This is a genomic window from Streptomyces sp. NPDC058195 (assembly GCF_042883525.1).
Classification (GTDB): domain Bacteria; phylum Actinomycetota; class Actinomycetes; order Streptomycetales; family Streptomycetaceae; genus Streptomyces.
This window is the reverse complement of record NZ_JBHVVM010000021.1, coordinates 64,817-158,986: the sequence shown is the minus strand read 5'-3', so window position 1 is coordinate 158,986 and position 94,170 is coordinate 64,817. Positions and strand designations below refer to the sequence as shown.

Genomic DNA, 94,170 nt, shown 5'->3' with positions numbered 1-94,170 from the left:
GCCAAGGGCGCGGGCGCCGGACTCTCCAAGATCGGCGACATCACCAAGGGCCTCAAGGGCATCTCCGGCATCGAGATCCCCAAACTCCCCGACGGCGCGGTCACCCTGCCCGAGGGCTCCCTCAAGCTGCCCGACGGCACCTTCCACCTCCCCGAGGGCGCGAAGATCCCCGAAGGCGGCGTCAAACTCCCCGACGGGAACATCAAGTTCCCCGACGACACCCCCGTCCTTCCCGAGAACACCACCAAACTCCCCACCCACACCGACAGCCCCGGCCAGTACTTCGACCCCGACGGCAACCTCCTCAACAAGGACGGCAACGTCGTCCAGCACGCCGCCGACGCCCCCAGGGAACCCACTCCTCACCTCGACAACGCGCACCCCGATCTCCAGGTCAAGGAACCCGCACTCGTCGGTGCCGGTACCCACACCGCGGAGAACGTGGCCCATGTCGGCGATGACGCCTTCGGCGGAACCTCCCACTCATCCGACCCTCGTCCGGGCGGCGGAGGAAGCGGACACGGCGGCGACGGACCGTCCCACCCCGGCGGCGACGGACCGCAGGAGCCGAGGCCTCCGCACCACGGAGACACCCCGGACCCCGAACGGGTGCCGGACGAGCCGAACGCGCACGGCCCGGACGAGCCGAACGCGCACGGCCCGGACGACCACCGGCCCGCGTCCGACGCGGCGGACGGACCTTCCGCTCACGATCCCGCTCACGTCCCCGGTGACGCAACCCACGCACTCGACCTCGATGACATGGGTACCCGTCGTGACTACGAAGCGCGGACCTCACCCGAGTCGACCATCGCGGTACCTCCGAAGGAGCCCGGCGATATCGTCCTGGACACCGGTGACCCCGTCTATTTCCGCGACGGCAGAACAGCCGTGGGATACGACAGCAGCACATTGATCAACTTCGATCTGGTCCAGCCGCTCCCGGGGCACCACGATGTGGTCGTGCACGGAAACAACGAGGGCTACTTCCTGCCCGGACGAGTGAACGAGGCAGGCGTGGGATTCCCTGCCCCCGCCACTCATCCGACGCATATCGCGGAGGCTATTCGGGCCAATCCGAGTTATGACGGAGGCCCCGTGCGGCTGGTGTCGTGCCACACCGGAACGGTAACGGCAGAAGCGAAGAACATTCCCGCCGGACAGGCTGTCGCCAATGAACTCGGTGTGACCGTGATGGCTCCCACCAACAAGGTCGGCGTGAACAGGAAGCTCGGCCCCAACCAGGTTCCGAAGATCTTCGATGAGGGATACTGGGAAACCTTCTATCCCAAGACCAGTTAGCAGAGGACCCATGCAGATCGCCGACTTCTTCCAGGAACTCTGGTCTCCCTCGTTCGGCACTCCGAGGGGAAGTGTGCGGGATTTCCTCGCGCCGGAAGCCTATGAGGATGCTCAGCGGATCGCGGAGTATCTCCGCGGCGGACACGAGATCTTCAGCGTCATGGGAGTCTCCGAGGACGTACTCGGAACCGGCAAGACCGTGCTCGGCGGCGACTCGATCTTCTCCGACGGGGAGTGGATCTGGCGCGGAGACCTCTGGTTCTACGTCTGGACACATCATGTGAAGCTTCCGGAGGAATTCCTCACGTACATCAGGGAGCACCACTATGTGGTCCCCCCCGAGGACGAACCCAGGATCACCGAGATCGCCCAGTACATCGACGCACGCATCTGAACCGGGCGCGCCGCATATCCTCCTGCGTCACGCAGGAGGATATGCCTCGGTGAGGGCGGGCGAGAGCGGTGCGTTATCTCCCTGTGCCATGAATTCCGAAAAGCCGGGGATAAAGGCTTCTCTGTCTGAGTGATTCCCCGCATTTCCCGCCCCTTCTTCTCCTCCTCCTCGCTGACCGGCGGTCAGATCGTGTGCCGCACGCGTCTGGTTGGCGAAGGGGTCTCCCCTCGCTATTCCGGCGTACGGGCGTTCACCGAGCCGACGCCCGCGCTGCCCGCGCCGCACGCAAGCCGGTCGCTCAGGGCTGTCCCGTCATCCCTGGTGGAATCAGCCCTGGTGTCCGACTGGTGGGCTCGGTTCCGTCGACGGGCTCGGGATTCCTGACACCGGGCTCACAGGTTTCTGACAAGTCCCGGTCAGGGTGGGCCTGTTCGTCCCCGGCGCGCGGAGCGCAGCTGCCCGGTCGTGGCCGGACCTGTGTCAACCGGAGTGACCTGGGAGTGGGAGGCTGGACCGCGCATGGCGGTGACGACGGTGGAGAAGAGAGGCGGCCGGGTGGCCGGTGCGGCGGCGCTGGCGGCGGGAGCCCTGATCGTCGCGGGTGTGGTGACGGCGCCCGCCGAGGCCGGGGCCGTCACCCCGAACACGGCCGCGGTGCCGGTGGGGCGGGCGGTCTACAGCCTCGGTGACCTGGCCTTCGAGCCGGGGGCGCCGTACGAGGGGAAGAGTGAGATCGCCGCGGTCGTGCGCTACCCCGAGGCGCCCGGGTCCTCGGGGCCAGCCCCGGGCAGGCATCCGGTGATCGTCATGCAGCACGGGCAGTGGGCCACCTGTGCGGACCGCGCCGCCCAGCGCGCGCTGACGAAGGCGCACAAGGCGCTGGAGCGGGCCGAGCAGGCGGGGGACGAGGCCGGGGCGGCCCGCCAGACGCGGATCATCGGCGAGATGGGCGACCGGCTGTGGGCCTGGCCCTGCCGGGCGGGGGTTCCCGCGCTGCCGAGCAGCTCGGGGTACGCGTACCTGGCCGAGAGCCTGGCCCGTGAAGGGTTCGTCGTGGTCTCCATGGGGGCCAACGGAATCAACGCGACCAGTGGCGGGCAGGCGGAGTCGGTCTACCAGGCGCGGGCCGGGCTCCTCAACAGGCATCTGGAGCTCTGGCGCCAACTCGACTCGGGCAAGGGTCCGTTGAAGAGGATGCTCAAGAATCCGGTGACCGGGCGGGCCGAGGGCGCCGCGTTCGCCGGCCGCCTGGACCTGGGGCGCGTGGGCACCCTCGGCCACTCCATGGGCGGGGGAGGCGTGATGCAGCAGGTCTCCGACGAGCGGCACGGCGACTGGCCCGCCGGAGTGACGGTGAAGGCGGCGCTCGGCCTCGCGCCCACCGCCACCTGGGACAACGAGCCGGTCACCAAGGTCCCGCTGGCCGTGCTGTGGGGCACGTGCGACCAGGTCAACACCGGTGAGTACGTGAAGTGGAACAAGGGGAAGAACAAGGCGCCCCTGCACGGCGTCACCCTCACCGGCGGCAACCACAACTACTTCAACACCCAGTGGTCCCCCAGCAGTGGCCAGGTGGCCGCGGTGAACGACGCGATCCCCGGCGAGCGCCGCGGACAGTGCGTCGCGCAGGACGGTACGGACCGGCGGGACCAGGGGCTCGGCGAGGCCGTCCAGCGCCGGATCACCCAGGGCTACACCGTGGCGTTCTTCCGCCGGTACCTCCTGGGCGACACCTCGGCGCAGGCCCTCCTGACCGGCCGGACGATGCTGCCCGGCGTGCCGGACGTGGTGAAGGTGGAGTACGTCACGCCGCACTGAGCCTGTTCTCCTTCTTTGAGCTCTTTGAGCTCTTTGAGCTCTTTGAGCTCCTTGAGCTCCTTGAGGCCGAAGCCGTCGCGGCTCCGCTGTGCGGGGCGCCGGGCGCCGGGCCGTTCGGGGGCTGTCAGCAGGGACCGGTACCGTCGGGATATGTCCACGATGCCGAACTTGGCCGTCCTCGAAGGTGTGCTGGAGCGCATCACGTACGCCAACGAGGAGAACGGGTACACGGTCGCCCGCGTCGATACCGGCCGCGGGGCGAACGACCTGCTGACGGTGGTCGGTTCGCTGCTCGGCGCGCAGCCGGGGGAGTCGCTGCGGATGGAGGGGCGCTGGGGATCCCACTCCCAGTACGGCAAGCAGTTCGTCGTGGAGAACTACACGACGGTCCTGCCCGCCACCATCCAGGGCATCCGCCGCTATCTCGGTTCCGGCCTGATCAAGGGCATCGGCCCCGTCATGGCCGACCGGATCACCACCCACTTCGGCGTCGACACCCTGGACGTCATCGAGCAGGAACCCACCCGCCTGATCGAAGTGCCCGGCCTCGGCCCGAAGCGGACGAAGATGATCGCAGCGGCCTGGGAGGAGCAGAAGGCGATCAAGGAGGTGATGGTCTTCCTCCAGGGCGTCGGCGTCTCCACCTCCATCGCCGTCCGTATCTACAAGAAGTACGAGGACGCCTCGATCTCCGTGGTGAAGAACCAGCCCTACCGGCTGGCCGCCGACGTCTGGGGCATCGGGTTCCTCACCGCCGACAAGATCGCCCAGGCGGTCGGCATCCCGCACGACAGCCCGGAGAGGGTCAAGGCCGGGCTGCAGTACGCGCTGTCGCAGTCCACCGACCAGGGGCACTGCTTCCTCCCCGAGGAGAGGCTGATCGCGGACGGGGTGAAGCTGCTCCAGGTGGACACCGGCCTGGTCATCGAGTGCCTCGCCGAGCTGGCCGCGGATCCGGAGGGTGTCGTACGGGAGAAGGTGCCCTCCCCGGAGGGCGGCGAGCTGGTCACGGCGATCTACCTGGTGCCGTTCCACCGCGCCGAGGTGGCCCTTGCCGCGCAGGTGGGGCGGCTGCTGCGGACGCCCGAGGAGCGGCTTTCGGCCTTCGCGGACGTGGACTGGGGCAAGGCGCTGACCTGGCTGAGGGGGCGTACGGGGGCGGAGCTGGCACCCGAGCAGGAGGCGGCGGTGCGGCTCGCGCTCAGCCGGAAGGTCGCGGTGCTGACGGGCGGGCCCGGCTGCGGGAAGTCGTTCACCGTCCGGTCGATCGTGGAGCTGGCGCGGGCCAAGAAGGCCAAGGTGGTGCTGGCCGCGCCGACCGGCCGGGCGGCCAAGCGGCTCTCCGAGCTGACCGGCGCGGAGGCGTCCACCGTGCACCGGCTGCTCGAACTGAAGCCGGGCGGCGACGCCGCCTACGACCGGGAGCGCCCGCTGGACGCCGATCTGGTCGTGGTCGACGAGGCGTCGATGCTGGACCTGCTGCTCGCCAACAAACTGCTGAAGGCGGTGGCGCCAGGCGCACACCTGCTGCTCGTCGGGGATGTCGACCAGCTGCCGTCGGTGGGGGCGGGGGAGGTGCTGCGGGATCTGCTCGCCGACGGCAGCCCCGTCCCGGCCGTCCGGCTCACCACGATCTTCCGCCAGGCCCAGCAGTCCGGCGTCGTCACCAACGCGCACCGGATCAACTCCGGGGTGCCGCCGCTCACCCAGGGCCTCAACGACTTCTTCCTCTTCGTGGAGGACGAGACGGAGGACGCGGGCAAACTCGCGGTGGATGTCGCGGCCCGGCGGATCCCCGCCAAGTTCGGCCTCGACGCGCGGCGCGACGTACAGGTCCTCGCCCCGATGCACCGGGGCCCGGCAGGCGCCGGGGTGCTCAACGGGCTCCTCCAGCAGGCCGTCACCCCGGGCCGCCCGGACGTTCCGGAGAAGCGGTTCGGCGGCCGGGTCTTCCGGGTCGGCGACAAGGTCACCCAGATCCGCAACAACTACGACAAGGGGGAGAACGGCGTCTTCAACGGGACGGTCGGCGTCGTCACCGCCCTTGACCTGGATGAACAGAAGCTGACCGTGCTCACCGACGAGGACGAGGAGATCGGCTACGACTTCGACGAGCTGGACGAGCTGGCGCACGCGTACGCCATGACGATCCACCGCTCCCAGGGCAGCGAGTACCCGGCCGTCGTCATCCCCGTCACCAAGAGTGCGTGGATGATGCTCCAGCGCAACCTCCTCTACACCGCCGTCACGCGGGCCAAGAAGCTTGTCGTGCTGGTCGGTTCGCGCCAGGCGATCGGCCAGGCGGTCCGTACGGTTTCCGCAGGCAGGCGCTGTACGGCGTTGGATTACCGGCTGTCGGGGCGCTTCGGCGGAGGATCGCCGGAGGAACCGGAGGAAAAATGATCGATCAAATCGGTGGGAAACATCACGCAGCCCTTCCGGAACCGGAACCGAGGGGGCAGGATGAGTAGGCTCGCGGCACTCAGTGCCGCGAGTAGGTCCAATGGACGACCCCGAGTGCACTCTCCTGCGCCAAATGGGGGAGGGTGGAGACAGTCAGGGAACCTCGAAGAAGAGGCACTACGTCGGTGAGGGATGACGTGAGCGACAACTCTGTAGTACTGCGGTACGGCGACGGCGAATACACCTACCCGGTGATCGACAGCACCGTCGGCGACAAGGGCTTCGATATCGGGAAGCTCCGGGCCAATACCGGTCTGGTGACACTGGACAGCGGATACGGCAACACCGCAGCCTATAAATCCGCCATCACCTACCTCGATGGTGAGCAGGGCATCCTCCGCTACCGCGGCTACCCCATCGAGCAGCTCGCCGAGCACTCGACGTTCCTGGAGGTCGCGTACACGCTCATCAACGGCGAGCTTCCCAAGGTCGACGAGCTGGCGACCTTCAAGAACGAGATCACCCAGCACACCCTGCTGCACGAAGACGTCAAGCGCTTCTTCGACGGCTTCCCGCGCGACGCCCACCCGATGGCCATGCTGTCCTCGGTCGTCAGCGCGCTGTCCACGTTCTACCAGGACAGCCACAACCCGTTCGACGAGGAGCAGCGCCACCTCTCGACGATCCGGCTGCTCGCCAAGCTGCCGACGATCGCGGCGTACGCCTACAAGAAGTCGATCGGCCACCCCTTCGTCTACCCGCGCAACGACCTCGGGTACGTCGAGAACTTCCTGCGCATGACCTTCTCGGTCCCGGCCCAGGAGTACGAGCTGGACCCGGTCGTCGTCTCCGCGCTCGACAAGCTGCTCATCCTGCACGCGGACCACGAGCAGAACTGTTCGACCTCCACCGTGCGTCTGGTCGGCTCCTCGCAGGCGAACATGTTCGCCTCGATCTCCGCCGGCATCTCGGCGCTCTGGGGCCCCCTGCACGGTGGCGCCAACCAGTCGGTTCTGGAGATGCTGGAAGGCATCCAGGCCAATGGCGGCGATGTCGACTCCTTCATCCGCAAGGTGAAGAACAAGGAGGACGGCGTCCGGCTGATGGGCTTCGGCCACCGCGTCTACAAGTCCTTCGACCCGCGCGCCAAGATCATCAAGGCCGCCGCCCACGACGTGCTGTCCGCGCTCGGCAAGTCCGACGAGCTGCTCGACATCGCGCTGAAGCTGGAAGAGCACGCGCTGAGCGACGAGTACTTCATCGCGCGCAACCTCTACCCGAACGTGGACTTCTACACCGGTCTGATCTACCGGGCCATGGGCTTCCCGACGGAGATGTTCACCGTGCTCTTCGCGCTCGGCCGCCTTCCCGGCTGGATCGCCCAGTGGCACGAGATGATCAAGGAGCCGGGTTCCCGCATCGGCCGCCCGCGCCAGATCTACACCGGTGAGGTCCTGCGCGACTTCGTTCCGGTCGAGGGTCGCTGAACCGCCTGACACCCCCCGCACGGCCCCGGTCACCGAGGCCGGTCGAACTTCGCCCCGCGTACCGCGCTTTCGCACAGAGCGCGGTGTCCGGGGCGATTGTGCGTGCCCGCCCCGCGCGCCGTGATGCGGGCCCGGCGCCGTGGGCGAGGTGGGCCTGCCGCCTCGTGTGACGTGCGGGACGCGAACAGAGAGAAGCGCCTCGCCGTCGATCCCCCCACGGGCCGACAGCGAGGCGCTTCCCGTGTCCCGGAGCGGATTCCCCCCACGGGATCCGGCCGGGCGTCTGTGGGAGCCGCAGCTCCTGAGCGCCGCGCAGCTGCTGTGAGCTGCGCTTCTTCTGTTGTGGTCGAGCTGCGTCCTGCCGCGGTCGTGCTGCGATCTGCCGGGGTACGTACCGTGCGGGAGGGCCGCTCAAAGCTCCCCGGTGCACGTGCCCCGGCCAACGCTTGCCCGGAGCGTCCCCCAAGACGCTCCGCGGACGTCCCCCAAGACATCCTTGGCATCGCACTCTTAGACTCACGAGCCCGCCGGATGGTTACCTAGAAATCCATGTGATCTAGATCTCTTTGTGGAAATTACGTGAAGGCGCGCAACCGTAGGCTGTTCGTCACGACGAAGACCGATGAGAAGGCCATCGCCGCTCCCGCAATCATAGGGTTGAGCAGGCCAAATGCCGCAAGGGGTAGGGCGGCGATGTTATAGCCGAAGGCCCAGAAGAGGTTGCCCCTGATGGTGGCCAGGGTGCGCCTGGACAGGCGGATCGCGTCGGCGGCCACCTTGAGATCTCCACGAACCAGCGTGAGATCGCTCGCCTCGATCGCGGCGTCCGTGCCCGTCCCCATCGCGAGGCCCAGGTCGGCGGTGGCGAGGGCGGCGGCGTCGTTGACCCCGTCCCCGACCATGGCGACCGAACGGCCCTCGGCCTGAAGGCGCTCGATGACGTGCACCTTCTCCTCGGGCAGCACCTCGGCGTGCACCTCGTCGACCCCGACGGCGTGGGCCACGGTTTCGGCGGCGGCGCGGTTGTCGCCGGTCAGCAGGACGGGGCGGAGGCCGAGCGCGCGCAGCTCGGCGATGGCCTCGGCGCTGGTGTCCTTGACCTTGTCGGCGACCTCCAGCACCGCCCGCGCCTCACCGTCCCAGGCGACCAGGACCGCGGTGCGCCCCTGGGCCGCCGCGTCGGTGACCGCCCGGGACAGGGCCTCGGGGGTGCCGATCCCCGCGTCGGCCAGGAGCCGCGGGCGGCCGACGAGGACGCGGTGCCCGTCCACGGTGCCGCGTACGCCGAGTCCGGGGACGTTGGTGAAGTCCTCGGGGGTGGGGAGGGTGGTGCCGGTGCGGTCGGTGGCTCCGGTGGCGACGGCCTGGGCGATGGGGTGTTCGGAGGAGTGTTCCAGGGCTCCGGCGAGGCGGAGGACCTCGTTCTCGGTGGTGGTGGCGGTGGTGTGGACGTCGAGGAGGGTCATGCGGCCGGTGGTGACGGTGCCGGTCTTGTCGAGGACGATGGTGTCGACGCGGCGGGTGGTCTCCAGGACTTCCGGTCCCTTGATGAGGATGCCGAGCTGGGCGCCGCGTCCGGTGCCGACCATGAGGGCGGTCGGGGTGGCGAGGCCCAGGGCGCAGGGGCAGGCGATGATCAGTACGGCCACGGCGGCCGTGAACGCGGCCGTCACGTCGTCCGTGGCCAGCAGCCACACCACCAGGGTGACCAGCGCGATCACCAGCACCGCGGGGACGAAGACGGCGGAGATCCGGTCGGCGAGCCGCTGTACCTCGGCCTTGCCGCTCTGGGCGTCCTCGACGAGCTTCGCCATCCGGGCGAGCTGGGTGTCGGCGCCGACCCGGGTGGCCTCGACGACCAGCCGGCCGGAGGTGTTCACGGTGGCTCCGGTGACGTCGTCCCCGGCGCTGACCTCCACGGGCACGGACTCGCCGGTCAGCATCGAGGCGTCCACGGCCGAGGCGCCCTCGACGACGGTGCCGTCCGTGGCGATCTTCTCGCCGGGGCGGACCACGAAGCGGTCGCCCACGGCGAGCCGGGCGACCGGGACGCGTACCTCCGTGCCGCCCCTGAGGACGGACACCTCCTTCGCGCCCAGGTGCAGGAGCGCCCGCAGTGCGGAACCGGCCTTCCGCTTGGACCGGGCCTCCAGGTAGCGGCCCAGCAGGATGAAGGTGATGACCCCGGCCGCGACCTCCAGGTAGAGGGTGGACGTGTCCCCGGCGTGCCGGACGGTGAAGTCGAAACCGTGCCGCATTCCGGGCATGCCCGCGTCACCGAAGAAGAGGGCCCACAGCGACCAGCCGAAGGCGGCCAGCGTGCCGATCGAGACCAGGGTGTCCATGGTGGCCGCGCCGTGCCGGAGACCGGCCCAGGTCGCGCGGTGGAAGGGCAGCCCGCCCCAGACGACCACGGGGGCGGCGAGAGTGAGGGAGAGCCACTGCCAGTTGTCGAACTGGAAGGGCGGGACCATCGCGAGCAGGATGACGGGCGCGGAGAGCACGGCCGAGACGATCAGACGCTGGCGCAGCGCCCCGGACGCGCCGTCGTCGGTCCCGGCGCCGTCGGTCCCGGTGTCCTGGGCGTCCCTGGCTCCGGTGTCCTGGGCATCCGCGCCGGTCCTGGCCGTGGGCGGCGGCTCCGGGGCCCGTACCGGCTCCGCGGTGTAGCCGGTCTTCTCGACGGTGGCGATCAGGTCCTGTACGGAGAGGTCCTCGCCCCGGTAGCTGACCTTGGCCTTCTCGGTGGCGTAGTTGACGGTGGCGGTGACGCCGTCCATCCGGTTGAGCTTCTTCTCGATACGGGCCGCGCAGGAGGCGCAGGTCATCCCGCCGATCGCGAGTTCAGCGGTCGAGTCCGCCGCGGTGCGGGTCTCGGTCTCCGTCGTGCTGTGCATGTCCGAAACTCCTGAAATGCCGACCGGGCCGTGCCCTACCAGTATCTGCTGGCAGGTCCGGCCCGGCTGCGGAGGGGCGTCGCGGACGCATACCGGAGCGGCGGTGTTCAGGTTCCGCCGCGGCGGTACGCGGATGTGGCGGCGAAGGTGCTCAGGCGAGGCCGACGAGCTCGTAACCGGCCTCGTCGACCGCGGCGCGCACCGCGTCCTCGGCCAGCGGGGCCGCGGAGACGACGGTCACCTGACCCGTGGAGGCCACGGCCTTCACCGAGGTGACACCCTCGATACCGGAGATCTCCTCGGAGATGGCACCCTCGCAGTGGCCGCAGGTCATGCCGGACACCTGGTACACGGTGGTCACCCCGCCCGACTGCTGCGCGGCGGCGTCAGCGCCGCTGTGGCAGGAACCCTCGGGCGTGCAGCAGGAGCTGGTGGCCTGGGGAAGCTGGGTCTCGGCGGTCATGGTCTTCTCCTCTTCGGCGGGCAGGAAGGTGTACGTCGCCGGAGCTCCGGGAGCCCGGTGCGGTCCGACGTGTTCCACTGTATACCCCTAGGGGGTATGAATGCGAGTGTCCTGCCGCGGATGCGTTCCGGGGCCGCGCGCGCCGTGCGCCAGCGACCGCAGCCAGGCCAGCGCGATCAGGGTGATCGCCACGATCCCGCCCACCGAGAAGAGGATGAACAGGTGCTGCTGTTCGGTGGTGGGGGCCGGGAGGTAGCCCTGCGCGAACAGCTCGCGGCTCGGGTACGTGTCGGTGACCCTGAGGACCAGCCAGAGCGCGATGCCGTGCATCGAGTCCCAGAGAGCGTGCAGCACCGAGACGCCGAGGTAGGCGCCGATCACCGGCGCGGCGAGGCGGAACCGCCCGTTCGGCCTTCGGTAGGAGAGCAGCACGCCACCGGCGATCGCGGTCCAGAGCCCGTGCCCGAAGGGCGCCAGCACCCCGCGCAGCACCTCGGTCTCCAGCAGGGCCCGCAGGTCGATGCCCCGCATCGTGACGGCGGCGTTGAAGGCGTACCCCGCGCTCTCGAAGGCGGCGAAGCCGAACCCCACCGCCGCGCCGAGCACCAGCCCGGCCCGCATGCCGCGTACCTCTCGGTGGTGGCGGATGACGAACATCAGGGCCAGGAGCTTCACCGCCTCCTCGATCAGGCCGACCCCCAGGAAGATCCAGACCGAGGGGTGCAGCAGGTAGGACTCCATGACCGAGGCGCCGAGCACGCCCAGGATGCCGCCGGTCAGGGAGCAGCCGAGGATCAGCGGGGCACCCAGGTCGCGGCCGTGCCGCTCGTACGCCCACAGGACGAAGACGGCCGGAACCAGGAAGCTGCCGAGCAGGATGAGCGTCGGCAGCAGATTGGTGTTCTGGGTGGTGTACGTGACGATCGCGGTCAGCAGCCAGAGGATCACGCCGCCCCACAGGCACCGCTTCCACAGGCCGCGGCGCGGCTGCGGCGGCGCGGGCGGGCCCCGGTGGCCGGCGGAGGGTGCGGGCGGTGGCTGCCGGCCGGGTGTCCCCGCGGACGGCTGTTGCCAGCCGGGCGCTCCCGCGGGCGGTTTTTGCCAGCCGGGTGCTCCCGCCGGTGGCGGGCGGCCGGGGTCGCTGGGCCAGTTCACTCGGACTCCCTCGGGCTCCCTCGGCGGAGGCGATTTACGCGTATCCCCCGATTTGTCCGCATCCTATGGCGCGGGGTGCGTCGGGGCACCCGGAGAGAGGGGGAGGGAGGGCTCAGGGGCGGCCGCCGCAGGAGCGCAGGAACTCCCGGGTGCGGCGGGCGATGGGGAAGGGCCTGTCGGGCGGGCAGGGGTACATGTCCTGCTCGACGATGGCGAAGAGGTCGACGTCCAGCCGCCGGGCGGCGGCCAGCACCGGCTCCAGCGCGGGCACCCCTCCCGGCGGTTCGCACATCACGCCGCGCGCCACGGCCGGTCCGAACGGCACCCCGTCCGCCACCACCCCGGCCAGGACCTCCGGGTCGACCTGCTTGAGGTGGAGGTAGCCGATCCGTTCGCCGTAGGTCTCGATCAGCTTCACGCTGTCGCCGCCGCAGTAGGCGTAGTGCCCGGTGTCCAGGCAGAGCGAGACCAGGCCGGGGTCGGTGGCGTCGAGGAAGCGGGCGACGTTCTCCTCGGTGTCGATGTGGGTGTCGGCGTGCGGATGGACGACGGCGCGCAGCCCGAAGCGGTCCCGCACCTCGCGGGCCAGCCGCTCCGTCTGTGCGGTGAGATCGCGCCACTGGCCGGCGGTGAGGTCGCGGTCCTCCAGCGTCTCGCCCGTCCGGTCGTCGCGCCAGAACGCGGGGATGACGACCAGGTGCCCGGCGCCCATCGCCCGGGTGAGTGCCGCGACCCTGGCGACATGCGCCCAGGTCCGGTCCCAGACGCCCGGTCCGTGGTGCAATCCGGTGAAAACCGTCCCGGCCGAGACCGCGAGCCCGCGTCGGCCGGTCTCCTCGGCGAGGCGGGCCGGATCGTTCGGGAGGTAGCCGTACGGGCCCAGCTCGATCCACTCGTAACCCGCCGCGGAGACCTCGTCGAGGAAGCGCTGCCAGGGCACCTGGTGCGGATCGTCGGCGAACCAGACCCCCCACGAGTCGGGAGCCGAACCGATGCGGATACGGGACGCCGCCGCTGCCGAGGAGGTCATGCGGTCCAGGGTTACGGGCGGGTGAGCAGGTGTCAATCATTAGTCCGTATGTCCGGACAAAGCATTGACAGGGCTTCAGGAGGGCGGCTAGATCTTGGGGCGGTCGCCCCGGGTCCGGGCCGGATGGACGGTGCCGGAGGGGCGGTGTCGGGCGGGCGGTGTCGGAGGGACGGTGTCGGGGATGGATGTGCCGGAGCGGTACGACGTCATCACCATGGGCCGTATCGGTGTGGATCTCTACCCGCTGCAGAGCGGTCTGCCCCTGTCCCGGGTCGACACCTTCGGGAAGTTCCTCGGTGGCTCACCGTCCAACGTCGCCGTCGCGGCGGCCCGGCTCGGACGGCGGACGGCGGTGGTGACGCGTACCGGCCAGGACCCCTTCGGGACGTATCTCCGCGAGCAGTTGCGGGAGTTCGGGGTAGACGACCGGTGGGTGTCGCCGGTCGACGCGTACCCGACGCCGGTGACGTTCTGCGAACTCTTCCCGCCCGACGACTTCCCGCTCTACTTCTACCGGCAGCCCAAGGCCCCCGACCTGGAGATCCGTGCCTCCGAACTGGACCTGGACGCGATCCGGGCCGCCCGGGTCTTCTGGATGACCGGCACCGGCCTGTGCGCCGAACCGAGCCGCTCCGCCACCCTCGCCGCCCTGAGCGCCCGCGACCGCTCCGGCGTCACCGTCTTCGACCTGGACTGGCGCCCGATGTTCTGGGGCCCCGCCCGGGGTGCGGACCCCGCGGCCCTCTACCGCCGGGCCCTCGCCCTGGCCACCGTCGCGGTGGGCAACCTCGACGAGTGCGAGATCGCGACCGGCGAGCGCGACCCGTGCGCGACGGCCCGTGCCCTGCTCGACGCGGGCGCCGAACTGGCCGTCGTCAAACAGGGCCCCGAGGGCGTGCTCGCCGTCCACCGCGACGGCACGACCGTCCGGGTGCCGCCGCTGCCGGTCGACGTGGTCAACGGGCTCGGCGCGGGTGACGCCTTCGGCGGGGCGCTCTGCCACGGCCTCCTCGCGGGCTGGCCCATCGAACGCGTCATGCGGTACGCGAACGCGGCGGGCGCCCTCGTCGCCTCCCGGCTCGCCTGCTCGTCCGCGATGCCGTTCCCGTCCGAGATCGAGGCGGCGCTCGGCGAGCACGAGGAGAGGGCGCGCCGGAAGAGGGAGAGGAAGGCCGGAGCATGACAACGGATGGCGGCACCCGCGGCACCCGCCGCAGCCACGAAACCGACCGCACCCGCGACACCCACCACAACCACGGCACCCGCGACACCCACCACAACCACGACGTCAGCGACGCCCGCGACACCCACCACAACCACGACGTCAGCGACGCCCGTCACCATCTGCGCGCCGGGAGCACGGCGCACGGCGATCACACCCTCGACATCGGCCCCGAGCGGGCCGGCTGGGACCGCTCCGCCCTGCGCGTGCTGGAACTGGGCCCCGGCGGCGTCCACGCGTTCGACGCCGGGGACAGCGAGTGGATCGTGTTGCCGCTGACAGGTGGCTGTACGGTGCGTACGTCAGGTGAGATCTTTGAACTGCTGGGCCGGGAAAGCGTGTTCAGCGGCGTGTCCGACTTCGCCTATGTACCGCGTGACGCCCATGCACAGATCGCCTCCGGCGCCGGAGGCCGCTTCGCCCTGGCAGGAGCGAAGTGCGAGCGACGACTCCCCGCTCGCTACGGTCCCGCGCCGGAGGTTCCCGTCGAACTGCGCGGCTCCGGGAACTGCTCCCGGCAGGTCAACAACTTCGCTGCCGCCGACACGTTCGCGTGCGACCGGCTGATCGCCGTGGAAGTGCTCACCCCCGGCGGCAACTGGTCGTCCTACCCGCCGCACAAGCACGACGAGCACCGGCCCGGCGCCGAATGCGTACTGGAGGAGATCTACTACTTCGAGGTCGAGCACGACGGCCTGGGCTACCACCGGGTCTCGCCCTCCCGCGCCGGCGGCACGGACGTGCTCGCCGAGGTCCGCAGCGGCGACGCGATCCTGATCCCGGACGGCTGGCACGGCCCCTCCATCGCCTCCCCGGGCCGCACCCTCTACTACCTCAACGTGATGGCGGGGCCGGGGGAGCAGCGGGAGTGGCTGATCACCGACCATCCGGACCACGGCTGGATCCGCGGCACCTGGCCCCAGCAGCCGGTGGACCCCCGGCTTCCCCTCTACGGGGCAGAGGCGCGCCCATGAACACACGCACCCGCAGGCTGACCACCGCCCAGGCCCTGGTGGCCTTCCTGGCCCGTCAGTACACCGAGCGCGACGGGCGGCGCAGCCGCCTGATCGCCGCCACCTGGGGCATCTTCGGCCACGGCAACGTCGCCGGGATCGGCCAGGCGCTCGTCGAGTCCGCTGCCGCGATGCCCTACCTCCAGGGCCGCAACGAACAGGCCATGGTGCACGCCGCGGTCGGCTACGCCCGCCAGTCGGGGCGGCTGTCCACCCACGCCGTCACCACCTCGATCGGCCCCGGCGCGACCAACCTCGTCACCGGCGCCGCCCTCGCCACCGTCAACCACCTGCCCGTCCTCCTCCTGCCCGGCGACACCTTCGCCACCCGGCCCGCGGATCCGGTGCTCCAGCAGCTCGAAGTCCCCGCCGCGGGCGACGTCACCGTCAACGACTGCCTGCGCCCCGTCTCCCGCTACTTCGACCGGATCACCCGCCCCGAGGCCCTGGTCCCGGCCGCCCTCCAGGCCGTACGGACCCTCACCGACCCGGCCGGGACCGGCGCCGTCACCCTCGCCCTGCCACAGGACGTGCAGGCCCAGGCGTACGACTGGCCGGAGGAGTTCTTCGCCGAACGCGTCTGGTACGTACGCCGCCCGGCCCCCGACCCGTACGAACTCGACCGCGCGGTACGGGCGGTGCGCGCCGCCCGCAGGCCGCTGCTCGTGGCGGGCGGCGGCGTCCACCACAGCGCCGCCGAGGAGGCCCTGGCGGCCCTCGCCGACGCCACCGGCATCCCCGTCGCCACCACCCAGGCGGGCAAGGGGGCGCTGCGCCACGACCACCCCGCCGAGGTCGGCGGCATCGGCCACACCGGCACCGCGACCGCCGACGCCCTGGCCCGCACCGCCGACCTGGTCATCGGCGTCGGCACCCGCTACTCCGACTTCACCACCGCCTCCGCCACCCTCTTCGCGCACCCGGACGTCCGCTTCCTCAACCTCAGCATCACCGGCTTCGACGCCCACAAGCTCGGCGCCCTCCCGCTGGTCGCCGACGCCCGCACCGCCCTCGAAGCCCTCACCGCGGCCCTCGCCCCCACCGGCCACCGCGTCGCCCCCGCCTACGTACGTGAGTACACGGAGGCCAAGGCGGCGTGGGAGCGGTGCGTCACCGCCGCGTTCGACGCCCCCGACCCGGCCGCCCGCCCCACCCAGGCCCAGGTCATCGGCGCCCTCGACGGCCTGGTCACCGACGACGACATCCTCATCAACGCGGCCGGATCGCTCCCCGGCGACCTGCACAGACTGTGGCGGGCCCGCTCCCCGCACCAGTACCACGTGGAGTACGGCTACTCCTGCATGGGCTACGAGATCCCGGCCGCGATCGGCGTCCGGCTGGCCGCCCCCGACCGCCCCGTCTGGGCGCTGGTGGGCGACGGAACGTACCTCATGAACCCCACCGAGATCGTCACCGCCGTGCAGCTCGGACTCCCGGTCAAACTGGTCGTCCTCCAGAACCACGGCTACGCCTCCATCGGAGGACTGTCCGCGCAGGTCGGCGCCGAACGCCTGGGCACCGCCTACCGGCTGCGGGCCCCCGACGGCACGTTCACCGGGCCGCCACTGCCCGTCGATCTCGCGGCCAACGCCGCTTCCCTCGGGATGCGGGTGCTGCGCGCCGAAACCGTGCGTGACCTGCGCGAAGCCCTGGCCGAGGCCCGTTCGTCGGACCGTCCCACTTGTGTCTACGTCGAGACCGAAACGGCAGACACTCTGTCGGGCCCCCCTCCGGCACAGGCGTGGTGGGATGTTCCCGTAGCAGAGACGGCCACCCGGCCGTCGGCCCTGAAAGCCCGGGAAGAGTACGACCGCCACGTCGCCGACCGTCGCCACCACCTCTGAAGACGCCATTGAAGACGCCGCTGAAGACGTCACTGAAGGAGTTCCTGTCATGAAGACCGTCAACCACTGGATCGGTGGCAAGACCGTCGAGGGCGCGTCGGGCAACTACGGCCCGGTCACCGACCCGGCCACCGGAGAGGTCACCACCCAGGTCGCGCTGGCCTCCCTCGACGAGGTCGACGCCGCGGTCGCCTCCGCCAAGGCCGCCTACGCCACCTGGGGCACGTCCTCGCTGTCCGCCCGTACGGCGGTCCTCTTCCGCTACCGCGCGCTGCTGGACGCCCACCGTGACGAGATCGCCGCGCTGATCACCGCCGAGCACGGCAAGGTGCACTCCGACGCGCTGGGCGAGGTCGCCCGCGGTCTGGAGATCGTCGAACTGGCCTGCGGCATCACCACCCAGCTCAAGGGCGAGCTGTCCACCCAGGTGTCCAGCCGGGTCGACGTCTCCTCGATCCGCCAGTCGCTCGGCGTCGTCGTGGGCATCACCCCGTTCAACTTCCCGGCCATGGTGCCGATGTGGATGTTCCCGCTCGCCGTCGCCTGCGGCAACACCTTCGTCCTCAAGCCCAGCGAGAAGGACCCGTCGGCCGCCAACCTGCTGGCCGAGCTGGCCTCCGAGGCCGGTCTGCCCGACGGCGTGCTGAACGTCCTGCACGGTGACAAGGTCGCCGTCGACGGGCTCCTCGCCCACCCCGACGTGGCCGCGGTCTCCTTCGTCGGTTCCACCCCGATCGCCCGCCACATCCACCAGGTCGCCACCGCCAACGGCAAGCGCGTCCAGGCGCTCGGCGGCGCGAAGAACCACATGCTGGTGCTGCCGGACGCGGACCTCGACGCCGCCGCCGACGCCGCCGTCTCCGCCGCGTACGGCTCCGCCGGTGAGCGCTGCATGGCGATCTCCGCGGTCGTCGCGGTCGGCGCCGTCGGCGACGAGCTCGTCGCGAAGATCAAGGAGCGCGCCGAGAAGATCAAGATCGGCCCCGGCAACGACGCCACGTCCGAGATGGGCCCGCTGATCACCGCCGTCCACCGCGACAAGGTGGCCTCCTACGTCACGGGCGCCGCGGCCCAGGGCGCCGACGTCGTCCTGGACGGCACCGGCTACACCGTCGAGGGCTTCGAGAAGGGCCACTGGATCGGGCTCTCCCTCCTCGACAACGTGTCCACCGACTCGGACGCGTACAAGGACGAGATCTTCGGCCCGGTCCTGTGCGTGCTGCGCGTCGACACGTACGAGGAGGGCGTCGCCCTCATGAACGCCTCGCCGTTCGGCAACGGCACCGCGATCTTCACCCGTGACGGCGGCGCCGCCCGCCGCTTCCAGATGGAGATCGAGGCCGGCATGGTCGGCGTCAACGTGCCGATCCCGGTGCCGGTGGGCTACCACTCCTTCGGTGGCTGGAAGGACTCCCTCTTCGGGGACCACCACATCTACGGCAACGACGGCGTGCACTTCTACACCCGTGGCAAGGTCGTCACCACCCGCTGGCCGGACCCGGCCGACGCCCCGGCCGGTGTGGACCTGGGCTTCCCCCGCAACCACTGACCGACGCACCAGGGGCCGCTCCCTGCCGGGAGCGGCCCCTGGTGTCACCCGAAAGGGCCGGAGGAGAGCCAGCCCCGCTCTCCTCCGGCCCTTTTCTCCTGCCCTGCACCGGTCAGCGCCCGGAGTCGGCCTCCTCGGTGATCATGTGCTCCATCGGGACCGCGCCCACCCGGCCCGACACCAGGAACGCGCCCACCAGCGTCACCACCATGATCACCGTGCCGAGCCACACCATCGTCTCCACCGGCAGCGTGTACGCGCCCACCGCCCGCACCACGCACTCGCCCAGCAGCGCCGCACCCCACACCACCGAGAACCGGTTCTCCGCCCGCCGGAAGGCCGCCGAAGCCGCCGCCGAACCACCCGCGAGCCGCTGCCAGGCGGCGTCCCTGGCCGGGGCGCCCTTCACCAGCCAGGGACGCACCCCGGCGGTCATCATCGGCTGGCCCTTCAGCGCCGTCACCAGGATGACGAGCCCGATGAGGCTGCTCACCCCGCTGTCCTTGGCGAGCATCAGCCGCGGGTCGCCGGTCAGCAGACTGGTCACCAGGCTCACCGCGTTGACCGTCACGATCAGCGCCGCCAGCCCGTTGAGCCGCCGCTCGCGCAGCACGCCCCACGCGGTGCGCACGGCGGGCAGCGCACTGCTCCAGGCCAGCGCGGCGAACAGGCTCAGCCCCGCCGCCCTCAGCACGTAGTACGAGGCGAGCGGTACGCCGACATCGACGAGCAGCGGAAGCAGACCGTTCAGTACCGCCCGGCCCCGCGAGGGCGCGGCGGCGCCGGGCCCGTCCGCGAGGGGCGCGTCCGTGAGGGGCGCGTCCGTGACGACGGCCGGGGCTTTCACGAAGGCGGGGGAGGGGGCGGTGAGGGTGGCGGCCGGGCTGCTCATGAGGGGTCCTCCTCTGTAGCGGCGGGCTCCTCGGCGGCCCCGCTCTCGATACGTACAGACTGGCCTTTGGGCCCCGGCGCCCGGCAGAGCCGCGTGTACCGGACTCCGTATGACGAATGTCAGGCCCCGCGCATGACGGCCCCGCGCATGACTGCGCATGACGGCTCTGCGCATGACGGCCCCACGCGTGACTGCGCATAACGGTCCTGCGCGCGACGGTGTACCGGGGTAAACCGTTCGCCGCGCCCGGAGGCCCGGTGTTCTGATGAGGCCATGACCGTTTTGACCGCGTCGGCCGCTTCGGCCACGCCGCAGTACGAGATCCGTGCCCGGCACACCGGCACCACCGTCACCGTGTACCAGGCGTACCGCCCCGCCCTCGGCCTCCCCGCAGCCCGGGACGGCCGCTTCCCCCCGGAGTGGAAGCGGGACCGGATGACCTGGATCAAGCCGAGCTTCCTGTGGATGATGTACCGCTGCGGCTGGGGCACGAAGGAGGGCCAGGAGACCGTCCTGGCCGTCGAGATCACCCGCGAGGGCTTCGACTGGGCCCTGGCCCACGCCGAACTCTCGCACTACGTCCAGCGAGTTCACCCGGACCGGGACACCTGGCGGCGGAACCTGCGCCGCGCCCCGGCCCGCGTCCAGTGGGATCCCGAGCGCGGTCTGCGTCTGGACCGGCTGCCGCACCGCTCCCTCCAGCTCGGGCTCTGTGGCGAGGCCGCCCGGCGGTACGCGGACGAGTGGACGGTCTCGATCCGCGACGTCACCCCGCTGGCCCGGCAGGTCCACGCACATGTGCGCGCCGGACGCCTCGACGAGGCGAGCACCCTCCTGCCCACGGAATCCCCGTACCCGCTGGGCGGCGTTCCCGTCCCCGTCCCCGCCCCTGTCCCTGTCCCCGCCCCTGTCCCGGCCCCGGTCCGGTGCCTGGGCCTGGACCAGGTACCGACACGACCGTAAAGCGGGCAAATTTCTATAAATCCCCCAAGAGGGACGCGTGCGGCACTACGCTCCGCGCATGATCCACCACTCCATGACGCAGTTCGCCGCGGCCGGTCTGAAGATCGACTGGACCAGAATGCCGACCTACAACACGATCATGTCGGTGGCCGCCGGCGCCGGGCTGCTGCTCGTGGTGGCGCTGGGGTACCGGCTGCTCTCCCCGGGCGGCGAGGTCTCCTTCGAGGGCTGGGCGCTCGCGTTCGCGGCGCTCGGCTTCACCCTCGTCACCACCGGTCTGCACATGACCCTGACCTGGCCGCTCGCCGGGCAGGGCTTCCCGTTCGACAACGTCATCTTCGGCGAACCGGCCCTGGCCTTCGGTGTCTTCCTGCTCGCCGCCTGCTTCTACCTGTGGAAGCGCGGCGCCGAACTCCTCGGTGACGACCGGGTCGTCCGCACGGCGCGGGTCGCCGGACCGATCTCCGTGTTCGTCTTCGGCATGGGCCTCGCCTGCTTCGGGATCGCCGCGGCGGGCTGGAACTACACCCTGTTCGCCGCCCCGCCGGAGGAGCCCATCTCCGGGGAGTTCGCGAAGTGGCCGATGCTGGAGGCGAGTTTCATGTCCGGGCTGTACGTCCTGGTCGGCATCGGCGCCCTCCTCTTCCCGTTCGCGCTGCGGCGGCCCCGGGGGTGGATGACCCCGGTCATCGGCGTGGTCTGGGCGATCGCCGGAATCGCCTTCCTGCTCTTCGGCGGCCTGAACTACTTCACCCACATCGGTCTCATCGTCAACACCATGTGAGGCACCGCGCGCTCCGGCGCGTTCCGGAGTGCCCCGGTGCGCCCCGGCATGCGGCACCGTGCCGGTCGGTACGGTCCGCCGCGACGGAGGTTCTTCCGTACCCGCGACGGAGGTTCTTCCGTACCCGCATCGGCGCGCGCGCCCGTGCGTACCCGCGCGTGCCCGGCCCGCCTCCGCGGCGGGCCGGGCACGCGAGAGCCTCAGAGCTCCGGCACGTGGTAGGGCGAGACGGTCATCCAGCCGTTGCCCGCGGCACCGTTGCGCTTGCCGGTGCTGGACTTGGCGAGGGTGTACCAGGAGTCGACGTAGTCCGGGTCGTCGGTCCACCAGCTCGCCGGGATGGCGTCGAGCACCGCGTCGGCCAGCGGGATGTACGCGCCCTGGTCGGTGATGGTCAGCAGCACCGCGGCGATGGCCTTGGCGAGGGCCTGGTAGTTGGTGTCCCCGTCGTCCTCCATCATGACCGCGTCGGCCATGTCGTACTTGTAGTTGGACCAGTTGACCAGGACCTGGCCCGGGTAGTAGGTCGTGTCCTCCTTGTTCAGGTACGGCATCTCCACGGTGTCCACGCGCGGCTTGCCGTCCTTGCCGAAGCCCGTGACCAGGGCGAAGATCTCGGCGTCGCCCTTGAAGAACGGCTCCTGGACGTCGGCGACCCGTACCGAGTCGATCCGGGTGGTGTCGATGCCCGAGGCGGCGGCCAGGGTGCTCGCCGCGGCGGGCGCGGGGGTGTTCAGCCCCTGGGAGGCCAGGGCCTTACCGACGACCTTCAGTCCCTCGGCGACCGCCTTCGCGCCGTCGATGCCGACGAGGTAGACGGGTCTGGTGGGGGCGGAATCCAGCCGCAGCTCATGGGCGGTGCCCTGGCTGTCGTACGCGGTGAAGGTCGTGGCGCCGTCGTCGTCGGACGGGGTGGCGGCCACCAGCGGGTCTCCGCCCGAGGCGAGCCGCCCGCGCATCGACGCGTCCGCCAGCCCGAACCGCAGCAGCGAACCCGCGGCGGTGCTCAGGCCCTTGGCGGCTGCGACATCACGGTCCGCCGCGGTGATCCCGGCGGCGAGCTTGCGCCCGGCCGCGGTGGTGGCGTGGCCGGTCAGCTCGCCGAGGCCGACCGTGTCCGCCGCCAGGGCGGCCCGGCGGACCTCGCCGCGCCAGGCCGGGTCGGCCAGGGAGCGGGCGAGCGCGCGTGCGGTGGCGTCCTCGATGCCGGAGACCGAGGAGGCGGGTGCGGCGGATGCCGCGGACGCGGTGGACGCCGGGTGCGCCGGGGCGGCCAGCGCGGTGCCCTGGAGGGGGACCAGCGCGGTCGCGGCCAGCGCGACACCGATCAGGGCCGTGCGCAGCGATGTGGGAGTACGCAAGACGATGTCTCCTGCCGGGAAGTGGAGCGCGGAGGTGGTGCACGGAGGTGGAGCAGGGGAGAACGCCGGGGCGACCACCGGATTCCGGCGAGCGGTGGAGGGGTCGTCGCATCGGTCTATGCGAGTAGACCGTGATTGAGTGTTCATGACAAGACTTGCTTTTTCCCGGCGAACCGCTCTCCGCCCCGGGCCCGGTCGTCCGGGCCCCGTGTCCCGAGCCTGATATTCCGACAGATTCCCGGCCGCCGTTGCCACATCGAGATCTTTCCGCAACGACTTCGACTGCTTCCAGAACCCCGTCTCGCACGTCACATACACACGTGCTGACGCGATGACACTGGGGGAAGACGATGAAACGCCGAACGGAGAACCGCCGGACGGATACGTGCCGTCGGCGGTCCACGTATCCATGGCAGGGAACGCTCGGAGCGCTGCTGGCGGGCGGGATGCTGCTCACCGGATGCTCGGGCACCGCCACCACCGACCGGGCCGCCTCCTCCGACCGCCGCGGCGGCCCCGCCCCCGCGTACGGCGCGCCGGGCGGCGCCGGGAACGGGGCGAAGGAGCCGGGCGGGGCGAGGGACAAGGACCGGGCGGAGGCGAAGGAGGGGCTGAGGGAGACCGCCCCGCCCGACTACCTGTCCACCTTCGCGCTGGACGTCGACACCGCCTCGTACGGCTACGCCCGCCGCACCCTCGGCGGCGGCGGCCTGCCGGACCCCGCCACCGTGCGGCCCGAGGAGTTCGTCAACAGCTTCCGCCAGGGCTACCGCCGCCCGGCGGGCAAGGGCTTCACCGTGAACGTCGACGGGGCCCGCGCCGGGGACGGCGACTGGTCCCTGGTGCGGGTGGGCCTGGCCACCCGGGCCGCCGCGGCCCGCGACGAACGGCCGCCCGCCGCGCTCACCTTCGTCGTCGACATCTCCGGTTCGATGGCCGAGACCGGCCGCCTCGACCTGGTGAAGAAGTCCCTGGACCTGCTCACCGACGAACTCCGCGACGACGACTCGGTCTCCCTGGTCACCTTCAGCGACGAGGCGAAGACCCTGCTGCCGATGACCCGGCTGCGCGGCCACCGGGGCGAGATCCGCGACCGCGTCGACTCCATGGAGCCCACCGACTCCACCAACGTCGAGGCCGGGGTGCGCCGGGGCTACGAGGAAGCGGTCGAGGGCCGGGTCAAGGGCGCCAGCAACCGGGTCGTCCTGCTCTCCGACGCCCTCGCCAACACCGGCGAGACCGCGGCCGAGGCCATCTTGGAGCGCGTCGCCTCCGCCCGCCGCGCGTACGGCATCACTCTCTTCGGGGTCGGGGTCGGAAGTGAGTACGGCGACGCGCTGATGGAGGAGCTCACCGACAAGGGAGACGGCCACACCACGTACGTCGCCGACGAGGAGCAGGCCCGCAAGGTCTTCATCGACCAGCTCCCCGCCCACCTCGAACTGACCGCGCGCGACGCCAAGGCGCAGGTCGCCTTCGACCGGAAGACCGTCAGGCAGTTCCGGCTCATCGGGTACGAGAACCGCAAGGTCGCCGACGAGGACTTCCGCGACGACCGGGTCGACGGCGGGGAGGTCGGCCCCGGGCACACGGTGACCGCGCTGTACGCCGTACGCCTCAGGCCCGAAGCCGCGGGGCGCGTGGCGACGGCCACCGTCCGCTGGCTGGACCCCACCACCCGGGCACCGCACGAGCGGCGCGGCACGGTCACCACGGACGCCATCGACGGACCGCTCTGGGGCGGCCCGAGCCAGCGCCTCCAAGTGACCGCCGTAGCCGCCTACTTCGCAGAGACGCTCCGGGGCGGCAAGCTCCCGGGAACCCCCGGTCTCGCCGAACTCGCCACCCGTGCCCGGAAGCTGGCCACCGCGACCGAGGACTCGTCGGTACGCAAACTGGCGACCGCGATCGGCCAGGCCGACCGGATCAGGAACGGCAGGGGCGACGACGGAGGCGGCCTGGGGGAGCCGTCGGAAGGCGAACTCCGCTGACCTGACAGCGGGATGGGCCCGGGGCGGGCCGCACACGCACCCCTCACCACGGAAACCGGCTGAGCGGCCCGCGCTCCCCGCCCGGCGGTGTGTGCTTCGCGCTCAAACCGGCTGCGCGGCCCGTTCGCCACCGTAAGGATGTCTCCCATGTCATCCTCCCTGCCCTCGCTCTTCCTGATACTCGCCGCGATCACCACGGGCCTGTACGCGGGATTCATGCTGACCTTCCTGATCGCGGTCATGCCCGGCATCGCGGCCCTGCCCGACGAGCAGTTCACAGCCGCCATGCGCCGTTTCAACGAGAAGGTGCCCGGTCCGGCCTTCCTGGTCCTCTTCCTCGGTGTGATCGCCTTCCCGGCCGCCGTGGTCATCGGCGGCGACGGCGGCACGGACCGGGTGCTCGCCGTCGCGGCACTGGTCTGCGCGGTGGCCGGGCACCTGATCACGATCGCCGGGAACATCCCGCTGAACACGGCGCTGGCCCGGTCCGAGGGCGGCGACGACAGCGCCGCCCGCACCGCGTTCGAATCGCCCTGGAACCGGCTCCACCTGATCCGTACGCTCCTGGCACTCCTCGCGTTCGCCCTGCTGGCGGCCGTGGGAGCCGAGCTCTGAAGGACGGCCGAAAACCCACGTTTCACTGTCCGTTCGGGTGGAGGCGACTGTGACAGTCGGCTCCCGGACGCAACCGCCGTACGCCGCGCGCGGTCTGATTCTGCGCGGTGGCGGCGCGCGGACGGGGGGGGCCCGCCCCCCCCCCGGCGGGGGGCCCGGGGCCCGCCCGCCGCGGGGCGGCACCCCCCCCCCCCCCCCCCCACCCCCCCCCCCCCCCCCCCCCCCACCAGCCCCCGCCCGGAAGGACGGCCGACCGATGACCATCCCCGCCACCGCACCCACGCCCCCCACGCCCCCCGCCCCCCGGCGCCCCCACGGCCCCGCAGACGTCCGAACCCGAACGAAGGAGCCTTTGTGGCATCCCGCGCCCTCGGAACCACCGTGGTCCTCGCCCTCACCGTGGCGACCGCAGCGATCACCCTGCCCACCGCCCAGGCCACGACGCCCGGCCACGCGACGGCGTCCCCGGGCCGTACCGGGGCCGCCGCGGCCGTGCCCCGCGAGGACTTCAACGGCGACGGCTACCCGGACCTGGCGTTCACCGCGCCCGGCGGCACCGTCGACGGGAAGGCCAAGGCCGGGTACGTGGGGGTGGTGTACGGCTCCGGGACGGGACTGAAGACCTCCACCAAGCAGGTCTTCAGCCAGAACTCACCGGGCATACCCGACGACGCCGAGGCCGGGGACGCCTTCGGCAGCTCCACGGCCTCCGCCGACCTCGACAAGGACGGCTACGCCGACCTGGTGATCGGCGCGGGAGGCGAGCAGAACGGCACGTTCCGGAAGGCCGGTTCCCTCACCGTCATCTGGGGCGGCGAGCGGGGACTCTCCGGCGGCGCGACCCTGCTCTCCGGCGACGAGGAGTTCGCGGAGATCGGCATCCGGACCGTCGTCGGTGACTTCAACGGCGACGGCGCCATGGACGTCGTCACCCTGCGGGGCAGCACCATCCACCTCCTGTCCGGCCCGTTCGGGCGCGACGGCAGCGCGGCGTCCGCCCGGATGATCCGTGACCTGGACGATCTGCGCTACAAGGAAATCGCCGCGGGCGACTTCAACGGTGACGGCCGCGACGACCTGGCCTCCGCCGTCCACGACGGAGACGAGTACGACGCCCGGCGCATCCTCGTCCACAGCGGCGGCGCCAACGGCCTCGCCGACACCCCCACCACCGTCAAGAGGCCCGACGGATACAGCCTCCAGGGTGGCGAGACCATCGCCGCGGGCCACATCAACGGCGACAAGTACGCCGACATCGTGGTCGGCCGCATCGTCGAGGGCTACGACAGCGACCTTGACTACCCGCGCGCCCTGGGCGGCATGATCACTTACGTGCCGGGCGGTGCGAGCGGCCCGCAGGGCACCAAGGCCAAGGTCCTCAACCAGGACAGTGCCGGTATCCCCGGCGTCGCCGAGGTGCATGACGCGTTCGGCTCATCGCTGTCGGTCGGCGACATGAACGGCGACGGCTTCGGGGACGTCGCCGTGGGCGTATTCCGGGAGGACATCGTCAACAAGAAGGACGCGGGCTCGGTCCTCGTGCTCCCCGGCACCGCCTCCGGCCCGACCGGGACCGGCACGATCGGCTTCAACCAGGACACCGCGGACGTGCCCGGTGCGGCCGAGGCCGGCGACCTGTTCGGTGCCGCCGCCGAACTCATCGACGCCAACCACGACGGCCGCGCCGAACTGGCCGTCGGCGCCCCCGGCGAGAACGACGGTTCCGGGTCGCTGTGGGTCTTCCCGTCCGCGGCGAAGGGCCCGACGGCCAAGGGCTCCTTCACCTTCGGCCACGGCACCCTCGGCACGATCGCGAAGGCCGCCGCACTGGGCACCTCCTTCAGCCGCTGACCCCCGCGCCCTCCTCGGGCCCCGGGAAGCCGCCGGGGCTCAGGGGCGCGGCTGCGGCCGTACGGTAAGGATCTGCTCGGCCTGTCCCACGGGTCCGTGGATGTCATGCAGCACGCTGCTGGTGAGCCCCTGCCCCGTCGGGCCGAAGGTGACGGTGGTGTCCAGGCCGGTCCACGGCCCTTCCGGCTGCCGGTGCAGATGGACCGTCAGATCGAGGTTGGGGAACATCCACTTGGCCGGGTCCTGCAGGACCGCGATGCCGTTCGCGGTGTCCACGAGCGTGAGGTACGAGGCCAGCGCGCCGCTCTCCTCGCCCGCGACCAGCCCGAGGGGCGTGGAGAGCCAGGCCGCCGTACGCCCCTTGCGGATGGGGGGAGTCCGGCGCACGTCGATGGACGTGATGTATCCCCCGTCCCACTGCCCGCCCATGTCCCACCGGGGCAGCCCGTCGGGGGCGGGCAGCGGCTCGCGGGGGCTGTCGGCGACGGACGAGGTGTCCAGCGCCGCCATCAGCCAGGCCCGCGCCCGGACCACCGCGCGGCCGCCGATGACGAGGGTCGCCTCCAGAAGCTCGATGGTGCGGCCCGGACGGACCGTCTCCACGGTGACCTCGCACTCGTCGTGCGCGATGCGGCCCAGGATGTCGTAACTGATCCGTCCGACCACCATCCCGCCCGCACCGCCAGGGCGAGCCGCCACATGGAGTTCGATCGCATGTGCCATGAGCCCGGAGACCGGACTGAAGTGCTGCTCCCCCGGACTCCACGCCCCGCCCGTATGAGCTGTGGGCTTGAAGCGGCACGCGCCCGTCCGCTCGTAGTAGCTCTCCAGGACGGCGGCGCCAGTGCTCACGGAACGGGTCTCCTCGGCCGGGGCGTACACGAATAGTTGCCTACGCCACGCATCCTAGGGACCGCCTGGCCCCCGGACCACAGTGAGCTGGCCCACAGCCGGTGTTCCCGCGCATGCCCCGGCGTCCCAGGCTCGTCACGCGGCGGGAAAGACCTCTGCGCCGCCCGGCCGGGGCCAGCCCCGGCCAGCAAAAAGACCCTCCCGAAGGAGGGCCTCGCAGCGTGCGCCCCCGGCAGGACTCGAACCTGCGGCCAAGTGCTTAGAAGGCACCTGCTCTATCCACTGAGCTACGGGGGCCGGGTGGTGGCCTCGGCGGCCTGGAGCCCTGGGGCCGGGCCGGTCGGTGACCTGCCGGGACAAGGATAGGGCTCCGATCACCTTGTCCTGGTTGCTTCACCTGCGTGGCACGATGTGGAGGTTCGGTGAAGCGAACCGATAATCGCAGGTGGGTGGGATTCGTGCAGCGCTTTTGACGTCTCGCGCGCCGGGTGTTGTGCACTCGTTATGCCTGCGCCCCCACTCGTCCCCTCTGTCCGGACTTCTTTCCCGAGGGAACCGGCGCGCAGAGGTGGCTATACGCTTCAAAAAGACTCCAAAGTTGGGCATTCTTCGCATGTGGTGACCTTGGACGTACGGCCTCAGCTCATCGACGCACTCTCCGCCCTCCGCGACCGTGTCGCTGCCGTGCGTCTTCCACTCCCGCTGCCGGGGGCCGAGCGCGCCCGGCAGAGCCGGAGCGAACTGCTCGCCCAGCTCGACGACTACCTGCTCCCCCGGCTCAGGGATCCCGAGGCGCCCCTGCTCGCGGTCATCGGGGGATCGACCGGGGCGGGCAAGTCGACTCTGGTCAACTCGTTGGTGGGACGGCCGGTCAGCCAGGCCGGGGTGCTCCGGCCGACCACCCGGACCCCGGTGCTCGTCTGCCACCCGGACGACCACCACTGGTTCGCGGGCCTGCGCGTACTGCCGCAGCTGACCCGGGTCTGGCTCCCGCCCGAGGCGGCGGGGGAGCCCGGCCGGTGCGAGGAGTTCGACGGGCTCGACCAGCTCGACGGGGCCGGGGAGGAGGACGGCGCCACCCTGCGCGTCGAGACCGCCCCCGGGCTGCCGCGCGGACTCGCGCTGCTCGACGCGCCCGACATCGACTCGCTCGTGGTCCGCAACCGCATGCTGGCCGCCCAGCTGGTCTGCGCCGCCGACGTCTGGGTGATGGTGACCACCGCCTCCCGGTACGCCGACGCGGTGCCCTGGCACCTGCTGCGCACCGCGAAGCAGTACGACGCCTCGCTCGTCGCCGTGCTCGACCGGGTGCCGCACCAGGTGGTCGGTGAGGTGTCACGGCAGTACGGGGCGCTGCTCACCCGGGCGGGCCTCGGCGAGGTGCCCCGCTTCACCATCCCCGAACTGCCCGAATCGGCCTGCGGCGGCAGCGGTCTGCTGCCCGCCACCGCCGTCGCCCCGCTGCGCGCCTGGCTCAGCCACCGCGCCCAGGACCCGGCGGCCCGCCAGCAGGCCGTCGGGCGGACGGCGGCCGGAATGATCGACTCGCTGGACGTACGGATGCCCGAGCTGGCCGGGGCCGTGGCCGCCCAGTACGCGGCCGCGGTACGGCTCGCGGGTGTGGTCGAGGAGGCCTACCACGCGGAGGGCGGCACCGTGCGGCGCCGGCTCCGCAGGGGCGGGGTGCTCGCCGGGGACGCCCGCACCCGATGGCGCGGCTACCCCCTGTACAGCACCTCCGCCGAACTCCTCGACGCACTGGTCGAGAGTCTGTCCGCGCTCCTCCAGTGTGCCGTCGCCGCCGCCGACGAGCAGATCCGTACGACCTGGCAACGCGACCCCGCGGCCCGGGACTTCGGCTTCGAGGGCGTCCGCCGGGAGACCGGGGGATGGGGGCCCGCCGAAGACGTCCGGGGCCGGATCGCCCTGTCCGTACGCCGCTGGTGGCGGGTCCTGGAGGAACTGGCCGACGAGGAGGTGCGCGGCCTGGAACGCAACGCCGCGCCCGACACCGAGACCGTGACGGCGCTCCTGGCCGCCGCGCTGCTCGGCGGCCGCCGCACCAGGGGCGCCGGGGAGCAGCTGGCCGAACGGATCGGCGCCCAGGGCGCGCTGCGGCTGCGCGACCGGGGCGGGGCGCTGCTCACCGACTGCCTCCACCGGGTGATGGATGACGAGCGGGACCGGCGGCTCGCCCCGCTCGACGCCCTCGACGTGGCCCCGGAACCGCAGGCCGAACTGATCGCCGCGCTGTCCGTACTGCAGAAGGAGAGGTGGCAGCGATGACTGCCGTCACTGATGAAGGGTCCGGTTCCGCCGGAAGCTCCGGTGGCTCCGGTGGCTCCGGGGGGACGGAGCCGGAACGGGCCGAAGGGACGCCGGAGAAGGGGCCGGAGCGGTCCTCGCAGGAGGGCCGGGGCTGGAACGACGGGCTCATCGCCCGGCGGGCCGCGGCCAGGACGGCAGACCCCGGACCCGGGCCCGCCCCGGACGACGAGGACGTGAACCTGCCCCGGGCCGAGGCGTACGCCCCCGCGGGCGGTCCGCTCCGGCCGCGGCTCGACGCGCTGCGCGAACTCGTCGGGCTGTCCCGGGCCCGGCTCGACGGGGACACCCTCGACGAGGCGGGGCGGGTGCTCGACGAGGCGGCGGCCCGGCAGCGGCTCTCCTCCCGGCACACCGTCGTCGCCCTCGCCGGGGCCACCGGCAGCGGGAAGTCGACGCTGTTCAACGCCCTGGCGGGCGCCCCGCTCTCCGACACCGGGCTGCGCCGCCCGACCACCGCGGCCCCCCTCGCCTGCTCCTGGACCGACGGCGCCGCCGGGCTCCTGGACCGGCTCGCCATCCCCGGGCGGCTCAGGCGCAGGCCGCAGCAGGGCGGCGGGAACCCCGACGACGCGCTGGAAGGACTCGTGCTCGTCGACCTGCCCGACCACGACTCGGCGGCGACCGAGCACCGGGAGCAGGTCGACCGGGTGCTCGCGCTGGTGGACGCGGTGATCTGGGTCGTCGACCCGGAGAAGTACGCGGACGCCGCCCTGCACGAGGGGTACCTGCGACCGCTCGCCGGGCACGCCGAGGTCACCTTCGTCGTCCTCAACCAGATCGACCGGCTGCCTGGCGACGCCGCCGACCAGGTCCTCGACGACCTGCGCCGGCTGCTCGACGAGAACGGCATGGCGCTCGGAGAGCACGGCGATCCGGGCGCCACCGTCATGGCCGTGTCCGCGCTGACCGGCGACGGGATCGGCGAACTGCGCGAGGTGCTCGGCCGGTTCGTCCAGGAGCGCGGCGCCGCGGCGCGCAGGCTCTCCGCCGACGTGGACGCCGCCGCGGCCAGGCTCCGCCCGGTGTACGTGGCCGAGGGGCGGCCGGGGCTCGACGAGCGGGCCCGGGAGGAGTTCGCCGACCGGCTGGCCGAGGCGGTCGGTGCGTGCGCCGCGGGCCAGGCGGCCGAACGCGAGTGGCGCCGGAACGCCGGACGGGCCTGCGGTACGCCATGGCTGCGGCTCTGGCGCTGGTACGAGTCGACCCGGCGGCGGCCGGGGAGCCTGGAGTCCCCGGTGCGGCCCGAGCCGCCCGAGCGGCGGCTCACCGCCCGGCAGCGGGTCGAGCAGGCGGTACGGACGGTGGCGGACGAGGCCACGCACGGGCTGCCGGGCCCCTGGGCGCAGGCGGTCCGCGAGGCCGCGGTGCACGGGGCGAAGGAGCTGCCGGAGGCGCTCGACGCGCTGGTGGAGCGAGCCGGTGCCGGACCTGGTGCCGGTGCCGAACAGGGGCTGGTCCCCGGGGCCTCCGGGGACCGCGGAGCCTCCGGGGACCGCGGAGCCTCCGGGGCTCCCAGGTCCCACGGGGTCGGCGGTGCGGTGCGGGGCGGCCGGGTGGGCGGGAGGCCGCCGCGGCCGAGGTGGTGGCCGGTCGCGGTGCTCGCGCAGGTGGCGATGACGCTGTCGCAGTTCATCGGCGCCCTCTGGCTGGTCGGCCAGCTGACCGGCCTGCTGGAGCCGGGCTATCTCACGCCCGCCCTGGTGATGCTGGCCGGGGTGGCCGGTGGCCCGTTGGTGGAGTGGTCGTGCGCGGCCGCGGCGCGTGGGCCGGCGCGACGGTACGGGCAGGAGGCCGAACGGCGGTTGCGGGAGGCGGCGGCGGCCTGCGGCCGGGCCCGGGTGCTCGATCCGGTGTCCGCGGAGCTCATGCGCTACCGCGAGGTGCGGGAGAGATACGCGGCGGTGACGGAGATTTCCACAACCGGCGGGTAGTCCACAGGCCCCGGCACGATTTCCGCCTTCCCTTCACTCTGGAACAGGTGACCGCGTCCACGCGGTGGCCGTTTCGAACCGAAGGGGAGGCGGAGTCATGAACGACACTTTGGTGACCTTGGTGGGCAACGCGGCGACGGGCGTGGAGTTCCGGGAGACCGCGAGCGGAGCAATGGCGCGATTCCGGTTCGCGGTGACGCCGCGCCGCTGGGACCGGGAGAAACAGCTCTGGGCGGATGGGCACACCAGCTTTTACACGGTGCGGGCCTGGCGGGCTCTGGCGTGGAATCTGTCCGGTTCCGTCTCGGTCGGTGAACCGTTGGTGGTGCACGGCAGGCTGAAGGTCCGTGAGGAGGAACGGGAGGGGCAGCACCGTACCTTCGTGGACATCGAGGCGGTGGCGGTGGGCCACGACCTGACCCGGGGGACCGCGGCGTTCCGGCGGCTGGTGAGGGCCGAGCAGGCCCCGGCCGCACGGGCGGAGCACGCGGACAGCGTGTCGACGGAGCGTCAGGAGGCGGTGACAGTCCTCGCGTCGGCGTCCTGACGAGGTCCGGTCCGGGAGCCGCGACGGCAGTGGAACCAGGGTCGTGCCAAGCGTGGAACCAGGGCCGCGACGGCCGTGGAACCAGGGCCGTGCCGGGTGTGGGACCGGGCCGTACAGGGCGTCGGACCGGGCCGGAACGGGTATCGGGCCAGGCTGGAACGGGGCGGGGAACGGGCTCGGCCGGGCGCGGGAAGTGAACAGGAGTGTTTCCGGGGATAACGATTCCGATTCGGAATGGTTGTACGACGGTATGACGGGGGACTGTTCATCACTTCGTCCTTAGGATTCCCAGTACTCACGGGGCACTTGAGTCGACTGGCGGGGCAATCCCCACACGCGCATCAGGCGCGGAGGGCCCCGCCCGGAGGGGAATTCTGTGTTTTCTGCTTCTTCAGCGACCGTTTCGTCGTCCTCGGGGGCGACGACCATTTCTCCGAGGCGGCGCGGCATAGCCCGGCTGGCCGCGTCGGTGGTGGCATCCGGTCTGGTCATGGCAGGCGCCTTCGTCGGCGCGGGCAGCGCGGTCGCCGACGAGACGCCCCAGCACCAGGGCGGCGCGGCCGCGGTGCTGGACGGCTTGAAGACCTTCGACCGTGCCGTACTGCACAACACGAACGGCAGGGACCAGCAGCTGCCCGCCGGTCTCTTCGAGATGACCGTCGACGGCGGCGGCAAGCTCAAGACGTACTGCATCGACATCCACAACCCCACCCAGGACCAGGCGAAGTACCTGGAGACCCCCTGGAACCAGACCTCGCTCAACACCAACAAGAACGCGGGCAAGATCCGCTGGATTCTTGAGCACTCCTACCCCCAGGTCGACGACCTCGCGGAGCTCGCCAAGGCGGCCGGCACCGGTCCGCTCACCGAGAAGACCGCGGCGGCGGGCACCCAGGTCGCCATCTGGCGCTACTCGGACAACGTCGACGTCGAGGCGACCGACGGCCAGGCCGAGAAGCTGGCCGACTGGCTGGAGAAGAGCGCCACCGACCAGGCCGAGCCCAAGGCGTCCCTCGCCCTGGACCCGGCGGCGGTCTCCGGCCGCTCCGGCGAGAAGCTCGGACCGGTCACCGTCCACACCAACGCCGGACAGGTCTCCGTGACCGGTCCCGCCGACGCCGCCAGCGGCGTCAAGGTCACCGACAAGGCCGGCAAGCCCGTCACCGCCGCGGCCAACGGCGCCGAGCTGTACTTCGACGTCCCGGCGGGCGCCGCCGACGGCACCGCCTCGCTGACCGTCCAGGCCACCACCTCGGTGCCGGTCGGCCGGGCCTTCGCCGGTGTCACCAAGAGCCAGACCATGATCCTGGCCGGTTCCAGCGAGTCCACGGTCTCCGCGACCGCCACCGGCGCCTGGGCCAAGAAGGGCGCCATCCCGGCGGTCTCGGCGCAGAAGAACTGCGCCAAGGGCGGCGTGGACGTCACCGCGAGCAACGAGGGCGACGAGGCGTTCACCTTCGAGCTGGCCGGTACGAAGCACACCATCGAGGCGGGCAAGACCGAGACGGTCACCGTCCCGGTCGCCGAGGACCAGGCCTACGACTTCACGGTCACCGGCCCGAACGGCTTCTCCAAGACGTTCAAGGGCGTCCTGGACTGCAAGACCAGCGGCAGCAACGCGGGCGGCACCGACACCCAGACCGGCGGCGACAAGACCCCGGCCACGTCCGGCGGCAGCTCGACCGGCTCGGCCGGTGGCTCGGGTGACCTCGCCGAGACCGGTGGCTCCAGCGCCACCCCGGTCATCGCGGGCGTCGCGATCGCCCTCGTCGTCGTCGGCGGCGGCGCGGTCTTCCTCCTGCGCAAGCGCAAGACGCAGACCGCCGCACAGTGAGTACCCACCGTCGCCCCCGGTCCCTGACCGGACGGTGACGGACGGACGGCGGACCGTCACCACCGCCTGATCACGGCCCCGGTGCGCACCAGCGCACCGGGGCCGTCGCATGCCGCCAGACGCCCCGGAATACACCGTGGGCCCTACTGGTTTCCATCCGGGTGCGCCCGTCAGGCAAGATGGGTGTATCTGCCCACTCATCGATCGCCGGACGGTTTCTCTTGGCTGAGTACATCTACACCATGCGCAAGACGCGCAAAGCGCACGGCGACAAGGTGATCCTCGATGACGTCAACCTGAACTTCCTGCCCGGCGCGAAGATCGGTGTCGTGGGCCCCAACGGTGCCGGTAAGTCCACGGTGCTGAAGATCATGGCGGGCCTGGAGCAGCCGTCCAACGGTGACGCGTTCCTGTCGCCCGGCTACAGCGTCGGCATCCTCATGCAGGAGCCCCAGCTCGACGAGTCGAAGACGGTCCTGGAGAACGTCCAGGACGGCGCCGCCGAGATCATGGGCAAGCTCAAGCGGTTCAACGAGGTCGCCGAGCTCATGGCGACCGACTACTCCGACGAGCTCATGGACGAGATGGGCAAGCTCCAGGAGGACCTGGACCACGCCAACGCGTGGGACCTGGACGCCCAGCTGGAGCAGGCCATGGACGCGCTGGGCTGCCCGCCCGGCGACTGGGAGGTCGTCAACCTCTCCGGTGGCGAGAAGCGCCGCGTCGCGCTCTGCAAGCTGCTCATCGAGGCCCCCGACCTGCTCCTCCTCGACGAGCCCACCAACCACCTCGACGCCGAGTCGGTGAACTGGCTGGAGCAGCACCTCTCCAAGTACGCCGGTGCCGTCGTCGCGGTCACCCACGACCGCTACTTCCTCAACAACGTCGCCGACTGGATCCTGGAGCTGGACCGCGGCCGCGCCCTGCCGTACGAGGGCAACTACTCCACGTACCTCGACAAGAAGGCCACCCGCCTCAAGGTCGAGGGCCGCAAGGACGAGAAGCGCGCCAAGCGGCTCAAGGAAGAGCTGGAGTGGGTCCGCTCCAACGCCAAGGGCCGCCAGACCAAGTCCAAGGCCCGCCTCGCCCGTTACGAGGAGATGGCGGCCGAGGCCGACAAGATGCGGAAGCTGGACTTCGAGGAGATCCAGATCCCGCCGGGCCCGCGGCTCGGTTCCATCGTCGTCGAGGTCGAGCACCTCTCGAAGTCCTTCGGCGACAAGGTCCTCATCGACGACCTCTCGTTCACGCTGCCGCGCAACGGCATCGTCGGCGTCATCGGTCCGAACGGCGCGGGCAAGACCACGCTGTTCAAGATGATCCAGGGCCTGGAGACCCCGGACTCCGGCTCCATCAAGGTCGGCGACACGGTCAAGATCTCCTACGTCGACCAGTCCCGCGCCAACATCGACCCGAAGAAGACCCTCTGGGCCGTCGTCTCGGACGAGCTGGACTACATCAACGTCGGCCAGGTCGAGATGCCCTCGCGGGCCTACGTCTCCGCGTTCGGCTTCAAGGGCCCCGACCAGCAGAAGCCGGCCGGTGTCCTGTCCGGTGGTGAGCGCAACCGCCTCAACCTGGCGCTGACGCTCAAGGAGGGCGGCAACCTGCTGCTCCTCGACGAGCCCACCAACGACCTCGACGTCGAGACCCTGTCCTCGCTGGAGAACGCCCTGCTGGAGTTCCCCGGCGCCGCGGTGGTCATCTCCCACGACCGCTGGTTCCTGGACCGGGTCGCCACGCACATCCTGGCGTACGAGGGCGACTCCAAGTGGTACTGGTTCGAGGGCAACTTCGAGTCGTACGAGAAGAACAAGGTCGAGCGCCTCGGCGCGGACGCGGCCCGTCCGCACCGCGCCACGTACAAGAAGCTCACGCGGGGCTGATCGGCGTGGCCCGTCACCTCTACAGCTGTCCGCTGCGCTGGTCGGACATGGATGCCTTCGGGCATGTCAACAACGTGGTCTTCCTCCGCTACCTGGAGGAGGCGCGGATCGACTTCATGTTCCGGCTGGCGCCGGGGGACGGTTCGCCGTCCTTCTCGGGCGGGTCCGTCGTGGCCCGGCACGAGATCGACTACGTGCGCCCGCTGGTCCACCGGCACGAGCCGGTGACCGTCGAGTCGTGGGTCACGAAGATCGGTGCCGCGTCGCTGACGATCGCGTACGAGATCAAGGACCCGGACCAGGTGTACGTGCGGGCCTCGACCGTCGTCGTGCCCTACGACCTGGCCGAGTCGCGCCCCCGGCGGATCTCCGCCGAGGAGCGGCTCTTCCTCCAGCAGTACATGGCAGAGGAGCCCGCCGCAGCATGACGGTGCCCGTACGGTCGCTGGAGTTCGCCGACGCGAGGGAGGCCGCGGATCTCGCGGCCTTCCTCGGCCGGCTCCTCCGCTACGACCGGGCCGCCGCGGTGCGGATGCAGGCGGGCGGTGGCGCGCTGGCCGTGTTCGGCAGGCCGCCGTCGTTCGAGGTCCTCGCGGTCCGGGCGGCGCGGCTGGCCGCACCGGACGACTTCGACCTCACCGTGTCCGCCGGTGAACTCCTCGAATCGCTCGGGGAGTCCACCGGCACCGGCACGCTCCCGGCCCCCGTCACCGGCCCGCCGTGGACCGGGGTCCTCCCGCCGCGCGGCGGCTGGCGGGAGCAGAACGGGCTGCCGGACCCGGTGGCGCTGCGCACCGCGCTCGGCGCCGCCGTGACCGAGTTCCGTGACCGGGACGCGGCGCTGCCCGAGTACCGCCGCACCCGGGCGGAACGGGACCTGATCGGCCGCGAGATCTGGTCGCGGACGGTCGGCACGACCCGGCTCCCGCTGCGTGCCGTGCACGCCGCCCAGTCGCTCGGCTTCCTCCGCGCGGCTCCGGACTTCCCCGTCGCACTGCTCGCCGCCGGTTCCTGGCTGCGGCTGCGCACCCCCTTCGGTTCCATCGCCCTGCGCGTCCCCGGCAGCGGGCTCGGTGACCTCGCGGTGACCGTCGGCGGCTGAGAGCCCGTCGGGCGGCCCCTGACCGGGCGCCCACGCCCGGTGCACGCCCGCGAGCCTCATGGGCCAGGGCGTCCTCGACGGCGGGACCGCCCCCGGTACGCGCGCCCGCGAGGCTCATGGGCCCGGGGCCTGTCCCCGCGTCGCCGGGACGTCCGAGCGGCTTCGCCACCCGGACGTCCCAGTACCCCGCAACCCGCACGCACCGGACCGCGTCCGCTCTCCGGTCGGAGGCCACCCGGCGGGATCCGGGGCCGCTAGGGGGCGGTCAGCGCCCGGTTCACCAGGCGGAGCGCCGCCAGGTCCTGTGCGTCCTGCGCCGGATCGCCCATCCGTACGGTGAAGGTGGCGCTGGTGACGGCCCGTGACCCGTCCGCGGTCACCCCGCTCTCGGAGACGACCCCCAGATGCGTCCCGCCGTGGAACCAGATCCCGCCCCGGACGCCCCTGACCGGGCGCCAGGCGATGCCCAGCCCGTACCGGACGCCCGGCGCCGGACTCCACCCCTCGGCCGCCACCGTCTCCTTCATCGCGGCGAGCTGGGCCGGGCGCAGCAGCCGCCCGCCCATCAGGGCGCGCAGGAAGACGCCGTGCTCGTGCGTGGTGCTGATGACGGCGCCGTCCGCCCCGCCGCCGGAGGCCAGTGTGGTGTCGGTCGGCCGGTCCTGGCCGGGGAACCAGGTGTACGCGGTGGCCGTGGGCGGCGGCAGGTACGGCGAGGTGCCGGGGGTGAACGTGCGGCGCAGGCCCAGGGGTTCGACGATCCGGTCGTGGACCTCCTGCGCCCAGGGGCAGGAGGTCACCGCCTCGATGACCAGACCCGCGACCAGGTAGTTGGTGTTGGAGTAGCCCCAGCGCGGCTTCCCGGCCCCGGGCAGCCACTGGGGCGGCTTGCTCAGGGCGGCGGCCAGCTGGTCCCCGGGGGAGGAGGGGCGGAACCGGCTTTGGCGGTAGCCGTCCGGAGTGAAGGCGTCCGCCGCGTCCGGGGAGACGGCGAGGTAGTCGTTGAGCCCGCTGGTCTGGCGCAGCAGGTCAGCCACGGTGATCCGGCGGCCGTCGTTCCCGTTCCCCCGCACGACGCCGGGCAGCCAGCGCTCCACCGGGTCGGTGAGCCTGAGCCGTCCCTCGCCCACCAGCTGGAGGGCGAGCACGGCGGTGAAGGTCTTGGTGTCGCTGCCGATCCGGTAGGAAGAGCCCCAGGGGACCGGCTCGTCGGGGGTGCGCAGGTCGGCTGCTCCGGCGCGGGCCACGCTCCGGCCGGCAGCGCTCTGCACCTCGGCCAGTACGCCGGTGGCACCGACGGCGTGCAGGGCGTCCACATCGCGCTGGAGGCGGCCGCGGGGTCCGGAAGGCGTCGGTCCGGCGGTGGCGTTCGCGGGGGCGGCGGCTCCGGCGACCAGGGCGGCGGCGGTGGCCGCCAGGCTCGTACGTCTGCTGATCACCGGCCCTCCCCGGCGGACGGGCAGGCCAGGTCGGCGGCGGGCAGGGTGCCGTCGCGCAGATAGTCGTTGACGGCCTGGTCGGCGCAGGGGACCGGGGTGAGCCCGGGGAGGCCGCGCCCGTAGACCCCGTGCGAGCGGATGTCCGCCGTCACCAGCCGGGAACCGGTCAGCCGCCGGTGCAGGGCGAGCGCCCCCTCGTAGGGGACGTTGTTGTCCCGCCGGGCCTGGAGCATCAGGACGGGCACCTTGTTGCCGATCACCGTGGCGGGCTCGCGGGACGTGCTCGTCCAGAACGCGCACGGCGCCATCATCCCGTTGACGAGCGGGCCGAAGACGGGCTGGCCGGCCCGGCTGCGCTCCATGTTCCGCCAGTACGTCTCCGGGTCCTTCGGCCAGCCGCCGGCCGGCCAGCCGCGGTCGCCGCACATGAAGAGCACCCCGCCCAGCATGCTGTCCGCCAGCTCCGGCGAGCTGAACAGGCCGAGCAGCGAGGCCAGCTCCGGGCCGGGCTCGACCGGCCTGCCCGCGGCGGCGTCGGTCAGGTCGCGCACCGTACCGGCGAGCGCCGGGTCGTACTCGGTGTGCTGGATGAACTGCCGCAGCACCAGCCGCAGCAGCGACGCGTCGAGCGGGACGCCCGAGACGGTGACCGGGCGCCGCTCGGCGCCGTCGAGCAGCCGCTGGACGCTCGCCCGGACGCGGGCGGGGGTGGTGCCGAGCCGGTAGGTGCCGTTGTGCCGGGCGGTCCAGGCGGCCCATTCGTCCAGGGCCGCTTCGAGGGGCGCGCCCGCCCGCTGGAACAGCTCGTACTGGGTGGCCGCCGGGTCCGTGGAGGAGTCGATGACGACGCGGCCGGAGCGGCCGGGGAACATCTGGGTGTATACGGCGCCGAGGTCGGCGCCGTACGAGACGCCGTAGTACGACAGCTTCGGTGCGCCGAGGGCCGCCCGGATCGCGTCCATGTCGCGGGCGACGTTGCGGGTCGTGGCGTGCGGCAGCAGCCGGGCGTTGTCCCCGTGCCGCTGACAGCGCTCCGCGGTGTCACGGGAGGACCGCACCGAACGCTCGAAGTCCGCGCGGCGGGTGGTGACCGGGCCGGGCGCGGGCACCGGGGCCGCCGGGTCGCAGGCGATCGGGGTGGACTCGCCGAGGAACCGCGGGTCGAAGCCGATCAGGTCGTAGCGGCCGGCGACGTCCTTGAGCGCCGGACGCAGGGACAGGGTGTGGGCGAGCCCGGTGCCGCCCGGCCCGCCCGGGTTGGAGAGCAGGATGCCGCGCCGCTCACCCCGGGGCGCCGTGGCCCTGATCCGGGAGACCGCGATCCGGATCACCGGGCCGCCGGGGTCGGCGTAGTCGAGCGGGACGGTCACCTTCGCGCACCGCGCGCCCGCTGCCCTCAGCTCCGCCTGCCGGGCCGGGCAGGGGCCCCAGCCGACCCGCTGATGGACGGCGGGGGAGGCGGCGGAGGCGGGAGCGGGGGAGGCCGACGCGGGCATGCCGCCCGCGAGCAGACCGGCCAGGCCCAGTCCGGCGGTGACCAGGGGGGTGACGCGCATCATGCTCCTTGGATCGGGCGGGTGTTGTCCGCGTACGACGCTAGGCGCGTACGTGTCCCCGAACCATCGGGCCACCCGGCGGACCCCCCCTGGGGCCAGCCCCACCCCCCGCTACGGGCGCGGCTGGTCGTCCGGCCAGACCCCGATGTGGTCGCGCTCCAGCTCCAGCAGCACCCGGTGCTCCATGCCGAGCGTCTCGGTGTAGTCGGCGGGCAGCTGGAGCCGCCCCGCGCGGTCGAGCATCGCGTACTCCCGGGCCACCTGGGACTCCAGCCCCGTCGCGGCGTCGACCTCGGTGCGGCGCAGTACCTCCGAGGAGGTGCGGCCGTCGCGGATCGCCACCGTACGGCGCACCTCGTCCGCCACGGTCTGGTCGTGGGTGACGATCACGATGGTGGTGCCGAGCTCCTCGTTGGCACGGCGGAACGCGGCGAAGATCTGCTCGCCGGTGGCCGAGTCGAGCTCGCCGGTCGGTTCGTCGGCGAGCAGCACCGACGGGCTGTTGGCGAGCGCCACCGCGATCGCCACCCGCTGCTGCTGGCCGCCGGAGAGCTGCGCGGGGCGCCGGTCGCGGCAGTCCTCGATCTCCAGGACGCGCAGCAGCGACTCCGCGCGGGCGGCCCGCTCCGCGCCGCGCAGCCGCTCCCGGCCGCGCAGCTGCATCGGCAGGGTGACGTTCTGGAGGGCGGTGAGGTACGGGAGCAGGTTGCGGGCGGTCTGCTGCCAGACGAAGCCGACGACCTCCCGCCGGTAGCGGAGCCGTTCCTTCGGCCCCATCGACAGCAGATCGCGGCCCGCGACCGTCGCCGAACCGGCGGTCGGCACGTCGAGCCCCGCCAGAATGTTCATCAGGGTCGACTTCCCGCTGCCGGACGCGCCGACCAGGGCCATCAACTCGCCCTCGGTGACCAGGAGATCGAGGCCCTGGAGGGCCTGCACCTCCACCCCGTCCGCGGAGAAGATACGGACCAGCCGGTCGCAGGCGATCAGCGCGTCATGCCCGTAGGAGGGCCGGTCGCGGCGGGCCGTGGCCCGCCGTTCGAGCTCGGCGAGGGTGGTGTCGTCCGACGGTGACGTCATCGGGGGTCTCCTGACCTGAGTTCGGTGATCGGCCCGCGGCGGCCCGCCCACCACGCCTGGACGGCTGCCGCCCCGGCGGTGAGGACGACCACGCCGAGCGCCGGAAGCGTCAGCGACCACGCGTCGGGCCGCAGCTGGGCGGTGTCCGGCGCGGTGGCGCCCGGTCCGCTGAAGAGCGCCAGTCCCGCGAGGTCGACGCCGGGCGCCAGCAGCGCGATCGTCGCCCAGCCGGCCAGCACTCCGCCGAAGGCCGCGGGCAGGGCCTGCGGCAGCGATTCGAGGCCGAGCAGCCGCCTGCCCTGCCGGGAGGTGAGGCCCATGGTCCGCAGCCGGGCCAGCAGGGCGGTGCGCTCCGGCGAGGTCCGCAGCAGCGACAGCAGGACGGCTAGCAGGGCGTAGCCCGCCCCGGCCACGATCGCCGCCTCGTAGATCCCGCGCGCGCCCCGCTGCATCGGGACGTCGACGAAGGCCGCCCGTTCCTCGGCACGCAGCCGTACGGAGATGTCCCCGCCCGCCTGCTTGACCGCGGCCCGCAGCGCCTTGGGGTCCGGGGATCCGGCCACCAGCAGGGTGGTGGTCTGCTGCCGGGTGAGCGCCGCCGCGTCGACGAGCAGGAAGTCACGGTCGGGTATGACAGCGGTGCGCGGCAGGATCCCGGCCACCTGCACCCGCAGGTCCCCGGCCGGGGTGGTCAGGTCGCGGGGGCCGTCGCCCAGTTCCGCGGCGACGGGCGGCGACGCGATCACCGGTACGACCGTGTTCCCGCCCGCGGCCCCGCCCTTGTCCACCCGCAGCCGGTCGGCCGGGAACGTCCCCAGGTCCGCCGCACGGGACAGCCCGGCGTACGCGTCCGGGTCGACGCCCAGCAGGGCCGCGTTCTTCATACGGCCCGTGCCGTCCGGGCCGGGCGGCAACGGCACCCCGGTCACCACCTGCACCTCGGCCACCTGCCGCACGCCGTCCGCCTCCCGGACCTCCCGGACCAGACGGGCCGGGAGCGGCGCCGCGTCGAGCAGCCCACTGATCCTGGCGTCCGCGCCGACCGCGAGCATCGCGGCCCGGTCCCGGGCGTCCGAGACCCCCGCGAGGACCGAACCGCCGAACGCCGCCGTGGTCAGCGCGAGCAGCAGCGCCAGCAGCGGCAGCGCGCCGCCCGCCGAGGTCCGCCCGGCACGGGCCAGGGACAGGAAGCCGATCGCCCCGCGCCGCCGGGAGACGGCCCGCGAGGCCAGGCGCAGCGGCAGCGGCAGCAGCCGTACCAGGACCAGCGCCGCGATCAGCCCGACGAGCACCGGTGCGGCGCTGACCAGCAGGTCTCCGCCGTCGTCCGCCGTGCCGCGCCGCCGCAGCCCGGCCACCGCACCCGCCGCCAGTACCAGAGCGGTGAGCTCGGCGACCGTACGCAGCCGGGACGGGCGGGCGTCCATCAGATCGTCGCGGGCCCCGGGCAGCCGCGGCCTGCGATGCGGCAGCACCGTCACCAACGGCACCGCGGCGCAGACCAGCGCGGCGACGGCGGCCGGACCGGCCACCGAGGGCCACAGCCGGGCCGGTCCGAAGAACGGCAGCGCGGCCAGCAGCCCCAGCGCCGCCGCGGGCACCGCGACCACCGCCGTCTCGGCGAGCAGCCGCCCGCCCAGCCCGGCCAGCGAACCGCCGCGCGCCCGCAGCAGCGCCAGTTCCTCCCGGCGCCGCCCGCCGATCAGCGAGGCCGTCATCAGCAGCACCACGGCGGCGACGGACCCGACCCCCACGGCGGCCACCGTGACGACCGGCCCGATCGCCGTGCGCAGCGTGTCGTACCCGGCGAGGATCTGGTCCAGGTCGGTTCGGAAGGCCGCGTTGTCACCGGCCACCGTCCTCAGCCGCACCAGCCCCGGACCGCCCTCCAGCGAGGCGAGCGCCGAGCGCAGCCCCGGCACGTCACCGGCGGTCAGACCGGAGGCGTCCGGCGTGAAACGCCAGAACATCTCCGGCTCGCCGGTCGAGCCGAGCAAGGCGGGAGCGGCGTCCTGCGGCAGCAGCACGGTCGCGGCCCAGAAATGGCGCGGCGGGTCCGGGCTGGGCGGGCTCGTCTGCGGCTGGGGCACCAGGGCCGGGGTCCGGAACAGCGGCTCGGCCGACCAGTAGCTGCGCTGGGGCTCCCTGGGGGCGATGATGCCGGTGATCCGTACGGTCAGATGCTCCCCGGCCCTGGTCGGTACGGAGATCGTCGCTCCGGGCACGGCACCCAGCGCCTTCGCCGTCTTCTCGGTGACCACGCCCTCCACCTCGCCGGTGTCCTCGGTGACCGGGCCGCGCACGGCGGGCCAGGCTCCAGAGCGCAGCGTGGCGTGGCGGCGCAGGTCCGACGGGGTGGCGTAGTTCAGCTGCGGGTCGAGCCCTTCGGGCCGGGCCAGCCAGGCGTCCGCCGCGGGCATCGGCCTGCTGGTGCGCACGCCGTACACGGAGTCGGCGGCACCGGGCCGGACCTTGGCGGGCAGCGCGGAGCGCGCCTTGTCGTGGACGGCCTTCAGTGCCGCCTTGCGCACCGCCGCCTCGCGCTCGGCCGGGGGCATCTGGAGGCTGGGCTGCGGGCTGCGCAGTTCCAGGACGCTGTGCGCGGGGTCGGCGGCGGTGATGTCGTGGCGCAGCCCGTCGGTCCCCTGGCGCTCCACCGCGCGCGGGAAGACGGCCGTGAGGAACGAGGTGACCAGCACCAGCAGCGCCAGAGCCCAGGCGGTGCCGGGGGCGGTGCGCAGCCGGGTGCGGACCCAGGGCGCGTCGGCGGGGTGGCCGGTGCGGACGGAACGCGAAGCCATGTCAGTTGTCCCCCTGGACACGCAGCGAGGCGGCGGGATCGGTGCCGCGCAGGGCGAGGAACACCACGGTCAGCAGCGGCAGTACGGCGACCCCCGCGAGCAGCGCCGCGATCTGCCCGGCGGGCAGCTGCACCAGTACCCCGGGCACCGGCGGGGTGGCCTGCCCGGTCAGCACGACGAGCGGTACGACAGCCCGGTTCAGCACCGCTCCGAGCACCGTCCCGACCAGCAGCGCGATCGCGATCAGCACCCCCTGTTCGGCGGCGATCATCCTGGTCAGCCGCCTGCGCGGGGTGCCCAGTGCCCGTAGTACGGCGAATTCCCCGCTCCGCTCGCGCTGCGCGCCGACCGCGCTCACCGCGAAGCCGACCGCGGCCAGGGCCGCCGCGGCCACCGCCACCGCGGGCAGCGCGGACTGCGGCCCGGCGCCCAGCGGATCGCCGACCAGTTCCCGCGCGATCTCGTCCCGCACCAGGATCCGGGCCGGTTCGGCGTCCGGCCGGGCCCGCAGCGCGGCGGCGGCCTCACCGGCCCGCCCGGGGGCGGCGCTCAGCCACCACTCGTTGGCGCTGAGCACGGCGCCGGGGCGCTGCGCGAAGACCTGGCCCAGGGCCCGGAGGTCGATCAGCAGGGCGCCGCCGTCCCGGGCCGCCACCGGAACCGAGGAATCCGCCCCGGCGCCGGTGGTGGGCAGGCGCCGGACCGTGTCCACGATCTTCACCCGGACCTTCTCACCGGCCAGCGTGACATCGACGACCTGCCCCTTCCGGGCCCCGGCGGCCTTCAGATACGCGTCGGTGGCGAGGGCGTTGGGTACCGGGGCCTTCGGGCGGGGCACGGTGACCCGCACCGAGTAGGCCGGGGTGTAGTCCCAGCTGTTCAGGGCGGCGCCGGTGCCGTACTCGACGGTCAGCGGGCGCGCGGCGGAGGCGGTCGCGGTCAGCCGGTCGCTGCGCTCCGGTTCGCCGCCGGAGCCGACGCCGGAGACCGCGGCCCGCCAGCCGAAGCCCGCGGGGACCGGGACGGCCCGCTCGGTGCCGTCCGCGACCGCGGCCCGCAGGGCGCCGACGGTCAGCCGGTGCGTCCGGCCCGCGTAGCCCTGCCGGCCGTCGGCCGGCCGCTGCGTCTCGTCCGCGTAGCCCGGCCGGTTGCCGGTCAGCTCGAAGCCGGTGACCGTGAAGCCGCTGTCGCCCGCCACCTTGACGGTGACCGGGCGCGCCTTGCCATCCGCCGGAACGGCCCCGGCCACCACCCGGTAGGGCAGCCCGTAGCCGTCCTCCAGCAGTACCGAGAGGACCGGGGCGTCGCCCGGTTCCCGCACCTTCGCGTCCGTGGTGATCCGGGCGTCGAACCGGAACCGCACGCTCTTCTCCGGCAGGGGCAGCCCGGCCCGTTCGGTCCGCGGCGCGGCGAGCGGCTCGAACAGCCGCTGACGGGGCCGGTCGGTGAGGTCGTCGCGGATCAGCATCCGGTCGGTGGCGTGCGCGGTGTCCAGGGCGAGGACCGTGGCGGTGCGCTCGTCGGAGAGTTCGGTGCCCGCCCGGAGCGCGGGCGCCGCGTCCCGGACGCCGGGCAGCCGGGCGTAGCCGACCGCTGCCGCCGGATCGTCCTGGGGGCCGGTCAGCACGCGCAGCGACGCACCGGTCCGGAAGTCGGCCTGGTCGCTCTGCGAACGGTCCCAGGAGGCGCGCTGCCCCACGGCCAGCATGCCCATCGCCAGCGCGAGGACCAGCAGCAGCACCGGCCCGGCGCCGCGCAACGGGCGGCGGCTGAACTGCCAGCCGGACAGGGCCGTGATCAGTCCCCGGCCACTCGCCGCGGCGCGCTCCGCGAGCCGGGCCGCGGGCGGCAGCAGCCGCAGGGTGAGCACCGTGCCCGCGAGCAGCAGCAGCGCGGGGGCCGCGACCAGCAGCGGGTCGATCCCGAGTTCGCCCTGCCGGTCCCCGCTCAGCGCACCGCCGCCGACCTCCGTGGCCCGCCGGTCGAGCTGCCAGTACGCCACCCCGGCGATCGCCAGCAGCCCGATGTCGGCGCCCGCCCGCAGCGGAGCGGGCAGCGCGGCGGCCCGCCCGGCCCGGCGTTCCCCCGCTCCGGCCGTCAGCGCGGGCGCCACCACGGCCAGCGCGCACACCAGCGCGACGCCGACGGCGACCAGCCATACGGTGCCGGTGGCACCGGCCTCGATCCGCAGCCCGATCCGCGACAGCGCGCCACGGTCGGCCAGCAGCCGGGTCAGCGGCCCGGCGAGCAGCGGGGCCACCAGGGCGGCGGGCAGTGCCAGCAGCAGCGCCTCGACCGCGGCGAGCGCCGTGATCCGGCCGCGCGAACCGCCCCGGGCCCGCAGCAGCCGGGTCTCCCCGGCCCGCTCGCTGCTCAGCAGCCGGGCCACCAGCAGCAGCGCGTACCCCGCGAGCAGCACCAGCTGCACGGCCACGATCATCAGCGTCGAACGGGAGACCAGCAGCGCCCGGTCGATCTGCTCCAGTACCTGGGGCAGCGAGGTCCGGGCGGCGGCTCCGCTCTTGAACTCGGGGGCGGCCGTCACCCGCTTCGGGGCGGCCGACGCGGCGGCGCGCAGCGCGTCGATGCGGCCGGTGGTGACCGTACGGAAGTCGGCGGACGCCAGCCAGGACATCGTCCCGGCGCTGACCCGCCCGGATCCGGGAACCGCCGCGTCGGTGAGCAGCGGACCGTACGTGGTGAAGGCGAGCTTGCGGACACCGCGCCCGCTCAGTTCGTCCAGCTGCCAGTACGGGTCGGCCGGGTCGGCCACCTCGTACACCCCGGTCACCAGGACGCGCAGCGGCTTGTCGGTCAGCCGGTCGGTGACCGTGAACCGCGCGCCGGGCTTCAGCTTCAGCGCCTTGGCGGCGGGCAGCGGCAGCGCGGCCTCGACCGGGCCGCCGTCGGCCGCGCCGCCCGGTGCGGGCGCGCGGCCCGCGGTGATCCGGACACGGCCGCGGTCGAGCGCGGCGAAGTGGGTGAGGTCGGGGTCTCCGGAGCGGAGTTGAGGCGCCCGCAGCCCGTTCGGCAGCGCGTACGCCCCCGAGGTCTCCAGCGTCCGTACGGTCAGCGGCAGACCGTCGAAGGCCGAGGCGGCCGCCTTCCGGGCGACGGCGTCGGCCGCCTTCCGCTGGTCGGCCGCCACCTGGACGGACATCACGAAGGAGGCGTCGGCCGCCGAGCGGTGGGTGAGGGCGTTACGGAGTGCCGCGTCGCCCACCGAGCCCGAGAAGGCGGTCAGCGCCGCCAGCACCGATGTGGTCAGCAGTACGGCGAGGACCGCGGCGCAGAGCAGCAGCCGATGGGCCCGTACCCGGAGAAAGACGAACCCCGTCACTCGCGCCCCCCTGGGCCCTCGGCACACACACGCCCCCCGGCGTGACATGGATGCTTTCAAGGTCCAGGGCGGTTGGAAACCGCTTGCCTACGTACTTGATCCGATTGTGACCGTTTATCGGCGTGGGATGACCGGACTCCGGTTCAGTCAGTGGTGTTGATCATCGAGGCGGCGGCGTACGTGAGGTAATCCCACAGCTTCTGGTCGAGCTCCGGCGCCAGGCCGAGCTCGTCGAGCGCCACCCGCATGTGGCGCAGCCAGGCGTCGTGCGCCGCCCGGTCCACCCGGAAGGGTATGTGCCGCATCCGCAGCCGGGGATGCCCGCGCCGCTCGCTGTACGTACGGGGCCCGCCCCAGTACTGCATCAGGAACAGCGCGAACCGTTCCTCGGCCGGGCCGAGATCCTCCTCGGGATACATCGGCCGGAGCAGCGGGTCCTCGGCAACCCCCTGGTAGAAGAGGTGCACCAGGCGCCGGAAGGTCTCCTCGCCGCCGACCTGCTCGTAGAGGGACTGCTCCTGAAGCGTGTCGCGCGGAATCTCTGTCACCCGACCATGGTCGCAGACGCACCGGCCGAGGACCGGGGTCCTAGGGCCTCTCGTTTGGATCATGCCGGGCTCGCGGGGGCCGGCACGCACATCTGCCGCGTTGTCGTCAGTCACCGACGCTCCGCGTCGGCTCCTTCCTCCGCCTTGCAGCTGCACGCACCAGCCCCCGCTCCCTTGATCCAGCCTGATCCAAACGAAAGACCCTAGGTCCCTGCCTCCTGGCCGCCCCGGCCCTGGCCCCGGCGAGCGCGGCGCGGGAAGGTGGAGACATGGACGCCCACGCCGACCCGTTCGCCGTGGCCGCCGCCGAGGAGCGGTGGGCGATGGTGCGCGCGATCGTGGCTGGCGGGGCGCTGCGCGACCCCGCCTGGCGGGCCGCCTTCGAGCAGGTGCCGCGCCATCTCTTCGTGCCCTACTACTTCACCGGCGACGGGCGGGGCCGCCTCTGGTGCGAGGACCCCGACCCGGACCGGCGGTCCCGCTGGCTGCGCGGGGCGTACGCCGACACCCCGCTCGCCATCCGGATCCGGGACGGCGAGCTGATCTCGTCCAGCAGCCAGCCCTCCCTGATGGCCCGGATGCTGGAAGAGCTGGACGTACAAGAAGGCCAGCGGGTCCTGGAGATCGGCGCGGGCAGCGGCTACAACGCCGCCCTCCTCGCCCACCGGCTCGGCGACGACGCGGTCACCACCATCGACCTCGACCCGGAGATCACCGGGGACGCCCGGCGCCACCTGGACGCGGCCGGACACCACCCGGCCGTGATCACCGGGGACGGCGTCCTGGGCTGGCCCCCGCGCGGCCCCTACGACCGGATCATCGCGACCTGCACCCTGCCGTGCGTACCGTGGCCCTGGCTGGAGCAGTGCGTGCCGGGCGCCCGGATACTGGCCCCGTTCGCCACCGGGCTGATCGCCCTGCGGGTACGGGCCGGGCCGCACGGGAAATACGCCGAGGGCCGGTTCCTGCACACGGCCGCCTACTTCGTGCCGCTGCGCGGCCTGCCGACCCGGACGGCGCGGGGCGCACGCCTTGCCGGGGTGCCCCGGCACATCGCAGAGAACGACCTCTTCCGCTTCCTGTGGGCGCTCACCGGGACGGTCCTCGAACCGCGCGAGGCGCTCTCGCTCTGGCGGCGCGAGCAGCGCCCCGAACGCGAACGCTTCGGCATCACCCTCGCCGACGGGCGGCAATGGGCCTGGCTCGACGACCCCGAGGGGCCCTACGCCTGGCCACTGCCGTCCGTCTGACGCGGAGCGGATCAGCCGCGGCGGACCGTGATCGTCGTCCACGCCCCGACGTGCACCCGGTCGCCGTCCTGGAGCGGCACGGGGACGTAGGGCTGGATCGGGTCCTCGGCGCCGTTGAGCGTGGTGCCGTTGGTGGAGTTCTGGTCGACCACGGCCCAGCCGCCGTCGGGCTGCTGCACCAGGACCGCGTGCTGGTGCGAGACACCCGGGTCCTCCGGCGGCACCGACAGGTCGATGTCGGGGGACTCGCCCGTGCTCTGCCGCCGGCGGCCGATGGTGATCTGGGTGCCGGAGAGCTGAAGCTGCTGCTCCGGGGAGTACGCGGGCAGGTTCAGCCCGGTCGCCTCGGGGCCGCTGCGCTGCATCATCGCCAGGAAGTACTCACGGTCCGGGGCGATGACCGCCGTCCAGTTCGCAGGCGGCTGGTTCTGGCCCTGGCCCGGGAACAGCGGCTGCTCCTGCTGCGGCGGGACCGCCTGCGGGGGCGGGGCCTGCGTGCGGGACGGCGGCGACAGCATCCAGTCGTCGTCACCACCGCCCTGCGGGCCCTGCGGCGCGGGCGGCTGCGGGGCCGAGGGGGCGGGCCGGTCGAAGGAGAGCGGCGCGGACTGCTGCTGGAAGGGCGGCGGGGGCGCGGACTGCTGCTGGAAGGCGGGCGGAGGCGGCGGCCCCGGCTGCTGGAAGGGCGGCGGGGACGACTGCGGACCACCGGGACCGGGCGGCGGCGGGGCCATGGGGCCGGGGGCCTGAGGACCCGGGCCGGGCGGCGGAGAAGACTGCGGGCCGGGAACCATCGGGCCGGGGCCAGCGCCCGGAACCATCGGGCCGGGGCCGGGCGGCGGGGGCCCGGGGCGGCTTCCCGGGTCGGTGGAGAGCGGCTCGGCGGGCCGGTTCACCTGCGAGGGACGCGAGCCCTGGTACTCGAACGGATCGCGCGGCTGCGCCGCGCCGGGAGGCTGCTGCGCCTGGAAACCCGGCGGCAGGTTCAGCCCTGGCGGCGGCCCGGAGACGTGGGGCGCCGGAGCCAGCGGCGTGTACGACGTCGCGGTGTTCGTCAGGTAGTTCCAGCGGCACTCCTCGCAGAACGGCGCCATCGCCTCGCGGGGCGTGCGGCACTGCGGGCAGAGCTCGGCCTGCTGGGTCGCGTCGGCACCCGGACCGTGCGGGTAGCCGTAACCGGCGGCGGGCGGCGGAGGCGGCGGTGGCGGGGGGACCGCGCCCGCAGGCGCGCCCGCGCCGGTCATGCGATGGCCGCAGACCTCGCACCAGTCATCGGAACCCGACTGGTGTCCGTTCGGGCAGGTCGGCATGTCGGCGCTTCCCCCTCTCCTGGGCCGACCCCGGGGGCCGGCGTATTTCCGCTGCACGCCTCCCGGCGGATCTTTCCGACCGGGCGGCTCGAAACCGTGAGTCTGTGGTTATCTCTTGACGCGCACGGTCTTGGTGGAACGCGTTTCGAGGGTCATCTCGTCGGCGTCCGCGACCGTTGCCTTCAGTCGCACAGTACCGGTCGCCGCGTCCACGACGTCCACCACCTTCGAAAGCAATTTCGCAGTGTCCTCGTTCCCGGAGGCCGACGCCAGCTGCACCGCGCGGCCCAGTTTCGCGGTCGCGCCGTCGAGGTCCCCGGACTTGCGGGCGTTCAGTCCCTGCTGGATGACCTGGGCCAGTTCCGCCTGCCCGGTGTAGTGCGCGACCTGCGGATTGATCGAGGTGGACGCCGCCATGTCGTCCGTCCACACCGCCCGTACCAGGCCCTGGGAAAGCGTCTGCGGGGCTCCTCCCGAGGGGTCGGGGAGGATCAGCGAGACCCGGGACGCCAGCATCTCCTGGCCGATTCCCGCTTGCGGAACCCGCACACACACGTGGTAGTCGCGGGACTCGTCGCCCCAGGAACCCGTGGGGTAGTCCCCGGCGCGCGGGCCCGCCTCGGTGCGTCGTCCGGTCAGGTCGACGACCGCGGGCGCGACCTGTTTCACATAGCCGATCTCGACCCCGACGGGCGTCCAGAGCCGCAGCGCGACATCCGCGACCTCCTTGCCCATCGCGCTCTCCATCATCCGCGTGAAGTCCGCGGCCAGCCCCGCCGGATCGGCGACGATGTCGGCCGTGCCGAGCAGCGCGGAGGCGATCCCTGTGACCTCCTTCACCTCCCAGTCGGTGCCGACCCCGCGGGCGTCGCAGGTGAAGCGGCCCGCACAGGATGCGAGCGCGGCCCGCAGGTCCTCCGGCGCCTCGTGCTCGTTGCGGCCGTCGGTGAGCAGGATGCCGTGCCGGATGTCCACCTCGGCGGCGCCGAGCAGCCGGTCCGCCAGCCGCAGCCAGGTCCCGATCGCCGTACCGCCCCCGGCGCTGAGCGCCCGCAGGGCCTCCCGCGCCTCGGCCCTGGTCCGCGCGTCCGCCACCGCGAGGGCGCCGTTGCCGGGATAGACCTCCCTGGCCACATGCGTACCGGCGACGACGGCGAACGAGGTGCCGTCGCGCAGGGTGTCGATGGCCGCGGCCGTCGCGTCGCGCGCGTTGCGCATCTTCGTCGGCGGGTAGTCCATCGAGCCCGAGCAGTCGACCATGATCACCACCGCGGCACGCGTCGCCCGCCCCGCGGCGCGTGAGGGGCCCGACAGCGGTATGCCGCCGGTGGTGCCGCCCCCGGTCGAGGTGACCGTGACGATCGCGTTCACCTCGCGGCCGCCTTCTGGCAGGTAGGCGTTCTGGTACACCTCGACGGAGAACTGCGGCACGTTCGACTTGGAGAAGTTGGCCATCTGGTCGGCTCCTTGGGGCTCCGGCGGTCCAGGGGACAGCCGTGAGAGAAGGGAGAAACAGGAGAAGGCGTCGCGGGAGCGGACGGTCGGACAAGAGGAACCGGACGTTACGGAACGGCACTCACGAGGCGCCGCAGGCCGATCCTGCCCCCGGAGGCTCCACGGCGAACGGCACCAGTGCCACTGTTACGTTGTCGTGGCCCCCGCCGTCGAGCGCGTGGCCCACCAGCACCTGGGCGGCGTGCAGGGGCCGTTGACCGGCGTCGGCCGGCACTGCCGCGGCCATCTCGGCGGCCGACTCCGCGTAGTTCCACAGGCCGTCCGTGCACACCACCACCAGACCCGGGCGGTCCGGCTTGAACGACGCGGTGTGCGGCTCCAGTTCGTAGGCGTCGGCGCCGAGCCACCCCGTGATGGCGTGGGCACGCTCGTCCGCGTACGCCTCCGCCTCGTTCATCAGGCCCGCCGCCACCATCTGCGCGGCCCAGGAGTCGTCCTCGGTGAGCCGGGCGGGGCGGGCGGTGCGGTCGTCGGGCACCCAGTACGCGCGGCTGTCACCGACCCAGCCGACGATCAGCAGGCCGTTCGCCATGATCGAGCCGACCAGGGTGCACGCCGGGGCGTTCTGGCGGCGGTGCTGCTCGTGCCCCGTGGCCGGGACGGGCTCCCGCGCCAGGGCGTTGACCGCTTCGGACGCCACGAGGATCGCGTCGTGCATCGCCTGCTGCGGGTGTACGCCGCGCGGCAGCGACTCCAGCAGCGCTTCGCTGGCCGTGCTCGCGGCAGCCGCCGACGCCTCGTCGGGGCGGCTGGCCGAGGAGACGCCGTCGCAGACGATCGCGACGACCGCCGGTGAACCGTCGGGCAGCGCCGTGGTCGACACCGCGAACGCGTCCTCGTTGCGGTGGTGGCGCAGTCCCCGGTCGCTGACCGCGGCCACCGAACCGAGCTCCTGCTCCATGTGGTCGCGCTCGCGGGGCTGGGCGTGGCCGCAGTTCTCGCAGTAGCCGTCGGTGTCGACCCGGCCCGCCCGGCAGGCCACGCACACCTTGGTCCCGGCCGGCGGGGTCGCCGCCGCCGGCTCCGCCACAGCCGTACGGGGATCGGGCGCGGGCCCGGACGCGGGGACCGGGGGCGGGGCGGGCGCGGGCGGCGGAGCCACGGCCGCCGGGTCCGGCGCGGCCAGCTCGAAGTCACCCGACCCGTCCGGTCCGCCCGGGGCGGGCGGCGCATCCGGGGCGGGCGGGGTGACCAGGGCGATCGTCGGGTGGTCCTTCGGTACGGGGGGCACGGCCGACAGGTCGTACCCGCACGCACCGCAGAACAGATCCCCCGGCTCCAGCGGCTCCTCGCAGCCGGGGCACTTCGACAGGGCCGTCTCCTGGGGTTTCTGCGACATTTTCACACCCACGTCCGGGGGCGGAGGCGGTTGGCCCGCTCCACCAGTTCGATCCTCTCATCGCCGGGCTCCGCAAGCCTGGCGAGCATCCGGTACGAACGTTCGAGCCCGAACCGCAGGCCCTGTTCGTCCAGCTCACTGCCGAGCAGCGTGCCCGGTCCGGGCTGCCGCGCCGCGGCCCCCGCCCCGGGGCTGCCGGAAAGCACCCAGTCGAGCGCCGTACCCAGCACCTCGGCCGACAACTGTTCCCGGCGCACCGCGTCCAGCCCGAACCCGGCCAGCCCCGACACCTGCGCCGAAGCGGCCAGCAGGTCGTCCAGCAGCGGTTCGTCCGGCGCCCGCTCCCGCAGCCGGGCCCGTACCGCCGCGACCCGGGCCGCCGTGTAGTGGATCGACGCCTCCGGCACCGACTCCAGCGCGGCCACGGCCCCGGCCCGGTCCCCGGCGGCGATCCGCACCCGGGCCAGCCCGAAGGCGGCGCTCACGAAGCTCGGGTCGGTCGTCCACACCAGCCGGTAGTACTCCGTGGCGTTGTCTAGCTGGCCCAGCACCTCCGCGCAGATCCCCAGCGCCAGCTTGGGCGCGGGCTCACCGGGGAACGCGTCGTACACCGCGTCGAAGGACAGCGCGGCGTTCTCGTGGTCACCGGTCACCAGCGAGGCCACGCCGCGGTACCAGACCACCCGCCAGTCGTCCGGATGCTGCCCCTCCAGCGCCGCCAGGGTCTGCCCCGCGGCCACCTGCTCGTTCAGCTCCAGCCGGGCGCGCAGCTCGCGCAGCCGGGTCTCCGGCGAGGCTGAGGGAACCGTTCTCAGCGCGGCGATCAGCTCGGAGGGGGCCGTGGTCATCAGCCCGGCCAGGAAGCCCGCGTGGGGATCGCCCGCGTCGACCCGGGGCACCGGCAGCGCCAGCGCCGTGGACCGCAGGTCAAGACCGGCGAGCTCCGGGCCTCCCGGCGCGACGGCCCCCGCGCCCCGGGGCGCGGGGATCGCGGCCCGGGACGCGGCGCCCCGCGCGGAGGGCCGGGCCCCCAGCCGTGACACGTCCTGCGCCCGCTCCGGGAACAGCCGGGTGTCCGTGACCCGGACCTCCGGGCCGAACAGGGTCGACAGCGCCGGGCGGGGCCGCCCCGACTGGAGCGACACCACCTCGCGCAGCACCCCCGTCAGCTGCTCCGCCATCTCCGCCGCCGAGGCGAACCGCCGTGCCGGATCCGGGTCGGTGGCCCGCACCAGCAGCCGGTAGAACGACTCGTACGCCCGGAACACCTCGATGTGGTCGGGGTCGGGCAGCGAGTCCACGAAGACGTTGGTGTAACCCTGGAAGTCGAAGGTGAGCACCGCGAGCGTCCGCGCGACCGTGTACAGGTCGGAGGCGACCGACGGGCCGACCTCCGCGACCTCCGGCGCCTGGTATCCGACCGTGCCGTAGATCGCCGACTCGTCGTCGTCCATCCGGCGCACCGCGCCCATGTCGATCAGCTTCAGCTGATCCTCGGTCTGGATCGCGTTGTCGACCTTGAAGTCGCAGTACAGCAGGTTGCGGCTGTGCAGATGACCGAGCGCCTCCAGCGCCTCGATGCCGTACGCGCACGCCTGCTCGACCGGCAGCGGATCGCGCCGCCCGGCGGCGGTGCGGCGCTCGTTGGCGATCTCCTTGAGGGCCTTGCCGCCCACGTACTCCATCACTATGTAGCCGTCCAGCGAACCGGTGCGCTGGTCGAGGTGCTCGACGAAGTTGTAGATCCGGACGATGTTGGCGTGCTCGATCTCGGCGAGGAAGCGCCGCTCGGAGATGGCCGCCGCCATCGCGTCCTGGTCCCCGGTGTCGAGCAGGCCCTTGAGCACCACCCAGCGGTCGGACACCGCCCGGTCGACCGCGAGGTAGACCCAGCCCAGTCCGCCGTGCGCCAGGCACCCGGCGACCTCGTACTGACCGTGCACGATGTCACCGGCCCGGAGCTTGGGCACGAAGGAGTACGGGTGCCCGCACTTGGTGCAGAACCCCTCCGTACGGCCCGTCCGCCCGCCGCGCGAGCGCCCGACCGGCGCCCCGCAGTCGGACCGCGAGCAGAACCGCTTGCGCTCCGGCACCTCCGGGTTCTCCATCACCGCCGACCGCGGATCGGGCCGCGGCACGTCCGGCACCTGCACCAGACCCGCCCCCAGCCTGCCCCGGGCGGAGGCGCCCGAGGCCGAACCGGAGGAACGCACCGACACCGAGGGCGAGGTCGCCGCACCGGACAGGGCACGCGACAGCCGCCCCGACACCGAACGCCGCGAGGTCGACGAACGCGAGGAGGACCGCGCCGACGCCCGCGAGGAGGACCGCGCACTGCTGTCGCCGCCGCGGCCGTGCGCCCCGTCCGCGATCCCGGTCGGCGGTGAACTCACCATGCCACTGGGGGAGACGACCGGCGCCAGACCGCAGGTGCCGCAGTACAGCTCACCGCCGCCCATGTCCTCGTAACTGCCCTCGCACGCGGGGCGCTGGCACTGCGTACTCATGATCGGTCCCCCTGGTCGCCCCGCCGCCGCAGCGGCCCTTGCGCCTCACGCGCCGCCCCGGTCACCGCCGGTCCTCCGGCCCCGGGCGCGGGGACAGCAGCTCGGCCGCCGTCTCCTGGTACCGCAGCACCGCGTGCCCGGCCACCCGCAGATCGCAGGGCGCGCTCCACAGCATCCGGCGCGCCGCGTCGTACCGCTCGATCAGCAGCGGGTCCTCGGCCAGCCCGTGCCGGGCCACCTTCGCCCGGTACGCGTCGAGCCTGCCGCGCAGCTCCGCCCGCACCGCCAGCGGGGCCGTGACCGCGGTCAGCGACTCCCGGGCCCGCAGCAGCTCCTCCTCGGCCTCCCGCTCCAGCGTCTCCAGCAGCGGCGACAGCCGGTGCCACTGCGCCCGCCTGCGGTACTCCGAGGCGGCGGCCAGCCGCTCCTGGAGCGCGGTGGGCGGGCCGCTGACCGCGGGCACCTCGGACGCCGCGATCTTCGCGAGCACCTCGCCGCGCGCCGTCCGCGCCTCGGCCAGGGTGCGGTCCGCCCGGGAGAGCACGTCGCGCAGCTGGACCAGGCGCTGCTCGGCGTCCTGCCGGACCGCGAGCACCGCCTCGATCTCGCGCCGCACGTCCTCCAGGGCCCGGGCCGCCCGGTCGTACCGCTCGGTGTCCGGGCGGCCGCCGCCGGGTGCCGAACTCCCCGGCCCCGGCCGCCAGAACGCGAGCGGGTCGGAGACCACCTGCGTCCGCAGCACGGTCAGTTCGTGGGTGATCGCCTCCAGGTCGTCGCCCGCCGGGTGCTCACCGGGCCGGACGCCCACCGAGTGCGCCAGCGACCGCGTGCGGTGCAGCTCGGCCGCGAGCAGGTCTATCCGGGCGGGCAGCGCGGACCACACGGCGTCGGAGGCGACGACCATGTCCAGCGAGCGGGCGTACAGCTCGTTCATCCGGGCGACCAGCTCCTCCAGCGTGAACCGCTCGGCGAGCCTGGCCGGGCCGCTGGCCGACGGATCGGGGCCCGTCGCGGCGGACGCCACCGTGACCCCCTGGCCGCGCAGCAGCTCCGTCAGGGCCACCAGATCGTCCCGGTTGGGGTAGCGGCGCCGGGCCCGTACCGTACGCGCCCGGCCGAGCGCCGCCGTGTAGGCGTCGAAATATCCCCACAGCAGGGTGATCGCCCGGTCCGCCGAGGCCCAGCGCTCCTTGGTGACCCCGGTCAGGTCGGCGCCCTCCAGGAGCCGGCGGCCGGCGTGGTCCTGCAGGGCCAGGAGTGAGGTCTCGATCGCCTCGTGCTCCGCGCCGAGCCGGGCCAGCGCACGGTCCGCCTCGTCCCGGTCCATCACCGGGACGTCAGGCCCGGCCGACCGGCCGGGGAAGGGGCCCGCGACGCTCATCGATCACCTCTCCGCTCTCCGCGCCGGGACGGGCCCCGGCAGATCTGTGCCTCTGTCTCTTCGGCCGGGGCCGCCGTGTCGCGTCCCTCCCGGCCCGTCCGCTGTCAGTTGTCCCGGTACTTGGGCGCCGGTGGCGCCGTGATGCCCGGCAGGCCCTCCTCCAGCCAGCGCTGGTACGAGCGCATCCAGCGGCTGTCCGCCCCGCCCCTGCGGTAGTCGGCCAGCACCTGGTTGACCCGGGCCACCAGGTCGTCGGCGCCGAGCTTCGCCGCCACGCCGTAGTACTCGGTCGTGAACGGCTTGTCGCCCTTCAGCTCGACCGCCGGGTCCTGCGCCGCCTGGCCGGCCGCCAGCGCGTTGTCCGTGACCACCGCGTCGACCTCGTTCAGCTGCAACCGCACCAGGCAGTCCAGCTGGTTGGGGACGGTGAGCTGGTCCTCGTCCGCCGCGGTGCCGTCGTGCGGGTCCTTGTAGACCGCGCCGTACGACTGCTTCTCCAGCGCCTCGTAGGCGGTGGAACCCACCGCGGTGCAGACCCGCTTGCCCTCCAGCGACCTGTCGTAGCCGGTGATCGGCGAGTCCTTCGGCGCGAGGACCTGCTGCCCGGCCTGGAAGTAGGCGGTGGAGAACGAGACCTGCTTCAGCCGGGCGCAGTTGATGGTCATCGTCCGCACGACGACGTCGACCTTGCCGTTCTCCAGCGCGGCGATCCGCTGGTTGGTGGGGATGGCCCGGAAGATCACCGCGTCGGGGTCGCCCAGGATGTCCTGCGCGATGGCCCGCACCAGATCGATGTCGAAGCCTTCGAGGGAGTCCTTGCCCGCACCGGCCGCCGGATCGCGGTACCCCCAGCTGAAGCTGTTCTGGTCGACGCCCGCGATCAGCTTCCCGCGCTGCTTGATCCGCTCGATGTTCGGGCCGCCGGCGGACGAGGGCGGCAGACTCGCCTCCGGGTCCGTGCACGCGTCGGACCTGATCTGCGCCGCCCGTGCCGTGCCCGGCCCCGCCAAGTCGCCGCCGAGGACCGCGGTGCCGTGCCGGGAGAGCGGCAGCAGGGTGGCCGCGGCCGTCACGGCGCAGGCCACGGCCATGCCCGTCACCCCGCCCCAGCCGCGCAGCCCGCCGCGGCCGGACCGCCCGCCCGTGCGCTTCCTGGTCATCGCTCCTCCGCTCACCGGTACTCCGAGAGCCTGCGGTTGACTCCGAAAATCGCCGCCACGGCTCCCAGCACGGCCAGCCCGGCGGCCCCGGACGGCAGTCCGCCCAGCGCCCCGCGCCCGTCCTTCGCGGCCCGGGTGAACTCGTCCTGCTCGTGGGTGAGCGCCTGCTCCAGGGCGCTGTCCACCCGCTCGAAGGACTCCCCCGTGGAGTTCTCCGCCCCGATGATCTGTGCCCGCGCGCCGTCGTAGTCGCCACCGTCGTCGGCCGTACGGGCCGTGAGGTGGCGGCCCCGCCACTCGGCGACCGCGTCGACGGCCTTCGCCACCGGTTCCCGGCCCCGGTCGTCGTCGGCCAGCTTCCCGGCCCTGCCCAGTTCCTCGCCGAGCGCCTTCATACCCGCGCTGTAGTCCGTCTCGTACTTGTCGTGCAACCCGTCGGCGGTCAGCACCGCACCGCGGGCGACCAGCGTCAGGTTCTCGTTGGCGCGGGCCTTCAGCGAGTCGATCCGCGCGTGGTTGAGGACATCGAGGGAACGCTGCCCGTTCACCTCCGCGGAACGCATCTCGGACCGGGCCACCGCGTGCCCCACGGCCAGCCACAGCATCAGCACCGTGCAGGCCGCGGTCGCCACCAGCAGCCCCTGGTTGAACACCCGGTTAGTCCGGCGGTAGTTGCGCCGCTGCGCCCACAGCAGCACAGCCAGCACCACCACACCGAGCCCCAGCGAGAGGAACGGCCAGGACCGGGCCGCGTCGTTGTCCTCGCCCAGCCGGTCCGTCTCCGCCGCGTACAGCCGCTCGGCGGCCGGCAGCAGCACCTTGCTCATCTGCTGGTTGGCGTACCGGAGATAGGCGCCGCCCAGCGGAAGGCCCTGCCGGTTGTTGGCGCGGGCCCGCTCGACCAGGCCCGCGTACCGGGGGAGTTGCTCGTTGAGGGTGGTGATCTCCTGGCCGGACTCGGTCGACGCGTCCGTGTTGGCGGCGGCCTTCACCAGGAGGCGGGCCGCCTCCCGGATGTCCTTGCGGTACCGCTCGTGCACATCGCGCGGCTCCTGCGCCCCGGCCAGGAACCCGCTCGCCGCCGCGGTGTCCGCGTCCGCCAGCGAGCGGTAGATGGCCGCCGCGTCCGCGCTCAGCGGCTGACTGCGGCTCACCACGTCGTCGGCGGCGGACGCCCGGTCGGAGACCTCCAGCGCGGTCACGGCCCCGAACGCGACGACGAGCAGGGCCAGTACGGCGCCGATGATCTGGAGCCTGCCGGGCTCGGTGGTGGCCGCGGCCCGCACCCGGTCGGCCGTCACGGACAGCGCGCCGCGCCTCGGCGGGGCGGGCACGGCCGCGGGCACGGGCGGCCGCGACCGCTCGTGCTCAGGCGCCGTACGCACACTCGGCGGGTATGTCACTCGACCTCCCCCTCGGTCACTGACGGTGGCCCGGCCCCGGCCGGTCGGGGACTGGTACCCGGCCATGAAGTATGGCCGCGGGGACCGGCGTCCACACCGGGAACTCCCGGATCGCACATCGGTCCACGGATGCGTTCCCCCGCATTCGATCAAGCCACACGCCGCCGATCAAGGCCATCGGCGCGCCAGTACCCCGGAGCGGTCCTGCCACCCCACCTCTGAACACGTCCGGGACCACCGAACGGTTCCCATGCGCGAGGGGCGCTCCGCGGCACATCAGTACCACGGAACGCCCCAGGCCCGTCCGGAATCAGGAGTACTGCGCGCGCAGCCTCCGGTGCACCGGTTCCGGAGCACCCGTACGGTCCAGTCCGAGCAGCGCCGCCCCCAGCACCGGAGGCTCCGTCACCACCCGGATCACCGCCTTCGGCGCCCGCACCGCGAGGAGTCCGGCGATCTCCGCGTCCAGCCGCGGATGGCGGGCGGCCATCACCCCGCCGCCCAGCACCACCGGCGCGGCCACGTCCAGCAGGTCCAGCCGCCCCAGCGCGACCGAGGCCATCGCGACGACCTCCGCCGCCAGCCGCTCCACCAGACCGACCGCCACCGGGTCGCCGTCGTGCGCCGTCGCGAAGAGCACCGGAGCCAGCTCGTGGCGCCGCTCGGCATCGATCCGGCCCAGGTGCAGCGCCTCGATCAGCGCGTACATCGAGTCCAGCCCGAAGTGCGCGGGCAGCGTACGGGCGAGCTCGGTCGGCCCGCCGCGCCCGTCCTCCGCCCGTGCGGCGAACCACATGGCCTCCTCGGCCAGCCCGCCGCCCCCGCCCCAGTCGCCGGATATCCGGCCTATCGCGGGGAACCGCGCGGTCCGCCCGTCCGGCAGCATCCCGACGCAGTTGATGCCCGCGCCGCAGACCACCGCGACCCCGCGCGGCTCGTCCACCCCGGCGCGCAGGATCGCGAAGGTGTCGTTGCGTACCTCGACCGTGCGCCCCCAGTCCCGGCGGATGACGGCCGCCGTCAGCTCGGCCTCCTCCACCGGCAGGTCGACATTGGCCAGGCACGCCGACACGTGCTCCACCCCGTCGACCTCCTGCCCGGCCCCGGCCAGCGCCCGGCCGACGAGGTCGGCCAGTACGTCCAGCGCCGCCTCCACGCCGACCACGGGCGGCTGGAAACCGCCGCCCCGGGCCGTCGACAGCACGGTCCCGTCCTCGCCGATCAGCGCCACGTCGGTCTTGCTGTTCCCCGCGTCGATGGCGAGGACCGAAACGTTCACGCCCACGCCAGGTGCTCCCGGTTGTGTGCGATCAGCTTGTCGGTGAGCGCCTCGGCGTACTCGAACTGCCCGATCAGCGGGTGCGCCAGCAGCGCCTTGAACACCCGGTCCCGGCCGCCGCGCAGCGCCGCCTCCAGGGCCAGGTCCTCGTACGCCGTCACCTGGGAGATCAGGCCGCAGTACAGCGGGTCCAGCATCGGCACGGCGAGCGGCGCGGCGCCCGTCCCGTCGACCCGGGCCTGTACCTCGATCACCGCGTCGTCCGGAAGGAACGGCAGCGTCCCCCGGTTGTAGGTGTTGACCACCTGCACCGCCGAGCCGCCCGAGCCGAGCAGCGAGGACGCCAGGTCGACGGCCGCCTCCGAGTAGAAGGCGCCGCCGCGCTTGGCGAGCAGCGCGGGCTTCTCGTCCAGCGCCGGATCGCCGTACATCGCGAGGAGCTCCTTCTCCATCGCGGCGACCTCGGCCGCCCGGGACGGCTTGGTGCCGAGCTCTCGGACGACCTCGTCGTGCGTGTAGAAGTAGCGCAGGTAGTACGAGGGGACCACGCCGAGCCGGTCGACGATCGCCCGGGGCATCCGCAGGTCGTCGGCGATCGTGCCGCCGTGTTCGGCGAGCAGCCCCGGCAGCATGTTCTCGCCGTCCGGTCCGCCGATCCGCACCCCGAGCTCCCAGGTCAGGTGGTTGAGCCCGACGTGGTCGAGGTGCACCTGGTCCGGCGTGACGTCGAGCAGCCGGGCGAACTTCCGCTGGAAGCCGATGGCCACGTTGCACAGGCCGACGGCCTTGTGCCCGGCCTGGAGGAGCGCCCGGGTCACGATGCCCACCGGGTTGGTGAAGTCGATGATCCAGGCGCTCGGGTTGGTGCGGCGGACCCGCTCGGTGATGTCCAGGACGACAGGCACGGTGCGCAGCGCCTTGGCGAGGCCGCCCGCGCCGGTGGTCTCCTGCCCGACGCAGCCGCACTCCAGCGGCCAGGTCTCGTCCTGGTTGCGGGCGGCCTGTCCGCCGACGCGCAGCTGGAGCAGGACCGCGTCGGCGTCGGCGACACCCGCGTCGAGGTCCGCGGTGGTGGTGATCCGCCCCGGGTGGCCCTGCCTGGCGAAGATCCGCCGGGCCAGGCCGCCGACCAGTTCCAGCCGGTCGGCCGCCGGGTCGACGAGCACCAGCTCCTCGATCGGCAGCGTGTCGCGCAGCCGGGCGAATCCGTCGATCAGTTCGGGGGTGTAGGTGGACCCGCCACCCACTACTGCGAGCTTCATGGTCAGCCCTTTACTCCGGTCAGTGTGACGCCCTCGACAAACGCCTTCTGGGCGAAGAAGAAGACGAGGATCACAGGGGCCATGACCAGTACGGTCGCGGCCATGGTCAGGTTCCAGTCGGTGTGGTGCGCGCTCTTGAAGGACTCCAGCCCGTAGCTGAGCGTCCAGGCGGCCGGGTTGTCCGAGGCGTAGATCTGCGGGCCGAAGTAGTCGTTCCAGGCGTAGAAGAACTGGAAGAGGGCCACCGCCGCGATTCCCGGCCTGGCCATCGGTACGACGACCTTGAGCAGGGTGCGCAGTTCGCCGCAGCCGTCGACCTTCGCCGCGTCGAGGTACTCGTCGGGGATGGTCAGCAGGAACTGCCGCAGCAGGAAGATGGAGAACGCGTCGCCGAAGGCCATCGGGACGATCAGCGGCCAGAGCGTGCCGGACAGGTCCAGCTGTTTGGCCCAGAACAGGTACATCGGGATGACGACGACCTGCGGCGGCAGCATCATCATCGAGATGACCAGCATCAGTGACAGATGCCGCCCCCGGAAGCGGAACTTGGCGAGCGCGTACGCCACGGGCAGCGAGGACACGACGGTCAGGACGGTGCCCGCCCCCGCGTACAGCAGGGTGTTGCGCCACCAGACCAGGAAGCCGTCGGTCTCGAAGACCTGCCGGTAGTTGTCCCACGCGAAGGGGTGCGGCCACAGGTCGCGGGTGAGTGCCTGCTGGTCGCTCATCAGCGAGGTGAGCACCAGGAAGACGAACGGCAGCACGAAGAAGAGCGCGGCGGCGACGCCGAGCGCGTGCACGGCGATCCAGTTCAGCAGTGCCCTGCGGCGGGCGGTGCGCCTGGCCGGGGTGTCCGGGGCGGTCGCGCGAACCGCGCTCCGGGGGGTGTCGAGAAGCTGCGCCACGTCACTCACCTGCCTGGATCAGCCCGCTGCGGCGCCGCATCAGCAGTGCGGTGAACGCCATGGCGAGGACGAAGAGAACGAGCGCGACCACGGAGGCGGAGCCGTAGTCGAAGCGCTGGAAGCCGAGGTTGTAGACCAGCTGCGGAAGCGTCAGTGTCGACTTGTCGGGATAGCCCGGTTCGAACTGCTGCCCCGAGCCGCCCATCACCCCCGAGGCGACCTTCCCGGCCACGAACGGCTGGGTGTAGTACTGCATCGTCTGGATGATCCCGGTGACCACCGCGAACATGATGATCGGCGAGATGTTCGGCAGGGTGATGTGGCGGAAGCGCTGGAGCGAGGTCGCTCCGTCCAGCTCCGCCGCCTCGTACTGCTCCTTCGGCACGTTGAGCAGCGCGGCCATGAAGATCACCATCAGGTCGCCCACCCCCCACATCGCGAGGGCGGTCAGCGCGGGCTTGGACCAGGCGGCGTCGGTGAACCAGCCGGGCGTGGGCAGCCCCACCGCGTCGAGCAGCGAATTGGCCGGTCCTGTACCCGGGTTGAGCAGGAAGACGAAGGCGAGCGTCGCCGCGACCGGGGGCGCCAGGTAGGGCAGGTAGAACAGGGTCCGGAAGACACCGGTGCCCGTCTTGATCCGGGTGATCAGCAGCCCGATCCCGAGCCCGAAGACCACCCGGCAGCTGACCATGACCACGACCAGCCAGAGCGTGTTGCGCAGCGCGGGCCAGAACAGCGGGTAGTCCTGGAAGACGAACGACCAGTTCTTCAGCCCGCTGAACTCGGGGGTCGTGAAGCCGTCGTAGGAGGTGAAGGAGATGGAGACGGCGGAGATCAGCGGGTAGGCGAAGAAGACGCAGAACCCGATGATCCACGGTGCCATGAAGGCGGCGGTACGCAGCGCCGAGCGGCGGCGCTTCGTACGGAGCGTGTACGTGGTCATCGCGTCCCTACTTCGCCTGGGCGATGGCCGCGTCGATCTCCCGGGCGGTCTTCTCCAGTCCCGCCCTGACGTCCTTCTGCCGGCCCTTCTCGATGTCGAAGCCGAGGTTCTGCAGGGACACCAGGTACGCGCCGCCGTTCACCGAGGGCGGGGTGGTGGTGCTCTTCGGGTTCGCGGCGATGTCCAGGAAGACCTTGAACCGCGGGTCGTACGTCAGCTTCGGCGACTTCAGCGCCGCCAGCGTGGAGGGCACGTTGTGGATGGCGTTGGCGAAGTCCACGACCGCGTCGGTGTCGGTCGTCATGAACTTGACCAGTTCCCAGGCCGCGTTCTGCTTCGCGGAGGTGCTGGCGATCCCGGCGATGGTCCCGGTCAGATAGCCCCTGCCGTAGCTGTCGGCCTGGTCGTCGGCGACGGGCATCGGCGCCACCCCGATCTCGAATCCGGGCTTCGCCGCCTCGGCCATCCCGAGCCGCCACTCGCCGTCCAGCTGCATGGCCACCTGGCCGGTGTGGAACGGGTGCTTGGCGCCCCACTCGTCGCCGAAGGAGGTGCGGAACCTCTCCAGCTTCTCGTAGCCGCCCAGGGTGTCGACCAGGTCCTTCTGGGCCGTCAGCATCTGCGCGAACGCCGGGTCCTTGGCGATGTTGGCCTTGCCGTCGGCGTCGAAGTACGTGGGGTTCCAGCTGCCGAGGTAGTGCTCGGTCGTCGACTCGTAGCCGTGGTAGTTCGGCATGAAGCCGAGCTGCTCGTACGAGTCGCCCTTGGTCTTCGTCAGCTTCTTGGCGTCCGCCACCAGCTCCGACCAGGTCCGCGGCGGGCGCTCGATCTTGGCGGCGGCGAACGCGTCCTTGTTGTAGTACAGGCCGTACGCGTCGCCGAGCAGCGGTACCGTGCAGCGCACTCCGTCGAACTGCGTGTACTCGTTCATTGTCCTGGGGAACGTCGTGGCCGGGTCGATCCCGTCCTTCTTCAGGAAGGGATCGAGATCGACGAACGCCTTCGACGAGCAGAACTTGCCGACGTTGTTGGTGGTGAACGACGAGACGACGTCCGGCGCCTTCGAGCCGCCCGCCCGCAGCGCCTGGTTGATCTTGTCGTCGGTCATGTTGCCGACGACCTTCACATGAATGAGGGGATGCGCCTTCGTGAAGGCGTCGACCACCCCCTGGACCGCCTTCAGCTCGCCCGGATTGTTCCAGCCGTGCCAGAAGGTGATCGTCGTCTCCTTGGACAGGTCGTCGGTGGCACCGGAACTGCTCTGGCCCGTACAGGCGGAGGCGAGCAGAGAGAGGGCGGCGGTCGCGGCGAGCGCGGCGGCCGTCTTCCGGCGGTTTCCGGACATGGCGGTCTCCCGGTGGAGGATGAGGGCGGACGTACGGAGGGGCGGACGGGCCGAGAAGGGTCAGCGGGACGACGTGTCGAAGACTTCGTCGCGGGTGGTGACGAGGGCGCTCTCCAGCGCGCCGCGCAGAACGGGGCGGTGCTTCACCTCGCCAGCGATCAGCCGGGGGCGGGAGGCCGAGAGTTCGGTGAGCTCGGCGGCCACCCGGCTGCGCAGCGGCTCACCACCGGCCGCGATCACCTCGCCGGACAGCACGACGACCTCCGGGTCGAGCACGGCGGTCATGGCGGCGAGACCGGTCGCGAGGCCGGTGGCGAACCGGTCGAGGAGCCGGGGGTACGGGCCGTCCTCGCCGGTCTCGGCCGCCTCCGCGGCACGGGCGACCAGCCGGGAGGCGACCTCGTGGTGGGTGCCGGGGGCGCGGATCAGCTCGTCGTCGATGCCGAGCTCGCGGCCGATGCGGGCCAGCACCTGGGCACCCGCCAGCTCCTGGAAGCCGCCCGCGTTGACCTTGGTGACCTGGCGGACCAGCGGGGCGCCCGGCACCGGCAGGAAGCCGACCTCACCGGCGCCGCCGGTGAAGCCGCGGTGCAGGCGTCCGTTGATGACGAGGGCGGCGCCGAGCCCCTCCTCGTTCCACAGCAGGACGAAGTCCTCGTGCCCGCGCGCCGCGCCGAGGCGCTGCTCGGCCACCGCGACCAGGTTGACGTCGTTCTCGTACTCCACCGGCATCGGCAGGAAGGCGGCCAGCTCCTCCAGCAGCGTGGGGGAGTGCCAGCCCGGCAGGTGCGAGGCGTACCGCAGCCGCCCGGTGCCGGGGTCGAAGGCACCCGGGGTGCCGATGACGACCCGGTGCACGTCGGAGCGGGTGAGCCCGGCGTCCTTCACCGCCCCGTCCAGGGCCTGGGCCACCTGCCGCACCACGCTGTCCGCGCGCCGCCCGGGGGTGGGCAGCTCGAACGCGCCGACCGTCTCGCCGGTCACATCGGCGACGGCGGCGACGATCCGCCGGGCGTCCACGTCCAGCCCGGCGACATGGGCGGCGCGCGCGTTCACCCCGTACAGCTGCGCGTTGGGCCCCGGACGTCCGGCCACCGTGCCGGTCGCCACGACCAGCCCGGCCGCCTCCAGCCGCGCCAGCAGCTGGGACGCGGTGGGCTTGGAGAGCCCGGTCAGCTTCCCGATCCTGGTCCGCGACAGGGGGCCGTGCTCCAGCAGCAGGTCGAGGGCGGCCCGGTCGTTCATGGCCCGCAGTACGCGGGGGGTTCCCGGTGTGGTTCCGGCCATGAGCCCTGCACCCGCCCTCTGTTAGGAAAGTTTCCTATTTGGTGAGAGGACCGTATGGCGCCTTCGCCGGGCCGTCAATGGGCAGCACCGGCGTGGCAACCAAAGCGTTACCCTGCCGCCGCCTCCCGGCCGTACGCGCGCCTCGGGAGCGTGGTTACTTGCCCCGCGGCTGGGGCGGGGCGATCGGGTTGGTGGCCAGGGTCTGGGGGGAGGTCGGCGAGTTGAAGGCCGAGGGGGCGGACACGGCGGCGGACGGGTCGGCCGGCGGCTCCTCCGCCTCGGCCGGGACCTCGCCGAACATCCGGATGCCGGCCGAGTCCAGCGCCACCTTGATCCGCCAGCGCAGCTCGCGCTCCACCCCCAGCGCCTTGCCGGGCATCGTCTTCGCGGCCACCCTGACCGTCATCGAGTCCATCTGCACCGCGTCCAGCCCCAGGACCTCGACCGGGCCCCACAGCCGCTCGTTCCACGGGTCCTCCTTGGCCATCTCGGCGGCGGCGTCGGTGATGACCGTACGGACCCGCTCCAGGTCCTCGGCGGGAGGCAGCACCACATCGACACCGGCCGTGGACCAGCCCTGGCTGAGGTTGCCGATCCGCTTCACCTCGCCGTTGCGGACGTACCAGATCTCGCCCTCGGCGCCGCGCAGCTTGGTGACCCGCAGGCCCACCTCGATGACCTCGCCGGAGGCGACCCCCGCGTCGATGGTGTCGCCGACTCCGTACTGGTCCTCCAGGATCATGAAGACGCCGGAGAGGAAGTCGGTGACCAGGTTGCGCGCGCCGAAACCGATCGCCACACCGGCCACACCGGCGGAGGCCAGCAGCGGCGCCAGATTGATCTGGAACGCGCCCAGAATCATCAGGACGGCGGTGCCGAGGATCAGGAACGAGGCCACCGAACGCAGGACCGAGCCGATCGCCTCCGAGCGCTGACGGCGGCGCTCCGCGTTGACCAGCAGACCGCCCAGCGTGGTGCCCTCGACCGCCTGGGCGCTGCGGTTCATCCGTTCTATGAGCTTGGTCAGGGCGCGCCGGACCGCGACGCGCAGCATCACCGCGACGGCCGCGATGAGCATGATCCGCAGACCGGTGCTCAGCCAGGTGGACCAGTTCTCCTGCACCCAGCTCGCGGCGTCGCCGGCCTGCTTGGCGGCGTCGTCCAGCGAGCTGACGGGCTCGGGCGACGGGGCCGCGGCCAACAGGGTGGACAGGGACACGGGGGGACCTCCAGGTGGACGATGGCCTTCCAACCACACTAACGGGGTACCGAAGGTTCTCTGCTGCCCCGACAGAGGGGGCGGGAAACGCATCAATCGGGGGATACCGAGGGGTGTCGGCGAGGCCGCGACGGCCCCGGCAGCGGTCCTCTGTGGCCGATCGCACACCCGGCTGACGCCCGGCGCGGGCGGCTTCGGGACGGCCGGCCGGGAAAATCCTCCCGGCCCGTTACCCGCACGTGGTGGCGCTGCGACCAGGCAGGAGTGGAGACTGAGAGCGGATCGTCCCGGCGCGAGCCACGCGCCGCCGGCGTACAAGGAGGCATCCACCGTGCCGCATGTCCTGGTTCTCAACGCGTCGTACGAGCCGCTCGGCGTCGTACCGCTCCGCCGCGCGCTCGTGCTCGTCCTCGAAAACAAGGCCATCTGCCTAGAGGAGTCCGGCGCCTTCCTGCACAGTGCCACCCGGGCCGTCCCGGCCCCCAGCGTCGTCCGTCTGAAGCGGTTCGTCCGCATCCCCTACCGGGGGCCCGTGCCGCTGACCCGGCGGGCGCTGTTCGCCCGGGACGGAGGCCGCTGCATGTACTGCGGCGCCGCCGCGACCAGCGTCGACCACGTGATTCCGCGCAGCCGGGGCGGACAGCACGCCTGGGACAACGTGGTGGCGGCCTGCCGCCGCTGCAACCACGTCAAGGCGGACCGGCACCTGCCGGAGCTCGGCTGGCGGCTGCACCGGCCCCCCGCCCCGCCGACCGGCCTGGCCTGGCGGATCATCGGCACGGGACATCGCGACCCGCGCTGGTTGCCGTACTTGCAACCGTTCGGCGCGGAGGACGCCATGGCCCGGATCGACGGCATATCAGCCTGAGATCCGGGCCTTCGTCGTTCCCGGGGCGGTACGGAACGCGGGTCCGTCACTCCGCCTCGGCAACGGCGTACGCCTCCACCGACCAGAGCGAGTAGCCGTACTCGGTGCCCCGGGCATCGCCCTGGACACGGAGGTAGCGGGCGTCCTTCGCGTCCATCCGCACCGACTCGCGCCCGCCCCGGCCCTCCCGGACGGTGGCCGCGGTGCGCCAGGTGCGGCCGTCCGCGGAGACCTGGACGCGGTAGCGGGCGGCGTACGCGTCCTGCCAGTGCAGCACCACCCGTCCGATCCGGGCGGTCTTCGGCAGCTCGGCCTGCCACCAGGAGTTGTCCTCGGCCGGTGAGGACCAGCGGGTCTCCGGATCTCCGTCGGCGGCGGCCGACGCCGGGAAACCGGACGTCTCGTCGGCGGAGGACGACGCGGTGGCGGTGCGCAGCAGATCGGGGCCCGCGGTGCGCGGGAACGCCCGGACGGTGAGCGTGCTGCGCTCGTCGCCGAAGCTGAACGGCACCTCGTACTCCCCGGCCGGGGTGCCCGCCGGGACCGTGATCTCCACCGGCACATGGGTACGCGAACCGCGCGGCACCCGCGTCTGCTTCGGCACGTCCACCTCGATGCCGCTGGGCGCCTTCGCGACCAGCGAGCCCCGCACCTCCACCGGGTGACGGGCGGCCAGGCGCGCCTCGACCCGCAGCGGCCCGCCGCCGATCTCGGCGTCCGTCTCGCCGCGCGCGAGGTCGAGCCGGGCCGCGGGCTCGTCGCCGAACCACGGCACCAGCGCCCGCACCTCAGGAGCCGGTACGGGGGCGCGGGCCGCACCGCCCGGGGCCATCGGCGCCACCGTGCTGGACAGGAGCGGCGGCGTCCCGGAGCCGCCCGTGGGCCAGCTGATCCGGATCGCGTCGGCCCGCAGTCCCTTCGCCGCCGTCTGGGTCCAGCCGGACGGCGCGAGCGCGCCCAGTCGGCGCCACCCCTCGCCGGGCACATGGGCCTCCAGCACCGCCCGCGCCACCGGGCCCGCGCCGGGCCGCACCATCGCCGTCACGGTCTCCACCGGGCGGGCCCGGTTCAGCCGGACCGTGTAGCCGCCCGCGGACTTCGTCACCGTACCGGCGTCCCGGTCCGCGCCCGTCCAGGCGTCCGCCTCCCGGCGCACCCGGTCCAGGAACGGGCCCAGCACCCCCTTGCCGACCGTCGCCCCGTCCGCCTTCGCCGCCGTGCGCGGCGCCTCCAGGGCCAGCGACGCCCGCCAGGCCGCGTCCCCGTCGCCCCGCGACTGCGCCTGGAGCAGATCGACGGCCAGCTCACCGGCCCGGCCGTACCGGGACAACTGCTCCGACCACGGAGCGACTTCCCCCTCCAGCCGCCCGTCCGCCAGGCCCTTCAGCCGCTGCGGGGTCTCCCGCATCACGGTGAACGCCTCCCGCAGCCTGCGCGCCGCCTTGTCCCGCGCTCCGGTGTCGTGCCCCGCGCGGGACCGCCAGAACCTCTCCAGCAGCGGCCGCAGATACGCGGACTCGTCGCCGCCCAGCACCGACTCCGCGCTGTTCCCGGCCAGCGCCCGCAGCGCGTCCCGGCCGCGCGCGTCGCCGCCCGCCAGATCGTCGATCGCCGCCCGCCAGGACTCCTGCGGCCGGTACCCCCGCGGGTTCCAGGCGAAGTCGGCGGCGGTGAACAGCGGGATGCGGGACGCGGACGGCTGCTCCATCGCGTTGGCGAGCAGCGCCGCCGAACCCGTCGCCACGGCGGGCTCCCGGCCGGTGTACGGGCCGAGGAGGATCCGGTCCTGGGCGTAGTCGTTGACCGGGTAGTTGTCCATCGTGACCAGCGGGTGCCCGAACGCGGCACGGGCCCCGGCCAGCTCCCCGCCGGTGATGGTCTTCGGGACGACCCCCACCCCGGTCCAGGCGACCTGCACCCGCTCGTCCAGCTCCCGCGCGAGCGCCGTGCGGTACGCGGTCGCCCCGTCCTGGTAGAACTCCGTCGGCATCACCGACAGCGGCTGCGCGCCCGGGTACCGCTCCGCGAGGTGCCGCGCCACCGCACCGGCCACCCGCGCCTGCGCGCGGGCCGCCGCCCCGGGGCCGTTGCCGAAGGTCCCGGCGTCCGCGCCGCAGTGCCACTCGCTGTAGCTGACGTCCTGGAACTGGAGCTGGAAGGCCCGTACGCCCAGCGCCCACATCGCGTCGATCTTCTTCGTCAGCGCCTTCACGTCACCGGCCGACGACATGCACATGGCCTGGCCGGGGGAGACCGCCCAGCCGAGCGTCACATGCTCGGTCCGGGCCCGGGCGGCGAGCGCCCGGAAGTCGGCCCGCCGCTCGGCCGGGTACGGATCGCGCCAGCGGGACTGCCGGTACGGGTCGTCGCCCGCCGCGTACAGATACCTGTTCTGCTTCGTACGCCCCATGAAGCCGATCTGCGCCAGCCGCTCCTGGAGCGTCCACGGCTGCCCGTAGAAGCCCTCGGTCATGCCGCGTACGGCGGTGCCCGGCCAGTCCCGGACCGCGACCCCCGCGACGCTCCCGCCCCGGACCAGCTGGCGCAGCGTCTGCACGCCGTGGAAGAGGCCGTCCTCGCCGGAGCCGTCCACCGCGACGGTGTCCCGGCCCGCGACCCGGCCGACCGACACCAGATAGCCCCCGGAAGGCAGCTCGCCGCGCTCGGGGGCGCGCAGGGCGCGCAGCGCGTCCCGGGCGCCCTCGCCGCCGAGCCGGATGACCGGGCCGCGGCCGGGCAGGGCCTCGTGGACGGTGCGCACGCCCGCGTCCCGCAGGACCGTCCGCAGCGCGTCGACCGCGTACGGATCGGCCCCCGCACCGGTCACCAGCGTGACCTCGGTGCTCAGCGCGACGGACGGACCGGCGGACACGAGGGACTGCGGCCGGGGCCACACGGAGGGCAGCGTGCCGTCGTCCGTGCGGTCGTGGGCGCTCAGGGCGGGGGAGCCGGGGCCCGCAGGGGCGGCGACGGCCTGCGTCCCCGTGGAGAGGAGCCCGCCGAGCACGGCGACCGCGATGGCCGCCGCCTGCTTTCCGCGCCTGAGCCGCATCGCCCGTCTCCCTCTTCCCGCTGTGCACCGGTGGGCTTCGAGCCCACCACCCGGGGGCGAGGGTGTCAATGCGCGTGGGCGGTGTGCCGGGAATGACCGTTGCGGCAGGTGGGGCGGGGTGCGGGGACGCGGGGACGGGGCGCGGAGCGCCGGATGCGGGGGCGCGGCCCCGGGCCGCACCCGCGAAATATGACGCCGGATGGCCGAAAACGGCGGACGACTTACGGAGAACGGGCCCGGGAGGAACGGAATGTGACCCGGAGCACGTTGAATTCGTTGTGCTGGCGCCTACGTCCGCGACCGGGGTCGTGGGCGGGTCCGCAGTGCCCCGTGTGATCTCGCGTGTCCCGTGTGTGTCCCGATTCCCACGGCCAGGAGGCCGCCATGCCCGCAGTCGTGAAGCACCCGCTCCCCGCCCTCCTCTCCCAGGTGCCCGCTCCCGCCGCCCCGCCGTCCGGCCCTCTGACCAGCGAACCGCCGCTGGCCGACGCGATACCCCTCACTAGCGAGCCCCCGCTCGCCGACGCGACGCATCTGACCAGCGAACCCCCACTCGCCGTGAACGCCCCGCTGACCAGCGAACCGGTCGCGGCGGGCGGTGCAGGGGGACCGGAGTTCCCAGGAGTCTGAATGAGCCTGTCCCGGCTCGCCGCCCTGCACGGTGTCGCCACCTCCGCCCCGTCCACCGGCGCGGGGACACCCGTCCCCGACGCCACCGTCGTCGCCGTGCTCGGCGCGCTCGGGGTGGACGCCACCACGCCCCGAGCGGTCCGGGACGCGCTCGCCGCCGCCGAGTCCGCCGCCCGCTCCCGGCTGCTCCCGGGAACGGTCGTGGTGTGGGCCGGGGAGCCGCTGCCCGGGGCACTGACCGCCCTGCCACCCGGCACCACACTGGAGATCGGCCTTGAGGGCGGCGGCCAGGCGCCGCCGATGCGCGTCGCGGCCGGTCCGGCGCGGGGAGCCACCGGGGCGGCGGAGACGGCGCCGCCCGCCTGGTGGACTCAGCCGCCGCTCGGGGTGCACCGGCTGGCCGTCCGGGCCCCCGGCGGCCGGAGCGCGGACGCCGTGCTCGTCGTCGCCCCGCCCGCCGCGCCCCGCCCGCCCCGGCGCGGCCACGGCTTCCTCGTCCAGCTCTACTCCCTGCTCTCCGCCCGCTCCTGGGGCATGGGCGACCTCGGGGACCTGGCCGACCTCGCCGCCTGGTCGGGGCGGGCCCTCGGCGCGGGCTTCGTCCAGGTCAACCCGCTGCACGCCGCCGTACCGGACCGCCCCACCGATCCCTCCCCGTACCGCCCGTCCTCGCGGCGCTTCCCCGACCCGGTGCACCTGCGCATCGAGTCCGTCCCCGAATACGGCCACGCCGCGGACCGGAGCGTCCTGGAAGACCTGCGCCAGAGCGCCGCCGCGCTCAGCGACACCGTCCTCAACAAGGGCGCCCTGATCGACCGCGACGCCGTCCGGGACCTCAAGCGCCAGGCGCTCGACATCCTGCGCCAGGTGCCCCTCACCCCCGGCCGCCGCGCCGCCTACTGCGACTTCCTGGCCGAACAGGGACAGGCCCTGGAGGACCACGCCCTGTGGTGCGCCCTCGCCGAGACGCACGGCCCCGACTGGCACCGCTGGCCCGCCGGGCTGCGCGACCCGCGCTCGCCGCAGACCGCCCGCGCCCGCGGTGAACTGCTGGACCGGGTCGACTTCCACTCCTGGCTCGCCTGGCTGACCGACGGCCAGCTCGCCGACGCCCAGCGCGCCGCCCTCGACGCGGGCATGTCCCTAGGCATCGTCCACGACCTCGCCGTCGGCGCGCACCCCGGCGGCGCCGACGCCTGGGCCCAGCAGGACGCCCTCGCCCCCGGCATGTCCGTCGGCGCCCCGCCCGACGCCTTCAACGCCCGCGGCCAGGACTGGGGCCTGCCCCCGTGGCGCCCCGACGTCCTCGCCGCCTCCGGCTACGCCCCGTACCGCGGACTGCTGCGCGGGCTCCTCGCCCACGCCGGTGCCCTGCGCATCGACCATGTGATGGGCCTGTTCCGGCTCTGGTGGGTGCCCGAGGGGAGCCCGCCCGCCGAGGGCGCCTACGTCGCCTACGACGGCGAGGCGATGCTCGCCGTCCTGGTCCTGGAGGCGCACCGGGCCGGTGCGGCCGTCCTCGGTGAGGACCTCGGCACCGTCGAGCCGGGCGTCCGCGAGGCGCTGGCCCGGCGCGGGGTGCTCGGCACCTCCGTCCTCTGGTTCGAACGCGACTGGACGGGCACCGGCCGCCCGCTGGCCCCGGAGGAGTGGCGCGAGGACTGCCTCGCCACCGCCACCACGCACGATCTGCCGCCCACCGCCGCCCGGCTCACCGGCGAGCACGTGGCCCTGCGCCACCGCCTCGGCCTGCTCACCCGTCCCCTCGCCGAGGAGCTGACGGACGACGCGGCGGACACCGCCGAATGGCTGGGGCAGTTCGTGAGGCTCGGCCTGCTCCCCGAGGGCGAGAACGACGTGGAGGGCGCGGTCCGGGCCCTCCACCGCTACCTGCTGCGCACCCCCGCCCGCATGGTCGGCGTCTGGCTGCCCGACACGGTGGGCGACCGCCGTCCGCAGAACCTCCCCGGCACCTGGGACCAGTACCCCAACTGGCGCCTGCCCGTCTCCGACGCCGAGGGCCGTCCGGTCACCCTGGAGGAACTGGCCGCCGCGCCCCGCGCGTACCGGCTGATGGAGCTCTTCGCGCCCCGCCGCGACCACCCCGCCTCCGCCCCGCGCCGCCCCACGGCCGCCCCGGGGCGGCTGCCGGACACCCCGGATCGCACCGGGCCCGCGCTCGGTGACCCCGCCTGGTGACCCGTCACGGGCCCCGTACGGCACCCCCGGGCGCGCGGCCCTCGCGGGCGTTCGCTACGTTTGCACCGTGGACAAGAAGAACGCTATGCGCGCCGGCGCCGTCGCGGCCGGAACGACGCTGATGATGCTGCTCATGTCGTCCCCCGCGCTCGCGCTCACCCGCGACGACGGTGACGACCCGGGGCCCGGCCTGAGCGCGATGGAGACCGTCGGCCTCTACGTCGTCGCGCCCATCGTCCTGTTCCTGGTCATCACGGGCCTGGTCATGGTCCTCGACAAGTCCAAGAAGCAGGCGTAACGCCCCGTCCTGTGCGCCGCGTGCCCCACGCGGCGCACACGTGTGCCTAGGCGGCGGCCATGACCGAGTGGGACGTCAAGAAGCTCCGCATCCTGCGCACCCTGCGCGACCGCGGCACGGTCACCGCCACCGCGCAGGCCCTGGTGATGACGCCCTCCGCGGTCTCCCAGCAGCTTTCCAGCCTCTCCCGGCAGCTCGGCGTGCCGCTCCTGGAGGCCCAGGGCAGACGCGTCCGGCTCACCGACGCCGCGCACCTCGTCCTGCGCCACGCCGAGGTCGTCTTCGCCCAACTGGAGCGCGCCGACGCCGAACTGACCGGCTATCTGCGCGGGGAGGCCGGTGAGGTGCGGATCGCGGCGTTCTCCACGGCCGTCCCCGCCCTCGTCGTCCCGGCGGTCCAGCGGCTGCGCGCCGAGCCGCGCCCCGGCCCCGACGTCCGGGTGCGGGAGGCGGAGGCCGGGCAGGCGTACGAACTCCTCGCCGCCGGTGACGCCGACCTGGCCCTCTCGCTCGCCGCCCACGCCCCGGCCGCCCACGACCCCCGGTTCGCGGTGCTGCCGCTGCTCTCCGACCCGCTGGACGTGGCCCTGCCCGTGCGCCACCGGCTGGCCGCCGCGCCCGCCCTCCGCCTGGCGGACCTCTCCGGCGACCCGTGGATCTACGGCGGCTCCGGCCCCTGGTCGCAGATCACCACCGCGGCCTGCGAGGCCGCCGGATTCGTACCCGAGCAGGCGCACAGCGCCTCCGGCTGGGCGGCCATCCTGGCCATGGTCGAGGCGGGCATGGGCGTGGCGCTGATCCCGCGCATGGCCTCGGCGGAACGGCGCGGCCGGGACGGGGTGGTGATGCGGGTCCTCGACGCCGACCAGCCGCGCCGCCATGTGGTGGCGGCGGTACGGCAGGGCGCCGAGGAGGGCCCCGCGGTGGCCAGGGTCCTCGCGGCCCTCACCGCCACCGCCGCATCGTTCACTTCTGCTGAATAGACGATGCAAAAACATTCGATGGACCTGATGGGTCCTTCGCCGCGACAGTGGGGGCATGACCTTCGACGAGAACGAGACCCGCCACGACGACCCCCACGCCAACGACGCGGCCCCGTACGGCGGTGGTGACCCGTACGCCGACTACCGCGGCACGGACCTGCCCTTCACCGAACTCGTCGACCTCGCCGACCGCCGCCTCGGCGCGGGCGTGATCGCCGCCAACGACGAGTTCTTCGCCCAGCGCGAGAACCTCCTGATCCGGGAGCGCGCGGTCTTCGACCCCGAGCGCTTCGGCCACAAGGGCAAGATCATGGACGGCTGGGAGACCCGCCGCCGACGCGGCGCGGACGCGGAGCACCCGTTCCCCGGGCCCGGCGAGCACGACTGGGCCCTGATCCGGCTCGGCGCCCCCGGCGTCATCCGCGGCATCGTCGTCGACACGGCCCACTTCCGCGGCAACTACCCGCAGCGCGTCTCGGTCCAGGCCACCGCCGTCGAGGGCTCGCCCAGCCCCGCCGGACTCCTCGCCGACGACGTGAAGTGGGAGGAGATCATCCCGCCCACCCCCGTACGCGGCCACGCCGCCAACGGCTTCGAGATCACCAGCGGCCGTCGCTTCACCCACCTGCGGCTGTGCCAGCACCCCGACGGCGGCATCGCCCGCCTCCGCGTGCACGGAGAGGTCCTGCCCGACCCGTCCTGGCTCGCCGCGCTCGGCACCTACGACCTGATCTCGGTCCTCAACGGCGGCAGCTACGAGGACGCCTCGGACCGCTTCTACTCCTCGCCCACCCAGATCATCCTGCCGGGCACCTCCCGCAAGATGGACGACGGCTGGGAGAACCGCCGCCGCCGGGTCCGCGACACCAACGACTGGGTCCGCTTCCGCCTCCCCGCCCAGGGTGCGGTCCGCGCCGTCGAGATCGACACGGCCTACCTCAAGGGCAACGCGGCCGGCTGGATCGCCCTCCAGGGCCGCAACGGCGAGACCGGCGAGTGGTTCGAGATCATCCCCCGCACCCGGCTCCAGCCCGACACCCCGCACCGCTTCCCGCTCCGCGCCCAGGCGGTCGTCACCCACGTCCGGCTCGACGCCTTCCCGGACGGCGGGGTCGCCCGGATGCGCCTGCACGGCGCCCTGACCGAGACCGGCGCCGCCGAACTGGCCGAGCGCTACGAGCGGGCGAGCGCGTAACACCCCGCGTCCGGGCCGGGGCCGACGTACACCCGCCCGTCGGACGGCCGCGCCGCGGCGCCCGCCCCACGGGCGGATTCCACCACCCGGAGCACGCCGCGCGTCCTACGGGAAGGGGCGCTCCCCGTCACGCCGGGGAGCGCCCCTCACCGCCGTACGGCCGCTACATCACGCCGTGGCCGCCGCCGCGTCCGCGGCCCGTGCCCGCAGGGCGCGCTCGACGCCGGAACGGGACTCCAGCACCAGCCGCCGCAGCGCCGCACCCGGCTCCGCCGAAGCGAGCCAGGCGTCGGTGGCCTCCAGCGTGGCCTCGGAGACCTGGAGCGCCGGGTAGAGGCCGATGGCGACCTGCTGCGCCATCTCGTGGCTCCGCGACTCCCACACGCCCTTGACCGAACCGAAGAACTTCTCCGTGTACGGGGCCAGCAGCTCGCGCTGGTCGGTCTGGACGAAGCCCGCGATGACCGCCTCCTGGAGGGAGTTCGGCAGCGTGTCGGACTCGACGACCGAGGCCCAGGCCTCCGCCTTCGCCGCCTCGGTCGGGCGGGCCGCACGGGCGGTCGCCGCGTGGCGCTCACCCGCCGCCGTCCGGTCGCGCTCGTACTCGGCGGCGATCTCGTCCTCCTCCAGGAGACCGGCCGCGGCGAGCCGCTCCACGAACGCCCAGCGCAGTTCCGTGTCGACGGCCAGGCCCTCGATGCTCTCCTTGCCGTCGAGCAGCGACTGCAGCAGGTCCGTCTGCTGCGGGGTACGGGCGGTCTCCGCGAAGGCACGGGCCCAGGCCAGCTGGTGGTCGCTGCCCGGCTCGGCCGCGCGCAGGTGCGCCAGCGTCGCCTCGGTCCACCGCGTCAGCCCGGCCTCGCGCCACTCCGGCGCCGCGTACAGGTCCAGCGCCAGCTTCACCTGGCGGTGCAGCGACTGGACGACGCCGATGTCCGTCTCCTTGCCGATGCCGGACAGCACCAGGGCGAGGTAGTCGCGGGTGGGCAGCTCGCCGTCCCGCGTCATGTCCCAGGCGGAGGCCCAGCACAGGGCACGGGGGAGGGACTCGGTGAAGTCGCCCAGGTGCTCGGTCACCACGGCCAGCGACTCCGCGTCGAGCCGGACCTTCGCGTACGAGAGGTCGTCGTCGTTGAGCAGGATCACGGCCGGGCGGGCGGTACCGGCCGGGAACGGGACCTCGGTGCGCTCGCCGTCGACGTCCAGCTCGATCCGGTCCGTACGGACCAGCTTGCCGCTCGCGTCGAGGTCGTAGCAGCCGATCGCGATGCGGTGCGGGCGCAGCGTGGCCTCGCCCTTCGCGCCGGCCGGAAGCGCCGGGGCCTCCTGGAGCACGGTGAACGAGGTGACGTGACCGTTCCCGTCCGTGGTGACCTCCGGGCGCAGGATGTTGATGCCCGCCGTCTCCAGCCACGCCTTCGACCAGGTCTTCAGGTCGCGGCCGGAGGTCTTCTCCAGCGCGCCCAGCAGGTCCGACAGCTGGGTGTTGCCGAAGGCGTGCGCCTTGAAGTACGCCTGGACGCCCTGGAAGAACGCGTCCATGCCGACGTACGCCACCAGCTGCTTCAGGACCGAGGCGCCCTTGGCGTAGGTGATGCCGTCGAAGTTGACCAGCACGTCGTCCAGGTCACGGATGTCCGCCATGATCGGGTGCGTGGAGGGCAGCTGGTCCTGGCGGTAGGCCCAGGTCTTCTCGGAGTTGGCGAAGGTGGTCCACGCGTTCGGCCACTTCGAGCCCTCCGCGTACGCCTGGCAGGCGACCGAGGTGTACGTGGCGAACGACTCGTTCAGCCACAGGTCGTTCCACCACTCCATGGTGACCAGGTCGCCGAACCACATGTGCGCCAGCTCGTGCAGGATGGTCTCGGCACGCCGCTCGTACGCCGCGTCCGTCACCTTCGACCGGAACACGTACTGGTCGCGGATGGTGACCGCGCCCGCGTTCTCCATCGCCCCGGCGTTGAACTCCGGGACGAAGAGCTGGTCGTACTTGGCGAACGGGTAGGCGTAGTCGAACTTCTCCTGGAACCAGTCGAAGCCCTGCCGGGTCACGTCGAAGATGTCGTCCGCGTCGAGGAACTCGGCCAGCGACGGACGGCAGTAGATGCCGAGGGGGACGGTGCGGCCGTCCTTCTCGTAGCTGCTGTGCACCGCGTGGTACGGGCCGACGATCAGGGCCGTGATGTACGACGAGATGCGCGGGGTCGGCTCGAAGGACCAGACGTTGTCGCGCGGCTCGGGGGTCGGCGAGTTCGAGATGACGGTCCAGCCCTCGGGGGCCGTCACGGTGAAGCGGAACGTCGCCTTCAGGTCAGGCTGCTCGAAGCTCGCGAAGACCCGGCGGGCATCCGGCACCTCGAACTGGGTGTACAGGTACGCCTGCTGGTCGACCGGGTCGACGAAGCGGTGCAGGCCCTCGCCGGTGTTGGTGTACGCGCAGTCGGCGACGACCTTCAGCTCGTTGGAGCCCGCGGCCAGGTGGGGCAGAGCGATGCGCGAGTCGCGGAAGACGGCGGCGACGTCCAGCGCCTTGCCGTTCAGCTCGACCTCGTGCACGGCGGGGGCGACGAGGTCGATGAAGGTCTCGGCACCGGCTTCGGCGGAGTCGAAGCGCACGACGGTGACGGACCGGTAGGTCCCGCCCTCCTGCGCCCCGGAGAGGTCGAGGTCGATCTCGTACGCGTCCACGGTCAGCAGGCGCGCCCGCTCCTGTGCCTCTTCGCGGGTCAGATTGGTGCCAGGCACGCGGTCATCTCCTTGGTCTGTGACGTTTCCGTTCATCCTTCCATGCCAGGTGCCCGGACGGTGGAGGGCATGGAAGAGGGCATGGAAGAGGGCATGGAAGAGGGCGGACACCCGGTGGGTGCCGCCCTCTTCCACGCCTTCCGCCGCCCGGTGCGGCGGCGGTCAGCCCTTCAGCTCGTCCGCGACCAGTTCCGCGATCTGCACCGCGTTCAGCGCCGCGCCCTTGCGCAGGTTGTCGTTGGAGACGAAGAGCGCGAGACCGTGCTCCAGCGTCTCGTCGACCCGGACGCGCCCGACGTACGAGGCGTCCTGCCCGGCCGCCTGGAGGGGGGTCGGGATCTCGGAGAGCTCGACGCCCGGCGCGTCCTTCAGCAGCTCGTACGCCCGCTCCACGCTGACCGGGCGCTCGAAGCCCGCGTTGACCTGGAGGGAGTGGCCGGAGAAGACCGGCACCCGGACGCAGGTGCCGGACACCCGCAGCTCCGGGATCTCCAGGATCTTGCGGGACTCGTTGCGGAGCTTCTGCTCCTCGTCGGTCTCGAAGGAGCCGTCGTCCACGATCGAACCGGCCAGCGGCAGCACGTTGAAGGCGATCGGACGCCGGTAGACGCCCGGCTCGGGGAAGTCGACCGCCCCGCCGTCGTGGGTGAGCCGCTCGGCCTCGGCGACGACCGCGGACGCCTGGCCGTGCAGCTCGGCGACCCCGGCCAGACCGGAACCGGACACCGCCTGGTAGGTGGCGACGGTCAGCGTCCGCAGACCGGCCTCGCCGTGCAGCGGGCGCAGGACGGGCATGGCGGCCATCGTGGTGCAGTTCGGGTTGGCGATGATGCCCTTGGGCCGGTTGGCGATCGCGTGCGCGTTGACCTCGGAGACCACGAGCGGGACCTCGGGGTCCATGCGCCAGGCGGAGGAGTTGTCGATCACCACGGCGCCCTGCCCGGCGACCTTCTCGGCGAGCGCCTTCGACGTCGCTCCACCGGCCGAGAACAGCACGATGTCCAGACCGGTGTAGTCGGCCGCCGAGGCGTCCTCGATGGTGATCTCCCGGCCCTCCCACTCGATCGTGGAGCCCGCCGAGCGCGCCGAGGCGAAGAGCCGCAGTTCGTCGGCCGGGAACTTCCGCTCGGCCAGGATCCTGAGCATGACTGTGCCGACCTGACCGGTGGCGCCGACGATTCCGACCTTCACAGGAACTCCTCCGAGCGTACGAACTGACACGGTTGCCGCATCCATGATGCGTGTGACGACGGCTTTCTTGTCCAGTCCATTGTCCGGGGTTCGGACAGCACCCGCCTGCCCGGGTACACAGAGGTGGGGCGGGAGCTCTGCCGAGCGCCCGCCCCACCGTCGTACATGTCGTACGGATCACACGCCGGTCGCTACGGAGCGACCTTCTCGATCACCACGCTGCCGGTGCCCGCGGCGGTGCCGCGGCTGTTCACCAGGTGCACCTCGCCGAAGAGCTGACGGCCCTCGGGAGCCGCTCCGGCGGCCACGACCTCGGCGCCGATCTTCGCCGAGGCGCCGTTGGCCAGGTCCACGGCCTTCGACTCGTCGACCTTGATCGTGCCGAGCGACGGCGCGTAGTACACGTCGCGGTAGTTGTACGTGGTGGTGCCGGCCGGGACGTCGTAGCCGTCGATCAGGACGGTGTACGTGCCCGCGGCGGGCTTGGTCAGGCTGACCGTCTCCTCGGAGCCCGCGGTGGTCGACTTCCCGACCTCCGTGTCGCCCAGGTAGACGTACAGGTCCAGGTCGGCGTTGGCGTCCGCGGTGCCGCCGATGGCGACGTCCAGCTTCTCCACGCCCTCACCGACGGTGACGGTGAACTCCTGCTCGTCGCCCGTCTTGATCGACGGCTTCTGGACGTTGGCGGAGCCCAGCGAGCCGCCCTTCAGGCTGCCCTTCAGGTCGCCGGAGTTGTTGGTGACCGTCCAGTCCACCGCGGTCGGCGTACCGATCTTCGCCTCGGCGATGGTCTTCACCGCCGGGTCGAAGGTGGCACCGAGCAGCGAGACGTCCAGCTTGTACGGGTTGTCCAGCAGCGGCGAGGTACGCCGTGCCTCGACCTCGATCTCCCAGACGCCCGGCTGCGGGTCCTTGTAGGAGCGCACGTCCGGACGGCAGGTGTTGGCCGGGTTCTCGTAGTTCGGGTAGCAGTAGATCGTGGCGCTGTCCTCCACCGCCACACCGTACGGGTGGATGGAGATGAACCGGGTCTGGCTGCCCGAGCGCAGCGCGCTCATGGCGACCTCAAGGGTCTTGGCGCCCTCCGGCACGGTCACGAAGTACGACGTGCTGCTGTTGCGCTGCACCGATCCGGACGCCTTGAGCGCGTAGGTGGGCTTCACCAGCTCGTCGGAGACGACCACCGTGGTGAGGATCTGCTGGTCCACGCCGACGGTCTTGCTGTCGTCCACCGTCAGGATCGCGCTGTGCGCGCCCATGCTGCGCGGCTGGGCCTGCACCTTGACGGTGACGGGCTCGCCGAGCGGCAGGGAGACGTTCTTCGAGCCGAGCAGCTTGAAGGTGCCGTCGTTGTTCTTCCACGCCAGCTTGTGCTTCACGGCCTTGTCCGGGCCCGTGGTGCGGGTGATGGTGACGTCGTACGACTTCTTCTGGCCGGCCTTCAGGCCGCCCTCGCGGTCGTACAGGCCGGTGCCGAAGCCGGGGGTCTTGAGCGCGAAGTCGATCGCGGTGTCGACCGGGGCCTTCACCGCGTACTCGTGCGCCGGGGTGCCCTGCTTCTGGATCTGCTTCCAGGCGCCGACGATGTCGATCAGACCGGAGCCCTGGGCGTGCGCGGGCACGTCCTTGATGTGGGTGGCGGTGCTGGTCAGCGCGGTGCGCAGGTCGGCCGGGGGCAGCTCGATGTGCTTCTGCTTCGCGGCGGACAGCAGCAGCGCGGTCGCACCGGCGGCCTGCGGCGAGGCCATCGAGGTGCCCTGCAGCATGGAGTAACCGGCGGGCAGCTCGTAGCCCGACTCCTTGACCGGGCCGCCGGGCAGCCAGGTCTGGGTGGTGTTGATGGCCGCACCGGGGGCGGTCAGGATCGGCGCGAAGCCGCCGTCCTCACGCGGACCGCGCGAGGAGAACGGCATCATGTCGTACTTCTTGGTGACGTTCGAGCCGTAGTTGGCGGCCCAGGTCTCCTTGGAGATGGACGCGCCGACGGAGATGACGTGGTCGGCGAGGCCGGGGTCACCGATGGTGTTGAGGCCCGGACCGTCGTTGCCGGCCGAGATGACCAGCTGGACGCCGTACATGTCGATGAGCCGCTTGTACAGCTCCGCACGGGCGTTGTTGCCGTCGTTCAGCGGCGGCAGGCCGCCGATCGACATGTTGACGACGTCGACGCCGCGGTTCACGACGAGGTCGATCATGCCCTCGGTGAGCGCGATGTTGGTGCAGCCGCCGTCCCAGGTGCAGGCACGCGAGGAGACGATCTTCGCGCCCGGCGCGGCACCGTTCATCTTGCCGCCGAACAGGCTGTTCGCGGCGGTGATGCCCGCGACGTGGGTGCCGTGCTCGCTCTCGATGACCCCGATGTTGACGTAGTCGGAGGTGTCACCGGCGGCGTTGTAGACGACGTTCTTGCGGTTCTCGACGACGAACGGGACGCGCTCGGCGACATCGGTCCGCGGGTCGTCCTTGCCGAAGTAGGAGACCTGGTGCTTCTCCTTGTACGGCTTCAGCGAGGCGTCGTCGGAGAAGTCCGCGTTGTCGTTCAGGTCGACGCGGGTGGCGCCGGTGACCGGGTCGTAGAGCACGGCCCAGACGTCGGTGGTGTCGCCGTCGCGGTTCAGGTCGCCCGCCATGTCGCCGCCCCTGGTGGCGGCCTCGGCGAACAGCTTGATCCGGAAGTCGCCCTCGGGGGCCTTGTACGTACGGCCCTTGTAGGTGAACACCGGGCCGGACACGGCGTCCGTCATCCGCAGCCAGGTGCCGTCACCGTCGCTGACCGGGTCGGTCGCGGTCACCCAGTCGACGATCTTGCGCTCGCCGGTGGTGGTCTTCTGCAGCGCCGGGTGGCCCAGGTCGACACCCGAGTCGAGGATGCCGATGGTCACCCCGCGGCCGTCGGCCTTCGGGTGCTGCTGGACGAAGTCGACCGCGCCCGTCTCGAAGGACGGGTTGTACGGGTTCTTCGCCGGGGTCTTCTTGCCGGGTGCCGGGTACGAACCGGTCGCCTTGGCGGAGGACTTGGCACCGGCCGCCCGGTCGGCGGCGGGAGTCGGGTCGTCCAGCTTGATCTCCTGCTTGAGATCGATGCCCTGGACGGACGACAGCCTGGAGGCCGCCTTGATGGTGGCGTCGGCGGTCGCGGTGGGCACGGTGGCCCGTACGTAGCCGAGCTTGTCGTACGCGCGTCCCAGCACGGAGCCCTTGACGGCGTCCAGCTGCCTGGCGACCTGCGCGGTCGCTCCGGGGGCGGTGGCGACCATCATCGTGATGTTCTTCTGGCCCTTGGCCTTGGCCTTGGCCAGAAGCTGCTCGTCGTGGCTGCCCAGCTTGTCGGCCACGGTGCCCTTGGCCGCGGACTTGACGGGAGCGGGGTCGGCGTTGTCGGCGGCGAAGACGGGGGCGGCACCGGTGGCGGCCAGTGCGGCCACCAGGCCGGCGGCCGCGACGACGCGGGCCGTGCGTCTCGCCCCGGATATGGAGCGGGGGGCTTCGGAGGTCATCAGCATCCCTGGTTCGGAAAGAGAGAGTCCGGAATTCGGTACCGGATGACCGCTCACCCTTTCGTAGATGGCAGGGGTTTGTGGAGAGTTGGAGGGGGTCAGATGATGCCATGGCGGCCTTCCGCCAACGGTGCTGATGCGCCATCGGGAACAAATGGTGAATATGCGGCGCCTGTGGCCCGCGTTGCCAGAGTCAGCGGGGGAGGACCGTCAGGAGAGCGGCCGGTTCGCGGTCGGCCGCCGCCATCAGCGCCGTGCGCACCACGATCGCCCGCTCCCGGTCCGCCCCGCGCGGTGCGGCCGGGGAGAGGCGGACGACGGTGACGCCGAGCCGCTCCAGATGCTCGCGCTCCGCGGCCCGCGCGCCCGCCGCGGCCCCGTGCGGGGACACCGGGTCCTGGTGCGCCGCGGCGTCGAGCTGCACGGCCACCGCCTGCTGCGGCCAGTACGCGTCCACCCCGCCGAGCGCGGGCCCGCCGGGCAGGCGCAGCTCCACGTTCCACAGCGGCTCCGGCAGCCCGTGTTCCCGCACCATCGCGTACAGCCTGCCCTCCGCCAGCGCCCGCCCCTCGGCCAGGAGGGAACCGACGGCCCGCACCACCTGGGGCCGCTCCAGCAGCCTGGCGCGCCTCAACTCACGTACCAGGACGCCCGGTTCGCAGTGCCCGCCGCGGACCGCCTCGATCATCAGCCCGCGTACGGCCAGGGGGTCGGTGAGCCCGGCGACCGCGTCCGCGAGCGCCCGCTCCACCGGGGCGACCGGCAGCCCGCGCAGCCGCTCGGCCCGCCGCACGGCGCGGGAGCGCACCAGCCGTACGTACCCGACCGAGCGCAGCCGCCGGGTGCGCGGCACCAGGACGTCGATGCTGGCGGCCGACCCGGGCGGCGGCGCGGTGGCGAAGCCGTGCAGGGCGAGCGCGGCGAGACCGGTGAGCACCGCCTCGCCGTACCCGGACTCCGGCTGCGGGCGGGAGGAGGAGGCCGGGGGCCGGCCGGCGTACAGCAGGGCGGAGCGCAGCAGTTCCTCGCCGCCGAGGGGGTCTGGGTGCAGGACGTACACACCGGGCAGGGGCTGCTGCCACGGCCCGCCGGTCCGGCAGCGGGCGGCGGCCGTCGAGGCGGACACGCCCCGTGCCCTCAACTGCGCGGCGGACAGCACGTCGCGGCGTGCCTCGCCGGTGGCGCGGGCGTGACCGGGGGAGAGCGGGGTGTTCTGGGTCATGCTCCGGGGTATCCCGCACGGCGCCGCGGCGCTAACCCCTGTTACAGGCTCGTCGACGACTCAGGACAACCCCGTCCTCAGCCCCGGCCGCCCGGCCGATGACAGGCCGGGGCGTGCGCCGGGGACGTACGGAGCAGCACGCGCGCCGGGGCGTACGGCGCGCGGACAGGGGAGGGGGCGAGCGGACGGGGGTGAGGGTGCGCCGGGACCGTACGGCGCGCGGACGGGGGAGGGGGTGCGCCGGGACCGTCCGGCCCCGGCGCACCCCCTCCGAGGGATCAGGCCCCGGCCGCCGCGTCGCAGGACTGCGCCCGCAGCGCCCGCGCCAGGTCGTCCCGCGCCTCCAGCACCAGCCTGCGCAGCGCCGGAGCGGCGTCCGCGTGGGCGGTGAGCCACGCGTCCGTCGCCTCCAGCGTCGACGGGTCGTCCTGGAGCGCCGGGAACAGGCCCCGCACCACGGCCATCCCGATCTGGATCGACCGATCGGCCCAGACCCGCTCGATCGCCTCGAAGTACCGGCTCGCGTACGGCGCCAGCAGCTCCCGCTGCGAGGACTGCCCGAAGCCCGCGATCGTCGCCTCCACCAGCGCGTTGGACAGCGCCGACGACTCCACGACGTCCGCCCAGGCCGCCGCCTTGACGTCGGCGGAGGGCCGCGAGGCCAGGCACCGCACCTGGTGCCGCTCACCGGACGCGGTGTCGTCGCGCGCCAGCTCGGCCGCGATCACCGACGCGTCGGCCACCCCGTGCGCGGCCAGCGGGGACAGGAACGCCCACCGCAGCTCCTGGTCGACGTCCAGTCCGTCGATCCGGGCCGTGCCGTCCAGCAGCCCGGTCAGCAGCTGGAAGTCCGCGTCCGAGTCGGCGGCCGACGCGAAGAACCGCGCCCACGCCAGCTGGTGCTCGCTGCCCGGCTCGGCGATCCGCAGCTCCCGCAGCGCACCCTCGGACAGCGTCCGGCCGCCCTCCTCGCGCCACTCGGGCGCCGCGTACCGCACCAGCGCGGTCTGGGTCCAGGTGTGCAGCATCTGGAGCACCCCGATGTCGGACTCCCGCCCGGCGAAGGCCAGCACCAGCGCGACGAAGTCGCGGGCCGGCATCAGCCCGTCCCGGGTCAGGTTCCACAGCGCCGACCAGCACAGCGCTCGGGCGAGCGGGTCCGTGATGTCGCCCAGGTGCTCGCGCAGCGTGGCCAGCGACGCCTCGTCGAAGCGGACCTTGCAGTACGTGAGGTCGTCGTCGTTGACCAGGATCAGTTCGGGCCGCTCGGCCCCCGTCAGCTCCCCGATCACCGTACGCGGCCCCGCCACGTCCGCCTCGGCGCGCGCGTACCGCACCAGGTTCCCGTCGACGGCGCGGCGGTACAGCCCGACCGCGACCCGGTGCGGCCGGAGCTCCGGGTGGGACTCGGCCGCCTCCTGGAGGACCGCCAGCTCCGTGATCCGGTCCGCGGCGTCGTACGTCACGACCGGGGTCAGCGAATTGACGCCCGCGGTCTGGAGCCAGGCCCGGGACCAGGAGGTCATGTCCCGGCCGGAGGTCTCGGCCAGCACGGACAGCAGGTCGCCCAGCTGGGTGTTGCCGTAGGCGTGCTTCTTGAAGTAGCGCCGGGCGCCCTCCAGGAACGCGTCCCGCCCCACGTACGCCACCAGCTGCTTCAGCACCGAGGCGCCCTTGGCGTAGGTGATGCCGTCGAAGTTGAGCTTGGCGTCCTCCAGGTCACGGATGTCGGCCGTGATCGGGTGGGTGGACGGCAGCTGGTCGGCGCGGTACGCCCAGGACTTGCGGTTGTTGGCGAAGGTGACCCAGCCGTCCTTGAAGCGCGTCGACTCCACCATGGAGAACGCGCCCATGAAGTCGGCGAAGGACTCCTTCAGCCACAGGTCGTCCCACCACTGCATGGTGACGAGGTCGCCGAACCACATGTGCGCCATCTCGTGCAGGATGACGTTGGCCCGGCTCTCGTACGCCGCCCGCGTCACCTTGCCGCGGAAGATGTATTCCTCGCGGAAGGTGACGAGGCCCGGGTTCTCCATCGCGCCCAGGTTGTACTCCGGCACGAAGGCCTGGTCGTACTTCCCGAACGGGTACGGGTAGTCGAAGTTGTCGTGGAAGAAGTCCAGGCCCTGCTTGGTGATCAGGAAGACGTCGTCCGCGTCGAAGTGGCGGGCCAGGCCCTTGCGGCACATCGCGCCGAGCGGGATCTCCAGCGTGGTGCCGTCCTCGAACGTACGGCGGTAGGAGTCCGTCACGTAGTGGTACGGACCGGCGACGACCGCCGTGATGTACGTGGAGATCGGCTCCGTCTCGGCGAAGTGCCGGACCGCGCCCTCCCGGGACTCCTCGGCCCCGTTGCTCCAGACCGCCCAGCCCTCCGGCGCCGCCACCCGGAAGCGGTAGGGGGCCTTGAGGTCGGGCTGCTCGAAGTTGGTGAAGACGCGCCGGGCGTCGGCCGGCTCGTACTGCGTGTAGAGGTAGACCTCGCCGTCCTCCGGGTCGACGAAGCGGTGCATCCCCTCGCCGGTCCGGCTGTACGCGCACTGCGCGTCGACCACCAGGGTGTTCTCGCCCTCGGGCAGCTCCTCCAGCGCCACCCGCGTGCCGTCGAAGACGGCCGCCGGGTCGAGCGCCCGCCCGTTCAGCGTCACGGCGTTCACGGACGGCGCCACCAGGTCCGCGAAGGTCGAGGCTCCCGCGCGCGCGTTGCGGAACCGGATCGTCGTCACCGAACGGAAGGTGAGCGGACCGGCAGCGTCCCCTTCCCCGTCGGGACCGCCGACGGCGGAACGCAGATCGAGCTCGACCTCGTAGCCGTCGACGCTCAGCAGCTCGGCCCGCTCGCGGGCCTCGTCACGGGACAGGTTCTCACCGGGCACGGGCACACTCCTTTGTGTCACGTTGGAATACTTTGATCCTCCCATGCCCGTACTGGGGCCGGTCCATGGGAATGCCCGGCGCGCTGCACGGCGTTTCCGTGCACGGATGTGCACGGATGTGATCGCGTTTCCTGCCCCTGACGAATCCCCTGACGAACCCCGCTGACGAATCGTGCTGACGCATCGGTGAGTCACGCGAACCGCGCCGACGAATCGCGCTTACGAGGAGAGACGATGCCCGACACCACCGCGGCGGCCACGACCGCGACCGGCAAGACCCCCGTCGACTTCTGGTTCGACCCGCTCTGCCCCTGGGCCTGGATGACGTCCCGCTGGATGCTGGAGGTGGAGAAGGTCCGTGACGTCGAGGTCCGCTGGCACGTGATGAGCCTGGCCGTGCTCAACGAGGACCGGCTCGACGAACTGCCCGAGGAGTACCGCGAGCTGCTGGAGACGGCCTGGGCCCCGGTCCGCGTCGTCGTCGCCGCCCAGCAGAAGCACGGCGACGACATCACCGGCCCCCTCTACACCGCGCTCGGCACCCGCTTCCACAACCGGGGCGAGGGCGCCACCCGCGAGGCCATCGCGGGCGCGCTCAAGGACGTGGGCCTGCCCGCCGAGCTGGCCGCGTTCGCGGACTCGGACGTGTACGACACCGAGCTGCGCGCCTCCCACAAGGAGGGCATCGACAAGGTCGGCCAGGACGTCGGCACCCCGGTCATCGCCGTCCCCGGCGCGGACGGGGAGCAGATCGCCTTCTTCGGTCCGGTCGTCACCCCCGCCCCGAAGGGCGAGGCGGCGGCGAGGCTGTGGGACGGCACGCTGCTGGTCGCGTCGACCCCCGGTTTCTACGAGATCAAGCGGACCCGCACCCAGGGCCCGGTCTTCGACTGATCCGGCCGTCGCACGCGGCGCGGGACCGGGCGAGCCCCGGCCCGCGCCGCGTGCCCGCTCACGTGGTGCGGGCCGCCCGCCCGTCGGGGTCGCCGTCCTCGTCGAAGTCGCCCAGGTGCAGCGGCCTGCCCGGCGGCGTCGTGCCGCTCAGCGCGGGCGGCAGGAGCCCCGCCATCCCCTTCGGCCGGACGGTCTCCCCGGTCGCCGCCAGCTCGGCCACCGTCCACCAGCGGTGGCCGTACCGTGCCTCGTCCGTCCCCACCCGCACCGCCGCCACCTCGGCGGCGGTGATCCGGACGACGCGGTACTCCTCGTCCTGGTCGAAGCCCTGACCGTCCACGTGGAACAGCGCGCGCCGGGTCCACACCACCGGCCCCGGCCGGGCGGCCGACAGGACCAGCGCGGTCTCCTCCCGGACTTCGCGCAGCGCGGCCTGCACCGGGTCCTCGCCCTCCTCGATGCCCCCGCCGACCGTGAACCACCACCGGGCGCCGTCGCGCCGGGGATCCCTGCCGCACAACAGCAGCAACCGCTCACGCGGGTCGATCAGCAGTACCCGTGACGTCCGACGCTTCCGAAGTCCCATGCAGCGCAACGCTATCCACCGCTCCCGGGGCCCTCGTCCCCCTCCTCGTGGCCCGGTGCCCCGCCCACGACAGGGCCAGGCTGACCGCCACCGAGGCCACCGCCATCACCGACATCGCCGGGGCCGGGGAGGTCCACTGGGCGAGGCTCCCGGCCAGTGCCGCGGCGACGCCCTGCAGGGTGAGCATCCCGGAGGAGTGCAGGCCCAGCGCCTGCCCGGTGAACTCGTCCGGGGTCAGGGCCATCAGCCGCTCCTGGTACAGCAGGCTCGCCGCGAAACCGACCGAGGCGAGCATCGCCAGGGCGAACGCCACGGGAAGCGCCGGACGCAGGACGAAGAACAGGTACGGGGCGGCCAGGAGCAGCTGCAACGGGGCGGCCAGCCTCCCCCGCCAGGGCCGGGCGGAGATGAACCGGCCCGCCACGGTGTCCCCGATGAGCATCCCCAGCGCGGCGCACGCGAAGAGCAGCCCGGCGCCGGCCGGGTCGTACGGGACGAACAGCGACTCGCAGCCCACGACCAGCCCGTTCGGCACCCAGAGCGCGAGGTAGGCCCGGCGGCGCGGGCCCGAGGACCACAGCAGGGCGTTGATCCGCCAGGTCTCGGCGGGCGACGGCCGCCCCGTGGCGCGCGGCGGCCGGCGTGCCAGCCCGTACCGGGCGACCGCCGCGCCCGCCAGGTACAGGGCGGCGGCGATCAGCAGCGTGCCGCGCGCGGACAGCGTCACCACCAGGAGCCCGCCGAGCGCGAAGCCGCCGATCTGCATCAGCCCGGCGCACATGTTCAGCACGGAACGCCCCAGCAGGTACCCGTCCTTGGGCAGCACCTCGTTCAGCAGTCCGTAGCGCACACCACCGCCCACCGCGGCGACCACCCCCTGGGCCAGGAGGATCGCGAAGGCCGCCGGGAGCGGCAGACCGGGAACGGCGAGGGCGGCGGTGGCCAGGGCGAAGACCAGCGCCATGCCGGTCGTCGCGGCCCGGGGCGGCAGCCGGTCCGCCGCCGACATCAGCAGCGCCGCGCCGATCACCTGGGCGAGCGAGGAGCCGAACATGGACAGGGCGGCGAGCAGCGCGGACGCGGTCGCGTCGTAGACCAGGGTGGCCAGGGCCAGCCCGCTCATGGTCGACGCGGCCACCTGCAGCGCACTGGTCGCGAAGAACGGCCGGAACTGCGGTGTGCGGAAGAGTTCCCGGTAGGTGTGCATGCGGGGAGTGTCGGAGGGGGCGCGCGGCGAGCGTTACTGTTTCGCGCGCAGGCGAAAGAAACGTGGCGGGGGCCGGGGGAGGGCGTGGGCGCTGTGGGCATGTGGCGGATCGACACGGACACACTGGCCGGGAGCAGGTTCGTCGTCTCGCCGCTCGCCGACACCGTCGCCGCGCTGAACGCCCTGGAACGGGACCGGGCCGAGCACCCGGGCGAACGGGCCTGGCTCGACGCCCATCTGCCCGCCTACCGGGCCCGGCAGGCCGCCGACCCGGTCGCGGCCAGGCTCGTACCGGCGATGTTCGGCGGCAGCTGGAACGCGGACTTCATCACCCCCACCCCGGCGGGCGACGGCGCCCCGGGCTTCGAGGCGGAGCTGGCCCCGGTCCGGGCGACCACACCCGAGCGGGCCCGCGCCGACCTGGCGGTCTCGCTGGGCGGCGGCCCCCTCCCGCCCCTCCTGGACCGTGACGACCTGGCGCAGCGCGCCGCCGACGTACTGGAGTGGGTCTGGCACCGCGCCGTGCTGCCGGACTGGCCGCGCCGCCGCCGGATCATCGAGGCGGATATCGTCGCCCGCACCGGCGAGCTGAGCCAGGGCGGCTGGGCGGCGGCCCTGAGCGGGCTGTGCCCGGGGATGCGGTGGCTGGGCGACGGGCGGCTGCGGATCAACGCGCACGACTACCCGTCCAAGCAGCTGTCGGGCGTCCGTCTGCTGTTCGTCCCGGTCACCTCGCGCTGCGGCTGGGTCTCCTGGGACGACGACGCCGAGCGGTACGCGGTGGTCTACCCCTGCTCCGGCGCCCTGGCCGAAGCGGACCGGTCCCGGGTGCCGGACAGCCTCGCCCGCCTCCTCGGCCCCGCCCGCGCCACGGTCCTGGTGCTCCTCGCCACCCCGAAGAGCACCACCCAGCTGGTCGCCCTGACCGGCCAGGGCCTGGGCTCGGTCGGCCGCCACCTCAAGGTCCTGCTGGACAGCGGCCTGACCGCCCGCCGCCGCGTGGGCCGCTCCGTCCTGTACTTCCGCACCGAGACCGGCGACGCCCTGGCCTCAGCCCAGCGAACCGCCTGACGTCCCGGCCCCGGTATCCCGCGTGCCCCGGAGCGCGGGTTCGCCGTACGCCCCGCGCCGCCCGGTGCGTGGAGCGGACGGGAACAGGCCGCTCGCGGTCCCCACGCCCATGCCTCCGCCCATGCCTCCGCCCATGCCTCCGCCCATGCCTCCGCCCACGCCTCCGCCACCCGGCTACCGTAGATCCGTATGAGCCATACCGAGACCGAGATCACCGCCGAACTCGTCCGCGACCTGCTGCGCGACCAGCACCCCGACCTGGCCGACCGCCCGGTGCGGCTCGGCGCGCGCGGCTGGGACAACCAGTTGTGGCGGCTCGGCGACGATCTCGCCGTACGGCTGCCGTGGGCGACGGACTCCGCGGACGAGCTGCTGCTCAAGGAGCACGCCTGGCTGCCCGCCCTCGCCCCGCGCCTCCCGCTGCCGGTTCCCGTCCCGCAGCGTCTCGGCGCGCCGTCCGCGCGCTACCCCCGGCCCTGGATCGTCACCACCTGGGTGCGGGGCACGCCCGCCGACCTCGCCCCCGTCAGCCGTGACGAGGCGGCCGACGCGCTGGCCGCGTTCCTGACCGCTCTCCACCGGCCCGCCCCCGGCGCCGTACCGGCCGGCCGTGGCCGCGGCGGGCCGCTGGCCGACTGGGCCGGGCACTTCACCGAGCAGCTCGACTCGGCGGCCGGGCTGGGACTGGTCCCCGACCCCGAGGCCGTCCGCGCGATCTGGGACGACGCCCTCGCCGCGCCCGACTGGGACGGGCCGCCCCTGTGGATCCACGGCGACCTGCACGCCGCCAACGTCCTCACCGAGCGCGGCACCCTCTGCGGCGTCGTCGACTTCGGCGACCTCTGCGCGGGCGATCCGGCCTGCGACCTCGCCGCGGCGTGGACCCTGCTGCCCGACGGCGCCGCCGACCGCTTCTTCGCCGCCTACGGGCCGACGGTGGACCGCGCGACCCTGCGCCGGGCCCGTGGCGTCGCGGCACACCGCGCCCTTGTCTGCATCCACATCGGGGACGCCGGTACGCACGGCCGCCCCGGCGGCAAGCCCACCTGGGGCCCGCCCGGCCAGGCGGCCCTGCGGCGCCTCGTCGCGACGGCGGACGGCTTTCGGGAGTAGATCCATTATCGCCGCGCGGGGAGACCGCTGTCACCGTTCTCCGGAATGATCTATCCGTCCGGCATGTGCTTCTAGGGTGGCGGGCAGCAGGTACAACACGTCTCGCACACCTGGGAGTTGAGAGTGGCGCACGACCCTGCCGCACTGGCGGCGGAGCTGA

Annotated in this window: 66 protein-coding genes, 1 tRNA gene and 1 pseudogene (1 of these 68 running past the window's edge); 32 read left to right on the top strand and 36 right to left on the bottom strand. The window is 72.8% G+C overall.

The window, feature by feature from the left end; genetic code table 11:
• The 5 genes and pseudogenes from ACFVWY_RS24945 to ACFVWY_RS24925 form a co-directional block, all read left to right on the top strand.
• Positions 1 to 1,302: pseudogene (locus ACFVWY_RS24945) on the top strand (hypothetical protein); the annotation flags it as partial.
• Positions 1,303 to 1,312: 10 nt separating this feature from the next.
• On the top strand, positions 1,313 to 1,696 hold the full coding sequence (locus ACFVWY_RS24940; RefSeq protein WP_389876383.1) for a hypothetical protein: 384 nt from the start codon (positions 1,313 to 1,315) through the stop codon (positions 1,694 to 1,696).
• A gap of 519 nt (positions 1,697 to 2,215) precedes the next feature.
• Positions 2,216 to 3,514 carry an alpha/beta hydrolase family protein gene (locus ACFVWY_RS24935; protein WP_389876380.1) on the top strand — a complete coding sequence of 433 codons (1,299 nt, stop codon included), beginning with the start codon at positions 2,216 to 2,218 and terminating at the stop codon, positions 3,512 to 3,514.
• Positions 3,515 to 3,673: 159 nt separating this feature from the next.
• Entirely contained in the window at positions 3,674 to 5,917 is a 2,244-nt protein-coding gene (locus ACFVWY_RS24930) for an ATP-dependent RecD-like DNA helicase (protein WP_389876399.1), read from the top strand.
• A gap of 197 nt (positions 5,918 to 6,114) precedes the next feature.
• A complete protein-coding gene (locus ACFVWY_RS24925; protein ID WP_389876377.1) occupies positions 6,115 to 7,404 on the top strand; it encodes a citrate synthase in 1,290 nt (429 codons plus the stop codon).
• Positions 7,405 to 7,979: 575 nt separating this feature from the next.
• Here ACFVWY_RS24925 and ACFVWY_RS24920 read toward each other — a convergent pair.
• The 4 genes from ACFVWY_RS24920 to ACFVWY_RS24905 all read right to left on the bottom strand — a co-directional run bounded on the left by ACFVWY_RS24920 (position 7,980) and on the right by ACFVWY_RS24905 (position 12,949).
• On the bottom strand, positions 7,980 to 10,301 hold the full coding sequence (locus tag ACFVWY_RS24920; protein WP_389876375.1) for a heavy metal translocating P-type ATPase: 2,322 nt from the start codon (positions 10,299 to 10,301) through the stop codon (positions 7,980 to 7,982).
• Positions 10,302 to 10,452: 151 nt separating this feature from the next.
• Complete coding sequence (locus tag ACFVWY_RS24915; protein ID WP_389876373.1) at positions 10,453 to 10,764, bottom strand: heavy-metal-associated domain-containing protein; 312 nt, start codon at positions 10,762 to 10,764, stop codon at positions 10,453 to 10,455.
• Positions 10,765 to 10,851: 87 nt separating this feature from the next.
• Positions 10,852 to 11,712 (bottom strand): PrsW family intramembrane metalloprotease, encoded by an 861-nt coding sequence (locus ACFVWY_RS24910; protein WP_389876370.1) that lies wholly within the window; start codon positions 11,710 to 11,712, stop codon positions 10,852 to 10,854.
• Between the two features lie 319 nt (positions 11,713 to 12,031).
• The gene (locus ACFVWY_RS24905; protein ID WP_389876367.1) at positions 12,032 to 12,949 is read right to left on the bottom strand and encodes a sugar phosphate isomerase/epimerase family protein; all 918 of its coding nucleotides are present in this window, start codon (positions 12,947 to 12,949) and stop codon (positions 12,032 to 12,034) included.
• Positions 12,950 to 13,136: 187 nt separating this feature from the next.
• On the opposite strand from ACFVWY_RS24905, the gene iolC reads away from it, so the two are divergent.
• Genes iolC through ACFVWY_RS24885 form a run of 4 tightly spaced genes read left to right on the top strand, consistent with a single transcriptional unit; the run spans position 13,137 to position 18,577 of the window.
• Positions 13,137 to 14,132 carry a 5-dehydro-2-deoxygluconokinase gene (gene iolC, locus ACFVWY_RS24900; protein ID WP_389876397.1) on the top strand — a complete coding sequence of 332 codons (996 nt, stop codon included), beginning with the start codon at positions 13,137 to 13,139 and terminating at the stop codon, positions 14,130 to 14,132.
• The gene (iolB, locus tag ACFVWY_RS24895; protein ID WP_389876364.1) at positions 14,129 to 15,145 is read left to right on the top strand and encodes a 5-deoxy-glucuronate isomerase; all 1,017 of its coding nucleotides are present in this window, start codon (positions 14,129 to 14,131) and stop codon (positions 15,143 to 15,145) included. The genes iolC and iolB overlap by 4 nt, the downstream gene beginning before the upstream one ends.
• Positions 15,142 to 17,028 (top strand): 3D-(3,5/4)-trihydroxycyclohexane-1,2-dione acylhydrolase (decyclizing), encoded by a 1,887-nt coding sequence (gene iolD, locus ACFVWY_RS24890; protein WP_389876361.1) that lies wholly within the window; start codon positions 15,142 to 15,144, stop codon positions 17,026 to 17,028. Before iolB ends, iolD begins: the two co-directional genes overlap by 4 nt.
• Before the next feature lie 49 nt (positions 17,029 to 17,077).
• The gene (locus ACFVWY_RS24885) at positions 17,078 to 18,577 is read left to right on the top strand and encodes a CoA-acylating methylmalonate-semialdehyde dehydrogenase (RefSeq protein WP_389876358.1); all 1,500 of its coding nucleotides are present in this window, start codon (positions 17,078 to 17,080) and stop codon (positions 18,575 to 18,577) included.
• A gap of 112 nt (positions 18,578 to 18,689) precedes the next feature.
• On the opposite strand, the gene ACFVWY_RS24880 is transcribed toward ACFVWY_RS24885, so the two are convergent.
• Complete coding sequence (locus ACFVWY_RS24880; protein ID WP_389876356.1) at positions 18,690 to 19,469, bottom strand: VC0807 family protein; 780 nt, start codon at positions 19,467 to 19,469, stop codon at positions 18,690 to 18,692.
• A 273-nt stretch (positions 19,470 to 19,742) separates the two neighbouring features.
• Here ACFVWY_RS24880 and ACFVWY_RS24875 point away from each other — a divergent pair, with 273 nt between their 5' ends.
• Positions 19,743 to 20,432 carry a DUF4291 domain-containing protein gene (locus ACFVWY_RS24875; RefSeq protein ID WP_389876354.1) on the top strand — a complete coding sequence of 230 codons (690 nt, stop codon included), beginning with the start codon at positions 19,743 to 19,745 and terminating at the stop codon, positions 20,430 to 20,432.
• Positions 20,433 to 20,490: 58 nt separating this feature from the next.
• On the top strand, positions 20,491 to 21,216 hold the full coding sequence (locus tag ACFVWY_RS24870; RefSeq protein WP_389876352.1) for a DUF981 domain-containing protein: 726 nt from the start codon (positions 20,491 to 20,493) through the stop codon (positions 21,214 to 21,216).
• A gap of 200 nt (positions 21,217 to 21,416) precedes the next feature.
• On the opposite strand, the gene ACFVWY_RS24865 is transcribed toward ACFVWY_RS24870, so the two are convergent.
• Positions 21,417 to 22,577 (bottom strand): DUF3103 family protein, encoded by a 1,161-nt coding sequence (locus tag ACFVWY_RS24865; RefSeq protein WP_389876349.1) that lies wholly within the window; start codon positions 22,575 to 22,577, stop codon positions 21,417 to 21,419.
• Between the two features lie 350 nt (positions 22,578 to 22,927).
• On the opposite strand from ACFVWY_RS24865, the gene ACFVWY_RS24860 reads away from it, so the two are divergent.
• The 3 genes from ACFVWY_RS24860 (at position 22,928) to ACFVWY_RS24850 (ending at position 27,034) form a co-directional block, all read left to right on the top strand.
• Positions 22,928 to 24,568, top strand: coding sequence for a von Willebrand factor type A domain-containing protein (locus tag ACFVWY_RS24860; protein WP_389876346.1), 1,641 nt, complete (start codon positions 22,928 to 22,930; stop codon positions 24,566 to 24,568).
• A 147-nt stretch (positions 24,569 to 24,715) separates the two neighbouring features.
• Positions 24,716 to 25,183, top strand: coding sequence for a DUF1772 domain-containing protein (locus ACFVWY_RS24855; RefSeq protein WP_389876344.1), 468 nt, complete (start codon positions 24,716 to 24,718; stop codon positions 25,181 to 25,183).
• A gap of 354 nt (positions 25,184 to 25,537) precedes the next feature.
• Positions 25,538 to 27,034, top strand: coding sequence for an FG-GAP-like repeat-containing protein (locus ACFVWY_RS24850; protein WP_389876341.1), 1,497 nt, complete (start codon positions 25,538 to 25,540; stop codon positions 27,032 to 27,034).
• 39 nt (positions 27,035 to 27,073) lie between these two features.
• Here the strand turns inward: ACFVWY_RS24850 and ACFVWY_RS24845 are convergent, their stop codons facing one another.
• Positions 27,074 to 27,886 (bottom strand): thioesterase family protein, encoded by an 813-nt coding sequence (locus ACFVWY_RS24845; protein ID WP_389876339.1) that lies wholly within the window; start codon positions 27,884 to 27,886, stop codon positions 27,074 to 27,076.
• A 224-nt stretch (positions 27,887 to 28,110) separates the two neighbouring features.
• Positions 28,111 to 28,183: transfer RNA gene (locus ACFVWY_RS24840), tRNA-Arg, on the bottom strand.
• Positions 28,184 to 28,510: 327 nt separating this feature from the next.
• On the opposite strand from ACFVWY_RS24840, the gene ACFVWY_RS24835 reads away from it, so the two are divergent.
• The 7 genes from ACFVWY_RS24835 (at position 28,511) to ACFVWY_RS24805 (ending at position 37,514) form a co-directional block, all read left to right on the top strand.
• Entirely contained in the window at positions 28,511 to 30,172 is a 1,662-nt protein-coding gene (locus ACFVWY_RS24835; RefSeq protein ID WP_389876395.1) for a dynamin family protein, read from the top strand.
• Positions 30,169 to 32,145 (top strand): GTPase, encoded by a 1,977-nt coding sequence (locus ACFVWY_RS24830; RefSeq protein WP_389876336.1) that lies wholly within the window; start codon positions 30,169 to 30,171, stop codon positions 32,143 to 32,145. Before ACFVWY_RS24835 ends, ACFVWY_RS24830 begins: the two co-directional genes overlap by 4 nt.
• A 97-nt stretch (positions 32,146 to 32,242) precedes the next feature.
• Positions 32,243 to 32,692: a single-stranded DNA-binding protein gene (locus ACFVWY_RS24825; RefSeq protein ID WP_389876333.1), complete on the top strand. Its 450-nt coding sequence runs from the start codon at positions 32,243 to 32,245 to the stop codon at positions 32,690 to 32,692.
• A 376-nt stretch (positions 32,693 to 33,068) separates the two neighbouring features.
• On the top strand, positions 33,069 to 34,526 hold the full coding sequence (locus ACFVWY_RS24820; protein WP_389876330.1) for an LAETG motif-containing sortase-dependent surface protein: 1,458 nt from the start codon (positions 33,069 to 33,071) through the stop codon (positions 34,524 to 34,526).
• 221 nt (positions 34,527 to 34,747) lie between these two features.
• Positions 34,748 to 36,412, top strand: coding sequence for an energy-dependent translational throttle protein EttA (gene ettA / locus ACFVWY_RS24815; RefSeq protein ID WP_389876327.1), 1,665 nt, complete (start codon positions 34,748 to 34,750; stop codon positions 36,410 to 36,412).
• 5 nt (positions 36,413 to 36,417) lie between these two features.
• Positions 36,418 to 36,840: a thioesterase family protein gene (locus ACFVWY_RS24810; protein WP_352275417.1), complete on the top strand. Its 423-nt coding sequence runs from the start codon at positions 36,418 to 36,420 to the stop codon at positions 36,838 to 36,840.
• Positions 36,837 to 37,514: a hypothetical protein gene (locus ACFVWY_RS24805; RefSeq protein WP_389876325.1), complete on the top strand. Its 678-nt coding sequence runs from the start codon at positions 36,837 to 36,839 to the stop codon at positions 37,512 to 37,514. The genes ACFVWY_RS24810 and ACFVWY_RS24805 overlap by 4 nt, the downstream gene beginning before the upstream one ends.
• Positions 37,515 to 37,768: 254 nt before the next feature.
• On the opposite strand, the gene ACFVWY_RS24800 is transcribed toward ACFVWY_RS24805, so the two are convergent.
• The 6 genes from ACFVWY_RS24800 to ACFVWY_RS24775 form a co-directional block, all read right to left on the bottom strand.
• Positions 37,769 to 38,953 carry a serine hydrolase domain-containing protein gene (locus ACFVWY_RS24800; protein WP_389876323.1) on the bottom strand — a complete coding sequence of 395 codons (1,185 nt, stop codon included), beginning with the start codon at positions 38,951 to 38,953 and terminating at the stop codon, positions 37,769 to 37,771.
• Positions 38,950 to 40,509 carry an alpha/beta hydrolase gene (locus tag ACFVWY_RS24795; protein ID WP_389876320.1) on the bottom strand — a complete coding sequence of 520 codons (1,560 nt, stop codon included), beginning with the start codon at positions 40,507 to 40,509 and terminating at the stop codon, positions 38,950 to 38,952. Before ACFVWY_RS24795 ends, ACFVWY_RS24800 begins: the two co-directional genes overlap by 4 nt.
• Before the next feature lie 111 nt (positions 40,510 to 40,620).
• The gene (locus ACFVWY_RS24790; protein WP_389876317.1) at positions 40,621 to 41,589 is read right to left on the bottom strand and encodes an ABC transporter ATP-binding protein; all 969 of its coding nucleotides are present in this window, start codon (positions 41,587 to 41,589) and stop codon (positions 40,621 to 40,623) included.
• Positions 41,586 to 44,390, bottom strand: coding sequence for an ABC transporter permease (locus ACFVWY_RS24785; RefSeq protein WP_389876314.1), 2,805 nt, complete (start codon positions 44,388 to 44,390; stop codon positions 41,586 to 41,588). Before ACFVWY_RS24785 ends, ACFVWY_RS24790 begins: the two co-directional genes overlap by 4 nt.
• Before the next feature lies 1 nt (position 44,391).
• The gene (locus ACFVWY_RS24780) at positions 44,392 to 47,730 is read right to left on the bottom strand and encodes an ABC transporter permease (protein WP_389876312.1); all 3,339 of its coding nucleotides are present in this window, start codon (positions 47,728 to 47,730) and stop codon (positions 44,392 to 44,394) included.
• Between the two features lie 143 nt (positions 47,731 to 47,873).
• Entirely contained in the window at positions 47,874 to 48,278 is a 405-nt protein-coding gene (locus tag ACFVWY_RS24775; RefSeq protein WP_389876310.1) for a globin, read from the bottom strand.
• A gap of 269 nt (positions 48,279 to 48,547) precedes the next feature.
• Here ACFVWY_RS24775 and ACFVWY_RS24770 point away from each other — a divergent pair, with 269 nt between their 5' ends.
• A complete protein-coding gene (locus tag ACFVWY_RS24770; RefSeq protein WP_389876307.1) occupies positions 48,548 to 49,528 on the top strand; it encodes a methyltransferase domain-containing protein in 981 nt (326 codons plus the stop codon).
• 11 nt (positions 49,529 to 49,539) lie between these two features.
• On the opposite strand, the gene ACFVWY_RS24765 is transcribed toward ACFVWY_RS24770, so the two are convergent.
• The 14 genes from ACFVWY_RS24765 to ACFVWY_RS24700 form a co-directional block, all read right to left on the bottom strand.
• The gene (locus tag ACFVWY_RS24765) at positions 49,540 to 50,838 is read right to left on the bottom strand and encodes an FHA domain-containing protein (RefSeq protein WP_389876305.1); all 1,299 of its coding nucleotides are present in this window, start codon (positions 50,836 to 50,838) and stop codon (positions 49,540 to 49,542) included.
• A 108-nt stretch (positions 50,839 to 50,946) separates the two neighbouring features.
• A complete protein-coding gene (locus ACFVWY_RS24760) occupies positions 50,947 to 52,293 on the bottom strand; it encodes a VWA domain-containing protein (RefSeq protein WP_389876302.1) in 1,347 nt (448 codons plus the stop codon).
• A 121-nt stretch (positions 52,294 to 52,414) separates the two neighbouring features.
• Positions 52,415 to 53,698 carry a protein phosphatase 2C domain-containing protein gene (locus ACFVWY_RS24755; protein WP_389876299.1) on the bottom strand — a complete coding sequence of 428 codons (1,284 nt, stop codon included), beginning with the start codon at positions 53,696 to 53,698 and terminating at the stop codon, positions 52,415 to 52,417.
• A complete protein-coding gene (locus ACFVWY_RS24750; RefSeq protein WP_389876296.1) occupies positions 53,695 to 56,199 on the bottom strand; it encodes a tetratricopeptide repeat protein in 2,505 nt (834 codons plus the stop codon). Before ACFVWY_RS24750 ends, ACFVWY_RS24755 begins: the two co-directional genes overlap by 4 nt.
• A gap of 61 nt (positions 56,200 to 56,260) precedes the next feature.
• Positions 56,261 to 57,580: a hypothetical protein gene (locus ACFVWY_RS24745; protein WP_389876293.1), complete on the bottom strand. Its 1,320-nt coding sequence runs from the start codon at positions 57,578 to 57,580 to the stop codon at positions 56,261 to 56,263.
• Positions 57,581 to 57,684: 104 nt separating this feature from the next.
• Entirely contained in the window at positions 57,685 to 58,740 is a 1,056-nt protein-coding gene (locus ACFVWY_RS24740; protein WP_389876291.1) for a glutamate ABC transporter substrate-binding protein, read from the bottom strand.
• Positions 58,741 to 58,751: 11 nt separating this feature from the next.
• Positions 58,752 to 60,143: a hypothetical protein gene (locus tag ACFVWY_RS24735; protein WP_389876289.1), complete on the bottom strand. Its 1,392-nt coding sequence runs from the start codon at positions 60,141 to 60,143 to the stop codon at positions 58,752 to 58,754.
• Positions 60,144 to 60,453: 310 nt separating this feature from the next.
• On the bottom strand, positions 60,454 to 61,428 hold the full coding sequence (locus ACFVWY_RS24730; protein ID WP_389876287.1) for an N-acetylglucosamine kinase: 975 nt from the start codon (positions 61,426 to 61,428) through the stop codon (positions 60,454 to 60,456).
• Positions 61,419 to 62,684: a 6-phospho-beta-glucosidase gene (locus tag ACFVWY_RS24725; RefSeq protein WP_389876284.1), complete on the bottom strand. Its 1,266-nt coding sequence runs from the start codon at positions 62,682 to 62,684 to the stop codon at positions 61,419 to 61,421. Before ACFVWY_RS24725 ends, ACFVWY_RS24730 begins: the two co-directional genes overlap by 10 nt.
• Positions 62,685 to 62,686: 2 nt before the next feature.
• The gene (locus tag ACFVWY_RS24720; RefSeq protein ID WP_389876282.1) at positions 62,687 to 63,589 is read right to left on the bottom strand and encodes a carbohydrate ABC transporter permease; all 903 of its coding nucleotides are present in this window, start codon (positions 63,587 to 63,589) and stop codon (positions 62,687 to 62,689) included.
• Between the two features lies 1 nt (position 63,590).
• Positions 63,591 to 64,532 carry a carbohydrate ABC transporter permease gene (locus tag ACFVWY_RS24715; RefSeq protein ID WP_389876279.1) on the bottom strand — a complete coding sequence of 314 codons (942 nt, stop codon included), beginning with the start codon at positions 64,530 to 64,532 and terminating at the stop codon, positions 63,591 to 63,593.
• A 7-nt stretch (positions 64,533 to 64,539) separates the two neighbouring features.
• Positions 64,540 to 65,877: an ABC transporter substrate-binding protein gene (locus ACFVWY_RS24710; protein WP_389876276.1), complete on the bottom strand. Its 1,338-nt coding sequence runs from the start codon at positions 65,875 to 65,877 to the stop codon at positions 64,540 to 64,542.
• Between the two features lie 60 nt (positions 65,878 to 65,937).
• Positions 65,938 to 67,164: an ROK family transcriptional regulator gene (locus ACFVWY_RS24705; RefSeq protein WP_389876274.1), complete on the bottom strand. Its 1,227-nt coding sequence runs from the start codon at positions 67,162 to 67,164 to the stop codon at positions 65,938 to 65,940.
• Between the two features lie 154 nt (positions 67,165 to 67,318).
• Entirely contained in the window at positions 67,319 to 68,383 is a 1,065-nt protein-coding gene (locus ACFVWY_RS24700; protein WP_389876271.1) for a mechanosensitive ion channel family protein, read from the bottom strand.
• Positions 68,384 to 68,714: 331 nt separating this feature from the next.
• On the opposite strand from ACFVWY_RS24700, the gene ACFVWY_RS24695 reads away from it, so the two are divergent.
• A complete protein-coding gene (locus ACFVWY_RS24695) occupies positions 68,715 to 69,251 on the top strand; it encodes an HNH endonuclease (RefSeq protein ID WP_366290857.1) in 537 nt (178 codons plus the stop codon).
• Between the two features lie 46 nt (positions 69,252 to 69,297).
• On the opposite strand, the gene ACFVWY_RS24690 is transcribed toward ACFVWY_RS24695, so the two are convergent.
• Positions 69,298 to 72,303 (bottom strand): beta-N-acetylglucosaminidase domain-containing protein, encoded by a 3,006-nt coding sequence (locus tag ACFVWY_RS24690; protein WP_389876266.1) that lies wholly within the window; start codon positions 72,301 to 72,303, stop codon positions 69,298 to 69,300.
• Between the two features lie 384 nt (positions 72,304 to 72,687).
• On the opposite strand from ACFVWY_RS24690, the gene ACFVWY_RS24685 reads away from it, so the two are divergent.
• The 5 genes from ACFVWY_RS24685 (at position 72,688) to alc (ending at position 77,608) form a co-directional block, all read left to right on the top strand.
• On the top strand, positions 72,688 to 72,933 hold the full coding sequence (locus tag ACFVWY_RS24685) for a hypothetical protein (RefSeq protein WP_389876264.1): 246 nt from the start codon (positions 72,688 to 72,690) through the stop codon (positions 72,931 to 72,933).
• Positions 72,934 to 75,132, top strand: a complete 2,199-nt coding sequence (malQ, locus tag ACFVWY_RS24680) for a 4-alpha-glucanotransferase (protein ID WP_389876261.1) — start codon at positions 72,934 to 72,936, stop codon at positions 75,130 to 75,132.
• 67 nt (positions 75,133 to 75,199) lie between these two features.
• Entirely contained in the window at positions 75,200 to 75,430 is a 231-nt protein-coding gene (locus tag ACFVWY_RS24675) for a hypothetical protein (RefSeq protein WP_389876258.1), read from the top strand.
• A gap of 59 nt (positions 75,431 to 75,489) precedes the next feature.
• Positions 75,490 to 76,413, top strand: coding sequence for a LysR substrate-binding domain-containing protein (locus ACFVWY_RS24670; RefSeq protein WP_389876256.1), 924 nt, complete (start codon positions 75,490 to 75,492; stop codon positions 76,411 to 76,413).
• 55 nt (positions 76,414 to 76,468) lie between these two features.
• Positions 76,469 to 77,608, top strand: a complete 1,140-nt coding sequence (alc, locus tag ACFVWY_RS24665; protein WP_389876254.1) for an allantoicase — start codon at positions 76,469 to 76,471, stop codon at positions 77,606 to 77,608.
• A 168-nt stretch (positions 77,609 to 77,776) separates the two neighbouring features.
• On the opposite strand, the gene pepN (ACFVWY_RS24660) is transcribed toward alc, so the two are convergent.
• The 5 genes from pepN (ACFVWY_RS24660) to pepN (ACFVWY_RS24640) all read right to left on the bottom strand — a co-directional run bounded on the left by pepN (ACFVWY_RS24660) (position 77,777) and on the right by pepN (ACFVWY_RS24640) (position 89,139).
• Positions 77,777 to 80,353, bottom strand: a complete 2,577-nt coding sequence (pepN, locus tag ACFVWY_RS24660) for an aminopeptidase N (RefSeq protein WP_389876252.1) — start codon at positions 80,351 to 80,353, stop codon at positions 77,777 to 77,779.
• 162 nt (positions 80,354 to 80,515) lie between these two features.
• Positions 80,516 to 81,544, bottom strand: a complete 1,029-nt coding sequence (locus tag ACFVWY_RS24655; RefSeq protein ID WP_389876250.1) for an aspartate-semialdehyde dehydrogenase — start codon at positions 81,542 to 81,544, stop codon at positions 80,516 to 80,518.
• Between the two features lie 191 nt (positions 81,545 to 81,735).
• Positions 81,736 to 85,047 (bottom strand): S8 family serine peptidase, encoded by a 3,312-nt coding sequence (locus ACFVWY_RS24650; protein WP_389876247.1) that lies wholly within the window; start codon positions 85,045 to 85,047, stop codon positions 81,736 to 81,738.
• Positions 85,048 to 85,234: 187 nt separating this feature from the next.
• Entirely contained in the window at positions 85,235 to 86,263 is a 1,029-nt protein-coding gene (locus tag ACFVWY_RS24645) for a hypothetical protein (protein ID WP_389876244.1), read from the bottom strand.
• Between the two features lie 278 nt (positions 86,264 to 86,541).
• On the bottom strand, positions 86,542 to 89,139 hold the full coding sequence (gene pepN, locus ACFVWY_RS24640) for an aminopeptidase N (RefSeq protein ID WP_389876241.1): 2,598 nt from the start codon (positions 89,137 to 89,139) through the stop codon (positions 86,542 to 86,544).
• Positions 89,140 to 89,373: 234 nt separating this feature from the next.
• Here pepN (ACFVWY_RS24640) and ACFVWY_RS24635 point away from each other — a divergent pair, with 234 nt between their 5' ends.
• On the top strand, positions 89,374 to 90,033 hold the full coding sequence (locus ACFVWY_RS24635; RefSeq protein WP_389876239.1) for a DsbA family protein: 660 nt from the start codon (positions 89,374 to 89,376) through the stop codon (positions 90,031 to 90,033).
• A gap of 58 nt (positions 90,034 to 90,091) precedes the next feature.
• Here the strand turns inward: ACFVWY_RS24635 and ACFVWY_RS24630 are convergent, their stop codons facing one another.
• Together ACFVWY_RS24630 and ACFVWY_RS24625 are read right to left on the bottom strand one after the other, a co-directional pair.
• Entirely contained in the window at positions 90,092 to 90,619 is a 528-nt protein-coding gene (locus ACFVWY_RS24630; protein WP_389876237.1) for an NUDIX hydrolase, read from the bottom strand.
• Positions 90,567 to 91,826: an MFS transporter gene (locus tag ACFVWY_RS24625; protein WP_389876235.1), complete on the bottom strand. Its 1,260-nt coding sequence runs from the start codon at positions 91,824 to 91,826 to the stop codon at positions 90,567 to 90,569. Before ACFVWY_RS24625 ends, ACFVWY_RS24630 begins: the two co-directional genes overlap by 53 nt.
• 93 nt (positions 91,827 to 91,919) lie before the next feature.
• Between ACFVWY_RS24625 and ACFVWY_RS24620 the strand changes: the two genes are divergently transcribed.
• The 3 genes from ACFVWY_RS24620 to ACFVWY_RS24610 form a co-directional block, all read left to right on the top strand.
• On the top strand, positions 91,920 to 92,897 hold the full coding sequence (locus ACFVWY_RS24620) for an ArsR/SmtB family transcription factor (RefSeq protein WP_389876392.1): 978 nt from the start codon (positions 91,920 to 91,922) through the stop codon (positions 92,895 to 92,897).
• A 189-nt stretch (positions 92,898 to 93,086) separates the two neighbouring features.
• Positions 93,087 to 94,010 carry an aminoglycoside phosphotransferase family protein gene (locus tag ACFVWY_RS24615; protein ID WP_389876234.1) on the top strand — a complete coding sequence of 308 codons (924 nt, stop codon included), beginning with the start codon at positions 93,087 to 93,089 and terminating at the stop codon, positions 94,008 to 94,010.
• 123 nt (positions 94,011 to 94,133) lie between these two features.
• Positions 94,134 to 94,170 carry the 5' portion of a DUF6624 domain-containing protein gene (locus tag ACFVWY_RS24610; protein ID WP_389876232.1) on the top strand. Its footprint extends 470 nt past the window's final position, so 37 of the gene's 507 nt are visible here — the first part of the coding sequence; it begins with the start codon at positions 94,134 to 94,136; the stop codon falls past the right edge of the window.

Coding starts and splice junctions, on each gene's coding strand:
- ACFVWY_RS24940 (WP_389876383.1), top strand. CDS start 1,313: ATGCAGATCGCCGACTTCTTCCAGGAACTCTGGTCTCCCTCGTTCGGC.
- ACFVWY_RS24935 (WP_389876380.1), top strand. CDS start 2,216: ATGGCGGTGACGACGGTGGAGAAGAGAGGCGGCCGGGTGGCCGGTGCG.
- ACFVWY_RS24930 (WP_389876399.1), top strand. CDS start 3,674: ATGCCGAACTTGGCCGTCCTCGAAGGTGTGCTGGAGCGCATCACGTAC.
- ACFVWY_RS24920 (WP_389876375.1), bottom strand. CDS start 10,301: ATGCACAGCACGACGGAGACCGAGACCCGCACCGCGGCGGACTCGACC.
- ACFVWY_RS24915 (WP_389876373.1), bottom strand. CDS start 10,764: ATGACCGCCGAGACCCAGCTTCCCCAGGCCACCAGCTCCTGCTGCACG.
- ACFVWY_RS24905 (WP_389876367.1), bottom strand. CDS start 12,949: ATGACCTCCTCGGCAGCGGCGGCGTCCCGTATCCGCATCGGTTCGGCT.
- iolB (WP_389876364.1), top strand. CDS start 14,129: ATGACAACGGATGGCGGCACCCGCGGCACCCGCCGCAGCCACGAAACC.
- iolD (WP_389876361.1), top strand. CDS start 15,142: ATGAACACACGCACCCGCAGGCTGACCACCGCCCAGGCCCTGGTGGCC.
- ACFVWY_RS24885 (WP_389876358.1), top strand. CDS start 17,078: ATGAAGACCGTCAACCACTGGATCGGTGGCAAGACCGTCGAGGGCGCG.
- ACFVWY_RS24880 (WP_389876356.1), bottom strand. CDS start 19,469: ATGAGCAGCCCGGCCGCCACCCTCACCGCCCCCTCCCCCGCCTTCGTG.
- ACFVWY_RS24875 (WP_389876354.1), top strand. CDS start 19,743: ATGACCGTTTTGACCGCGTCGGCCGCTTCGGCCACGCCGCAGTACGAG.
- ACFVWY_RS24870 (WP_389876352.1), top strand. CDS start 20,491: ATGATCCACCACTCCATGACGCAGTTCGCCGCGGCCGGTCTGAAGATC.
- ACFVWY_RS24860 (WP_389876346.1), top strand. CDS start 22,928: ATGAAACGCCGAACGGAGAACCGCCGGACGGATACGTGCCGTCGGCGG.
- ACFVWY_RS24855 (WP_389876344.1), top strand. CDS start 24,716: ATGTCATCCTCCCTGCCCTCGCTCTTCCTGATACTCGCCGCGATCACC.
- ACFVWY_RS24830 (WP_389876336.1), top strand. CDS start 30,169: ATGACTGCCGTCACTGATGAAGGGTCCGGTTCCGCCGGAAGCTCCGGT.
- ACFVWY_RS24825 (WP_389876333.1), top strand. CDS start 32,243: ATGAACGACACTTTGGTGACCTTGGTGGGCAACGCGGCGACGGGCGTG.
- ACFVWY_RS24805 (WP_389876325.1), top strand. CDS start 36,837: ATGACGGTGCCCGTACGGTCGCTGGAGTTCGCCGACGCGAGGGAGGCC.
- ACFVWY_RS24795 (WP_389876320.1), bottom strand. CDS start 40,509: ATGCGCGTCACCCCCCTGGTCACCGCCGGACTGGGCCTGGCCGGTCTG.
- ACFVWY_RS24790 (WP_389876317.1), bottom strand. CDS start 41,589: ATGACGTCACCGTCGGACGACACCACCCTCGCCGAGCTCGAACGGCGG.
- ACFVWY_RS24785 (WP_389876314.1), bottom strand. CDS start 44,390: ATGGCTTCGCGTTCCGTCCGCACCGGCCACCCCGCCGACGCGCCCTGG.
- ACFVWY_RS24770 (WP_389876307.1), top strand. CDS start 48,548: ATGGACGCCCACGCCGACCCGTTCGCCGTGGCCGCCGCCGAGGAGCGG.
- ACFVWY_RS24765 (WP_389876305.1), bottom strand. CDS start 50,838: ATGCCGACCTGCCCGAACGGACACCAGTCGGGTTCCGATGACTGGTGC.
- ACFVWY_RS24760 (WP_389876302.1), bottom strand. CDS start 52,293: ATGGCCAACTTCTCCAAGTCGAACGTGCCGCAGTTCTCCGTCGAGGTG.
- ACFVWY_RS24750 (WP_389876296.1), bottom strand. CDS start 56,199: ATGAGTACGCAGTGCCAGCGCCCCGCGTGCGAGGGCAGTTACGAGGAC.
- ACFVWY_RS24745 (WP_389876293.1), bottom strand. CDS start 57,580: ATGAGCGTCGCGGGCCCCTTCCCCGGCCGGTCGGCCGGGCCTGACGTC.
- ACFVWY_RS24740 (WP_389876291.1), bottom strand. CDS start 58,740: ATGACCAGGAAGCGCACGGGCGGGCGGTCCGGCCGCGGCGGGCTGCGC.
- ACFVWY_RS24725 (WP_389876284.1), bottom strand. CDS start 62,684: ATGAAGCTCGCAGTAGTGGGTGGCGGGTCCACCTACACCCCCGAACTG.
- ACFVWY_RS24715 (WP_389876279.1), bottom strand. CDS start 64,532: ATGACCACGTACACGCTCCGTACGAAGCGCCGCCGCTCGGCGCTGCGT.
- ACFVWY_RS24710 (WP_389876276.1), bottom strand. CDS start 65,877: ATGTCCGGAAACCGCCGGAAGACGGCCGCCGCGCTCGCCGCGACCGCC.
- ACFVWY_RS24705 (WP_389876274.1), bottom strand. CDS start 67,164: ATGGCCGGAACCACACCGGGAACCCCCCGCGTACTGCGGGCCATGAAC.
- ACFVWY_RS24690 (WP_389876266.1), bottom strand. CDS start 72,303: ATGCGGCTCAGGCGCGGAAAGCAGGCGGCGGCCATCGCGGTCGCCGTG.
- ACFVWY_RS24685 (WP_389876264.1), top strand. CDS start 72,688: ATGCCCGCAGTCGTGAAGCACCCGCTCCCCGCCCTCCTCTCCCAGGTG.
- malQ (WP_389876261.1), top strand. CDS start 72,934: ATGAGCCTGTCCCGGCTCGCCGCCCTGCACGGTGTCGCCACCTCCGCC.
- ACFVWY_RS24670 (WP_389876256.1), top strand. CDS start 75,490: ATGACCGAGTGGGACGTCAAGAAGCTCCGCATCCTGCGCACCCTGCGC.
- alc (WP_389876254.1), top strand. CDS start 76,469: ATGACCTTCGACGAGAACGAGACCCGCCACGACGACCCCCACGCCAAC.
- ACFVWY_RS24650 (WP_389876247.1), bottom strand. CDS start 85,047: ATGCTGATGACCTCCGAAGCCCCCCGCTCCATATCCGGGGCGAGACGC.
- ACFVWY_RS24645 (WP_389876244.1), bottom strand. CDS start 86,263: ATGACCCAGAACACCCCGCTCTCCCCCGGTCACGCCCGCGCCACCGGC.
- ACFVWY_RS24635 (WP_389876239.1), top strand. CDS start 89,374: ATGCCCGACACCACCGCGGCGGCCACGACCGCGACCGGCAAGACCCCC.
- ACFVWY_RS24630 (WP_389876237.1), bottom strand. CDS start 90,619: ATGGGACTTCGGAAGCGTCGGACGTCACGGGTACTGCTGATCGACCCG.
- ACFVWY_RS24625 (WP_389876235.1), bottom strand. CDS start 91,826: ATGCACACCTACCGGGAACTCTTCCGCACACCGCAGTTCCGGCCGTTC.
- ACFVWY_RS24615 (WP_389876234.1), top strand. CDS start 93,087: ATGAGCCATACCGAGACCGAGATCACCGCCGAACTCGTCCGCGACCTG.